The organism is Rhodococcus sp. NPDC057529 (assembly GCF_042802055.1).
Lineage (GTDB): Bacteria > Actinomycetota > Actinomycetes > Mycobacteriales > Mycobacteriaceae > Rhodococcus_F.
In genome coordinates this window covers 1-113,613 of record NZ_JBHVEY010000009.1, presented here as the reverse complement: position 1 = coordinate 113,613, position 113,613 = coordinate 1, and the positions used below count along the sequence as shown (strand labels likewise).

General features: G+C 68.4%; 111 protein-coding genes, 3 tRNA genes, 1 other RNA gene and 2 pseudogenes (1 of these 117 only partly in view). 37 read left to right on the top strand and 80 right to left on the bottom strand.

Annotated features, from left to right (window positions below; translation table 11 throughout):
- From mutM to ACFU5V_RS19235, 10 genes are all read right to left on the bottom strand, one after another.
- Window positions 1–321, bottom strand: the beginning of a protein-coding gene (mutM, locus tag ACFU5V_RS19280) for a bifunctional DNA-formamidopyrimidine glycosylase/DNA-(apurinic or apyrimidinic site) lyase (protein ID WP_378436609.1). Its footprint begins 549 nt before the window's first position; only the first 321 of its 870 coding nucleotides appear in the window; it begins with the start codon at window positions 319–321; its stop codon lies off the left edge, out of view.
- Window positions 314–1,072, bottom strand: a complete 759-nt coding sequence (gene rnc / locus ACFU5V_RS19275; protein ID WP_073359140.1) for a ribonuclease III — start codon at window positions 1,070–1,072, stop codon at window positions 314–316. Before rnc ends, mutM begins: the two co-directional genes overlap by 8 nt.
- Before the next feature lie 19 nt (window positions 1,073–1,091).
- A complete protein-coding gene (gene rpmF, locus ACFU5V_RS19270; protein ID WP_005240446.1) occupies window positions 1,092–1,274 on the bottom strand; it encodes a 50S ribosomal protein L32 in 183 nt (60 codons plus the stop codon).
- A 2-nt stretch (window positions 1,275–1,276) separates the two neighbouring features.
- Window positions 1,277–1,837 carry a YceD family protein gene (locus ACFU5V_RS19265; RefSeq protein ID WP_378701251.1) on the bottom strand — a complete coding sequence of 187 codons (561 nt, stop codon included), beginning with the start codon at window positions 1,835–1,837 and terminating at the stop codon, window positions 1,277–1,279.
- A 149-nt stretch (window positions 1,838–1,986) separates the two neighbouring features.
- Window positions 1,987–2,760 carry a DivIVA domain-containing protein gene (locus ACFU5V_RS19260; RefSeq protein ID WP_378436619.1) on the bottom strand — a complete coding sequence of 258 codons (774 nt, stop codon included), beginning with the start codon at window positions 2,758–2,760 and terminating at the stop codon, window positions 1,987–1,989.
- Between the two features lie 108 nt (window positions 2,761–2,868).
- Window positions 2,869–3,363, bottom strand: coding sequence for a pantetheine-phosphate adenylyltransferase (gene coaD / locus ACFU5V_RS19255; protein ID WP_378436611.1), 495 nt, complete (start codon window positions 3,361–3,363; stop codon window positions 2,869–2,871).
- On the bottom strand, window positions 3,360–3,926 hold the full coding sequence (gene rsmD / locus ACFU5V_RS19250) for a 16S rRNA (guanine(966)-N(2))-methyltransferase RsmD (RefSeq protein ID WP_378436614.1): 567 nt from the start codon (window positions 3,924–3,926) through the stop codon (window positions 3,360–3,362). Before rsmD ends, coaD begins: the two co-directional genes overlap by 4 nt.
- Window positions 3,923–7,327 carry a pyruvate carboxylase gene (locus ACFU5V_RS19245; protein WP_378701249.1) on the bottom strand — a complete coding sequence of 1,135 codons (3,405 nt, stop codon included), beginning with the start codon at window positions 7,325–7,327 and terminating at the stop codon, window positions 3,923–3,925. The genes rsmD and ACFU5V_RS19245 overlap by 4 nt, the downstream gene beginning before the upstream one ends.
- Before the next feature lie 134 nt (window positions 7,328–7,461).
- Window positions 7,462–9,720: an ATP-dependent DNA helicase RecG gene (recG, locus tag ACFU5V_RS19240; RefSeq protein ID WP_378701247.1), complete on the bottom strand. Its 2,259-nt coding sequence runs from the start codon at window positions 9,718–9,720 to the stop codon at window positions 7,462–7,464.
- A gap of 8 nt (window positions 9,721–9,728) precedes the next feature.
- A complete protein-coding gene (locus ACFU5V_RS19235; protein ID WP_378701509.1) occupies window positions 9,729–11,408 on the bottom strand; it encodes a DAK2 domain-containing protein in 1,680 nt (559 codons plus the stop codon).
- A 236-nt stretch (window positions 11,409–11,644) separates the two neighbouring features.
- Between ACFU5V_RS19235 and rpmB the strand changes: the two genes are divergently transcribed.
- On the top strand, window positions 11,645–11,836 hold the full coding sequence (gene rpmB / locus ACFU5V_RS19230; protein WP_005240429.1) for a 50S ribosomal protein L28: 192 nt from the start codon (window positions 11,645–11,647) through the stop codon (window positions 11,834–11,836).
- A gap of 147 nt (window positions 11,837–11,983) precedes the next feature.
- On the top strand, window positions 11,984–12,784 hold the full coding sequence (locus tag ACFU5V_RS19225) for an enoyl-CoA hydratase/isomerase family protein (protein WP_378701244.1): 801 nt from the start codon (window positions 11,984–11,986) through the stop codon (window positions 12,782–12,784).
- 24 nt (window positions 12,785–12,808) lie between these two features.
- Here the strand turns inward: ACFU5V_RS19225 and ACFU5V_RS19220 are convergent, their stop codons facing one another.
- The 3 genes from ACFU5V_RS19220 to ACFU5V_RS19210 are packed head-to-tail and all read right to left on the bottom strand — an operon-like array spanning window position 12,809 to window position 14,991.
- On the bottom strand, window positions 12,809–13,486 hold the full coding sequence (locus ACFU5V_RS19220; RefSeq protein WP_378701507.1) for a uracil-DNA glycosylase: 678 nt from the start codon (window positions 13,484–13,486) through the stop codon (window positions 12,809–12,811).
- Window positions 13,483–14,004 carry a gamma carbonic anhydrase family protein gene (locus ACFU5V_RS19215; RefSeq protein ID WP_124392762.1) on the bottom strand — a complete coding sequence of 174 codons (522 nt, stop codon included), beginning with the start codon at window positions 14,002–14,004 and terminating at the stop codon, window positions 13,483–13,485. The genes ACFU5V_RS19220 and ACFU5V_RS19215 overlap by 4 nt, the downstream gene beginning before the upstream one ends.
- Before the next feature lie 9 nt (window positions 14,005–14,013).
- Window positions 14,014–14,991: a thiamine-phosphate kinase gene (locus ACFU5V_RS19210; RefSeq protein WP_378701505.1), complete on the bottom strand. Its 978-nt coding sequence runs from the start codon at window positions 14,989–14,991 to the stop codon at window positions 14,014–14,016.
- Window positions 14,992–15,183: 192 nt separating this feature from the next.
- Here ACFU5V_RS19210 and ACFU5V_RS19205 point away from each other — a divergent pair, with 192 nt between their 5' ends.
- Together ACFU5V_RS19205 and ACFU5V_RS19200 are read left to right on the top strand one after the other, a co-directional pair.
- Entirely contained in the window at window positions 15,184–15,417 is a 234-nt protein-coding gene (locus ACFU5V_RS19205) for an Lrp/AsnC ligand binding domain-containing protein (protein ID WP_378438902.1), read from the top strand.
- Between the two features lie 2 nt (window positions 15,418–15,419).
- On the top strand, window positions 15,420–16,016 hold the full coding sequence (locus ACFU5V_RS19200; protein ID WP_378701242.1) for a DUF3515 domain-containing protein: 597 nt from the start codon (window positions 15,420–15,422) through the stop codon (window positions 16,014–16,016).
- Window positions 16,017–16,035: 19 nt separating this feature from the next.
- Here the strand turns inward: ACFU5V_RS19200 and ACFU5V_RS19195 are convergent, their stop codons facing one another.
- From ACFU5V_RS19195 to ACFU5V_RS19185, 3 genes are all read right to left on the bottom strand, one after another.
- Window positions 16,036–17,142, bottom strand: a complete 1,107-nt coding sequence (locus ACFU5V_RS19195; protein WP_378438898.1) for a D-alanine--D-alanine ligase family protein — start codon at window positions 17,140–17,142, stop codon at window positions 16,036–16,038.
- A 95-nt stretch (window positions 17,143–17,237) separates the two neighbouring features.
- The gene (locus ACFU5V_RS19190) at window positions 17,238–18,362 is read right to left on the bottom strand and encodes a cystathionine gamma-lyase (RefSeq protein WP_378438896.1); all 1,125 of its coding nucleotides are present in this window, start codon (window positions 18,360–18,362) and stop codon (window positions 17,238–17,240) included.
- Window positions 18,363–18,367: 5 nt separating this feature from the next.
- Window positions 18,368–19,366, bottom strand: coding sequence for an NAD(P)H-dependent glycerol-3-phosphate dehydrogenase (locus ACFU5V_RS19185; RefSeq protein ID WP_072937764.1), 999 nt, complete (start codon window positions 19,364–19,366; stop codon window positions 18,368–18,370).
- Between the two features lie 171 nt (window positions 19,367–19,537).
- On the opposite strand from ACFU5V_RS19185, the gene cofC reads away from it, so the two are divergent.
- The 3 genes from cofC (at window position 19,538) to ACFU5V_RS19170 (ending at window position 23,483) form a co-directional block, all read left to right on the top strand.
- Entirely contained in the window at window positions 19,538–20,239 is a 702-nt protein-coding gene (gene cofC / locus ACFU5V_RS19180) for a 2-phospho-L-lactate guanylyltransferase (RefSeq protein ID WP_378701503.1), read from the top strand.
- A gap of 68 nt (window positions 20,240–20,307) precedes the next feature.
- A complete protein-coding gene (locus ACFU5V_RS19175; protein ID WP_378701240.1) occupies window positions 20,308–22,512 on the top strand; it encodes an RNA degradosome polyphosphate kinase in 2,205 nt (734 codons plus the stop codon).
- A 35-nt stretch (window positions 22,513–22,547) separates the two neighbouring features.
- Window positions 22,548–23,483: an NUDIX domain-containing protein gene (locus ACFU5V_RS19170; protein ID WP_378438890.1), complete on the top strand. Its 936-nt coding sequence runs from the start codon at window positions 22,548–22,550 to the stop codon at window positions 23,481–23,483.
- A 100-nt stretch (window positions 23,484–23,583) separates the two neighbouring features.
- On the opposite strand, the gene ACFU5V_RS19165 is transcribed toward ACFU5V_RS19170, so the two are convergent.
- The 3 genes from ACFU5V_RS19165 to leuC all read right to left on the bottom strand — a co-directional run bounded on the left by ACFU5V_RS19165 (window position 23,584) and on the right by leuC (window position 26,498).
- Window positions 23,584–24,282: an HU family DNA-binding protein gene (locus ACFU5V_RS19165; RefSeq protein WP_378701238.1), complete on the bottom strand. Its 699-nt coding sequence runs from the start codon at window positions 24,280–24,282 to the stop codon at window positions 23,584–23,586.
- A 158-nt stretch (window positions 24,283–24,440) separates the two neighbouring features.
- Window positions 24,441–25,049 (bottom strand): 3-isopropylmalate dehydratase small subunit, encoded by a 609-nt coding sequence (gene leuD / locus ACFU5V_RS19160; RefSeq protein WP_378441866.1) that lies wholly within the window; start codon window positions 25,047–25,049, stop codon window positions 24,441–24,443.
- Between the two features lie 27 nt (window positions 25,050–25,076).
- Window positions 25,077–26,498 carry a 3-isopropylmalate dehydratase large subunit gene (gene leuC / locus ACFU5V_RS19155; protein WP_378701236.1) on the bottom strand — a complete coding sequence of 474 codons (1,422 nt, stop codon included), beginning with the start codon at window positions 26,496–26,498 and terminating at the stop codon, window positions 25,077–25,079.
- Between the two features lie 138 nt (window positions 26,499–26,636).
- Here leuC and ACFU5V_RS19150 point away from each other — a divergent pair, with 138 nt between their 5' ends.
- The 3 genes from ACFU5V_RS19150 to ACFU5V_RS19140 all read left to right on the top strand — a co-directional run bounded on the left by ACFU5V_RS19150 (window position 26,637) and on the right by ACFU5V_RS19140 (window position 28,150).
- Window positions 26,637–27,338, top strand: coding sequence for an IclR family transcriptional regulator (locus ACFU5V_RS19150; RefSeq protein ID WP_087556569.1), 702 nt, complete (start codon window positions 26,637–26,639; stop codon window positions 27,336–27,338).
- 38 nt (window positions 27,339–27,376) lie between these two features.
- Complete coding sequence (locus ACFU5V_RS19145) at window positions 27,377–27,895, top strand: pyridoxamine 5'-phosphate oxidase family protein (protein ID WP_378441861.1); 519 nt, start codon at window positions 27,377–27,379, stop codon at window positions 27,893–27,895.
- 87 nt (window positions 27,896–27,982) lie between these two features.
- Entirely contained in the window at window positions 27,983–28,150 is a 168-nt protein-coding gene (locus ACFU5V_RS19140; protein WP_015890240.1) for a DUF5302 domain-containing protein, read from the top strand.
- 63 nt (window positions 28,151–28,213) lie between these two features.
- Here the strand turns inward: ACFU5V_RS19140 and ACFU5V_RS19135 are convergent.
- From ACFU5V_RS19135 to ACFU5V_RS19120, 4 genes are all read right to left on the bottom strand, one after another.
- Window positions 28,214–28,286: transfer RNA gene (locus ACFU5V_RS19135), tRNA-Glu, on the bottom strand.
- Window positions 28,287–28,362: 76 nt separating this feature from the next.
- Window positions 28,363–28,434, bottom strand: a tRNA-Gln gene (locus ACFU5V_RS19130).
- A gap of 143 nt (window positions 28,435–28,577) precedes the next feature.
- Window positions 28,578–30,053 carry a glutamate--tRNA ligase gene (gene gltX, locus ACFU5V_RS19125; RefSeq protein WP_378701234.1) on the bottom strand — a complete coding sequence of 492 codons (1,476 nt, stop codon included), beginning with the start codon at window positions 30,051–30,053 and terminating at the stop codon, window positions 28,578–28,580.
- A gap of 73 nt (window positions 30,054–30,126) precedes the next feature.
- A complete protein-coding gene (locus tag ACFU5V_RS19120) occupies window positions 30,127–30,900 on the bottom strand; it encodes a fumarylacetoacetate hydrolase family protein (RefSeq protein ID WP_087556572.1) in 774 nt (257 codons plus the stop codon).
- Window positions 30,901–31,014: 114 nt separating this feature from the next.
- On the opposite strand from ACFU5V_RS19120, the gene ACFU5V_RS19115 reads away from it, so the two are divergent.
- Window positions 31,015–32,259 carry an MFS transporter gene (locus tag ACFU5V_RS19115; RefSeq protein WP_378701232.1) on the top strand — a complete coding sequence of 415 codons (1,245 nt, stop codon included), beginning with the start codon at window positions 31,015–31,017 and terminating at the stop codon, window positions 32,257–32,259.
- Here ACFU5V_RS19115 and ACFU5V_RS19110 read toward each other — a convergent pair.
- From ACFU5V_RS19110 to ACFU5V_RS19090, 5 genes are all read right to left on the bottom strand, one after another.
- Window positions 32,256–33,266, bottom strand: a complete 1,011-nt coding sequence (locus ACFU5V_RS19110) for a 3-isopropylmalate dehydrogenase (protein ID WP_378442658.1) — start codon at window positions 33,264–33,266, stop codon at window positions 32,256–32,258. The genes ACFU5V_RS19115 and ACFU5V_RS19110 overlap by 4 nt on opposite strands.
- Before the next feature lie 67 nt (window positions 33,267–33,333).
- A complete protein-coding gene (gene serA, locus ACFU5V_RS19105) occupies window positions 33,334–34,929 on the bottom strand; it encodes a phosphoglycerate dehydrogenase (RefSeq protein WP_378441154.1) in 1,596 nt (531 codons plus the stop codon).
- A 223-nt stretch (window positions 34,930–35,152) separates the two neighbouring features.
- Window positions 35,153–36,154 (bottom strand): ketol-acid reductoisomerase, encoded by a 1,002-nt coding sequence (ilvC, locus tag ACFU5V_RS19100; RefSeq protein WP_378441160.1) that lies wholly within the window; start codon window positions 36,152–36,154, stop codon window positions 35,153–35,155.
- A gap of 49 nt (window positions 36,155–36,203) precedes the next feature.
- Window positions 36,204–36,707 (bottom strand): acetolactate synthase small subunit, encoded by a 504-nt coding sequence (gene ilvN / locus ACFU5V_RS19095; RefSeq protein ID WP_015890233.1) that lies wholly within the window; start codon window positions 36,705–36,707, stop codon window positions 36,204–36,206.
- Window positions 36,704–38,647, bottom strand: a complete 1,944-nt coding sequence (locus ACFU5V_RS19090; RefSeq protein ID WP_378441156.1) for an acetolactate synthase large subunit — start codon at window positions 38,645–38,647, stop codon at window positions 36,704–36,706. Before ACFU5V_RS19090 ends, ilvN begins: the two co-directional genes overlap by 4 nt.
- Before the next feature lie 267 nt (window positions 38,648–38,914).
- On the opposite strand from ACFU5V_RS19090, the gene ACFU5V_RS19085 reads away from it, so the two are divergent.
- The 3 genes from ACFU5V_RS19085 to ACFU5V_RS19075 all read left to right on the top strand — a co-directional run bounded on the left by ACFU5V_RS19085 (window position 38,915) and on the right by ACFU5V_RS19075 (window position 43,173).
- A complete protein-coding gene (locus ACFU5V_RS19085) occupies window positions 38,915–39,412 on the top strand; it encodes a PH domain-containing protein (RefSeq protein WP_378701501.1) in 498 nt (165 codons plus the stop codon).
- A 52-nt stretch (window positions 39,413–39,464) separates the two neighbouring features.
- Window positions 39,465–41,309 (top strand): dihydroxy-acid dehydratase, encoded by a 1,845-nt coding sequence (gene ilvD / locus ACFU5V_RS19080; RefSeq protein ID WP_378701228.1) that lies wholly within the window; start codon window positions 39,465–39,467, stop codon window positions 41,307–41,309.
- A 322-nt stretch (window positions 41,310–41,631) separates the two neighbouring features.
- Window positions 41,632–43,173, top strand: a complete 1,542-nt coding sequence (locus tag ACFU5V_RS19075; RefSeq protein WP_378701226.1) for an amino acid permease — start codon at window positions 41,632–41,634, stop codon at window positions 43,171–43,173.
- Between the two features lie 83 nt (window positions 43,174–43,256).
- Here ACFU5V_RS19075 and ACFU5V_RS19070 read toward each other — a convergent pair whose 3' ends face one another.
- Window positions 43,257–44,123, bottom strand: coding sequence for a DoxX family protein (locus ACFU5V_RS19070; protein ID WP_378701499.1), 867 nt, complete (start codon window positions 44,121–44,123; stop codon window positions 43,257–43,259).
- Between the two features lie 98 nt (window positions 44,124–44,221).
- Between ACFU5V_RS19070 and ACFU5V_RS19065 the strand changes: the two genes are divergently transcribed.
- On the top strand, window positions 44,222–45,370 hold the full coding sequence (locus tag ACFU5V_RS19065) for a PQQ-dependent sugar dehydrogenase (protein WP_378701223.1): 1,149 nt from the start codon (window positions 44,222–44,224) through the stop codon (window positions 45,368–45,370).
- A 90-nt stretch (window positions 45,371–45,460) separates the two neighbouring features.
- Here ACFU5V_RS19065 and gatB read toward each other — a convergent pair whose 3' ends face one another.
- The 4 genes from gatB to ACFU5V_RS19045 form a co-directional block, all read right to left on the bottom strand.
- On the bottom strand, window positions 45,461–46,975 hold the full coding sequence (gene gatB, locus ACFU5V_RS19060) for an Asp-tRNA(Asn)/Glu-tRNA(Gln) amidotransferase subunit GatB (protein WP_378701222.1): 1,515 nt from the start codon (window positions 46,973–46,975) through the stop codon (window positions 45,461–45,463).
- A 42-nt stretch (window positions 46,976–47,017) separates the two neighbouring features.
- Complete coding sequence (locus ACFU5V_RS19055; RefSeq protein WP_378436369.1) at window positions 47,018–48,049, bottom strand: ATP-dependent 6-phosphofructokinase; 1,032 nt, start codon at window positions 48,047–48,049, stop codon at window positions 47,018–47,020.
- 95 nt (window positions 48,050–48,144) lie between these two features.
- A complete protein-coding gene (locus tag ACFU5V_RS19050) occupies window positions 48,145–48,807 on the bottom strand; it encodes a response regulator transcription factor (RefSeq protein WP_015890224.1) in 663 nt (220 codons plus the stop codon).
- A gap of 9 nt (window positions 48,808–48,816) precedes the next feature.
- Window positions 48,817–50,013: a sensor histidine kinase gene (locus ACFU5V_RS19045; RefSeq protein ID WP_378436366.1), complete on the bottom strand. Its 1,197-nt coding sequence runs from the start codon at window positions 50,011–50,013 to the stop codon at window positions 48,817–48,819.
- A 139-nt stretch (window positions 50,014–50,152) separates the two neighbouring features.
- Between ACFU5V_RS19045 and ACFU5V_RS19040 the strand changes: the two genes are divergently transcribed.
- Both ACFU5V_RS19040 and ACFU5V_RS19035 read left to right on the top strand, forming a co-directional pair.
- Complete coding sequence (locus ACFU5V_RS19040; protein WP_378701220.1) at window positions 50,153–50,794, top strand: hypothetical protein; 642 nt, start codon at window positions 50,153–50,155, stop codon at window positions 50,792–50,794.
- Window positions 50,791–52,242 carry an alpha/beta-hydrolase family protein gene (locus ACFU5V_RS19035; protein ID WP_378701218.1) on the top strand — a complete coding sequence of 484 codons (1,452 nt, stop codon included), beginning with the start codon at window positions 50,791–50,793 and terminating at the stop codon, window positions 52,240–52,242. Before ACFU5V_RS19040 ends, ACFU5V_RS19035 begins: the two co-directional genes overlap by 4 nt.
- Here the strand turns inward: ACFU5V_RS19035 and gatA are convergent.
- The 3 genes from gatA to ACFU5V_RS19020 all read right to left on the bottom strand — a co-directional run bounded on the left by gatA (window position 52,239) and on the right by ACFU5V_RS19020 (window position 54,241).
- Window positions 52,239–53,720 carry an Asp-tRNA(Asn)/Glu-tRNA(Gln) amidotransferase subunit GatA gene (gatA, locus tag ACFU5V_RS19030; protein WP_378701216.1) on the bottom strand — a complete coding sequence of 494 codons (1,482 nt, stop codon included), beginning with the start codon at window positions 53,718–53,720 and terminating at the stop codon, window positions 52,239–52,241. The two genes, ACFU5V_RS19035 and gatA, sit on opposite strands and share 4 nt — an antisense overlap.
- Window positions 53,717–54,016, bottom strand: a complete 300-nt coding sequence (gatC, locus tag ACFU5V_RS19025) for an Asp-tRNA(Asn)/Glu-tRNA(Gln) amidotransferase subunit GatC (protein ID WP_378436358.1) — start codon at window positions 54,014–54,016, stop codon at window positions 53,717–53,719. Before gatC ends, gatA begins: the two co-directional genes overlap by 4 nt.
- A gap of 75 nt (window positions 54,017–54,091) precedes the next feature.
- Window positions 54,092–54,241, bottom strand: a complete 150-nt coding sequence (locus tag ACFU5V_RS19020) for a hypothetical protein (protein ID WP_378701214.1) — start codon at window positions 54,239–54,241, stop codon at window positions 54,092–54,094.
- 204 nt (window positions 54,242–54,445) lie between these two features.
- Between ACFU5V_RS19020 and ACFU5V_RS19015 the strand changes: the two genes are divergently transcribed.
- Entirely contained in the window at window positions 54,446–55,096 is a 651-nt protein-coding gene (locus ACFU5V_RS19015; protein WP_025432327.1) for an amino acid-binding protein, read from the top strand.
- A gap of 40 nt (window positions 55,097–55,136) precedes the next feature.
- Here ACFU5V_RS19015 and ACFU5V_RS19010 read toward each other — a convergent pair whose 3' ends face one another.
- The 9 genes from ACFU5V_RS19010 to ACFU5V_RS18970 form a co-directional block, all read right to left on the bottom strand.
- The gene (locus tag ACFU5V_RS19010; RefSeq protein ID WP_378436354.1) at window positions 55,137–55,625 is read right to left on the bottom strand and encodes a GNAT family N-acetyltransferase; all 489 of its coding nucleotides are present in this window, start codon (window positions 55,623–55,625) and stop codon (window positions 55,137–55,139) included.
- Window positions 55,626–55,682: 57 nt separating this feature from the next.
- On the bottom strand, window positions 55,683–57,773 hold the full coding sequence (gene ligA, locus ACFU5V_RS19005; protein WP_378436352.1) for an NAD-dependent DNA ligase LigA: 2,091 nt from the start codon (window positions 57,771–57,773) through the stop codon (window positions 55,683–55,685).
- Between the two features lie 41 nt (window positions 57,774–57,814).
- Window positions 57,815–58,837: a methionine synthase gene (locus tag ACFU5V_RS19000; protein WP_378701211.1), complete on the bottom strand. Its 1,023-nt coding sequence runs from the start codon at window positions 58,835–58,837 to the stop codon at window positions 57,815–57,817.
- Complete coding sequence (mnmA, locus tag ACFU5V_RS18995) at window positions 58,834–59,928, bottom strand: tRNA 2-thiouridine(34) synthase MnmA (RefSeq protein WP_378436348.1); 1,095 nt, start codon at window positions 59,926–59,928, stop codon at window positions 58,834–58,836. Before mnmA ends, ACFU5V_RS19000 begins: the two co-directional genes overlap by 4 nt.
- Complete coding sequence (locus ACFU5V_RS18990) at window positions 59,928–61,148, bottom strand: cysteine desulfurase family protein (protein WP_378436346.1); 1,221 nt, start codon at window positions 61,146–61,148, stop codon at window positions 59,928–59,930. The genes mnmA and ACFU5V_RS18990 overlap by 1 nt, the downstream gene beginning before the upstream one ends.
- A 17-nt stretch (window positions 61,149–61,165) precedes the next feature.
- Window positions 61,166–62,107, bottom strand: coding sequence for a lysophospholipid acyltransferase family protein (locus tag ACFU5V_RS18985; protein ID WP_378701209.1), 942 nt, complete (start codon window positions 62,105–62,107; stop codon window positions 61,166–61,168).
- A complete protein-coding gene (locus ACFU5V_RS18980) occupies window positions 62,104–62,937 on the bottom strand; it encodes a GNAT family N-acetyltransferase (RefSeq protein ID WP_378436342.1) in 834 nt (277 codons plus the stop codon). Before ACFU5V_RS18980 ends, ACFU5V_RS18985 begins: the two co-directional genes overlap by 4 nt.
- A gap of 135 nt (window positions 62,938–63,072) precedes the next feature.
- Complete coding sequence (locus tag ACFU5V_RS18975) at window positions 63,073–64,029, bottom strand: electron transfer flavoprotein subunit alpha/FixB family protein (RefSeq protein WP_124392728.1); 957 nt, start codon at window positions 64,027–64,029, stop codon at window positions 63,073–63,075.
- A 46-nt stretch (window positions 64,030–64,075) separates the two neighbouring features.
- Window positions 64,076–64,876, bottom strand: coding sequence for an electron transfer flavoprotein subunit beta/FixA family protein (locus ACFU5V_RS18970; protein ID WP_378701207.1), 801 nt, complete (start codon window positions 64,874–64,876; stop codon window positions 64,076–64,078).
- A 241-nt stretch (window positions 64,877–65,117) separates the two neighbouring features.
- Between ACFU5V_RS18970 and ACFU5V_RS18965 the strand changes: the two genes are divergently transcribed.
- Genes ACFU5V_RS18965 through ACFU5V_RS18955 form a run of 3 tightly spaced genes read left to right on the top strand, consistent with a single transcriptional unit; the run spans window position 65,118 to window position 68,730 of the window.
- On the top strand, window positions 65,118–65,897 hold the full coding sequence (locus ACFU5V_RS18965; protein WP_378701205.1) for a class I SAM-dependent methyltransferase: 780 nt from the start codon (window positions 65,118–65,120) through the stop codon (window positions 65,895–65,897).
- Entirely contained in the window at window positions 65,894–67,489 is a 1,596-nt protein-coding gene (locus ACFU5V_RS18960; RefSeq protein ID WP_378701203.1) for a 1,4-alpha-glucan branching protein domain-containing protein, read from the top strand. Before ACFU5V_RS18965 ends, ACFU5V_RS18960 begins: the two co-directional genes overlap by 4 nt.
- A complete protein-coding gene (locus ACFU5V_RS18955; protein WP_378701201.1) occupies window positions 67,486–68,730 on the top strand; it encodes a glycosyltransferase family 4 protein in 1,245 nt (414 codons plus the stop codon). The genes ACFU5V_RS18960 and ACFU5V_RS18955 overlap by 4 nt, the downstream gene beginning before the upstream one ends.
- 55 nt (window positions 68,731–68,785) lie before the next feature.
- On the opposite strand, the gene ACFU5V_RS18950 is transcribed toward ACFU5V_RS18955, so the two are convergent.
- A complete protein-coding gene (locus tag ACFU5V_RS18950; RefSeq protein ID WP_378701199.1) occupies window positions 68,786–69,043 on the bottom strand; it encodes a DUF3253 domain-containing protein in 258 nt (85 codons plus the stop codon).
- A 25-nt stretch (window positions 69,044–69,068) separates the two neighbouring features.
- Window positions 69,069–69,812 carry an acyltransferase gene (locus ACFU5V_RS18945; RefSeq protein ID WP_378442403.1) on the bottom strand — a complete coding sequence of 248 codons (744 nt, stop codon included), beginning with the start codon at window positions 69,810–69,812 and terminating at the stop codon, window positions 69,069–69,071.
- 213 nt (window positions 69,813–70,025) lie between these two features.
- Between ACFU5V_RS18945 and ACFU5V_RS18940 the strand changes: the two genes are divergently transcribed.
- Window positions 70,026–71,333 (top strand): PQQ-binding-like beta-propeller repeat protein, encoded by a 1,308-nt coding sequence (locus ACFU5V_RS18940; RefSeq protein WP_378701197.1) that lies wholly within the window; start codon window positions 70,026–70,028, stop codon window positions 71,331–71,333.
- Window positions 71,334–71,372: 39 nt separating this feature from the next.
- Here the strand turns inward: ACFU5V_RS18940 and ACFU5V_RS18935 are convergent, their stop codons facing one another.
- The 5 genes from ACFU5V_RS18935 to ACFU5V_RS18915 all read right to left on the bottom strand — a co-directional run bounded on the left by ACFU5V_RS18935 (window position 71,373) and on the right by ACFU5V_RS18915 (window position 76,139).
- Window positions 71,373–72,530: a class I SAM-dependent methyltransferase gene (locus ACFU5V_RS18935; protein WP_378701195.1), complete on the bottom strand. Its 1,158-nt coding sequence runs from the start codon at window positions 72,528–72,530 to the stop codon at window positions 71,373–71,375.
- Between the two features lies 1 nt (window position 72,531).
- Window positions 72,532–73,503, bottom strand: coding sequence for a class I SAM-dependent methyltransferase (locus tag ACFU5V_RS18930; protein ID WP_378430526.1), 972 nt, complete (start codon window positions 73,501–73,503; stop codon window positions 72,532–72,534).
- Between the two features lie 55 nt (window positions 73,504–73,558).
- Complete coding sequence (locus ACFU5V_RS18925; protein ID WP_378701193.1) at window positions 73,559–74,338, bottom strand: enoyl-CoA hydratase/isomerase family protein; 780 nt, start codon at window positions 74,336–74,338, stop codon at window positions 73,559–73,561.
- A gap of 57 nt (window positions 74,339–74,395) precedes the next feature.
- On the bottom strand, window positions 74,396–75,238 hold the full coding sequence (locus ACFU5V_RS18920; protein ID WP_378701191.1) for an NUDIX hydrolase: 843 nt from the start codon (window positions 75,236–75,238) through the stop codon (window positions 74,396–74,398).
- 76 nt (window positions 75,239–75,314) lie between these two features.
- Entirely contained in the window at window positions 75,315–76,139 is an 825-nt protein-coding gene (locus ACFU5V_RS18915) for an ABC transporter ATP-binding protein (protein WP_378701189.1), read from the bottom strand.
- A gap of 83 nt (window positions 76,140–76,222) precedes the next feature.
- On the opposite strand from ACFU5V_RS18915, the pseudogene glgX reads away from it, so the two are divergent.
- Window positions 76,223–78,190, top strand: a pseudogene (gene glgX / locus ACFU5V_RS18910) (glycogen debranching protein GlgX); the annotation flags it as partial.
- A 14-nt stretch (window positions 78,191–78,204) separates the two neighbouring features.
- Here glgX and ACFU5V_RS18905 read toward each other — a convergent pair.
- From ACFU5V_RS18905 to ctaD, 4 genes are all read right to left on the bottom strand, one after another.
- A complete protein-coding gene (locus ACFU5V_RS18905) occupies window positions 78,205–78,906 on the bottom strand; it encodes a YitT family protein (protein ID WP_378701187.1) in 702 nt (233 codons plus the stop codon).
- 82 nt (window positions 78,907–78,988) lie between these two features.
- Window positions 78,989–79,768 carry an aminoacyl-tRNA hydrolase gene (locus ACFU5V_RS18900; RefSeq protein WP_378701185.1) on the bottom strand — a complete coding sequence of 260 codons (780 nt, stop codon included), beginning with the start codon at window positions 79,766–79,768 and terminating at the stop codon, window positions 78,989–78,991.
- Window positions 79,765–80,985, bottom strand: a complete 1,221-nt coding sequence (gene serB, locus ACFU5V_RS18895; protein WP_015890195.1) for a phosphoserine phosphatase SerB — start codon at window positions 80,983–80,985, stop codon at window positions 79,765–79,767. The genes ACFU5V_RS18900 and serB overlap by 4 nt, the downstream gene beginning before the upstream one ends.
- A gap of 104 nt (window positions 80,986–81,089) precedes the next feature.
- Window positions 81,090–82,880 (bottom strand): cytochrome c oxidase subunit I, encoded by a 1,791-nt coding sequence (gene ctaD, locus ACFU5V_RS18890; RefSeq protein WP_005240299.1) that lies wholly within the window; start codon window positions 82,878–82,880, stop codon window positions 81,090–81,092.
- Between the two features lie 313 nt (window positions 82,881–83,193).
- Here ctaD and ACFU5V_RS18885 point away from each other — a divergent pair, with 313 nt between their 5' ends.
- From ACFU5V_RS18885 to ACFU5V_RS18875, 3 genes are read left to right on the top strand one after another with little or no spacing between them, the layout of a single operon-like run.
- The gene (locus tag ACFU5V_RS18885) at window positions 83,194–84,198 is read left to right on the top strand and encodes an ABC transporter substrate-binding protein (RefSeq protein ID WP_378701182.1); all 1,005 of its coding nucleotides are present in this window, start codon (window positions 83,194–83,196) and stop codon (window positions 84,196–84,198) included.
- 35 nt (window positions 84,199–84,233) lie between these two features.
- On the top strand, window positions 84,234–85,301 hold the full coding sequence (locus tag ACFU5V_RS18880; protein ID WP_378701180.1) for an iron-siderophore ABC transporter substrate-binding protein: 1,068 nt from the start codon (window positions 84,234–84,236) through the stop codon (window positions 85,299–85,301).
- An 8-nt stretch (window positions 85,302–85,309) separates the two neighbouring features.
- Window positions 85,310–85,783, top strand: coding sequence for an NUDIX domain-containing protein (locus ACFU5V_RS18875; RefSeq protein WP_378701178.1), 474 nt, complete (start codon window positions 85,310–85,312; stop codon window positions 85,781–85,783).
- A gap of 75 nt (window positions 85,784–85,858) precedes the next feature.
- Here the strand turns inward: ACFU5V_RS18875 and nrdF are convergent, their stop codons facing one another.
- From nrdF to ACFU5V_RS18855, 4 genes are all read right to left on the bottom strand, one after another.
- Window positions 85,859–86,824 (bottom strand): class 1b ribonucleoside-diphosphate reductase subunit beta, encoded by a 966-nt coding sequence (nrdF, locus tag ACFU5V_RS18870; protein WP_015890191.1) that lies wholly within the window; start codon window positions 86,822–86,824, stop codon window positions 85,859–85,861.
- Between the two features lie 77 nt (window positions 86,825–86,901).
- The gene (nrdE, locus tag ACFU5V_RS18865) at window positions 86,902–89,085 is read right to left on the bottom strand and encodes a class 1b ribonucleoside-diphosphate reductase subunit alpha (RefSeq protein ID WP_378701176.1); all 2,184 of its coding nucleotides are present in this window, start codon (window positions 89,083–89,085) and stop codon (window positions 86,902–86,904) included.
- Window positions 89,043–89,519, bottom strand: a complete 477-nt coding sequence (gene nrdI / locus ACFU5V_RS18860; protein WP_087556616.1) for a class Ib ribonucleoside-diphosphate reductase assembly flavoprotein NrdI — start codon at window positions 89,517–89,519, stop codon at window positions 89,043–89,045. The genes nrdE and nrdI overlap by 43 nt, the downstream gene beginning before the upstream one ends.
- Before the next feature lie 88 nt (window positions 89,520–89,607).
- A complete protein-coding gene (locus ACFU5V_RS18855) occupies window positions 89,608–89,841 on the bottom strand; it encodes a redoxin NrdH (protein WP_005240286.1) in 234 nt (77 codons plus the stop codon).
- 572 nt (window positions 89,842–90,413) lie between these two features.
- Here ACFU5V_RS18855 and ACFU5V_RS18850 point away from each other — a divergent pair.
- Window positions 90,414–91,247: a siderophore-interacting protein gene (locus tag ACFU5V_RS18850; protein ID WP_378701174.1), complete on the top strand. Its 834-nt coding sequence runs from the start codon at window positions 90,414–90,416 to the stop codon at window positions 91,245–91,247.
- 26 nt (window positions 91,248–91,273) lie between these two features.
- On the opposite strand, the gene ACFU5V_RS18845 is transcribed toward ACFU5V_RS18850, so the two are convergent.
- Window positions 91,274–91,837: an NAD(P)H-dependent oxidoreductase gene (locus tag ACFU5V_RS18845; RefSeq protein WP_378430536.1), complete on the bottom strand. Its 564-nt coding sequence runs from the start codon at window positions 91,835–91,837 to the stop codon at window positions 91,274–91,276.
- Between the two features lie 101 nt (window positions 91,838–91,938).
- Here ACFU5V_RS18845 and ACFU5V_RS18840 point away from each other — a divergent pair, with 101 nt between their 5' ends.
- Together ACFU5V_RS18840 and ACFU5V_RS18835 are read left to right on the top strand one after the other, a co-directional pair.
- Complete coding sequence (locus ACFU5V_RS18840) at window positions 91,939–92,538, top strand: TetR/AcrR family transcriptional regulator (RefSeq protein ID WP_043826917.1); 600 nt, start codon at window positions 91,939–91,941, stop codon at window positions 92,536–92,538.
- Window positions 92,539–92,572: 34 nt separating this feature from the next.
- Window positions 92,573–93,343 (top strand): META domain-containing protein, encoded by a 771-nt coding sequence (locus tag ACFU5V_RS18835; RefSeq protein WP_378430537.1) that lies wholly within the window; start codon window positions 92,573–92,575, stop codon window positions 93,341–93,343.
- Here ACFU5V_RS18835 and ACFU5V_RS18830 read toward each other — a convergent pair.
- Window positions 93,340–93,891 (bottom strand): nucleosidase, encoded by a 552-nt coding sequence (locus ACFU5V_RS18830; RefSeq protein ID WP_378430538.1) that lies wholly within the window; start codon window positions 93,889–93,891, stop codon window positions 93,340–93,342. The genes ACFU5V_RS18835 and ACFU5V_RS18830 overlap by 4 nt on opposite strands.
- A gap of 50 nt (window positions 93,892–93,941) precedes the next feature.
- Between ACFU5V_RS18830 and nadE the strand changes: the two genes are divergently transcribed.
- Window positions 93,942–94,781: an ammonia-dependent NAD(+) synthetase gene (gene nadE, locus ACFU5V_RS18825; protein WP_378701172.1), complete on the top strand. Its 840-nt coding sequence runs from the start codon at window positions 93,942–93,944 to the stop codon at window positions 94,779–94,781.
- Window positions 94,782–94,785: 4 nt separating this feature from the next.
- Window positions 94,786–95,559, top strand: a complete 774-nt coding sequence (locus ACFU5V_RS18820) for an SDR family oxidoreductase (protein WP_378701170.1) — start codon at window positions 94,786–94,788, stop codon at window positions 95,557–95,559.
- A gap of 20 nt (window positions 95,560–95,579) precedes the next feature.
- On the opposite strand, the gene ACFU5V_RS18815 is transcribed toward ACFU5V_RS18820, so the two are convergent.
- Together ACFU5V_RS18815 and moaA are read right to left on the bottom strand one after the other, a co-directional pair.
- Window positions 95,580–95,837, bottom strand: coding sequence for a MoaD/ThiS family protein (locus ACFU5V_RS18815; protein WP_015890181.1), 258 nt, complete (start codon window positions 95,835–95,837; stop codon window positions 95,580–95,582).
- The gene (moaA, locus tag ACFU5V_RS18810) at window positions 95,830–96,885 is read right to left on the bottom strand and encodes a GTP 3',8-cyclase MoaA (protein ID WP_378701168.1); all 1,056 of its coding nucleotides are present in this window, start codon (window positions 96,883–96,885) and stop codon (window positions 95,830–95,832) included. Before moaA ends, ACFU5V_RS18815 begins: the two co-directional genes overlap by 8 nt.
- A 119-nt stretch (window positions 96,886–97,004) precedes the next feature.
- Here moaA and glp point away from each other — a divergent pair, with 119 nt between their 5' ends.
- The 4 genes from glp to ACFU5V_RS18790 all read left to right on the top strand — a co-directional run bounded on the left by glp (window position 97,005) and on the right by ACFU5V_RS18790 (window position 101,249).
- Window positions 97,005–98,189, top strand: coding sequence for a gephyrin-like molybdotransferase Glp (glp, locus tag ACFU5V_RS18805; protein WP_378430542.1), 1,185 nt, complete (start codon window positions 97,005–97,007; stop codon window positions 98,187–98,189).
- A complete protein-coding gene (moaCB, locus tag ACFU5V_RS18800) occupies window positions 98,186–99,160 on the top strand; it encodes a bifunctional molybdenum cofactor biosynthesis protein MoaC/MoaB (protein WP_378701166.1) in 975 nt (324 codons plus the stop codon). Before glp ends, moaCB begins: the two co-directional genes overlap by 4 nt.
- Window positions 99,153–99,566, top strand: a complete 414-nt coding sequence (locus tag ACFU5V_RS18795; RefSeq protein WP_378701164.1) for a molybdenum cofactor biosynthesis protein MoaE — start codon at window positions 99,153–99,155, stop codon at window positions 99,564–99,566. The genes moaCB and ACFU5V_RS18795 overlap by 8 nt, the downstream gene beginning before the upstream one ends.
- 252 nt (window positions 99,567–99,818) lie before the next feature.
- Window positions 99,819–101,249, top strand: coding sequence for a DEAD/DEAH box helicase (locus ACFU5V_RS18790; protein ID WP_378701162.1), 1,431 nt, complete (start codon window positions 99,819–99,821; stop codon window positions 101,247–101,249).
- Here ACFU5V_RS18790 and bluB read toward each other — a convergent pair.
- From bluB to ACFU5V_RS18775, 3 genes are read right to left on the bottom strand one after another with little or no spacing between them, the layout of a single operon-like run.
- Window positions 101,246–101,905, bottom strand: a complete 660-nt coding sequence (gene bluB, locus ACFU5V_RS18785; RefSeq protein WP_072937701.1) for a 5,6-dimethylbenzimidazole synthase — start codon at window positions 101,903–101,905, stop codon at window positions 101,246–101,248. The two genes, ACFU5V_RS18790 and bluB, sit on opposite strands and share 4 nt — an antisense overlap.
- Window positions 101,902–102,939 carry a CobW family GTP-binding protein gene (locus ACFU5V_RS18780; RefSeq protein WP_378701160.1) on the bottom strand — a complete coding sequence of 346 codons (1,038 nt, stop codon included), beginning with the start codon at window positions 102,937–102,939 and terminating at the stop codon, window positions 101,902–101,904. Before ACFU5V_RS18780 ends, bluB begins: the two co-directional genes overlap by 4 nt.
- 45 nt (window positions 102,940–102,984) lie before the next feature.
- The gene (locus ACFU5V_RS18775; RefSeq protein WP_378430547.1) at window positions 102,985–103,470 is read right to left on the bottom strand and encodes an acyltransferase; all 486 of its coding nucleotides are present in this window, start codon (window positions 103,468–103,470) and stop codon (window positions 102,985–102,987) included.
- Window positions 103,471–103,633: 163 nt separating this feature from the next.
- On the opposite strand from ACFU5V_RS18775, the pseudogene ACFU5V_RS18770 reads away from it, so the two are divergent.
- Window positions 103,634–103,998: pseudogene (locus ACFU5V_RS18770) on the top strand (PAS domain S-box protein).
- Between the two features lie 264 nt (window positions 103,999–104,262).
- Here ACFU5V_RS18770 and ACFU5V_RS18765 read toward each other — a convergent pair.
- From ACFU5V_RS18765 to ftsE, 13 genes are all read right to left on the bottom strand, one after another.
- On the bottom strand, window positions 104,263–104,472 hold the full coding sequence (locus tag ACFU5V_RS18765) for a hypothetical protein (protein WP_011598322.1): 210 nt from the start codon (window positions 104,470–104,472) through the stop codon (window positions 104,263–104,265).
- Window positions 104,473–104,559: 87 nt separating this feature from the next.
- Window positions 104,560–104,632 (bottom strand) — tRNA-Ala (locus ACFU5V_RS18760).
- A 162-nt stretch (window positions 104,633–104,794) separates the two neighbouring features.
- Complete coding sequence (locus tag ACFU5V_RS18755) at window positions 104,795–105,526, bottom strand: DsbA family protein (protein WP_378701158.1); 732 nt, start codon at window positions 105,524–105,526, stop codon at window positions 104,795–104,797.
- Window positions 105,527–105,567: 41 nt separating this feature from the next.
- A complete protein-coding gene (locus ACFU5V_RS18750; protein ID WP_378430550.1) occupies window positions 105,568–106,056 on the bottom strand; it encodes a MauE/DoxX family redox-associated membrane protein in 489 nt (162 codons plus the stop codon).
- A gap of 26 nt (window positions 106,057–106,082) precedes the next feature.
- Complete coding sequence (locus ACFU5V_RS18745; protein WP_378701156.1) at window positions 106,083–107,309, bottom strand: MFS transporter; 1,227 nt, start codon at window positions 107,307–107,309, stop codon at window positions 106,083–106,085.
- Window positions 107,310–107,367: 58 nt separating this feature from the next.
- Complete coding sequence (pgm, locus tag ACFU5V_RS18740; RefSeq protein WP_378701154.1) at window positions 107,368–108,999, bottom strand: phosphoglucomutase (alpha-D-glucose-1,6-bisphosphate-dependent); 1,632 nt, start codon at window positions 108,997–108,999, stop codon at window positions 107,368–107,370.
- 73 nt (window positions 109,000–109,072) lie between these two features.
- Entirely contained in the window at window positions 109,073–109,417 is a 345-nt protein-coding gene (gene crcB, locus ACFU5V_RS18735; protein WP_378430553.1) for a fluoride efflux transporter CrcB, read from the bottom strand.
- Window positions 109,414–109,788: a fluoride efflux transporter FluC gene (locus ACFU5V_RS18730; RefSeq protein WP_378430554.1), complete on the bottom strand. Its 375-nt coding sequence runs from the start codon at window positions 109,786–109,788 to the stop codon at window positions 109,414–109,416. Before ACFU5V_RS18730 ends, crcB begins: the two co-directional genes overlap by 4 nt.
- Window positions 109,789–109,879: 91 nt before the next feature.
- Window positions 109,880–110,251: a transfer-messenger RNA gene (gene ssrA, locus ACFU5V_RS18725) on the bottom strand.
- A gap of 95 nt (window positions 110,252–110,346) precedes the next feature.
- Window positions 110,347–111,201, bottom strand: a complete 855-nt coding sequence (locus tag ACFU5V_RS18720) for an EamA family transporter (RefSeq protein ID WP_378430567.1) — start codon at window positions 111,199–111,201, stop codon at window positions 110,347–110,349.
- Between the two features lie 8 nt (window positions 111,202–111,209).
- The gene (gene smpB, locus ACFU5V_RS18715; protein ID WP_015890164.1) at window positions 111,210–111,683 is read right to left on the bottom strand and encodes an SsrA-binding protein SmpB; all 474 of its coding nucleotides are present in this window, start codon (window positions 111,681–111,683) and stop codon (window positions 111,210–111,212) included.
- A gap of 75 nt (window positions 111,684–111,758) precedes the next feature.
- On the bottom strand, window positions 111,759–112,664 hold the full coding sequence (ftsX, locus tag ACFU5V_RS18710; protein WP_072937689.1) for a permease-like cell division protein FtsX: 906 nt from the start codon (window positions 112,662–112,664) through the stop codon (window positions 111,759–111,761).
- A 67-nt stretch (window positions 112,665–112,731) separates the two neighbouring features.
- The gene (gene ftsE, locus ACFU5V_RS18705) at window positions 112,732–113,421 is read right to left on the bottom strand and encodes a cell division ATP-binding protein FtsE (RefSeq protein WP_005240222.1); all 690 of its coding nucleotides are present in this window, start codon (window positions 113,419–113,421) and stop codon (window positions 112,732–112,734) included.
- A 36-nt stretch (window positions 113,422–113,457) separates the two neighbouring features.
- On the opposite strand from ftsE, the gene ACFU5V_RS18700 reads away from it, so the two are divergent.
- Window positions 113,458–113,601, top strand: a complete 144-nt coding sequence (locus ACFU5V_RS18700) for a hypothetical protein (protein WP_378701151.1) — start codon at window positions 113,458–113,460, stop codon at window positions 113,599–113,601.
- Window positions 113,602–113,613 lie beyond the last annotated feature (12 nt).

The window sequence follows — 113,613 nt, the reverse complement described above, 5'->3', positions numbered from 1 at the left end:
GAGACCGGAATCGAGCCGGGCCCGGATGCGCAGATGCTTCTCGGTCGGCAATTCCGGTGGCTGCACGAGCATTTGACCACTCATACCGAGATGGACCACGAGTGCGACCGTGCTGGGTTCGAGGACCAGCCACAGGTACTTTCCGCGGCGGTCGGCGCCCGCGATACGTTCGCCGGTGAGCTGGCCGGAGAGGTCCGCGGCACCGGGCAGGTGACGTCGGATCGCCCGCGGATGCAGGATGTCCACGGAATCGATCGACGCCCCCACGATGTGGCGTTCGAGTCCGCGCCGGACCACCTCGACTTCGGGTAGTTCAGGCACTGACGTCGTCGGCCGCTACGTCGGGGCCCGCGTCGGACAACGCGTTCCACGCCGTGCTCGCGGCCTTCTGCTCGGCCTCTTTCTTGGAGCGGCCGATACCGACGCCGAGAGGTTTGCCGCCGACGATCACGGTGGCGGTGAACTCCTTGTCGTGATCGGGGCCGGTCGCGGTGATCTCGTACGCCGGAACACCGACGCCACGCTCCGCGGTCAGCTCCTGCAGGCTCGTCTTCCAGTCCAGTCCCGCGCCGAGGCGGGGGGCTCGCTGGAGGAGGTCGCTGAAGAGATCGAGGACGACGCGTCGCGCCGTCTCGATTCCGTGCTCGAGGTGGATGGCGCCGAGAATCGACTCCATGCCGTCGGCGAGGATGCTCGGCTTGTCGCGGCCGCCGGTCATCTCCTCGCCCTTCCCGAGCAGGAGATGGGCACCGAGTCCGCCCTCACCGAGGCTGCGCGCCACTTCCGCGAGCGCGTGCATGTTCACGATGCTCGCCCGGATCTTCGCGAGGTCGCCCTCGGACTTGTCGGGGTGCGCGAGGTAGAGCTTCTCCGTGACGGTGACCCCGAGTACGGAGTCACCGAGGAACTCGAGACGCTCGTTGGTGGGCAGGCCACCGTTCTCGTACGCGTACGAGCGGTGCGTCAGCGCCAGGGTGAGCAGTGAAGGCTCGATTTCTACGCCGAGGGCGGCGAGGAGGGAAGCATGATCCTCCTCGCCGCCGGCGGGTGTATTACTGATGTCGCTCGTCACAACGCCTCTCCGTGGAGAACTAGACGGCGGCAGTGACCTGGCGGCCCTTGTATGTGCCGCACGACGGGCACGCGACGTGGGGCAGCGTCTTCTCGCCGCAGCCACGGTTGGGGCAGGTGACGAGGGTAGGCACAGTGGTCTTCCACTGGCTGCGACGCGACCTCGTGTTGGATCGCGACATTCTGCGCTTGGGGACAGCCACTTCTACTTCTCCTCGGCTTCGTTGTTCACAAGATTCTTGCTGGGTTCCGAATCCACGCCAAATTTGGCTGCAAGACCAGCCCAGCGAGGATCAAGTATGTCATGCCCGTGGCCAGATTCGGCAATCGCCAGGCGAACGCCACATTCTGGGCACAATCCTTGACAGTCGTCACTGCAGAGCGGCTGCAATGGCAGTGCGAGGCCGACGGCGTCGATCACGACGGGTTCGAGGTCGATCTCGTCGTCGACGACGTGATAGACCTCCCCCTCCTCCGTGGTCTCTTCCGTGGTGCTGTCCGGGTACGCGAACAGTTCCGTGAGGGTCAGGTCCACCGCGCCGGAGAACGGCTCGAGACATCTCGAGCACTCCCCGACGGTGTCGGCTCGCAACGAACCGGTGACCAGGACCCCCTCGGATACGGCCTCCAACCGGAGATCCAGATCGATCTCCGATCCTTCCTCGATGGCGATCAGGTCGAGACCGATGCGCTGTGGCGCCGTCACCACCCGTTCCACGGTGCGCATCGAACCGGGACGACGGCCGAGTTTGACCGTGTCCAGCACGAAGTCCGCGTCCCGACGGGAACGCGATGAGCTGTGGCGATGGGATGACAACAGGCTTCACTTTCGAGAAAAGGAAAACGACAAAGGGCAACCACTCCACGATACGCAATGAGGGCGGTGGAGCCAAATTCGATCGAGCGTTCCGCCGCTCAGCGGCGACGCTCGGCGCGGCGGTCGTCGACGTCGTAGTCGGAGGCGTAGTCGGGAACACCCGAACCCGTCCGCAACTGCTGACGCCCCCGCCCCACGGACCGGACGGTGCCGTTGAGGAAGTCCTCGAACTCCGCGAGCTTCGTGTCGACGTACAGGTCGCAGTCCGAGCGCAGACGATCCGATTCGGCGTGCGCGGAGTCGATCACCCGGGCCGATTCGGCGTGCGCGGCCTGGACGACCTCCGTCTGCGAGACGAGCCGCGCCTGCTCGGCGGTGCCGTCCGCGACGGACCGCTCGTAGGACGCCTTGCCCGACTCGATCATGCGATCGGCCTCGGACCGCGCCCGACCCGTGAGCTGGTCGTACTCGCGCCGGCCTTCGGCGACGGAGGACTCGGCCTCGGCGCGTGCGTCGGTGACCAATTGCTCGGCGTGCGCGCGGGCCTCGGCCACCATCCGGTCGGCCTGCGCCTTCGCGTCCGCCAGGATGCGGTCGGCGTCGTCGCGGGCGTTCTCGATCGTGGAGTTCGCCTCGGCGTTGGCGCTGGAGACGGTCTTCTCCGCGTTCGCGCGGGCGTCCCCCACCAGTTTGTCCTTGTGGTCCAGGACGTCCTGGGCGTCGTCGAGTTCACCTGGAATCGCATCGCGCACGTCGTCGAGCAGTTCGAGGACGTCGCCGCGGGGAACCACGCAGCCGGCGGTCATCGGTACGCCGCGTGCCTCTTCGACAATCGCGACCAGTTCGTCGAGCGCCTCGAAAACCCGGTACACAAGCAACCCCAATCGTCCGTGACCCTCAGCAGGTCGGCGCAGCCTTCCTCGTGCAAGTCTGCACGACCGGACGCCGCGGGTGGGTCCTGGCAGCCGGTGTGTCGGGTATCAGCTGCTCTCGGCGGCGCGCTCGGCGATCCGCGCGAGAAGGCGGGCGTGCACCTTCTCCGGGAGCATGTCGGAGACGTCGCCACCGAATGTGGCCACTTCCTTCACGAGCGAACTCGACAGGTAGCTGTAGGTGGGGTTGGTCGGGATGAAGAGCGTGTCGACACCACTGAGCTTCTGGTTCATCTGCGCCATCTGCAGCTCGTAGTCGAAGTCGTTCGCACCGCGCAGGCCCTTGACGATCGCCGTGATCCCTTGCTGCTTGGCGTAATCCACCAGCAGGCCGTGCCAGGAGGAGACCCGCACGTTGGGCAGATCGGCGGTCGAGTCTTCGAGCATCTCGATGCGTTCCTCGACCGTGAAGAGGCCACGCTTGTTCTTGTTGACCATGACCGTCACGATGACCTCGTCGAACTGAGCGGCAGCTCTGCCGATCACGTCAAGGTGGCCATTGGTCACAGGGTCGAAGGATCCGGGGCAGACAGCGCCAGTCATGAGTCCAGACCGTAGCAGGTCGCCAACTCGATTCTCGCCTCACCGTACTTCTTCGCCTTGACGGGCGCGAAGCCGTCGGGCCAGGCCGTCTCCGGCGACCTCGACGACCGTTCGAGCACCACGATCGAGCCGTCGCCGACCCAGCCGTTGGCCCGCAGGTGGCCGAGGACCGTCTGCACCGCCGCATCGTCGACGGCGTACGGCGGATCGGCCATCACCAGGTCGTACGGCCGGTCGGCGGTGCCCGCGAGCACCGCGGCCACCGGGGCGCCGCGGACTTCCGCGCCGGGCAGGCCGACCGTCGTCACGTTGTGTTTGATGATGCCCGCCGCCTTCGAGTCGGACTCGACGAGCACCACACGATCCGCACCCCGGGACAGCGCCTCGAGGCCGAGCGCCCCCGATCCCGCGTAGAGATCGAGGACGGACGCGCCCTCGAGGTCCATCCTGCTGTGCAGGGCGCTGAACAATGCCTCGCGGACCCGGTCCGAGGTGGGCCGGGTCCCGCTCGGCGGGACTCGCAGGCGTCGACCGCCCGCGAGTCCCGCGATGATCCGAGTCACTCGCTCGCGGACTCCCCCGTCGCCACGACGGCGAGGAGGTCGCCGCCCTCCACCTGCTGGACCGAACCGATGGCCAGCCGGGAGACGGTGCCACCGCGGGGTGCGGTGATGGCCGCTTCCATCTTCATGGCCTCGATGGTGGCGATCGTGTCGCCGGCCGCGACATGCTGGCCCTCGGTGACGGCGAGGGTCACCACACCGGCGAACGGCGCCGGCACGTGGCCGGGGTTGTTCTTGTCGGCCTTCTCCGCAGCGGGGATCTCACTGGAGATCGACCGGTCACGCACCGACACCGGACGCAACTGCCCGTTGAGGATCGCCATGACGGTGCGGTATCCACGCTCGTCGGGTTCGGAGATGGCCTCCAGCCCGATGAGCAGCTCGACACCCTGCGCGAGGCGGACCCGGTGCTCGTCGCCGCGGCGCAGGCCGTAGAAGAACTGGTTCGCCGACAGCTGCGAGGTGTCGCCGTACTTTTCCCGGTGCTCGAGGAATTCCTTCGTCGGGCCGGGGAACAGCAGCCGGTTCAGCGTCGCACGGCGCTCCTCGGACGTGCCCGCGAGGGCCTTCTCGTCCTCTTCCGACAGCGGCACCTCGGGCTTGGCGTCGCCACGGCCCTCGAGCGCCCGGGTGCGGAACGGTTCCGGCCAGCCGCCGGGCGGGGTGCCCAGTTCGCCGCGCAGGAATCCGACCACCGAGTCGGGGAGGTCGAACTTCGCGGGGTTCTCCTTGAACTCCTCGGTGGAGGCGCCGGAGCCGACGAGGTGCAGGGCGAGATCGCCGACCACCTTCGACGACGGGGTGACCTTCACGAGGCGCCCGAGCATCCGGTCGGCGGCCGCGTACTTGGCCTCGACCTCCTCGAACTTGTCGCCGAGCCCGAGGGCCACGGCCTGCGTGCGCAGGTTCGACAGCTGACCGCCCGGGATCTCGTGCGTGTAGACGCGCCCGGTGGGGGCGGGCAGCCCGGACTCGAACGGGGCGTAGACCTTGCGCAGCGCCTCCCAGTACGGCTCGAGGTCGCACACGGCCTGCAGGTCCAGGCCGGTGTCGTGCTCCGAGTGCGCCGCCGCGGCCACGATCGCCGACAACGCCGGCTGGCTGGTGGTGCCCGCCATCGCGGCCGACGCGCCGTCGACCGCGTCCGCGCCGGCCTGCCACGCGGCCAGGTACGTCGCGAGCTGTCCGCCCGGGGTGTCGTGGGTGTGCACGTGCACGGGCAGGTCGAAGTTCTTTCGCAGCGCGGTCACCAGGGTGGTGGCGGCCGGGGCGCGGAGCAGTCCGGCCATGTCCTTGATCGCGATGATGTGCGCACCGGCCTCGACGATCTCCTCCGCCAGGCGCAGGTAGTAGTCGAGGGTGTACAGCTTCTCGTTCGGGTTCGACAGGTCGCCGGTGTAGGACAGGGCGACCTCGGCGACCGAGGTGCCGGTCTCCCGGACGGCGTCGATGGCCGGCCGCATCTGGTCGACGTTGTTGAGGGCGTCGAAGATGCGGAAGATGTCGATGCCGCTGTTCGTGGCCTCCTCGACGAATGCCCGCGTCACCTTCTCCGGGTACGGGGTGTACCCGACGGTGTTCCGGCCGCGCAGCAGCATCTGCAGGCAGATGTTGGGCACGGCCTCACGCAGCGCCGACAGCCGGTACCAGGGGTCCTCGTGCAGGAAGCGCAGCGCCACGTCGTAGGTGGCACCGCCCCACGCCTCGATCGAGAGCAGTTCCGGGGTCAGCCGGGCGACGTGTCCGGCGACGTCGAGCAGACCGCTGGTGCGCACGCGGGTCGCGAGCAGCGACTGGTGGGCGTCGCGGAACGTGGTCTCGGTGACCGCGAGTGCCTTCTGCTCCCGCAGTGCCTTGGCGAATCCCTCCGGCCCGAGGGCGAGGAGCTTCTGGCGGCTGCCGTCCTGCGGCGGGGCGGACAGGTCGATCTGGGGGAGCTTGTCGCGCGGGTACACCGCCGACGGCCGCTCGCCGTGCGGCTTGTTGACCGTCACGTCGGCAAGATAGGACAGGATCTTGGTGCCGCGGTCTGCGGAGCTGCGCAGCGTGAGCAGCTCCGGGCGCTCCTCGATGAACGAGGTGGTGACCCGTCCCGCCTTGAAATCGGGGTCGTCGAGCACGGCCTGCAGGAACGGGATGTTCGTCGACACGCCGCGGATGCGGAACTCGGTGACCGCGCGGCGAGCCCGGGCGACGGCGGTTTCGAGGTTGCGGCCTCGGCAGGTGAGCTTGACGAGCATCGAGTCGAAGTACGCGCCCACCTCGGCGCCGAGGGTGGCACCGCCGTCGAGGCGGATGCCCGCGCCGCCCGGTGTGCGGTACGCGGTGATCCGCCCGGTGTCCGGACGGAACCCGTTGGCCGGGTCCTCGGTGGTGATGCGGCACTGCAACGCCGCACCGCGCAGCGTGATCTTGTCCTGACTCAGGCCGAGATCGGCGAGGGTCTCCCCCGACGCGATCCGCAGCTGCGACTGCACGAGGTCGACGTCGGTGACCTCTTCGGTGACGGTGTGCTCGACCTGGATACGCGGGTTCATCTCGATGAACACGTGGTTGCCGCGGGTGTCGAGGAGGAACTCGACGGTGCCCGCACAGGAGTAGTTGATCTCCTTCGCGAACGCGACGGCGTCGGCGCAGATCTTCGCCCGCAGCTCTTCCGGAAGGTTCGGGGCCGGCGCGAGTTCGATGACCTTCTGGTGGCGGCGCTGCAGCGAGCAGTCCCGCTCGAACAGGTGGATGACGTTGCCCTGACCGTCGGCCAGGATCTGGACCTCGATGTGCCGCGGGTCGACGACGGCCTGCTCGAGGAACACCGTCGGGTCGCCGAACGCCGATTCGGCCTCACGGGCGGCGGCCTCGATGGACTCCTTGAGCTGCGCCCGCTCGGCGACCCGGCGCATGCCGCGGCCACCGCCGCCTGCGACGGCCTTCACGAACAGCGGGAACTGCATGGTCTCGGCCGCGGCCAGCAACTCGTCCACATCGGCGGACGGCTCCGACGACGCCAGCACCGGCAGACCGGCCGCCTTCGCCGCGGCGATCGCGCGCGCCTTGTTGCCGGTGAGCTCGAGCACCTCGGCGGAGGGACCGACGAACGTGATGCCCGCCTCGGCGCACGCGGCGGCGAGATCCGGGTTCTCGGAAAGGAAGCCGTAGCCGGGGTAGATGGCGTCGGCGCCTGCCTGCTTGGCCGCGGAGACGATCTCGTCGACGGAGAGGTACGCCCGAACCGGGTGTCCCTCCTCGCCGATCTGATAACTCTCGTCGGCCTTCAGACGGTGGATCGAGTTCCGATCCTCGTACGGGAACACCGCAACCGTTCCAGCACCTAGTTCGTAGGCGGCACGGAAAGCGCGGATCGCAATTTCGCCACGGTTGGCGACCAGGACTTTGGAGAACATTGGAGCAAACTACCCCGCCGAAGACGGCCGTGGAGAACAGGCATCCCACATTGCAAGATTCTCCACAAACTTCACAAAGACGCCCCTGACGTGTGCGAATTCTGCAACAGACCCGAAACAGACGTGCGAAGTTCTCACGTTTTCTCCAAATATTCGATGCGGTCGGCGTCGAGCGCCGACGTCACCATCGCCGACAGCCCCGGGTGGTTTTCGAGCCGCGGATCGTCCGCGATCACCGACCGCGCGAACTCGGACGCCGCCGCGATGACGTCCTCGTGGCCGAGCAGCGACAACAGCCGCAGCGTGGACGTCGTGCCCGACTGCGCCGCACCGAGGATGTCGCCCTCGCGCCGGGTGGCGAGGTCGAGTTGCGCGAGTTCGAAGCCGTCGTTGGTCGACGCCACGTTCGACAGTCGCTCGTAGGCGGGGCCGCCCGGATTCATGTCCGTGACGAGAATGCACAGCCCCTGGTGTTTGCCGCGGCCGACGCGGCCGCGCAGCTGGTGCAGCTGGCTGACACCGAAACGGTCCGCGTCGACGATCACCATGATCGTCGCGTTCGGGACGTCGACTCCGACCTCGACCACGGTGGTGCACACGAGGACGTCGATGTCGCCGGCTGTGAAGTCGCGCATCACCGCGTCCTTCTCGTCCGCGGGCAGCCTGCCGTGCAGCAGTCCCACCCGCAGGTCGGGCATGATGTCGCCGCTCAGTTCCTCGAACACGTCGACGGCGGACTTCGTCTCGGGCGCCTTCTCGTCGAACGCGTCCTCGCCGTCGCCCTTCTCGCCGTCGCCGATGCGTGAGCACACCACGTACGCCTGCCGCCCGTCGGCGACGTCCTCGCGGATCCGTTCCCACGCCCGCGCGACCCACTGCGGCTTCTGGGACGCGGGCACCACATTGCTCTTGATCGGGGAACGCCCCTTCGGCAGCTGGCGCAGCGTCGACACCTCTAGATCGCCGAGCACGGTCATCGCGATGGTGCGGGGAATCGGCGTCGCCGTCATCACCAGCAGGTGCGGGCTCAGGCCCTCCCGCGCCCTCGACCGCAGCCGGTCGCGCTGCTCGACACCGAACCGGTGCTGCTCGTCGACGACCACCATCCCGAGGTTGAAGAATTCGACGTTGTCCTGGATGAGGGCGTGCGTGCCGATGACGATTCCGGCGTCGCCGGTGATCGCCTCGTTCATCGCCGTTCGCTTGGCGGCGACGCCCATCGACCCCGTCAGCAGCGCCACCCGTGTCGCCCTCTCGTGCGCCCCGAGTTCCCCCGCGGTCGCGAGGGAGCCGAGCATCGCCCGCAGCGACCGGGCGTGCTGTGTGGCGAGCACCTCGGTGGGAGCGAGCAGCGCGCACTGGTAGCCGGCGTCGACCACCTGGAGCATCGCGCGCAGCGCCACGATCGTCTTGCCCGAACCGACCTCACCCTGCAACAGCCTGCTCATCGGGTGCGGTTGCGCCAGATCGGCGGAGATCTCGTCGGCGACCGAGTGCTGACCGTCGGTGAGCTGGAACGGGAGCATGCTCTCGAACACGTCCGCGATCCCGCCGGGCACGGGTGGGCACGCCGGGGCGACCCGCTCGGCGTTGTCGTGGCGGCGACGGGCGAGCACCAGTTGCAGCGCGGTCGCCTCGTCGAACCGCAACCGGTCGTGGGCGTTCTCGACGTCCTCGCGGGTGTCGGGAAGGTGGACCGACCGCAGGGCTTCGTCGAGTCCGATCAGGACCCGTTCGGCGCGGATGTTCTCGGGCAGCGGGTCGTCGACGTGGTCGAGCTGGTCCAGGATCTGGCGGACGCATTTCATGATCGTCCAGCTCTCCACGTCCCGGGTGGCCGGGTAGAGCGGTATCAGCGCGCGGTCGAACACCGACATGTCGACCCCGGCTCCGGCTTCCTGCGACGCCCGGGCGATGCCGGCGAGATCACCGGCGCCGCGGATCCGGCCGACGTTCACGACGGGGTCCTCGCCGCCCGCGCGTGGTTCGGGAAGGACGAGGTAGCTGGGGTGGGTGAGGCTCCACTTGCCGCGGAAGTATTTCACCGTTCCCGAGAACATCGCGCGCACGCCGGGCTTGATCACGTGCTTGACCTTCTGCGGACTGAAGAAGGTGACGTCCACGTTCTGGGTGTCGGTCGACAGGACCACCTTGAGCATGCTTCCCGGCCGGTTCTTCATCTTCACGACGGCCGCGGACGTGACCCGGGCGATGATCGTGATGTGCTCACCCTCCGGCGGGTCCTTCTCCGCGAGCTCCCGGCCCTGCGAGGCGTACCGGTGCGGGTAGTGCCGCAGCAGGTCCTCGACCGTGCGGATGTCGAACGCCTCCTCGAGCGCATCGGCGGTCTTCTTCCCCAGCAGATGATCGAGCCGGTCGGACAGTGTGGCCATCGAATTCCTCATTCCACCCCGAGTTGCAACAGGTCTCCAGGTTGTCCTCCGTGGTAGATCATCACCTCGACGCCGGGGTGCCGCTGCGAGATGTGATCGGCCAGTTCGGTGTCGAGTCCCTCCGGCGCTTCCGAGCCCATCAGGAGTGTCACCAGTTCTCCACCCGCGCCGAGGACGAGGTCGACGAGCCGGCGTCCGGCGGCGACCGCGTCCGGTTCGATGACGATCACCTCGTGACCCATCAGTCCGATGCCGTCTCCGGGTTCGCAGGTGCCCACGTAGGTGAGGGCACGTTCGCGGGCGATCCGCAGCGATCCCCAGCGGGTGGCGGCGGCGGCCTCGGACATCGCGAACGCGTCGTCCACCGCCTCGCGCTCGGGATCGTGCACCGCCAGGGAGGCGAGCCCCTGCACCATCGCGGATGTCGCGAGCAGCAGGACCTCGTGCCGGGCGTCTCGCGCCGCGGCGCTGACCGCGACGAGTTCCTGCGCCGTCAGCGCGCCGTTGGGGAGCACCAGCACCTCGGTGCGTCCCATCTGCCTGATGACGCCGAGGAGCTGGGCGCGGGTGACGGGGGCGTCGTCGCAGCGCAGGATCGTCGCGCCCTCGCTCGCGAACAGTTCGGCGGCGCCGTCTCCGGCCACGACGGCGACGATTCCCCGCTCGCCCTGATCCGGGCGGGTCCGGACCGGCGGAACGAGCAGTCCCTGGTCCCGGGCGTCGACGAGGAAGCTGCTGACCCGGATTCCGTGGATGCGCCCCGCCGCGAGCCCGGCTTCCACGGCGGCGCCCGCGTCCGTGCAGTGCACGTGCACCGACCAGCCCCCGCCGCCGTCGCCGACGATCACGATGGAGTCCCCGAGTTCGTGCAGGGCGCTGCGCAGCCCCGCCATCCGGGCCTCGTCGGAGTCCGACACCAGGTACATCACCTCGAAGTCCTGGTCCGAGCCCTCGTCGCAGCCGGGTCCGGGATGCGCGTGCGCCGCCTGCGGCGCGCCGACGGCAACGGGTTCGGCGCGGCGCGCGGACGGGGTGCGCCGCGGGACGTGGAGCGCGATCGGCGGGCGATCCGGCGGCGCGCCCGTGACGGCGGTGACGAGCGCGTCGAGGATCACCACGAGTCCGAGTCCGCCCGCGTCGACGACGCCTGCGGTGCCCAGCACCTCGAGTTGCGACGGCGTCCTGGTCAGCGCGGCCGCTGCCGCGTCGGCGGCCGCGCGGGCGGTGTCCGCGATCGGCGCCTCGTCCGGGAACTCCGCCGCCGCGTCGGCGGCACAGCGCAGCACGGTGACGATGGTGCCTTCCACCAGGTAGCTCACGGCGTCCGTCACCAGGTTGGTGGCCATCAGCAGCCCCGTGCGGACCGTCCGGGTGTCGACGGCGGACGCGACGGCCGCCTCCGCGACTCCCCGCAGCACCTGCGACAGGATCACCCCGGAGTTCCCGCGCGCGCCGGCGACCGCACCCCGCGCCAGGGCGATCGCCACCTGGCGGACGTCCTTGGTGCCGCCGTCGGCGCCCGCGTACTCGTCGATCGCACCGAGCGCCGCGCGCATCGTGAACAACAGGTTGGTGCCGGTGTCCGAGTCCGGGATCGGAAAGACGTTGAGGCTGTTGATCTCCTCGCACCGCCGTTCCAGTCCCGCGACGGCGGTCCGCGCCCACAACTCGAGGACTCGACCGTCCATCGGGAGCTCAGGGGCCACAGTCGTCCTCTCCGGCCGGGGAATGGTGAAGGTGCCGTCAGACTAGTCGGGGGACGGTGATCGGGCCCGCGGTCCGAGCCGTTCGGCACCGGGTTTGGCCATTCCCCACTCGAGCGGCTACTCTTGCACGGTTGCCTCGTTAAGGGCGCACTTGCTGTGCCCTGTCTCCACGAGGCCAGCAAATTTCACAGTTCACTATCTTGAAGGAGTTCGCGACTATGGCTGCCGTCTGCGACGTATGCGCCAAGGGGCCCGGCTTCGGTAAGTCGGTCTCGCACTCGCACCGGCGTACCAACCGTCGCTGGAACCCGAACATTCAGACTGTTCGTGCCGAGGTTGCCCCCGGAAACACCCGGAAGGTCAACGTCTGCACGTCCTGCCTGAAGGCTGGAAAGGTTGCTCGGGGCTGACCCGACGCTGCGTGCGATGTCACTGCGCCCCCGGCACTTCGGTGTCGGGGGCGCAGTTCTTTTCTGTCACGCTACGGCCCGATTCGGCATCGTCGCAGCGCATCGGGGCACGACGGGCACCGGCAGGCGCCCACGTAGGGTGCAACGGTGACTTCTCTCGATGGATTCAGCAAAGTACAGCTCGAAGACGGCGTCCTGCGCGTCACGATCGCGACGGCGGAGAACGGCACCTCGCTGGACGGCGAGGGTTTGGTGCAGGGTGCCCGCGCACTCGAGGCGGTCGGTGACCGGATCGGCAGCGTCCTCCTCGTCGGTGAGGGCCCGAACTTCTGCGCAGGCGGCAACGTCCACGCCTTCGCGTCCGCACCGGTGCGCAGCGAGTGCGTCGCCGAGGTGGCGGGTGTCTTCCACGACTTCGTTCGGGCGCTCGACGCCGTGACCGTTCCGGTGATCGCCGGTGTTCACGGCTGGGCGGCGGGCGCCGGCATGAGCCTCGTCTGCCTCACGGACGTCGCGATCGGCGGCCCCGGCACCAAGCTGCGCCCCGCCTACCCGTCGATCGGCTACACGCCGGACGGCGGCATGTCCTGGACGCTGCCGCGCATCGTCGGCGACGCCCGTGCGCGGGAGATCCTGATCACCGACGCCGTTCTCAGCGGTGACGAGGCCGTTCGCCTCGGCATCCTCAGCCGCCTCGTCGGCGACGACGTCGTCCAGGACGAGGCGCTGCGCCTGGCCCGCACCCTCGCGGCCGGCCCGACGTCGTCCTACTCGGGGATCAAGACACTCGTGCGCGACTCGCGGTCCCGCACTCTCGCCGAGCAACTCGACGCGGAGGCCGAGTCGATCGCCGCTGCGGCCGACAGTCCGGTGGGACGCGAGGGCGTCGACGCCTTCATCGAGAAGAGGCGTGCCGATTTCGCGTCGGTGAAGGAAGCGCAGGACTGACGAGGTCGTACGAGCCGTCCCGGCTTACGGCAGCTGCCAGTTCACCGGTTCCGCGCCCAGGCCGTCGAGGAGTTCGTTCGCGCGGCTGAACGGCCGCGAGCCGAAGAATCCGCGCGAGGCGGACAGCGGTGAGGGGTGCGCCGACTCGATCGTCGGCACGTCGCCGAGCATCGGTTTCAGGGTGGACGCGTCCCGGCCCCACAGAATCGCGACGAGGGGTTCGGGGCGCGCCACGAGAGCGCGAATGGCCTGTTCGGTGACCGCCTCCCAGCCCTTCTTCCGGTGCGAGGCCGGGAGTCCGGGCTGCACGGTGAGAACCCTGTTCAGCAGGAGCACGCCCTGCCGGGACCACGGGGTGAGGTCGCCGGTGGTCGGCGTCTGGTAGCCGAGGTCCTTGCTGTACTCGGTGAAGATGTTGCCGAGACTGCGCGGCACCGGCTTCACTTCCGGCGCGACCGAGAAGCTCAGACCGACGGCGTGACCGGGTGTGGGGTATGGATCCTGCCCCACGATCAGGACCTTGACCTCGGAGAACGGGTGGGTGAACGCCCTCAGGACGTTCTCCCCGGCGGGGAGGTACTCACGACCGTCGGCGATTTCCGCGCGCAGGAACGCGCCCATCTCCGTGATCCGTCCGGACACCGGTTCGAGCGCCTCGGCCCATCCGGCCTCGACCAGGTCCGACAGCGGCGCCGCCATCAGTCGAGCCTGCGCAGCGACTCGCGGTAGTAGGCCGCGTTGGCGGCGTACATCTTCACGTTCCGGTCGAGGTGCCCCTCGGGAACCTCGTAGCCCTGCCGGATCTTCGCGGGGACGCCGAGCGCCATGCTCCGCGGCGGAACCTCGAACTTGAACGGGACGACGGCGCCTGCTCCGACGATCGACCCTTCGCCGATGACCGAACCGTTGAGCACGATCGAACCGGACGCGATCAGGCAGTGGTCGCCGATCGTCGATCCCTCGATGTGCGCCGCGTGGCCGACGACGCATCCCGAGCCGATGACGGTGGGATCGAACACCGTGCAGTGGATGACGGTGCCGTCCTGGATGTTGGTGTCGGCGCCGACGGTGATGGTGCCGTAGTCGGCGCGGAGCACGGCCTGCGGCCACACCGAGGTTCCCGCCGCCAGGGTCACGTTTCCGATCACCACGGCGTCGGGGTGGACGTAGGCGTCCGGATGGATGTCGGGTTCGCGGTCCCCGAGCGCGTAGATAGCCATGCGTGCAACCTATACCGCGAAACTCTGCCAGCCGCCGGCCCCCGGCCAGGTCTCGCCGTCGACCGAGATGCCGGACCCGTCGTGGACGACGCCGATGCGGGTCCACCCCGCCGGGAGCGGGACGTCGCCGGGGAAGGTGGCGGCGAAGCCGTGGTCCTCTCCCCCGGTGAGCACCCATTCCCAGTGGTCGGCGCCGAGAGCCGTCGCCGCCGACATCAGGTCGGGTGACACGGTCACGTCGGATCGGGTGAGCGACATCCCGACTCCGGAGGCGTCGCAGATGTGGCCGAGATCGGCGAGGAGCCCGTCGGAGATGTCGGTCATCGCGTGAGCACCGCCGTCGGCGGCCGCCCGGGCCGCGGCGTACGGCGGGGTGGGGACGCGGTGCGCGGCGAGAAGGTCCGGGAAATCCGTGGATCCGCCGAGCAGCAGTGCGAGACCGGCCGCCGATCGGCCGAGTTTTCCGGCCACCGCGACCACGTCACCCGGCCGCGCGCCCGACCGCCGGATCGGGCTCCGGCCGCCGAGATCGCCGAGGACGGTGACGGAAATCACGATCTGGGCGGCCTGCACCAGATCCCCGCCGACGACGCCGGCTCCGAGTTCCTCGGCGCTCTCCCCTATCGCCGCGGAGATGCCGTCCGCCACGTCGATCGGCGTGTCCGGCGGCAGGCCGAGGGACACCAGGAACGCTGTCGGTCGCGCCCCCATCGCCGCGACGTCGGCGGCGTTCTGGGCCACCGCCTTGCGACCGATGTCTCGCGGCGAGGACCAGTCGAGCCGAAAATGCCTGTCCTGCACCAGCATGTCGGCGGACACCGCCACCCGGCCGTCGGCCGCCCGGACGAGGGCGGCGTCGTCTCCGGGACCGATCAGGGTGGTCGGGGGCTGCACGCGGCCCTCCACCGCGCGGCCGATGACGGCGAATTCGCCGACGTCGGCGACGGTGAGGGGCGGAGTCGGGTCCGGGGAATCCGTCGGTGTGATGGTGTGCCTCCAGGCGCGCCGTAGTGTCGGGTGACCCGTGCGACGGCTGTGGGCCCGGTCGACGGAATGTGCGCCTGCGGTACCTTTTAGCTGTTGCCGGGACTACTCGGCACGTGACCGATCAGCGCGCCGAAGCACCCGCGACTCTACCGAGACACCTGCGGGGCGGAACAGGGAAGGGCCGGAGCGAGAGTGCAAGCGTTCATCCTGATCCAGACCGAAGTCGGCAAGGCTGCGGCGATCGCGACCGAGATCGCGAAGATCACCGGAGTGCGGACCGCCGAGGACGTACTCGGACCGTACGACGTCATCGTGCGGGTGTCCGCCGACGACGTCGCTCCGGTGGTCAAGGAGATCCGTGAGGTCGCCGGCATCACCCGCACCCTCACCTGCGACGTCCCCGAAAAGTCTGCGAACAAGAACTGAGCATGTCCGATCTCGAACCCGAACAGAACGCATCCGACGGCACTTCCGGCCCGGCTCCCGCGGAGCGACGGAATCCGGCGCTCATCGCGACGGCCGTGGCGCTTCCCGTTGCCCTGATCATCGGCATCGTCGTCGCCGCGGTGTTCGCCGGACGGAACCCGGTCAAGGAACCGGTGTCGCTGGGGCCCGTGCCCGCGCCTGCGTCCGGCTCCCCGGAGTGCGCCGCCCTGATGGCGGGCCTCCCCGACGCGCTCGGCGACTACACCCGGGCGGAACTCACCGAACCTGCACCCGAGGCGACCGCCGCGTGGCAGCCGGCCGAGGGCGAACCGCTCGTGCTGCGGTGCGGCCTGGACCGTCCCGCGGAGTTCGATCAGGCGTCACCGCTGCAGGTGATCGACGGGGTGCAGTGGTTCGAGATCTCCGGTGCGAGCGCTGGAATCGACGCGAGCAGCTATTTCGCCGTCGACCGCGGCGTGTACGTCGGACTCACCGTTCCCACGGGTGTGGGCCCGACGCCGCTCCAGGACATCTCCGGCGCGGTGTCGCAGGTGCTGCCGCAGAAGCCCCTCGATCCGGCACCGGTCGCGAATCCCTGAGCGCCGGACCGCCGTGTCGCTACCGAAGGCCGGTGCCCCGTGCAAGGGCGGTGTCGACGAGCGTCGAGACGAGGGTGCCGTAGTCGACGCCCACCGCGTCCCACATGCGCGGGTACATCGAGATCGACGTGAATCCCGGCATCGTGTTGATCTCGTTGATCACCGGGCCGTCCTCGGTGACGAAGAAGTCGACGCGCGCGAGTCCCTGGCAGTCGAGCGCTGAGAATGCTCGCACGGCGAGTTCGCGGATCTGGTCGCTGACCGCGTCCTCGAGTTTCGCGGGCACGTCGAACTCGCACACGTCGTCGAGGTATTTGCTGTCGAAGTCGTAGAACGCTTCGTCGTCGCCGGCGCCTTCCGGCATCCGGATCTCGGCGATCACGCTGGCCCGCACTTCGCCGTCCGGGAACTCGAGCACTCCGCACTCGACCTCGCGGCCGGCGATCCCCGACTCGACGATCACCTTGGGATCGTGCTTGCGGGCGTGGGCGATGGCGTCGTCGAGTGTGGCCCACTCGGCCACCCGGGTGATGCCGATGGACGACCCGCCGCGGGCCGGTTTCACGAACACCGGGAGCTGGAGGCGCGACTTCTGTTCGTCGGTCAGCGTGGCGGTGCCGGGACGCAGGACGACCTGGAACCCGATCGGCAGGCCTTCCGCGGCGAGCAGTTTCTTCGTGAATTCCTTGTCCATGCCTGCCGCGCTCGCCAGCACGCCGGGACCGACGTACGGGACACCGGCGAGTTCGAGGAGGCCCTGGATGGTGCCGTCCTCGCCGTAGGCGCCGTGCAGGACGGGGAAGACGACGTCGACGGACGCCAGGATCTTGCCCGCTTCGCCGTCGTCGAGGGCGACGAGATCGCCGGATCGCGTCGGGTCGGCGGTGAGCGCCAGTGCGGACCCGTCGGCGTCGACGCTGGGCAGCGCCCGGCCGCGGATGGACAGCGTCTCGGGGTCGGTGGAGCCGAGAACCCACGAACCCTCGGTGGTGATGCCGATCGGCACCACCTCGTACCGTTCCGGGTCGAGATTCCTCAGGACGCTTCCGGCCGACACACAGGACACGGAATGCTCGTTGCTGCGGCCACCGAAGATGACGGCTACCCGGGTACGCGGTTTACTCACGACACAAACCGTACCGTCGCCGTGACCCACTCACCGCACCCACCTCTCCTCACGTTTTCTTCGACGACCTCAGGACACGACGGGCGGCACGCACGTCACAATGCGGACAGTGCACTCTCGAGATCGGCGACGAGGTCGTCGGTGTCCTCGATTCCGCACGAGAGCCGCACGAATCCGTCGGGCACGGGGTCGCCCCATCGGGCTCGGCGGTCGGCGCTGGTGTGGATGCCGCCGAAACTCGTCGCCGGTACGAGCAGGTCGCTGCCTGCCACGAGTCGGTGGAACTGTTCGGCGGAGTCCACCTCGAACGTCACCAGGCCGCCGAACCGGCGCATCTGCCCGGCGGCGACGGCGTGCGCAGGGTCGCCTGGGAGCCCCGGGTACCGGACGTGGTGGGCAGCCGGGTGCGTCTCCAGCAGGGCCGCGATCGCCAGGGCGTTGGCGCATTGCCTCTCGAATCGCAGCCCCGCCGTTCCGAGGCTCCGGTGGGCGAGCCACGTCTCGAACGGGCCCAGCACCGTGCCCGATAGCGCCCGCTCGCGTTCCATCCCGGCCAGGAAGTCGGCGTCCGACGCGGCGATGTATCCCATGAGCAGATCGCTGTGACCGCTCAAAGTCTTTGTGCCGCTGGCGACTACCACGTCCGCACCCAGCTCGAGTGGTTGCTGGCCGAGCGGGGTGGCGGTCGTGTTGTCCACCACGAGAACGGCGCCCGCGTTCGCGCACTGCTCGGACACGGCCCTCAGATCCACCACGTCCAGGGACGGGTTGGCGGGGGTCTCGGCCACCACGACCGTCGTCCCCTCGGCGGAGGCCAGCAGTGCGGCGGCCTCCTCGCCGGCCATGTCGGCGGTCCGCAGTTCGTGCACGGTGATGCCCATCGGCTCCAGACGCTCCCGCGCGTACGCGCGCACCTGGTAGTAACCGTCGGACGGCACGACGACGGTGTCGCCGGCGGTGAGCAGACTCCGCAGCACGACGGTGATCGCCGACATCCCGGAGCCGACGACGAGCGCGCCCGCGGCGCCCTCGAGCGCCGCCAGTGCCGACTCGAGATCGCGCCAGCCCGGGTTGGAGGCCCGTGCGTAGGTGTCGGATTCACTCCCCTCGTCCGCGCTCAGCTGGAAGGGCGCCGCGAAGACCGGACCCCTCTGCATCGGCGAACCGGGAACTTTTTCTGCTGCAACGGCTTTGACGCAGCGGGTCGAATCTCCACTCACGTGTGTCACTCCGGCTTCGTGCGGCGGCCGAGCAGCTGACCGATCGCGTCCTGCACCACGAGACCCTCGTGGCACACCCGGTGCACGGCGTCGGTCAGCGGCATCTCGACGTCGTAACTGGCCGCCAGGGCACGCACCGAGGAGCACGATTTGACACCCTCGGCGACCTGACCGTGGGTGGCCGCCTGCGCGCTCTCGATCGATCCGCCCTGACCGAGACGCTCCCCGAACGACCGGTTCCGGGACAGGGGCGACGTGCATGTGGCGACCAGATCGCCCACCCCGGCGAGACCCGCAAGGGTGGCGGGTTTCGCACCGAGCGCAACTCCGAGCCGGATGATCTCGGCGAGACCGCGAGTGATGATGCTCGCAATCGTGTTCTCTCCCAATCCGATTCCCGATGCCATTCCGCAGGCGAGGGCGATGACGTTCTTGCAGGCGCCGCCGATCTCGCAGCCGATGACGTCCGAATTCGTGTACGGCCGGAAGTACCCGGTGGCCGAGGCCTTCTGCAGTTCCAGCGCCCGCGTCGAATCCGTGCACGCGACGACCGTGGCCGCCGGCTGGCCGATCGCGATCTCCCGGGCCAGATTGGGCCCGGACAGCACGGCGACGCGCCCCGGATCCGCCCCGGTGACCTGGATGATCACCTGACTCATCCGCATGAGGGTTCCGGTTTCGATGCCCTTGGCGAGACTCAGCATTGTCGCGTTCGCGGGGATCATCGGACTCCACACCTGCAAGTTGTCGCGCAGGGACTGCGACGGCACCGCGAGGACCACGATGTCGGCGCCGTCGAGCGCGGCCCGCGCGTCGTCGGTGGCGGTCAACGACGGCGGCAGGGCGATGCCCGGCAGGTAGTCCTCGTTCTCGTGCCGCGACACGATCGATTCGGCGACCTCGGCGCGTCGCGCCCACATGGTGACATCGGTCCCGGCGTCGGCCAGGACCTTCGCAAATGCAGTCCCCCATGAACCCGCTCCCAGTACCGCAGCCTTGCTCACACAGCCCCCTCGTCGTTCGTTACCCGATGCGTCGCCCACAGTATTGCCGATGCCGAGGTCGGGCGCCGCCCCGCTACCGAACTCGTTCGCTGCTCAGCCGCGACCCGGGCGTCCGGCGCACCCCCACGCGCGGGCTGGCAAGATATCCGCATGAGCACAGCGACCCGATCCGTGATGCCCCGCGCGCACGTACTCGTCGCGGTGAAGGAACTCCACGCGGCCAAGACACGGCTCTCGGGTGTCTTCGACACGGACGACCGCACCGGACTGGTGCTGTCGATGCTGCGCGACACCCTGGCTGTCGTCAGCGACGTCGCGACGGTCGTCGGTGTCACCGTGGTCACGCCGGATCCGGCGGTGGCCCGGCTCGCCCGCAGCGTCGGCGCCCACGTCTACGCCGATCCCGCCCCCGTCGCCGCCGACAATCTGCCGGAGGGGGCCGGCACCGAGCGCGGACTCAACGCGGCGCTGGCCGCCGCCGCCGAGCACGTGCGTCGCAACGAGAGCGGAGTCGACGTCGTTGCACTGCAGGCCGACCTTCCGTCGCTGCGCGGCGGCGAATTCGGCGAAGCACTCGCCGCGGCGAGAACCGGCGGCAGGTCGGTGGTCGTCGATCATCACGGCACCGGAACGGCCGCGCTGTTCTCCTGCGACCCCGAGATTCCGCTCGATCCCCGGTTCGGACCGGGGTCGGCGAAGCGACATCTCGACTCGGGGGCGCGCCCCCTCGACGGGCACTGGCCGGGGCTGCGGACCGACGTCGACACCGCCGACGATCTCGATGCGGCGCAGGCACTCGGCGTCGGACCAGCGACGCGTGCCGCACTCGACGCGCTCGAACACACCACGCCCTCGCGCTGCGGAAACGAGTAGCCGGCGCACGCCGTGTGAATTTGCCCCATCGATTGTCCGCGGCCGAATTCTCGAGGGATGATCGTGGAGTGAGCAACCGAGAAGCACTCGATCACCCGACCGACGTCGACGGAAAGAACGGAACCGGCGACGCCGTCGTCACGGCCAACCCCACGAACGTTCCGATGGCTCCGCCCGCTGCGACGAGTGCCCTCACGAGCGCGCTGACCGACGGGCTCCCCGAAGATCGTTACCTGAACCGCGAACTCAGCTGGCTCGATTTCAACGCCCGGGTGCTCGCTCTCGCCGAGGACACGTCGCTGCCGCTGCTCGAGCGCGCCAAATTCCTCGCCATCTTCGCGTCCAACCTGGACGAGTTCTTCATGGTCCGGGTCGCGGGACTCAAACGTCGCGACGAGACCGGCCTGTCCGTGCGATCCGCCGACGGACTCTCCCCTCGCGAGCAACTCGCGCTGATCGCGACCCGCACCCAGGAGATCTCGGAGAAGGCCGCGCGGGTATTCCTCGACTCCGTTCGTCCCGCGCTTGCCGCCGAAGGGATCTCCATCATCGGCTGGGACCAGCTCACCGACGACGACCGCGAGCGACTGTCGGTCCATTTCCAGGACCAGATCTTCCCCGTGCTCACCCCGCTCGCCGTCGACCACGCCCACCCGTTCCCCTACATCAGCGGCCTGAGTCTCAACCTCGCGGTGACGGTGAAGGATGCGCTCACCGGTGGCGAACACTTTGCGAGGGTCAAGGTTCCGGACAACGTGGGAAGGTTCGTCCGCGTCCGCCGCGACGAGACACCGTCCTCCATCGACGCGTTCCTGCCCCTGGAAGATCTCATCTCCGCGCACCTCGACATGCTGTTCCCGGGCATGGAGATCGTGGAGCACCATGCCTTCCGCATCACGCGCAACGCCGATTTCGAGGTCGAGGAAGACCGCGACGAGGATCTCCTGCAGGCCCTCGAGCGGGAATTGGCGCGCCGCCGCTTCGGTTCCCCGGTGCGACTCGAGGTCGCCGACGACATGACCGAGCACATGCTCGACCTTCTGCTGCGCGAACTCGACGTCGATCCCGGCGACGTCATCCAGGTGCCCGGGCTGCTGGATCTGTCGTGCCTCTGGCAGGTGTACGCGGTCGACCGGCCCGCCCTCAAGGACGCACCGTTCGTGCCGGCGACCCACCCGGCGTTCGGCGAGCGGGAAACACCCAAGAGTGTCTTCTCGACCCTTCGTGACGGCGACGTCCTGGTCCACCACCCGTACGATTCGTTTTCGACGAGCGTGCAGCGGTTCATCGAACAGGCCGCGGCCGACCCGCAGGTCCTCGCGATCAAGCAGACGCTGTACCGCACTTCCGGCGACTCCCCCATCGTCGACGCGCTGATCACCGCCGCCGAGGCGGGCAAACAGGTTGTCGCACTGGTCGAGATCAAGGCGCGATTCGACGAGCAGGCGAATATCAAGTGGGCCCGCAAGCTCGAACACGCAGGTGTGCACGTGGTGTACGGCCTCGTCGGGCTCAAGACCCACTGCAAGACGTGCCTCGTCGTCCGCCGCGAAGGGTCCACCATCAGGCGTTACTGCCACATCGGCACCGGTAACTACAACCCGAAGACGGCCCGGCTGTACGAAGACATCGGTCTGCTCACCGCGGCACCGGAGATCGGCGCAGACCTCACCGACCTGTTCAATTCGCTCACCGGCTACTCGCGGAAAACGCAGTATCGCAACCTCCTCGTCGCGCCGTACGGTGTGCGCCGGGGAATCATCGAGCGGATCGACGGTGAGATTGCGCACAAGCTGCGGGGCGAAGACGCCGGAATCCTCCTGAAGGCCAACGCCTTGGTCGACGAACAGGTGATCGACGCGCTCTATCGTGCATCCAGGGCGGGTGTGCCCGTCGAGATCGTCGTGCGCGGCATCTGCGCCCTCAAACCCGGAGTTCCCGGACTGAGCGAGAACATCCACGTCCGGTCGATCCTCGGCCGTTTCCTCGAGCATTCCCGAGTCTTCCATTTCCGCGGCGCCGACGAATTCTGGATCGGCAGCGCAGACATGATGCACCGCAACCTCGACCGACGCGTCGAGGTGATGGCGCAGGTGAAGGATCCTCGCCTCACCGCTCAGATCAGCGAGATCGCCGATTCGGCGCTCGATCCCGTCACGCGCTGCTGGGTGCTCGGACCCGACGGCCGGTGGGTTCCGTCGCCGGCACACGGCGAGGAGGTACGGGACCACCAGGAGGCCATGATGCGCAAACGCATGGGCACCGGATCCTGATCGCGGCGCACCCGCGGCAATAAGGAAGGAACTCGGTGAGCAGTACACCCGGCAAACCGGTCAAAGCCAATATCTTCGCGGCAGGCGCAGTGCTGTGGCGAAAGTCTCCCGAGAATCCCGACGAGATCGAGATCGCGCTCATTCACCGGCCCAAATACGAGGACTGGTCGTTTCCCAAGGGAAAACTCGACCCCGGTGAAACCGCGGTGGTCGCAGCGCTGCGCGAGGTGGAGGAAGAGACGGGTATTCGCGGGCGCCTCGGCAGGCATCTGGGCGCGTTGACCTATCCGATTCCCGGGCACCGCCGGTTGAAACGGGTCGAATACTGGGCGGCCGAGGCCCGCGCCGGCGAATTCGTCCCCAACAGCGAAGTGGACGAGATGCGGTGGCTTCCGGTCCCGGAGGTGGCCGATCAGCTGTCGTATCCGATGGACCGCAAGATGCTCCGCCGGTTCACGGCTGGGCCGCCCGATACCGCGACCGTCCTCCTGGTCCGGCATGCCAAGGCGGGAAGCCGGAAACGGTACAGGGGCGACGACGCCACCCGGCCCCTGGATGCGAACGGCGTGCTCCAGGCCGACGCCCTCGTCGCCCAGCTCGAGGCCTTCGGGGCCACCGACATCACGTCGGCCGATCGCACGCGGTGCACGCAGACGGTCGAGCCGCTGGCCCGCGCGCTCGACACGACCGTCCGGTTGGATCCGCTGCTGTCCGAGGAGAGTTACACCGCCGACCCGGCGGCTACCCGTACCCGGGTCCGCAAGATCGCCGCGCTCGGTGGGGTTCAGGTGATCTGCAGTCAGGGCGGCGTCATTCCCGATCTGCTCGACTGGTGGGCGGACATCGACGGCGTCGCACTTCCCCCGGCGCGGAACAGGAAGGCAAGTACCTGGGTGCTCTCACTGTCCGGGGGCAAACTCATCGCCGCCGATCACATCGACAGTCCCCTGCCGCCTACGCGGAAGGACTGAGCGCCGCCGGCCGGAACGTATCCGGGAACGACGACACAGACAGGCGCCAACCCCCAGGGTCGGCGCCTGTCTGTGTTCGGGAAGACCCGTGTGCGCTGTCCTACTTGGCGCGCTTCGCGGGAGCCTTCTTTGCTGCGGTCTTCTTTGCAGCCGTCTTGGCCGGAGCCTTCTTGGCTGCGGTCTTCTTCGCTGCCGCAGTCTTGGCGGGAGCGACCTTCTTCGCGACGGTCTTCTTCGCTGCCGTGGTCTTGGCCGGAGCCTTCTTGGCTGCAGTCTTCTTCGCTGCCGCAGTCTTGGCGGGAGCGACCTTCTTCGCGACGGTCTTCTTCGCTGCCGCAGTCTTGGCGGGAGCGACCTTCTTCGCGACGGTCTTCTTCGCTGCCGCAGTCTTGGCCGGTGCAGCCTTCTTGGCGGCGGTCTTCTTCGCTGCCGTCTTCTTGGCAGCAGCCTTCTTGGCGGCGGCCTTGGTGGCGGGCGCCGCTGCGCCGCGCTTGACTGCCGGGCCGGTGGCCGGAAGCTTCTGGCCGCCAGCGATAACCGCCTTGAACTGAGCGCCCGGACGGAACGCCGGCACCGACGTCGGCTTGACCTTGACGGTCTCACCCGTGCGCGGGTTACGCGCGACACGTGCCGCACGACGCCGCTGCTCGAAGACGCCGAAACCGGTGATGGTCACGCTGTCGCCACGGTGCACTGCCCGGACGATCGTGTCCACGACATGCTCGACAGCTTCCGTTGCCGTGCGCCTGTCCGTGCCCAGTTTCTCGGTCAGAACATCGATGAGCTCTGCCTTATTCATTGAAATTCCTCCGCGAACTAATGGTCCATCATCGGACCGACTACGAACTACGGTAAACCTGAATACCGCAGGAGTCTATGTGCCACGCCAATTCTCGAACAACGCGGCACCATTCTCAGGAACTTATTATCTGGGAGACAGGGCTCCGATTCCAACTTTCAGTCGGCGGAAGTGGGCTCCGGAAGAGTCACAGGTTTCCAAGAAGGCCTTGCCTTTTCGAACTCGGAAATGGCTTCTACCTGCCGTAATGTCAATCCGATGTCGTCCAGACCCTCGATCAGACGCCACCGCGTGTAGTCATCAATCGCAAAGGGCACCACGGTGGTTCCGGCCGTCACCGTCTTGTTCTCGAGGTCGACGATCAATTCGAGACCGGGCTGTTCGTCGAGCAACTTCCACAGCAGTTCGACGTCCGACTGGGACACCTGGGCGGCCAGCAGACCGGCCTTGCCGGCGTTACCCCGGAAGATGTCCGCGAACCGAGAGGCGATCACGACCCGAAATCCGAAGTCGGATAGCGCCCACACGGCGTGCTCGCGGGAGGAGCCCGTGCCGAAGTCCGGTCCCGCGACCAGAACGCTGCCCTTGTCGTACGGCGCGACGTTGAGAACGAAATTCGGATCGCTCCGCCACGCGGCGAACAGACCGTCCTCGAAACCGGTGCGGGTCACTCGTTTCAGGTAGACCGCCGGGATGATCTGGTCCGTGTCCACATTGGATCGCCGCAGCGGAACGCCGATACCTTTGTGTGTGCTAAAGGATTCCATCGAAAAATCTCCTAAATTCCTTGGGTCCTAGGCCAGATCTGACGGCGCGGACAGGGTTCCCCGGACTGCCGTCGCGGCGGCGACCAGCGGCGAAACCAGATGAGTCCGCCCGCCCTTGCCTTGACGGCCTTCGAAATTGCGGTTGGACGTGGACGCCGAACGCTCACCGGGCGCGAGCTGATCCGGGTTCATGCCGAGGCACATCGAGCACCCCGCCTGCCGCCATTCGGCGCCGGCGGCGGTGAAGATCTCGCCGAGACCCTCCTTTTCGGCCTGGGCGCGCACGCGCATCGAACCCGGCACGATCAGCATCCGGACGCCGTCGGCGACGTGCCTTCCGCGCAACACGTCGGCCACGGCCCGCAGATCCTCGATCCGGCCATTGGTGCACGAACCCACGAACACTGTGTCGATCGCCACCTCACGCAACGGAGTTCCGGCTTCGAGACCCATGTAGGTCAACGCCTTCTCCGCGGCGTGACGTTCGCTCTCGTCCACGATCTTCTCCGGATCCGGCACGGCCTCACCGAGCGGCAGACCCTGCCCCGGGTTGGTGCCCCAGGTCACGAACGGCGTCAGCGAGCTCGCGTCGATGTGGACCTCGTTGTCGAAAACCGCGCCCTCGTCGGTCTTCAACTGCTCCCAGGCCGCCACCGCGGCGTCCCAGTCGGCGCCCTTCGGCGCGTGCGGGCGCCCCTTGATGAATTCGTAGGTGATCTCGTCCGGGGCGATCATGCCCGCCCGCGCGCCCGCCTCGATGGACATGTTGCAGATGGTCATCCGCGCTTCCATCGACATCTTCCGGATCGCTTCGCCGCGGTACTCCAGGACGTAGCCCTGGCCTCCGCCGGTCCCGATCTTCGCGATGACGGCCAGAATGAGATCTTTGCTCGTCACGCCCTCGGGCAATTCGCCGTCGACGGTGATCGCCATCGTCCGGAACGGACGCAGCGACAGCGTCTGCGTCGCCATGACGTGTTCGACCTCACTGGTGCCGATACCCATCGCGATCGCACCGAACGCGCCGTGGGTGGATGTGTGGCTGTCGCCGCACACCACGGTCATACCGGGCTGGGTGAGACCGAGTTGCGGGCCGACGACGTGGACGATGCCCTGGTCGATGTTTCCCATCGGGTGCAGCCGGACGCCGAATTCCTCGCAGTTGCGCCGGAGCGTGTCCACCTGGGTCTTGGAGACGGGGTCCGCGATCGGCTTGTCGATGTCGACGGTGGGGACGTTGTGGTCCTCGGTGGCGATCGTCAGGTCCGGCCTGCGCAGCGGGCGCCCCGCCAGCCGAAGTCCGTCGAATGCCTGCGGACTCGTCACTTCGTGAACGAGATGCAGATCGATGTAGATGAGGTCGGGGTTGTCTCCCTCACCCCGGACCACGACGTGGTCGTCCCACACCTTCTCTGCCAGGGTGCGTGCTTTCTCCGCCATCTTCTCCACCTCTGTGTGTCCTCTCGCACCGCGGGCTTCGGGCCGGTCCGCCGTGCGCTTGTTGTCGTTACCCTCTTCCCGGACACGCACTCGACGTGAGACGAAGGTGCGCTATGATCCCAATATGCGAGAAAGTGGTATCGACCTATGAGACAGCATAGCGGCATCGGGGTCCTTGACAAAGCGGTGGGCGTGCTCCACGCCGTGGCCGAGAAGCCCTGCAGCCTCACCGAACTGTGCTCGCGCACCGGACTCCCCCGCGCCACCGCCCACCGGCTGGCCGTCGGACTCGAGGTCCACCGCCTCCTGACGCGTGATTCCGACGGGCTGTGGTGCCCCGGTCCCGGCCTCGCCGAACTCGCTGCAACGGCTAACGATCCGCTCGTCTCGGCGGCGGCTCTGGTCCTTCCGCGACTGCGCGAGATCACCGGCGAGAGTGTGCAGCTGTACCGCAGGGAAGGTACGCAACGCATCTGCATCGCGGCGATGGAGCCACCCACCGGCCTCCGCGACACCGTCCTCGTCGGGGCACGCCTCCCGATGAGTGCCGGCTCCGGTGCCAAGGTCCTCCTCGCCTGGGCAGACCCGCAGACCCAGCGCACAGTCCTTCCCGACGCGGCGTTCGGCGAGCGCGTGCTGCTCGAGGTCCGCCGTCGCGGCTGGGCACAGAGCGCCGCCGAGCGTGAACCCGGCGTCGCCAGTGTCGCCGCACCCGTGCGGGACTCCGCGGGCGCTGTCATCGCGGCGATTTCGGTGTCCGGCCCCATCGACAGGATGGGCAGGCGCCCCGGCGCCCGGTGGGCGGCCGACCTCCTCGCCGCCGCGGAGGCGTTGCACAAGAGACTGTGACCTCTCACGACCGACACTCACCGCGACAGGAGAAGCCGATGGGGAAGAACCAACGATCGCAGATCACGATGACGGATTCGGAGATCGCCGAATTCGTGGACCGGAGCCGGATCGCCACGCTGGCGACGGTGGCAGCGGACGGCAGGGCCCATCTGGTCGCCATGTGGTACGCCGTGATCGACGGCGAGATCTGGTTCGAGACGAAGGCCAAATCACAGAAGGCGGTCAACCTGCGCCGCGACGACCGGGTCACCGTCCTGATCGAGGACGGCCAGACCTACGACACGCTGCGCGGAGTGTCGATCGAGGGCCGGGCGGAGATCGTGGAAGATCCCGACGCGATGTTCGCCGTCGGCGTCAGCGTGTGGGAACGCTACACCGGGCCCTACACCGACGATCTGCGGCCCGCCATCGATCAGCTGCTGTACAAGCGGGTGGTCGTGCGGATCGTTCCCGAACGCATCAGAAGCTGGGACCATGCCAAGCTCGGCCTTCCCGCGATGCCCGTGGGCGGAACCACCGCGGCGTACCTGGAGACGGCCGACCGCCACTCCTGACACCGGGCAGGGCGGAAAAACAGGAGAATTCTCGGTGCCCTCGGCGTAGCTTCACAGAGTGAACCGACTACCCGGAGGGAGTTCACCGTGACTGACGCCGATAACGAGGACACGAAAAAGAAATTCCGCGAAGCACTCGAGCGGAAAAATCATCAGGCCGGGCTGTCCGCCGATCACAAGGACGCGCATTCCAAGGTGCACGAGGCGCACGGACCTGCCGACCACAAACGCGAATTCCGGCGCAAGACCGGATAAACGACGCGCTCTCCGTATATATAGAGAAACACCCTCCGATTACTCGGAGGGTGTTTCTCTTTGTAGCCCCGACGGGATTCGAACCCGCGCTACCGCCTTGAGAGGGCGGCGTCCTAGGCCGCTAGACGACGGGGCCAGGAACTTTGTCTTGCTGTGGAAGCTCAGCAAGCATAGCTTCCAGAAGTTCGGAGTCAAAATCGGCCGAACTTCCGCTGGGGTACCAGGACTCGAACCTAGAATGGCGGTACCAGAAACCGCTGTGTTGCCAATTACACCATACCCCAATGGCCGTTCTCGAACCGCTGAGCTTCTGGGCTCTGCGGCCCGCCTCGGGCCGAAGAAGAGATTACCAGCCTACTGCCGGGATTTACCAAATCGTATGGTCAGAAGCTGTTTCTGCACCCTTTTCGGCCCGAGGGCGGCGGTCTCAGCCGGCGATACCGGCCCGCGCCGAACGCAGCCGGGCCAGCGACACGTCCCGTCCGAGCAGTTCCATCGATTCGTACAGCGGCGGGCTGATGTGCGAGCCCGTGACGGCCACCCGCACCGGTGCGAACGCCTTACGTGGCTTGAGGCCCAGTTCGTCCACGAGAGCGGTCTTGAGGGCCTCCTCCAGCGAGGCTGCGTCCCACGCACCGACTGCGTCCAGCGACGCGAGGGCGGCGTCGAGAACCGGCGCGGAGTCGGCCCCCAGGTTCTTCGCCGCAGCGGCCGGATCGATCGCGAAGTCCGCCTCCTCGACGAACAGGAACTTCAGCAGATCCCAGGCGTCGGACAGGACCACGATGCGCGTCTGGACCAGATCGGCAGCGGTCGCGAAGACGGACTCGTCCACCGTCTCCCCGAGGTGTCCGTGGAGCGTGAGGAACGCACGCAGGCGCGCAGCGAAATCGGCGGGCTCGAGCAGGCGGATGTGCTCGGCGTTGATCGCGTCGGCCTTTTTCTGATCGAACCGGGCGGGATTGGAATTGACCTTGGAGATATCGAAGGCCGCGACCATCTCGTCCAGGGAGAACACGTCGTGGTCGTCCGAAATACCCCAGCCCAGCAGCGCCAGGTAATTCAACAATCCCTCGGGGACGAAACCGCGGTCGCGATGGATGAAGAGGTTCGACTCGGGATCGCGCTTGGACAGCTTCTTGTTGCCCTGCCCCATGACGAACGGCAGATGTCCGAACTGTGGTGTGAAATCGGCCACGCCGATCCGCTGCATCGCCTCGTACAGCGCGAGCTGCCGCGGGGTCGACGACAGCAGGTCCTCGCCGCGCAGAACGTGTGTGATCTTCATCAACGCGTCGTCGACGGGGTTGACCAACGTATACAGCGGGATCCCGTTGCCGCGGGTCAGCGCGAAGTCGGGCACGGTGCCGGCCTTGAACGTCGTCTCGCCGCGCACGAGGTCGTCCCACGTCAGGTCGTGGTCGGGCATCCGGAGCCGGACCACGGGCTTGCGGCCCTCGTCGAGGAAAGCCTGCCGCTGCTCCGGCGTGAGATCACGATCGAAGTTGTCGTAGCCGAGTTTGGGGTCGCGGCCGGCGGCCTTGTGCCGCTCCTCGACCTCTTCGGGCGTCGAGAACGACTCGTACGCCTCGCCCGCCGCGAGCAGTTTCGCGACGACGTCGAGGTGCAGGTCACGTCGCTGGGACTGGCGGTACGGCTCGTACGGTCCCCCGACCTCCGGGCCCTCGTCCCAGTTCAGCCCGAGCCAGCGCAGCGCGTCCAGGATCGCCTGGTACGACTCCTCACTGTCACGGGCAGCATCGGTGTCCTCGATGCGGAACACGAACGACCCGCCGTTGTGTCGGGCGAACGCCCAGTTGAACAGGGCAGTTCGGACGAGCCCCACGTGCGGGGTTCCGGTGGGCGACGGGCAGAAACGGACGCGAACTTCGCTTGTGGTCATGGCTCACTTGGGTCGACGCTGGGAAAACGGACTCCTACAGGCTAGTCCGCTCCCGATGTCGGCACGAGAGCCGTCAGCGCTTGGCGGTCACCGGGTTGGTGAGGGTTCCGATGCCGCCGATGGTCACGCTGACACTCTGGCCGTCGACGATCGGACCGACGCCTTCCGGGGTGCCGGTGAGGATGACGTCGCCGGGGAGCAGCGTCATCACGGCCGACACCCATTCGATGATCTTCGGAATGTCGTGCAGCAGAAGCGAAGTGTTGCTCCGCTGCTTCACCACCCCGTCCACCTCCGTGGTGATGTCGACGTCGGACGCGTCGAGCTGCGTCTCGATCCACGGCCCCAGCGGGCAGAACGTGTCGTGCCCCTTCGCCCTCGCCCACTGGCCGTCGTGGCGCTGGTGGTCACGGGCCGACACGTCGTTGGCGGCCGTGTAGCCGAGCACCACGTCGAGGGCCTTGGCCGCGGGCACGTCCTTGCAGGGGCGGCCGATGACGACCGCGAGTTCCCCTTCGTAGTGAACTTCGTTGGAGGACTTCGGCAGGACGATCGCGGCGTCGGGGCCCACGATCGAGGTGTTGGGCTTGAGGAAGATCACAGGATCGGCCGGTGCCTCTCCGCCCATCTCGGCGGCGTGGGCGGCGTAGTTCTTTCCGATGGCGACGACCTTGCTGGCGAGGATCGGGGCCAGCAGCCGCACATCGGCGAGCGGCCAGCTCCGGCCGGTGAAAGTCGGGTTGCCGAACGGATGCTCGGCGATCTCCTTCGCGATCCGGGACTCGCCGTCCCCTTCGATACTGACGAACGCAACACCATCGGGACTTGCCACTCGACCAAGACGCATGGCGCGAGTCTATCGGCCCGGGTCCACCGCCGTGCCGGGACGCCGGAGGACGCGGGGTATAGACTCCACACCAGCGCCAATATATGAGAATCAAATCCTAGATATTGAGATGACATGACAGCATCGATCGATACCCCGTCCACTGTCGGAACCGCTCGCAGATGGTGGATGCTCGCCCTCGGGATGTTCGCGCAGGCCGCACAGGCGGTTTTCGTCAACGGCGTCGCCTTCCTCATCCCCGAACTCCAGGCCAACCACGGACTCAGCCTCGCCCGCACCGGGCTCGTCGTCGCCGCACCCACCCTCGGGGTCATGGTCACGCTGATCGCGTGGGGCGCACTGGCCGACCGCTACGGCGAACGCCGGGTGCTGGCCGCAGGCATGGCCACCACCGCGGCTGCGGGAGTGGGAGCGGCCCTCTCCGGATCGCTCACGGCCACCGCGGTCTTCCTGCTGCTCGGCGGAATGGCGGCCGCGTCGGCGAATGCCGCGAGCGGACGCGTCGTCGTCGGATGGTTCCCTCCCGAGCGCCGCGGCCTGGCCATGGGCATCCGTCAGATGTCACTGCCGCTCGGCATCGCCTGCGCCGCGCTGACGCTCCCCTCGATCGCCCACGACCACGGCATCGGATGGGCGCTCGCGCTGCCCGCCGCCCTGTGCGCCGCCGCCGCGCTGGCCTGCGCGCTCTGGGTGGTCGATCCGCCCCGGCCGAGTCGTAGCGACGCCGCGGATCTCGGCATGCTCACGAATCCGTACCGCACCAGCGGCGCACTGTGGCGCATCCACGCCGTCTCCGTGCTGCTCGTCGTGCCCCAGTACACCGTGTGGACGTACGCGCTCGTGTGGCTCATCTCCGAAAGGCACTGGGAAGCAACGGCGGCCGGCCTGATCGTCACCGTCGCCCAGATCCTCGGCGCGTTCGGCCGGATGGGCGTCGGCTTCTGGTCCGACGTGGTGGGCAGTCGCATGCGTCCGCTCCGCTGGGTCGCGGCAGGCGGCGGACTGTCGATGGCGGCGCTCGCCGTGACGGACGCGATGGATTCGCCACTCGCCATCGTGGCGCTGCTCGCCGCCTCCGTCGCGACGGTGGCACCGAACGGGCTCGCCTTCACCGCCGTCGCCGAGATCGCGGGCCCGTTCTGGGGCGGGCGCGCGCTCGGTGTCCAGAACACCGGCCAGTTCGTCGCGGCCTCGATCGTTCCCCCGGTGTTCGGCGCACTGATCGGAATCGTCGGATTCCCGGTGACTTTCGCCATCGCCGCGGGATTCCCCGCCGCCTCGATGCCACTGATCCCCGTGGCCCGGTCCGAAGACCGGTCCACGGGGATCGAGGGAGACAGGGTCGACGCCCGGCCCTAGAGGGCCGCGGCGATCCGGTCGCCGACCTCCGACGTGACGACCTTCGAGTCGCCCCGGGACGCCAGATCGGCCTCGACCGCGGCTTCGATGCGCGCGGCATCGTCGTCCCGGCCGAGGTGACGCAGCAGCAGCGCCGCGGACAGGATGGCCGCCGTGGGATCCGCGATCCCCTGGCCCGCGATGTCCGGGGCGCTGCCGTGCACGGGCTCGAACATCGACGGGTTCGTCCCCGAGGCGTCGATGTTCCCCGACGCCGCCAGGCCGATACCTCCCGTGACCGCACCCGCGAGGTCGGTGATGATGTCGCCGAACAGGTTGTCCGTGACGATCACGTCGAAGCGCGACGGGTCGGTGACCATGTAGATGGTGGCCGCGTCGATGTGGCAGTACGCCGTCTCCACGTCCGGATACTCCGCCGACACCGTCTCCACCGCACGCGTCCAGATCGCACCGGCGTTGGAGAGGACGTTCGTCTTGTGGATCAGCGTGACGTGCTTGCGCCGGGTCTGTGCGAGGGCGAATGCATAGCGCACCACCCGCTCGGCGCCGAACCACGTGTTGATCGACACCTCGGTCGCGATCTCGTGCGGAGTGCCGACACGGATCGCGCCACCGTTACCGGTGTAGGGTCCCTCGGTGCCCTCGCGCACCACCACGAAATCGATGTCCGGCTGCGCCGCGAGCGGCGACTTCGATCCCGGATACAGCTGCGACGGACGCAGATTCACGTGATGATCCAACGCGAACCGCATGTTCAGCAGCAGACCACGCTCGAGCACGCCCGGTGTGACCGACGGGTCGCCGATGGCGCCCAGCAGGATCGCGTCGTGCTCGCGGATCGCCGCGAGATCGGCGTCCGGGAGCAACTCCCCCGTGGCGTTGTAGCGACGGGCACCGAGGTCGTACTCGGTGGTCTCGAGATCGGGGACGAGTTTCCGCAGCACCTTCAGCGCCTCGGCCGTGACCTCGACACCGATGCCGTCACCCGGAATGACCGCAAGCTTCATGAACGCCTCACTTCACATAGAGCTGTGCGCGTGCCACGACGGGGTCGTGGCACGCGCACAGTGGGGATTAGGCCAGGTTGACGAGCTCGATCTTGGTGGCGCCGACGGCGGTGGAGATCGCGTCCCGCACGTCGCTCGGCACCTCCTGGTCGACGCGGAGGAGGATGGTCGCACCCTCGCCCTCGGCGTCCTGGCTGAGCTGCGCGGCCTGGATGTCGATGCCGGCATTGCCGAGCTGCGTGCCGATCTTGCCCAGCGCACCGGGCTGATCGGTGTAGTTGACCAGCAGGTTGAGACCCTCGGCGCGCAATTCGAAGTTGCGGCCGTTGATGTTGACGATCTTCTCGACCTGCTGCGGGCCGGTCAGCGTGCCCGAGACGTTGAGGACGCTGCCGTCGCCGAACACGGCGCGCAGGTCCACGACGCTGCGGTGGTTGGGGCTTTCGGCCGCCTTGGTGACCTCCGCCGTGACACCGCGCTCCTCCGCGAGGGCGGGGGCGTTGACGAACGTGACCGCGTCCTCGATGACGGCGGAGAACACGCCGCGCAGAGCCGAGAGCGCGAGCACCTCGACGTCCTCGGAGGCGAGCTCGCCGCGCACGTCGACGGACAGGCTGACGGGCAGTTCGCCCGACAGGGCGCCGAGAAGCACACCCTGCTTGCGGACGATTTCGAGCCACGGGGCAACTTCCTCGCCCACGGCGCCACCGGACACGTTGACGGCATCCGGGACGAAATCGCCTGCGAGAGCGAGCAGTACGGACTTCGCGACGTCCGTGCCCGCGCGGTCCTGGGCCTCGCTTGTCGACGCGCCGAGGTGCGGCGTCACGACGACCTCGGGCAGGTCGAACAGCGGGCTGTCGGTGCACGGCTCGGTCTCGAACACGTCGAGGCCCGCGGCGCGCACGTGACCCGACTTGATGGCCTCGGCCAGCGCGGCCTCGTCGATCAGGCCGCCGCGGGCGGCGTTGACGATGACGACGCCCTTCTTCGTCTTCGCCAGGTTCTCCGTGCCGAGCAGCCCCTTGGTCTCGGGGGTCTTGGGGAGGTGCACGGAGATGAGGTCGGCGCGCTTCAGCAGTTCGTCGAGGGTGACGAGTTCGATGCCGAGCTGCGCGGCGCGCGCGGCCGACACGTAGGGGTCGTACGCGATGACGTGGGTCTCGAACGCGGCGAGGCGCTGCGCGAACAGCTGTCCGATGCGGCCGAGGCCGACGACGCCGACGGTCTTGCCGAAGATCTCGACGCCGTTGAACTTGCTGCGCTTCCACTCGCGGTCGCGCAGGGTGGCGTCGGCGGCGGGGATCTGGCGGGCGGTGGCGAGCATCAGCGCGACGGCGTGCTCGGCGGCTGTGTGGATGTTGGACGTCGGGGCGTTGACGACCATGACACCGCGCTCGGTGGCGGCGGGCACGTCGACGTTGTCGAGGCCGACGCCGGCGCGGGCGACGATCTTGAGCTTGGTACCGGCCGCCAGGACCTCGGCGTCGACGGTGGTGGCGGAACGGACGAGGATCGCGTCGGCCTCGGGCACCGCCGCGAGCAGGGCCGGGCGATCAGGTCCGTCGACCCATCGCACCTCCACACCGTCGCCCAATGCCTCGACGGTGGACGGCGCGAGCTTGTCGGCGATCAGAACTACAGGACGGCCTGGCTGGCTCACGTGCAAACTCCCTGAATAGGTGGGTGTGGGGGTGTTTTAACCACACACAGCTTAGTCCGCCCTCACAGGGAAACCGCATCCTGGTCCGCGATACCACATAGTGGACGCCTGCAACAACGGAAACGGGCACGAAACAACACCGGCCCGATGCCGTTGCGGGACCTCCGACGAGGCCGACGCGACATCGGGCCGGTGTTGCGGTGGAACTGTAAAGCGGTGAAACCTAAGCGGTTTCGGTGATCGGCCGATCGACCCAGCTCATCAGGTCGCGCAGCTTCTTGCCGGTGACCTCGATGGGGTGCTCGGCGTTGGCCTTGCGCAGGCCCTCGAGCTCGGTGTTGCCGTTCTCGACGTTGGCGACGAGACGGCGGGTGAACTCACCCGACTGGATGTCGGCGAGGATCGCCTTCATGCGCTCCTTGGTGCCGGCGTCGATGACTCGCGGGCCGGACAGGTAGCCGCCGAACTCCGCGGTGTCGGACACCGAGTAGTTCATGCGGGCGATGCCACCCTCGTACATGAGGTCGACGATGAGCTTGAGCTCGTGCAGCACCTCGAAGTACGCCATCTCGGGCGCGTAGCCGGCCTCGACCATGACCTCGAAACCGGTCTTGACCAGTTCCTCGGTGCCACCGCACAGCACGGCCTGCTCGCCGAAGAGGTCCGTCTCGGTCTCTTCCTTGAACGTGGTCTTGATGACGCCGGCGCGGGCGCCACCGATGGCCTTGGCGTAGGACAGCGCGAGAGCCTGGCCCTCACCCGTCGGGTCCTGGTCGATCGCGATGAGCGCGGGAACACCCTTGCCGTCGACGAACTGACGACGCACCAGGTGGCCCGGGCCCTTGGGGGCGACCATGCCGACCGTGACGCCTGCCGGAGCCTCGATCAGCTTGAAGTGGATGTTGAGGCCGTGTCCGAAGAACAGCGCGTCGCCGTCCTTCAGGTTCGGCTCGATGTCCTCCTTGAAGATCGACGCCTGCGCGGTGTCGGGTGCGAGCACCATGATCACGTCGGCCCACTCCGAGACCTCGGCGGGGGTACCGACGGTCAGGCCCTGCTCCTCGGCCTTCGCGCGGGACTTCGAGCCTTCCTTGAGACCGATACGCACATCGACGCCCGAGTCGCGCAGGCTCAGCGAGTGCGCGTGGCCCTGGCTTCCGTAACCGATCACAGCGACCTTACGGCCCTGGATGATCGACAGATCGGCATCGTCGTCGTAGAACATCTCGACTGCCACAGTTCAACCTCTTTCTTGGATTTGCGTATCTAAAGTACTAGCGAGTGGCCGTGATGGACTTCGGCCCCCGTCCCACGGCCACGACCCCGGACTGCACGATCTCCCGAATGCCGTACGGATCGAGCATCCGCAGCAGCGCATCCAGCTTGGATCGCGTTCCAGTCGCCTCGATCGTGACCGACTCCGGGGAGACGTCGATCACCTTGGCGCGGAACAGATTCACCGTCTCGATCACCTGCGTGCGCACGCTGGCGTCGGCTCGCACCTTGATCAGCACCAGCTCGCGGGCGACGGAGGCCTCACCGTCCTGCTCGACGATCTTGATGACGTTCACGAGCTTGTTCAGCTGCTTGGTCACCTGCTCGAGCGGGAACTCGTCGACGGTCACGACGATGGTCATGCGTGAGATCTCGGGAAGCTCGGTGCCACCGACGGCGAGCGATTCGATGTTGAACCCACGACGGGAGAACAGCGCGGCCACCCTGGCCAGCACGCCCGGCTTGTCCTCGACGAGAACACTGAGGGTGTGGCTGGTGCTCACTGATCTTCCTCCCCGGCCGCTGCGGCAGTGCCCGAACGCTGCTCGCGCTCCATGGCCTCGTGAATGACGGCCGGCTCGGCGGCCGCCTCGTCGTCGTCGAACAGCGGACGGATGCCCCGCGCCGCCATGATCTCGTCGTTGCTCGTGCCCGCCGCGACCATCGGCCACACCTGGGCGTCGGCGCCGACGATGAAATCGATCACCACCGGCTTGTCGTTGATGGCCTGTGCCTCACGGATCGCCGCCTCGACGTCCTCTTCGCGCTCGACGCGAATCCCGTGGCAGCCCAACGCCTCCGCGAGCTTGACGAAGTCGGGGATCCGGACGGCGCCGTGCGTGCCGAGGTTGGTGTTGGAGTACCGCTCGTCGTAGAACAGCGTCTGCCACTGGCGCACCATGCCGAGGTTGCCGTTGTTGATGAGCGCGACCTTGATCGGGATGCCCTCGAGCGCACAGGTGGCGAGTTCCTGATTGGTCATCTGGAAGCAGCCGTCACCGTCGATGGCCCACACCTCGGTGTCGGGCATGCCCATCTTGGCACCCATCGCGGCGGGCACGGCGTACCCCATCGTGCCGAGACCACCGGAGTTCAGCCAGGTGCGTGGCTTCTCGTAGTTGACGAACTGCGCGGCCCACATCTGGTGCTGGCCGACGCCGGCGCAGTAGATCGCGTCGGGACCGGCGAGCTTGCCGACCGACTGGATCACGTATTCCGGGGACAGCGCGCCGTCGGAGGGACGGTCGTAGCTGAGCGGGTACGTGCGGCGGATCCCGTCGAGGTACGCCCACCACTCGGTGAGGTCCAGCGTGGTTCCGGTGGCCAGGTCGGCCTTGATCGCCTCGATCAGCTCGACGATGACCTCTTTGCAGTCGCCCACGATCGGGACGTCCGCGTACCGGTTCTTCCCGATCTCCGCCGGGTCGATGTCGGCATGGATGACCTTGGCGTCGGGGGCGAACGAATCGAGCTGACCGGTGACCCGGTCGTCGAAGCGCGCGCCCAGCGTGATCATCAGGTCGCTGCGCTGCAGAGCCGCCACCGCCGCGACCGTGCCGTGCATGCCGGGCATGCCGCAGTTCAGCGTGTGGCTGTCCGGGAACGCGCCGCGCGCCATGAGGGTGGTGACCACCGGAATCCCGGTGAGCTCGGCCAGTTCGAGCAGCTCCGGAGACGCCTCGGCCTTGACCACGCCACCACCGACGTACAGCACCGGATGCTTCGCGTCGGCGATCAGGCGAGCGGCCTCGCGGACCTGCTTGCCGTGCGGCTTCGTGACGGGACGGTATCCGGGCAGCCGCATCTCCGGCGGCCACGAGAACGTGGTCTGCGCCTGGAGGACGTCCTTCGGGATGTCGACGAGCACCGCGCCGGGACGGCCGCTGGAGGCGAGGTAGAAGGCCTCCGCGATGATCCGGGGGATGTCGACGCCGTCGGTGATGAGGAAGTTGTGCTTGGTGATGGGCATCGTGATGCCGGAGATGTCGGCTTCCTGGAACGCATCCGTGCCGATGAGCCCGCGGCCGACCTGGCCGGTGATGGCCACGACCGGAACGGAGTCCATCTGCGCGTCGGCGAGCGGCGTCACGAGGTTGGTCGCGCCGGGACCGGACGTCGCCATGCAGACGCCGACCTTGCCGGTCGCCTGGGCGTACCCGGTGGCGGCGTGACCTGCACCCTGCTCGTGACGGACGAGCACGTGCCGGACCTTCTTCGAGTCGAAGAGCGGGTCGTAGACAGGCAGAACGGCACCACCCGGAATGCCGAATACCGTGTCGACCTCGAGCTCCTCGAGGGCTCGGACCACGGACTGGGCGCCACTGACCCGCTCGGGGGCGAGTTGGCGGCGGCTACCGGTCTGAGTCGCGGCGGCCGCGGTCGTCGGGCTTGCTGCCCCCGACTTGCGCGGCGTGGGTTGAGGCCGTGCGGTTGGTGCGCTCACTGGGAAATCCTCTGATTCTGGCTCCGGGCAACAAAAAACCCCCGTCAGCTGATGCTGTACGAGGGTGGCGCGTCGTTATCTGGCGAGTTGAAGAAATCGACTCAGGCGACGACGCGCCGGCCGATTACGAGCAACTCATTCTGTTTCACGCGCTCGACGGTAGGCGCGCTAATGGTGAACAGTCAACTTGGTGAGTCGGCCGTCCCAGAATATGAGATACGTCGGCTGCGGTGCGAAGATGTAGAGGTGTCAACTCCGCAGCAGCCCGTGCCACCAGAATCATCATCCCACACGACGAAGCCGCCCAAGCAGGTCATCCGGATTTCTCCCCTGGCCTATCTGGGATGCGCCTTCCTCCTGTTCGCCGTGTCGTTCCCGATCTTCGGCTGGCCCGCCGCCTTCGGCTGGCTCGTGATCGCCCCGATCCTCGCGGTGGCCTGGGTCGCGAGGGTGCGCACCACGGTCACCCCCGACGGAATCGAGGTGCGCCGGCTGTTCGGCGGACGGTCCCTCGCATGGTCCGAGATCACCGGATTCCGCTTCCCCAAGCGCGGCTGGGCCCGGGCGACACTGGCCGACGGCGGCGAGGTCACCCTTCCCGTCGTCACGTTCGACCGACTCCCGGACATCGCCGAAGCAAGCGGCGGCCGGATCACCGACCCCTACGCGGCATCGGCCGCGGCCGAGGAAGCGGCCCGGCACGCCGACGCCGAATCGAACGGCGGGCAACCGGCGAAGAACCGGCCGGACACAGACGGGGAATAGTGCGCGAGTAGCGTTTGTCAGTACTTCCGTACGCTGACTAAGGAATACGCTCATGCCCCCGCTGAGGTCCCGAACCACCACCGCAGGACGAAATGCCGCAGGCGCCCGCGCACTGTGGCGCGCCACCGGAATGACCGACTCCGACTTCGGGAAGCCGATCGTCGCGATCGCCAACTCGTACACGCAGTTCGTTCCCGGGCACGTCCACCTCAAGAACGTCGGCGACATCGTCGCCGACGCCGTCCGCGCCGCCGGTGGTGTACCTCGCGAATTCCACACGATCGCCGTCGACGACGGCATCGCGATGGGACACGGCGGCATGCTGTATTCCCTTCCCAGCCGGGAGATCATCGCCGACTCCGTCGAGTACATGGTCAACGCGCACACCGCCGACGCACTCGTGTGCATCTCCAACTGCGACAAGATCACCCCCGGAATGCTCAATGCCGCACTGCGTTTGAACGTTCCCACCGTGTTCGTCTCGGGCGGTCCGATGGAAGCGGGCAAGGCCGTCGTGGTGAACGGTGTCGCCCAGGCACCGACCGACCTCATCACGGCGATCTCGGCGAGCGCCAACGACGCCGTCGACGAGGAGGGGCTGGCCGAGGTCGAGCGCAGCGCGTGCCCGACGTGCGGGTCGTGCTCGGGCATGTTCACCGCGAATTCGATGAACTGCCTCACCGAGGCACTCGGCCTGGCGTTGCCGGGCAACGGTTCCACACTCGCCACCCACGAGGCCCGGCGCGCGCTGTTCACCCGCGCCGGAACCACCGTCGTCGAGGCCGCGCTGCGGTACTACCGGGACGAGGACGACTCCGTCCTCCCCCGCAACATCGCGACACCCGCCGCGTTCCGCAACGCGATGGCACTGGACGTCGCGATGGGCGGTTCCACCAACACGGTGCTGCACACCCTCGCGGCCGCGCAGGAGGGCGAGGTCTACGACTTCGACCTCGACAAGATCGACGAGATCAGTCGCAAGGTGCCGTGCCTGTCGAAGGTCTCACCCAATTCGGACTACCACATGGAGGACGTGCACCGGGCCGGCGGAATCCCCGCGATCCTCGGCGAACTCCGCCGCGCGGGACTGCTCGAGAGCGACGTCTCCACCGTGCACACGAAGAGCTTCGACGAGTGGCTCGACACGTGGGACATCCGGTCCGGCAAGGCATCCGACGAGGCCGTCGAACTGTTCCACGCGGCGCCCGGCGGTGTCCGCACCACCGAGCCGTTCTCGACGAACAACCGCTGGTCGTCGCTCGACACGGACGCCGCGAACGGCTGCATCCGCGATTTCGAGCACAAGCACACGGTCGAGGGCGGCCTGGCCGTGCTGCGCGGCAACATCGCCGTCGACGGCGCGGTCATCAAGACGGCAGGCATCGACGAAGACCTGTTCCACTTCCAGGGACCCGCGCGCGTCGTGGAGTCGCAGGAAGAGGCGGTGTCGGTGATCCTCGGCAAGAAGATCCAGCCCGGTGAGGTCCTCGTCGTCCGCTACGAGGGCCCTGCGGGCGGCCCGGGCATGCAGGAGATGCTGCACCCCACCGCATTCCTCAAGGGCTCCGGCCTCGGCAAGAAGTGCGCGCTGATCACCGACGGCCGCTTCTCCGGCGGCTCCTCGGGACTGTCCATCGGCCACATCTCCCCCGAAGCCGCCAGCGGCGGCGCCATCGGCCTCGTGGAGGACGGCGACCAGATCCTCATCGACATCGCGACCCGCACCCTGAGGCTCCTCGTCGACGACGCGGTGCTCGCCGAGCGCCGGGCGAAGATGGAGTCGTCCGAGCGTCCGTGGCAGCCGGTGAACCGCGAACGGACCGTCACCACGGCCCTGCGCGCGTACGCCGCGCTGGCGACGTCCGCCGACAAGGGCGCGGTCCGTCAGGTCCCCTGACCCCACGCACCGACAGCTCCGGCCACACACGAAGCCGGGTGCCGCAGCAGGTTTCCTGCCGCGGCACCCGGCTTCGGTCGTCGGTGCGACCGCGAGTTCCGCCTCGGATGTGACCGCGCTCACGGGTGATCAACTCGCTCAAACGGCAACTCCCCAGAACAGGTTCTACTGATCGATGTGATCAGTTGAGCCCACGCTTCTTGCACACGGCGCTCAGTAGTGGTTCCCTCAGTTGGCCGTTGAGACCTACATCACAATCGGCAGCACCACCGGAACATCTCCGGCCCACGAGGCCATCGGGAACACAACCTAGGAGCGACACATGCCAGGAGTCGGCATTTGGCGAACGAAATCCGTTGAGCAATCGATAGCGGACACCGACGAACCCGACACCCGGCTGCGGAGGGAACTCACCGCGAAGGACCTCACCGTCTTCGGTGTCGCCGTCGTGATCGGCGCCGGCATCTTCACGCTCACCGCCCGGACCGCAGGCAACGTCGCCGGGCCGTCCATCTCGCTCGCCTTCGTCCTCGCCGCCATCGCGTGCGGCCTGGCCGCCCTCTGCTACGCCGAGTTCGCCTCCACCGTGCCCGTCGCGGGCAGCGCGTACACGTTCTCCTACGCCACCTTCGGCGAGTTCGTCGCCTGGATCATCGGCTGGGACCTCATCCTCGAATTCGCCCTCGCGGCGGCCGTCGTCTCCAAGGGCTGGTCGCTGTACCTGGGCAACGTCCTCGGATTCAGCGGATCCACCACCGCCCACCTCGGGCCCGTCGACTTCGACTGGGGCTCGCTGATCATCGTCGGCGGCATCACCCTCGTGCTCGCGATCGGGACCAAGGTGTCCTCACGCGTGTCCGCCGTGATCACGGCCATCAAGATCGCCGTCGTCCTCCTCGTCATCACCGTCGGCGTCTTCTACATCAAGAAGGAGAACTACGCCCCCTACATCCCGCCGGCCGAGGGCAACGAAAGCACCGCACAGGGTGTGCACCAGAGCCTCTTCTCCTTCCTCTCCGGAGCGGACGGCAGCAGCTACGGCTGGTACGGCCTCCTCGCCGCCGCGAGCCTCGTGTTCTTCGCGTTCATCGGATTCGACGTCGTCGCCACCACCGCCGAGGAGACCAAGGACCCGCAGAAGGCGCTCCCCCGCGGCATTCTCGGCTCCCTCGCCATCGTCACCGTGCTCTACGTCGCGGTCACCCTCGTACTCACCGGCATGGTCAAGTACACCGACCTCAAGACCGGCAGCCCGCTCGTCGGCGACAGCAGCGCCACCCTGGCGACCGCCTTCGAGGCACACGGCATCACCTGGGCGCAGACCGCCATCAACTTCGGCGGACTCGCAGGCCTGACCACCGTCGTGATGGTGATGATGCTCGGCCAGACCCGCGTCCTGTTCGCCATGTCCCGCGACGGACTCGTCCCCCGCGGACTCGCCAAGACCGGCAAGAAGGGCACCCCGGTCCGCATCACGCTGTTCGTCGGCGCCGTCGTCGCCGTGCTCGCCGCCTTCTTCCCGATGGGCACCCTCGAGGAAATGGTGAACATCGGCACCCTCTTCGCGTTCGTGCTCGTCTGCATCGGCGTGATCATCCTGCGCCGCACCCGCCCCGACCTGCCCCGCGGATTCCGCGTTCCGCTGGTCCCGCTCGTCCCCATCCTCGCCGTCCTGGCCTGCGGATGGCTCATGCTGAACCTGTCCGTCGAGACCTGGCTCCGATTCCTCGTCTGGATGGCCCTCGGAGTCGTCGTCTACCTCGCCTACGGCCGCCGCAAGTCCGTCCTCGGGCAGAAGCTCGCCGCCCAGGCCCAGGCCGCCCCGCCGGAGGAGGAGAACATCCCGGAACTCGTCCAGCGCTGACCCTCGGCAGGCACCGATCCGGCAAAAACGACTGCGCCGCACTCCCGATCGGGGTGCGGCGCAGTCGTGGTTCAGGGAAACGATCAGATGAGCGGGTTGGCGCCGTTGAGGAAGATCCAGATACACACACCGGCGGCGACGCCCAGGATCAGTGCGGCGAACGAACCGATGAACGGCCGCGTGGCCCAGCCGCGGCGGCCGTCGAGCGAGATCCGGCCCGGCCCGGTGAGAATGATCACGCCCGCGCACACACCGAGCAGCGTCTCGTACTCGGTGCCCGAGGGCGCGAAGTACTCGAGTCCCGGCTCCGCGATCTGCCGGAACGCCCACGCATTGATCATCACCGCCAGCACCGAGGCGGCGGCCAACGGAGTGACGAGACCGAGAATCAGCAGCGCACCGCCCGCGACCTCACCGATGGCACCGAGGATCGCGAGCAGTTTCGCCTGCTGGAAGCCCGAATTCACGAGCACCTCCTCGAAACCGTCGAGGCCCGGCCCGTTCCACATTCCGGTCAGCTTCTGCAGACCGTGCACCAGCGCCGTGCCACCGACCGCGAGTCGCAGTGCCAGCAGTCCGAGATCCAGGGTGCCGCGGCCGATCTTCACGTCCCCCTCGCCGAGCCGGTCGGTCGAGGAGTCACCTGCCGTGGCCCCGAGGGACGCACCGGAGGTCGCGCCGATCACTTGCGTCGGCTGGTCCGACCCGTCGGACACCGACTGCCGGTACGCGGGGATCTGCTCGGTGGGCAGACCGGCGCCGCGCGCATCGCCGTAATCGAGTTCGTCGTCGGTGTGCGGCAGACCCTGTCCCGCGGAACCGGATGTCGGCGTGGCCGACGGAAACCGCTCGGTGGGAAGGTCGTAAGGGCTCGAGACCCCGCCGTAGCCGGGTGAGGCGCCTTGCTGCGCGGCACCGTCGTCCGACGACTCGCTGGGGTCTTTCCGCATGTCAGTCACACCGTCAAGCCTAGGTCGATCCGCCGGACAACGCTGGTAGGCGGAACCGGCGTGGCGGCGACCTCGCACTCTTCCGTAACGTCTCCATCATGATGGTGGGTGGGCGGCGCCGCACGGCGTCCCGCAAGATGGCGATGTCCGCACTCTGCGTGACGGCGGTCCTCGCCGCCGGGTGCGCGAAATTCGACGACTCCGCGTCCTCCCCCTTCACACCCGAGCCGACGGGGGCGTCGGGCGCGGAGGTGGAGCCGGAGAACCCGCCGCCGTCCACCACGACCACCCCGCCGCCGAGCGGGCCGCTGGGACCGTGCCAGGATCCGGATCCCAGTGTCATCGCGACCTGTCTCGACACCACCGGCGGACTCGTCGTCCTCCCCGACGGGGCCACCGCTCTGGTCGCGGAACGCCGGACCGGACGCATCCTGCAGGTCGCTCAGGGGCAGACTCCCAAGGAGATCGCGCGCGTCGACGTCGACGGCAGCACGGACGGCGGCCTCCTCGACATCGCGCTGTCCCCGAGTTTCGTCGAGGACAACCTCATCTACGCCTACGTCACCACCCCGGCGGACAACCGGGTGGTGCGGATCGCACCGGGAGACTCCGCCAAGGAGGTTCTCGGTGGGATCCCCCGCGGTGACACGGGCAATGCGGGTTCGCTCGAATTCTCGGGCGACGAACTGATGGTCCTGACCGGCAACGCGAACAACCCGGCGGCTGCCGCCGATCCGGCGTCGCTGGCCGGGAAACTGCTGAAGGTCACCGCGCTGTCGCCCGCACCGACGCCGGCCCAGCCCCGGCCGCAGGTGGTGCTGTCGGGCATCGGGACCGCGGGCGGGGTCTGCGTCGACCCTGGTGTGGCCGTGTGGGTCACCGACCGCACCCCGCTGGAGGATCGGCTGCTCCGGGTCAGCGCGGACGGAGCGGTGTCGTCTCCGGTGTGGACGTGGCCGGAGCGGCCCGGCGTCGGCGGCTGCGTCGCCGCCGGTGATGTCGTGGCGGTGTCACTGAGCACCGCGAAGGCCATGTCGGCGCTCGCCGCCGACCCCGGCACGGGCGCCGTCACCACCGCACCGGGTGTCATCGTCCAGGACCGGTACGGCCAACTCGGTGGCGCCGCACTCGGTCCCGACGGGCTCATCTGGGTGAGCACCGTCAACAAGACCTCCGGTCAGCCCGGACCCAACGACGACCGCGTCATCAAGATGCCCCTGCCCTCCGGTGGCGGCGGATTCGACTGACGGCCGCGCCCCGGCGCCGCGTCCCCCTCGCAACGAACGGGACGCTCGTTCGGTTGATCCGAACGAGCGTCCCGTTGGTGCAGAAGGGGATCAGCCGCCGCAGGCCTCGATGACCAGCTCCTTGACGCGGGCCGGATCGGCCTGACCGCGAGTGGCCTTCATCACGTCGCCGACGATCTTGCCCGCAGCCGCGACCTTGCCACCGCGAATCTTCTCGGCGATGTCGGGGTTCGCGGCCAGGGCCTCGTCGACGGCGGCCTTCAGCTTCGTGTCGTCGCGTTCGACGACGAGCTCGGGATGATCCGCGACGACCTGTTCGGGGTCGCCCTCACCGGCGAGAACGTGGTCGACCACCTGGCGGGCCACCTTGTTGTTCAGCTTCCCGCTGTCGATCAGCGCGACCACCTGCGCGACCTGAGCCGGCGTGATCGGCAGCTCACCGAGTTCCACCCCGCGGGTGTTCGCCTGCTGCGCCAGGTACGACACCCACCAGGACCGCGCGGCCTCCGGCGGCGCACCGGCCTCGACGGTCGCGATGACGAGGTCGAGGGCGTTCGCGTTGACCAGGTCACGCATGACCTCGTCGGAGACACCCCAGTCGGCCTGGATCCGGGCGCGGCGGACCCACGGCAGCTCGGGCAGGGTGCCCCGCAGTTCCTCGACCCACTCGGCGCTGGGCGCGACCGGCTCCAGGTCGGGCTCCGGGAAGTATCGGTAGTCCTCGGCGGTTTCCTTGCGGCGGCCCGGCGACGTGGTGCCGTCCGATTCCTGGAAGTGCCGGGTCTCCTGGATCACCTCGCCGCCGGCCTCGAGCACCGCGGCCTGGCGGCGCATCTCGTACCGGACCGCGACCTCGACGCTCTTGAGGGAGTTGACGTTCTTCGTCTCGGTGCGGGTGCCGAGTTCGGTCGCCCCGATCGGCATCAGCGACGCGTTGGCGTCGCACCGCATCGAACCCTGGTCCATGCGGACGTCCGACACGTTCAGCGACTTCAGCAGGTCGCGGAGCGCGGTGACGTACGCGCGGGCCACCTCGGGGGCGCGGGCACCGGCGCCGCTGATCGTCTTGGTGACGATCTCGACCAGTGGGACCCCGGCGCGGTTGTAGTCGAGCAACGAGTGGCTGGCACCGTGGATGCGACCGGTCGCACCGCCGACGTGCAGCGACTTTCCGGTGTCCTCCTCCATGTGCGCGCGCTCGATCTCGACGCGCCACGTGGTGCCGTCGTCGAGGACGACGTCGAGGTAGCCGTCGGTGGCGATCGGCTCGTCGTACTGGGAGATCTGGTAGTTCTTCGGCTGGTCCGGGTAGAAGTAGTTCTTCCGCGCGAACCGGCCCCACGGTGTGATGGAACAGTTCAGTGCGAGCCCGATCCGGATCGCGGATTCCACCGCCGCCTCGTTGACGACGGGCAGCGACCCGGGCAGACCGAGGCACACCGGGCAGACCTGCGTGTTCGGCTCGGCGCCGAACTCGGTGGGGCACGGGCAGAACATCTTCGTGTCGGTGCCGAGCTCGACGTGCACCTCCATGCCGAGAACAGGCTCGTACTTCGCGAGCACGTCGTCGTAGTCGAGGAGGTCCGGAGTGTCGACAGCAGTCATGCCACAGAGTTTATGCGTCCGGCGGTTCGCCGGAAAACGCGGTCAGCCGAAAAATGCGGCCGCCTCGTCGTACCGCTCCCGCGGCACCGTCTTGAGGCGCCGGGTGGCCTCCTCGAGGGGCACGAGGTCGATCGACGTGCCGTGCAGCGCGACCATGTTGCCGAAGTCGCCGCGGTGGACGGCGTCGGTGGCGTGCACCCCGAAGCGGGTGGCGAGCACCCGGTCGTACGGCGTCGGGGTGCCGCCCCGCTGCACGTGCCCGAGCACCGTCGTCCGCACCTCCTTGCCGATGCGCCGGACGATCTCGTCGCCGAGCTGCTGTGCGACCCCGGTGAACCGTTTGTGACCGAACTCGTCGATGCCGCCCTCACGCAGACTCATCGACTCCGGAGTCGGAGTGGCGCCTTCCGCGACGACGCAGATGAAATGCGAATCACCGCGCTGGAAACGCTTCTTCACGAGGGAGCAGACTTCGCCGACGTCGAACGGGACCTCGGGAACGAGAGTGAGATGCGCGCCCGTCGCGAGCCCGGAGTGCAACGCGATCCAGCCCGCATGCCTGCCCATCACCTCGACGAGCATCACCCGCTGGTGGGACTCGGCGGTGGTGTGCAGGCGGTCGATCGCATCGGTCGCGATGGACAGCGCAGTGTCGAAACCGAACGTCACGTCGGTGCAGTCGATGTCGTTGTCGATCGTCTTCGGAACCCCGATCACGGGCACCCCGCTCTCGGCGAGCCAGCTCGCGGCCGTGAGCGTGCCCTCCCCACCGATCGGGATGAGCGCGTCGATCCCGTTGTCGTCGAGCGTCTGCCGGATCTGGTCGAGTCCGGCCTTCAACTTGTCGGGGTTGACCCGCGCGGTGCCGAGGATGGTGCCGCCCCGGGTGAGGATCCGGTCGATCCGGTCGTCGTTGGACAGCACGACCTTGCGATCTTCGAGCAGGCCACGCCAGCCGTCACGAAATCCCACCACCGAGCTGCCGTATCGGCCTGCGGCGGTCCGCACCACCGCCCTGATCACCGCATTCAGTCCGGGGCAGTCGCCGCCTCCGGTGAGCATTCCGATCCGCATCCAAGCACCCCTCGTCGTCTCGTGTGGTGATGGTGGTTCTCATACACATCTTGCCGCTCGAACCGTGTTCGAGCACCTCGGATCGGTGTGTTCACTCAGCCGGGTGTGACGAGACCGCTCTCGTAGGCCAGGACGACTGCCTGTGCGCGGTCGCGCAGATCCAACTTCGACAGCACCTTCCCGACGTGTGTCTTGACGGTCTGCTCGGCGACGAACAGGCGTTCCGCGATCTCGGTGTTGGACATACCCCGGGCGATGAGTTCGAGCACCTCGCGCTCGCGGGGCGTCAGCGCCGAGAGCGCGGCCGGTTTACGGCGGGCGGTGCTGCGGCGGCTGGTGACGTCGGCGATGAGACGCCGGGTGACGGTCGGCGCGAGGAGCGCCTCGCCGTCGGCGACCACCCGCACCGCGCGGATGAGTTCCTCCGCGGGCGCGTCCTTGAGCATGAAGCCGCTGGCCCCGATGCTCAGCGCCTCGTACACGTAGTCGTCCACGTCGAACGTCGTGAGCATGAGTACCCGCACCGGCGGATCGAATCCCGCAGACAGGATGACGCGGGCGGCGTCCAGTCCGTTCATCTCCGGCATGCGCACGTCCATCAGCACCACATCGGGTCGCAGGCGCTTGACCTCGCTCACCGCTACCGCCCCGTCCGGGGCGTCACCGATGACGCTGATGTCGGGCTGGGACGCGAGCAGGGCTCCGAAACCCTGCCGGACCATAGCCTGGTCGTCGGCGATGAATACGGTGATGGCCACGCCGCCAGCCTAGGCGGAGGCGACCGGGAACTCGGCGTGGACCTCGAATCCGCCGTTGTCGTGGAGGTGGGTGGTGAGTACGCCGCCGACCGCCTGCGCCCGCTCGCGCATCCCGATGATGCCGTTGCCACCCGTCGACTCGTGCCTGGTCAGGGTCGAGACGAGGCTCCGCCGCGGCGGGCCGTTGACGATCGACACGGACGCGATCGGCGTCTCGTACGCGATCGTCACCTCGACCGCGGCGCCCGCCGCGTGGCGGGCGGTGTTGGCGAGGGATTCCTGCAGGATGCGGTACATCACCAACCCGACCGATTCCGACACGAGCCGCGGGTCGCCGTCGGTGTGCCAGGAGACGGGGATTCCTGCCCTGCGGCTGCCCTCGAGCAGCTCACTGATCTGCTGGACCCCGGGCTGGGGCGCGTGCTCGGCCACCTGGCCGTCGCTGCGGAGCACACCCAGGAGTCCGCGCACCTCGTTCAGTGCGGCGCGGCCTGCGGCTCCGATCGATTCGAATTCGGCCCGCGTCTCGTCCGACATGCCCGCGATGCGGTAGGGCGCGCTCTGCGCCTGCACCACGACCATCGACATGTGATGTGCGACGACGTCGTGCAGGTCCCGCGCGATGCGCGCCTTCTCCTCGAGGATCGTCCTGCGCGTGCGCTCGAGTTCGCTCAGCTCCTCCTGCTGCGCGAGTTGCCGCCGCGACAGCACCAGCCACCGGATCAGCAGGCCGAACACGACGATGGCGGTCAGTCCCACGGCCCACCCGCGACCGTTGGTGCCCGGGGTGTCGGCGAGGAACAGGAGAACGGTGGAGATCCACGCCACACCCACGACCGGGATGGCGGCCCGCATGCTGACCGCGGCCAGGAGGGCGAGCATCACGAGGATGTGGACCACCTGCCAGGGGTAGTCGTATCCGTCCTGCAGCGCGAAGACGCGCGGAATCACCAGTGCCGAGATCGCGGAGACGGCCCAGGCCAGCGCGGGGTTCGACCGGATGAGCAGGAACGGGAACGTCGCGAGCGCCGCCACGAACGGTTGGATGGGAGGACTGACCTGGTGAGTCAGCTGAAGGGTCGGCCACGCCACGGCGAACAGGATCGCCGTCACCACGACGATTGCCACGTTCAGCCACTGACCTTCGGCGGCTCTCCGGATGCGCGTCTTCGTCTTCACACCCTCGACACTAGAAACACAGGTCACGGCCTGTCCTCATACCCCGGACTCACGTCGACGTAGTACCGGAGTATGAGATCGGGGCCCCCTCCCCCCACGAGGCCAGTGATCGAACCGGACCCGGGAGTGATGTGGCTGCGCAACACGAATTCATAACGTCGTCGTCATGCGAACGACGGGGACACGGAGAACGACTTGGGCCGCGGTGGCGTGCGCGGCCACCGCGCTACTGACCACGACAGGATTCGCCGGCACCGGTGCGGCGAGCACGCCCCGGCACGAGAACGCCGCCGCCTCCGCTGCGGTACACACCCTCACCACACCGGCGACGCTCACCGAGGACTCCGTTCCCGACGACTTCGCATCGGTGATGGGGTACACACCGGTGCGGATCGACGGCATGCTCGCCAATCCCGGCGGCGACTGCTCCTCCCCCGTCCCGCTGCCGCTCGAGTTCGACACCGCGTGCAAGGCCCACGACCTCGGCTACGACCTCCTGCGGTACGCGTCGCGGTCCGGCGAGGATCTCGGCCCCTGGGCCCGGCAGGCGCTCGACGCGCAGCTGGATCAGCGGATGCACACCGCGTGTGACTCCCGTCTCGACGAGCAGGCGCGGGCGCAGTGCTTCGTGATGGCCAACATCGCGACCACCGCGGTCACCGGAAACAGCTGGCGTCAAGGCTATTCGACGCCGGTCACCGAAGCCGGGCTCCCGTACGCGCTGGCCGGCGCCGCCGGCGCCGCACTGCTCGCAGGCGCGGCCTGGTCGATTCGCCGCCGCCCGCGTTCGGTCGGGGCGATCGCATGACCACCGCGGCTCTGTCCGGTCCCGGACGGAGCCCGGCGCACTCCCGCTCGCGTACCGCGCCGAATGCCCTGCGCCGCACCCTGACCACGACGATTCCGCTCTCCGCCCTCCCCCGCGCCTCCTCGACGATCGCCGTCACCACCGCGACGTTTGCGTCGCTCGCTCCCTCGCTGCTTCCCCGCAGTGCGCTGACGCAGGCCCTGTTCACCGGATTCCTCGCCGCAGTCGGTTTCGGGATCGCCGTCCTCGTCCGTCTGCTCCGGCGACTCGTCACCCGCACGCACCCGCATGGCGCCCCGCGGGAGTCGGTGCGTCTGCTGGTCCTGATCGGCGCCATGATCGTGGTGACGTGGGCGATCGTCCTCGCCGACCACTGGCAGGATTCGCTGCGCGCCGCGATGGGCATGCCGGGCATCGGACCGGACCACTGGATGCAGGCGATCATCGGGGCGGCGCTGACGTTCCTGCTGTTCGCCGGCATCGGCAGCGTCGTCGCCGCGGTCGCCCGTCGTCTCGGCTGGATCGGCAGCGCCACCACCGCGGTCGTTCTCGCGACCGGGCTGCAACTGGTCGCCGGACCCGCGCTGTGGGGGATGATGTCCCGCTCCTACAGCGACTCCAACGCGCTCGTCGACGTGTCCCTGCACCGGCCGGTGTCGGCCGAATCGTCCGGCGGCCCGGACTCCGCGATCAGCTGGGAATCGCTCGGGCGCCAGGGACGGCGATTCGTGGCGGCGGGCGAGCAGTCGGCCGCCATCCGCACCTACGTGGGAATGGATTCGGCACCGGACGTCGAATCACGTGCGGCGCTGGCGGTCTCGGAGCTCGAGCGGGCGGGCGGATTCACCCGGTCCGCCGTCGTCGTCACAGTGCCCACCGGATCGGGGTGGATCGACGAGAACGCGGCCGAAGGATTCGAGGAACGCTTCGCCGACGACGTCGCGATCGTCGGCATGCAGTACTCGTACCTGCCGAGCTGGATCACCTTCGTGTTCGGACGTTCCGCCGCAGACCATTCGGCGGCAGCATTGTTCGACGCCGTCGCCGAGCGGATCGCCGACCTACCCGACGTCCTGCGGCCCGCACTGTACGTCTACGGCCAGAGCCTCGGATCCGTCGGCGGCAGTGCCATTTTCGACGACGCCGACCAACTCCGCGAGCGAGTCTGCGGCGCATTGTGGGCGGGCCCGCCCGCCGGTTCCGTGCTGACGGACGGCGCGACGGTGCTGGCGAACACGTCCGACCCGGTGGTGTGGTGGTCGCCCGACCTGATCCTGCACCGACCCGACCTCTCGCTCGCAGTACGTGATGCGCCGGTCCCCCGATGGATTCCGGGCATCACGTTCCTGCAGACGAGTGTCGACCTGGTGTCCGCGCTGAACTTCGCGTCCGGGCACGGACACCGCTACGGCAGTGAGCAGGGCACCGCCCTGCCCGACTGCCCCTAGCTCGGCGAGCCGATCGGACCGCGCGCGGCCTCGTACGCGGCACCGACCCGGTACAGCCGCTCGTCGGCCAGCGCGGGAGCCATGATCTGCAGTCCCACCGGCAGACCGTCGTCCGCGGACAGCCCCGACGGAACCGACATCGCGCAGTGCCCGGCCAGGTTGGTGGGCAGCGTGCACAGGTCCGACAGGTACATCGCGAGCGGGTCGCCGACCTTCTCGCCCAGCTTCCACGGCGTGAACGGACTGGTGGGCGACACCAGGACGTCCACCTTCTCGTACGCCTTGTCGAAGTCCCGGGCGATGAGCGTCCGCACCTTCAGCGCCTGACCGTAGTAGGCGTCGTAGTAGCCGGACGACAGCGCGTAGGTGCCGATCATGATGCGACGCTTGACCTCCGGGCCGAAGCCGGCGGCACGCGTCGCGGCCATCACCTGGTCGGCGCTCATGTCGCCCTCGTCGATGCGCAGCCCGTACCGCATGGCGTCGAAACGCGCGAGGTTCGACGACACCTCACTCGGCAGGATCAGGTAGTACGACGCGAGCGCGTACTCGAAGTTGGGGCACGACACCTCGACGACCTCGGCACCGAGTTCGGTGAGTTGCGCGACGGCGGCGTCGAACGAGGAGATGACCCCGGGCTGGTAGCTGTCGGAGTGCAGTTCCTTGACCACACCGACCTTCACGCCCTTCAGGTTGCCGCCGGCGCCCTCCCGCGCAGCCGCCACCACCGGACGCACGGGCGCGTCGATCGATGTGGAGTCACGCGGATCGTGCCCGGCGATGACCTCGTGCAGCAGCGCGGTGTCGAGCACCGTGCGGCCGCACGGACCGCCCTGGTCGAGCGAGGACGCGCAGGCGACGAGACCGAACCGGGACACCGTGCCGTATGTCGGCTTGGTGCCGACCGTCGCCGTGACGGCGGCGGGCTGGCGGATCGAGCCACCGGTGTCGGTGCCGATCGCGAGCGGGGCCTGCCGGGACGCGAGGGCCGCGGCGCTGCCGCCGCCGGAGCCGCCCGGGATGCGGGTGGTGTCCCACGGGTTGCGGGTGGGGCCGTAGGCGGAGTTCTCGGTGGACGATCCCATCGCGAACTCGTCGAGGTTGGTCTTTCCCAGGATCGGGATGCCGGCCTCGCGCAGCTTCTTCGTGAGCGTCGCGTCGTACGGCGCGACCCAGCCTTCGAGGATCTTCGACGCGCACGTGGTGGGCATGTCGGTGGTGGTGAAGATGTCCTTCAGCGCCAACGGAACTCCCGCGAGCGGGGAGGCGGGAGCATCACCTGCGGCGAGGCTGCTGTCGACCTCTTTCGCCGACACGAGGGCCTGCTCGCCCGCCACGTGCAGGAAGGCGTTCAGTTCACCGTCGACAGCGGCGATGCGGTCCAGATGCGCCTGGGTGACCTCGACGGACGACACCTCACGGCTGTGAATCTTCGACGCGAGGTCTGCGGCGTCGAGAGTGGTCAGATCGGCGCTCATTCGCCCTCTCCAAGAATCTGCGGGACGGCGAAACGATCCTGCTCGACGGCCGGCGCGCCGGACAGCGCCTGCCCGGGCGTCAGGCCGGGAACGATCACGTCGGGACGGGTCACGTTGGTGACGGCGTTCGGGTTCGCCATCGGCGGAACATCCTCGGCGGGCACCTCGGTGACCACCTTCACGTGGCTGAGAATCGAGTCCAGCTGACCGGCGAACTCGTCGAGCTCGGCATCGGTCAGGGCGAGTCGAGACAGCCGCGCGAGGTGCGCGACCTCGTCACGGGAGATGGCAGGCACCGCGGGGCCCCTTTCGGTTCGGACGTACACATTCGGACGTACACAAGTGGGTCCCAGCCTAGAGCAGTGGTCGGATCAGCCGTGCAGCCAGCGCCCGCCGAGGAACCCCGGGAACGTGCCCGCCATCGCCATCCCCGCGTCCGTCCAGCGCAGGAATTCCTGTTCCCGGCCCGCCGCCACCCGCCTCGAGGCGGACGTCGTCACTCCCGTTGCCGTGGTGTTCATGCACCCATGTTTGGGCTGTCGTGTTTCGCGCACGAGGCGAATCCGTATCGGCGATGTCACGAATCGAGCACGACCTGCGAGTCCCCGTCCCGACCCGGGCGAAGCCGCAGGGGGGACCGCATACTCGGGAACGAAAGTGCAAGGATGGTGAGCGACGGGGGTCGCAGGTACTCCCGCGTCTATCTCGTGGTGAAAGGGACGCACGTGTCGTATCTGCTTCGCGTCCAGCTCCCCGACCGTCCCGGTAGCCTCGGCTCTCTCGCCGTCGCCCTGGGCTCGGTGGGTGCTGACATTCTGTCGCTCGACGTGGTGGAACGGGGTGCCGGATTCGCCATCGACGACCTCGTGGTCGATGTCGAGCCGGGATCGCTCCCCGACACCCTCATCACGGCCGCCGAGAACCTGCCCGGCGTCACCGTCGACTCCATCCGGCCGTACGCCGGAATCCTCGACACCCACCGCGAGCTCGAGCTCATCGACCAGGTCGCCACCGCCGCGGACGATCGGCTGCAGGTCCTCGTCGACGGCGCACCGCGGGTGCTCCGGGTCGGCTGGTCCGTGGTCGCAGATCTCGGCCCACACGGCGCATACCGGGTGGTCGGCAGCTCGGGAGCGCCCGAGACGCACGCCACCGAGATTCCGTGGATGCCGCTGGAGAAGCCCACGGCGCTGGACGGCGAGGGCGACTGGGTGCCGCAGGTGTGGCGCGACATGAACACCACCCTCGCCGCGGCTCCCCTCGGAACCACAGGCCGGGTGCTGATGCTCGGCCGACCGGGCGGCCCGGAGTTCCGGCCGTCCGAGATCGCCCGGCTGGGCTACCTCGCCGGCATCATCGCGACCGTGCTGAGCTGACCTTCCGCCCCGGGCCGGAAGGTCCGGGGCCGTGGTCGTCTCAGACGAGTTCGCGGACCAGGACGGTGAGCTCGACACCCGGGACGGGCGCCCAATTACGTTCGGGCACAGGAACGAATCCGTTGCGGTCGTAGATGCGGCGGGCGTCTTCCATGTCGGGCTGCGTCGACATCACCACCGCGCGATCGCCGCGGTCGTAGGCCGTGTCGAGCACGTGCCGCACGAGCGCCGACCCGACGCCGGTGCCGCGGGCGTCGGGTGACACGGCAAGCATCCGGAATTCGAGTTCCCCCGGCTGCGCGACGTCCGCGTACGGGGACGCCGGTTCCGCGATCGTGACGGAACCCACGACCCGGCCCTCCATCACCGCCACCCGGACCTCCGCCTTGTCCGCCCGCTCAGCGGTGTCGCGCAACCGGTTCGTGTACGGATCGTGTGCCTCGACGTGTCCGCCGCCCACGTAGGCGATCACCGTGAGGTCGCTGACGGCCTCGTACTCGTCCGGCGTCGCATTCCGAATCTCGATCATGTCCAGAACTATGACAGGACACCTCACGCCGCCCAAAACTCGAGCGTGAGGTTCCCGTCACACTCCGGAATCCGCGACGGCGTCCGGTCCGCCCTCCAGCAGTCGGCGGAAGCCGTCCTCGTCGAGGACCGGCACACCGAGTTCGACGGCCTTGTCGTGCTTCGACCCCGGGGATTCGCCGGCCACCACGAACGCCGTCTTCTTCGACACCGAACCCGCGGCCTTGCCGCCCCGGACGAGGATCGCCTCCTTCGCCTGGTCGCGGGAGAACGTCTCGAGCGAACCCGTGACGACGATCGACAGGCCCTCGAGGTTGCGCGGAATCGATTCGTCGCGTTCGTCTTCCATGCGCACACCGGCCGCCGACCACTTGTCGACGATCTGCCGGTGCCAGTCGACGCCGAACCATTCGGCGACGGCCGCGGCGATGGTGCCGCCGACCCCGTCGACCGCCGCGAGTTCCTCGACGGAGCTTTCCCGGATCCGGTCGAGCGACCCGAACTCGCCCGCGAGCGCCCGCGCCGCCGTCGGACCGACGTGGCGGATGGACAGGGCGACCAGCACCCGCCACAGCGGCTTGTCCTTGGCGGAATCGAGATTGTCGAGCAGCCTGCGGCCGTTGGCCGACAGCCCGCCTGCCTTGGTCCGGAACAGCGCCGTCTTCAGCAGGTCGTCTTCGGTGAGCGAGAACAGGTCGCCTTCGTCGCCGATCGCCTTCGCTTCGAGCAGGCTCGTCGCGGCCTCGTAGCCGAGCACCTCGATGTCGAACGCACCGCGGCCCGCGACGTGGAATACGCGTTCCCGGAGTTGCGCGGGGCAGTACTGCTGGTTGGGGCAGCGGATGTCCGCGTCGCCCTCCTTGGCGGGAGCGAGCGGCGTGTCGCACTCCGGGCAGTTCGCCGGCATCACGAACTCGTATTCGTCGCCGGTCCTGGCGTCGACCACGGGCCCGAGGACCTCGGGAATCACGTCGCCGGCCTTGCGCAGCACCACCGTGTCACCGATCAGCACGCCCTTGCGTTTGACCTCGGAGCCGTTGTGCAGGGTGGCGAGGGAGACGGTCGATCCGGCGACGGTGACCGGTTCCATGTATGCGAACGGGGTGACCCGGCCGGTGCGGCCGACGTTGACCCGGATGTCGAGGAGCTTGGTGGTGGCCTCCTCCGGCGGGTACTTGTACGCGATCGCCCAGCGCGGCGCCCGCGACGTGGACCCCAATCGGCGTTGCAGCGACGTCTCGTCGACCTTGACCACCAGGCCGTCGATCTCGTGCTCCACGTCGTGCCGATGCTCGCCCCAGTACTGCACGCGGTCCACGACGGCGTCCGCGCCGGTGACCCGGACGGTGTGGGTCGACACGGGCAGGCCCCACGCCGCCAGCGCCGTGTACGCGTCGTACTGGGAGGCGGGCTCGAATCCTTCGCTCCGGCCGAGGCCGTGGCAGATCATGCCGAGGCGCCTGCGGGCCGTGACGGCCGGATTCTTCTGCCGCAGCGACCCGGCCGCGGAGTTCCGGGGATTCGCGAACGGCGCTTTGCCCTCCTCGACGAGCGCCGCGTTGAGCGCCGCGAAGTCCTCGAGCCGGAAGAACACCTCGCCCCGCACCTCGAGGAGCGCCGGAACCGGGTATTCGTCTGTGCCGGTGAGCTTTTCCGGGATGTCGTCGATGGTCCGGGCGTTGAGCGTCACTTCCTCGCCGGTCCGGCCGTCGCCGCGGGTGGCGGCGCGGACCAGTCTGCCGTTCTCGTACACCAGGTTCAGCGCGACTCCGTCGATCTTCACCTCGCACAGGTAGTGCAGGTCGGGGCCGGTCTCCTGCTCCACCCGGCTGATCCAGGTGCGCAGTTCGTCGGTCGCGAAGACGTTGTCGAGGCTCAGCATCCGCTCGAGGTGATCGGCGGAGGCGAAGTCGGTGGCGAATCCGCCGCCGACGAGCTGGGTCGGCGAATCCGGCGTCCGCAGGTCGGGGTACTGGTTCTCGAGGTCGTTCAGCTCGCCCAGCAGCACGTCGAACTCTCCGTCGGAGATGATGGGCGCGTCGCGGACGTAGTAGCGGAACTGGTGCTGCCGCACTTCCTCGGCCAGCTCGTTCCAGTGCTCCCGGACGTGTCCGGGGGCCGGTGTCGGGGCTTCGGTCGATTCACTCACCATCGAAGATTAACCGGTCCGGCCGACACCGAACGCCGGACTCAGAGCGATTCGGGGTCGTCGGTGAACGCGCTGCTCACCTCGGCACAGAACTTCAGCGCGTCGCGGCTCCAGGACGCGTCGGCGCCCGCGAGTCCGCAGGCCGGTGTCACGGCGACCTGGGTCCGCAGAGTCGTGCGCGGAAATCCGAGCCGGTCGATCAGCGTCACCGCAGGTCGGGCCAGGTCGCGCCAGGTGGCGGGCGCGGCGGGGGCGGCGGTCGGGATCAGCCCCAGCACCAACTCCTTGCCCGCGTCGAGCAACTCGCCGATGCCGTCCAGGTCCGACGGCGCCAGCTGCGACACGTCCAGCCCGACTGCGCGCGCACTGCTGCGCCGCAGCAGGTCGGTGGGCAGATCCGCGGAGCAGCAGTGCACCATGGTCACTCCGCCGGACCCGGCGAGGGCAGCCTCGAGCACGGCGAGGGCCTCCGGTTCCGGCATCGCCCGCACGGTCTCGAGCCTCGACCGACCGGACAGCGTGCCCGCCAGCACCGCGGGCAGTCGTGGCTCGTCGAACTGGATCAGCACCTGAACACCGAGACGCCGGGTGACCTCCGCGGCGTGCCGCGCGAGCCCTTCACCCAGCGATTCGGCGAAGTCGCGCACCGCACCGGGGTCGGTGAGCACGCGCCTTCCGGTGCCGAGTTCCACCTCGGCCGCCAGCGTGAGAGGACCCACCGACTGCACCTTCAGCACGTGATCGGCCCCGACGAGCCCCGCACTCTCCCACGCTTCCTCGAGCGCGTCGAGGTCCTGGTTCAGGAGGTCGGTCGCCCGTTTGGCGACCGAGCCGCGACGCTGCACCACACGGTAGGCGGACGTGGACACGTCCAATTGCAGGTCCACGAGCAGGGCGCTGGCGCGGCCGATCATGTCGGCGCCGAGCCCGCGGGCCGGCAACTCCACCAGGTGCGGAAGCCTGCCGAGTTCGCCGAGGACGACGGTGGCGGCTTCGCGCGGATCCGTTCCGGGCCACGAACCGACGCCGGTGACGGCACCGGCCAGCGAGATATCCTGCGTCACTGCGTGTTCGGACGCGCGTCGGTACCCGAGATGGTTCCGCTGCCCAGCACGATGTCGCCTGCCGGGTCGGTCCGGTACAAAACGACGGCCTGCCCCTTCGCGACACCGGTCAGCGGTTCGCGCAGCGAGATGCGGATACCGCCGTCGACGGCTTCCGCCACGGCCTCGGCGAGTCCGCCGTGCGCGCGTACCTGCACGGTGCATTCGACCGGTCCCGCCGGGGCGCTTCCGGACGTCCACACGGCGCGGTCCGCGGTGATCGCGTGCACCTCGAGGTTGCGTGCCGAACCGACACGGACGGTGCCGGTTTCGGGTTCGATCGACGTCACGTACCGCGGCTGTCCGTCGGCCGCGGGCCCCTGGACGCCGAGCCCCTTTCGCTGGCCGATCGTGAACCCGTGCACGCCTTCGTGTTCCGCGAGCACCTCACCCGAATCGGCGTCGACCACGCTGCCCGGGCGGACACCGATGTGGGCGCCGAGGAACGCCCGGGTGTCACCGGACGGGATGAAGCAGATGTCGTGACTGTCGGGCTTGTTCGCCACCGCGAGGCCGCGTTCGGCGGCCTCCTCCCGGATCCGGTCCTTCGGGGTGTCGCCCACGGGGAACATCGCCCGCGACAGCTGCTCGGCCGTCAACACACCGAGCACGTACGACTGGTCCTTGTCCGCGTCGACGGCCCGGCGCAGCACACCGTTGTCGAGCTGCGCGTAGTGGCCGGTGGCCACCGCGTCGAACCCGAGGGCGATCGCGCGGTCCGCGAGCGCCGCGAACTTGATCTTCTCGTTGCACCGCAGGCACGGGTTGGGGGTCTCCCCCGCCGCATAGGACGCCACGAAGTCGTCGATCACGTCTTCCTTGAAGCGGTCGGCGAAATCCCAGACGTAGAACGGGATTCCGAGCACGTCCGCGGCGCGCCGGGCATCACCGGCGTCCTCCTTGGAGCAGCAGCCCCGGGAGCCGGTGCGCAGCGTGCCCGGCTCGGCGGACAGTGCGAGGTGCACGCCCACCACGTCGTGTCCGGCAGCGACTGCCCGTGCCGCCGCCACGGCGGAATCGACGCCGCCGCTCATGGCCGCCAGTACTCGCATCAACGATTCCCTCCACGCGCTCCGACACCGGCGAGCCCGGCGGCGCGGGCCCGCTCCACAACTTGCGGCAGTGCCGCGATGACTGCATCCACGTCCGCGACCGTCGACGTGTGCCCGAACGAGAAGCGCAACGACCCGCGCGCGGTCGCGGCCTCCACGCCCATCGCGGTCAGGACGTGGCTCGGGCGGGCGACACCGGCGGTGCACGCCGAACCGGTCGAACACTCGATCCCGGCGGCGTCGAGCAGCATCAGCAGCGAATCACCCTCGCAGCCGGGGAACGTGAAGTGGGCGTTGCCCGGCAGACGCGCACTGCCCACCGGACCGTTCAGCACGGCGTCCGGGACGATCTCGCCGACGCGGTCGATGAGCCGGTCGCGCAGGACGGACAGTTCCGCGGCGCGGGAGTCGAGGTTCGCGGTCGCGTCGCGCAGCGCCGCCGCCATGCCGACGACGCCGGCGGTGTCCGGGGTGCCCGAACGCAAGTCGCGTTCGTGTCCCCCGCCGTGCAGCAGCGGCACACACGGCACCTGCCGTCCCAGCAGGAGCGCACCGACGCCCTGCGGTCCGCCGACCTTGTGCGCGGCGATGCTCAGCGCGGACAGCCCGCTGGCAGCGAAGTCCACGGGAACGTGGGTGACGGCCTGGACGGCGTCGCTGTGCATGGGCACGTCGAACTCGGCCGCCACCGCGGCGAGTTCGGCGATCGGCATGATCGTGCCGACCTCGTTGTTGGCCCACATGATCGTGACCAGCGCGGTCTCGTCCGCGTGGACGGCGAGTTCGTCGCGCAGCGCCTGGGGCGACACCCGGCCCAGTTCGTCGACGGGCAGCCACGTGACGTGTGCGCCCTCGTGCTTCTCGAGCCACTCCACCGCGTCGAGCACCGCATGATGCTCGACGGCACTGGCCAAGATCCGCACCCGTCCCGGGTCGGCGTCACGCCGTGCCCAGAAGATGCCCTTGACCGCGAGGTTGTCGCTCTCGGTGCCACCGGAGGTGAAGATGACCTCGGACGGCCTGGCGCCGAGGTCGGCGGCGATGGACTCGCGGGCCTCCTCGATGCGACGGCGGGCGGCGCGCCCGGAACCGTGCAGCGAGGACGCATTGCCCACGGTACTGAAGATGTCGGTCATCGCCCGGACGGCCGCCGGCACCATGGGAGTGGTGGCTGCGTGGTCCAGGTAGACGGGGTGATCGGCACTGCGGGCAGAGGTCATGACGTGACCAGGATAGCTCAGGCGACGAGACGCTCCGCCGCCTCGATGCCCGCAGCCGCCGTCCCGACCGCACCCTGCAGCGGATCGACGATGTCGTGCGCTGCGAGATCGATCCGTTGGTCGCCTCGCGCGGCGCGTTCGCATCGGACCGCCAGATCGCGGCGGCACTCCCCCGGATACTCGATCGGCGCCAGTCGGACCTCGGCGTTGACGCCCTTCTGGCGGATGATGCGCCGGATCGACCGGCCGATCGTCTCCTCGCCGACGAAGCACGGCCCGGTCGTCAGTTCCCCGCCCCGGCCGGTGTATCGCAGCGAGATCGGCTGGACCGGGCACTCCGCGTCGATCGCCGCCTGGAACAGCGCGGGCCGGAATCCGCCGTACGCCCGTCCACACCACGTGGTGCCTTCCGGGAACGCGACGACGCGTTCGCCGTCGCGGAGCCTGCCCGCCGTCGTCGCCACCGTGCCCGGGAGCGCCCGCAGGCTCTGCCGTTCGATCGGGACGACCCGCATCCGCCGGGCGAGCGAGCCCAGAATCGGCCAGTCCAGCAGATCGCCGCGGGCGACGAAGTTCGCCGGTGCCAGCGCGCTGAGCACCAGCACGTCGGTCCACGACACGTGGCCGGCCACCACCAGAAGTCCGCCGGCGTGTCTGCGCTTTCCGCGGTGATCGACCACGACGAGGCGAATTCCCACGCAGCGCAGCAGAACCGCCGCGTACCGACGCTGCAGACCCGTCCGCCACGACCGCGGCAGCAACCACCCCGCGGTCAGGAGCGGCGCCGTCGCCAGCGCCGACACCACGAGGCACCACCGGACTACCACGGTCGGGATCGACACGGCGTTCGCCTCCGCCGGCAGGCATCCCGCGCCGCACGGACTCGACGGCATCCACGAATGCACGGGCACTGCAGCCGTCTCCGGCACCGCGGCCGTCTCCGGCACGGCGGCGCTCATGCCTGCGCTCCCGCCTCGAAAGTGGCCGAAGCCGAACGCAGGCGGTCGAGGTAGCGCTCGTTCGCGTTGTGCAGTCCCTGCAGGGCGACGAAGTCGGCGACTCCGAATTCCGGGTCGTGCGCGGGTTCGCCGCACACCGTGGCGCCGAGGCGGAGATATCCCCGGAGCAGCGGCGGCAGAACCGGGCGGGCGGGCGGGTCGATCTCGTCGAGCGACCGCCCGTCGACGCGCACCGGGTTCCGGGGCACCACCCGGGAGGCCGGGTCGCTGCCGTACTTGCGGAGCAGCAGATCACGCACGCCACGGACATTGGAACCGGCCACCGCGTCCGGGTGCTCCCGCATCGGCACGGAGACGCAGCCCATGACCCATTCGTATCCTGTCAACTGCAGGTAGTGGAGGATCCCCGCCCACATCAGGCTCAGGACCGAACCGGAACGGTGATCGGGGTCGACGCAGGCCCGGCCCATCTCGACGATGCGGTTGCCGACGGGGTCGAGTGCCGAGATGTCGAATTCGGTGGCGGTGTAATAGCCGCCGGCCTGGGCGGCGGCGTCGGGCGGGAGCATGCGGTAGCACCCGACGAACTCGCCGGTCGCCTCGTGCCGGACGAGGAGGTGGTCGCAGAAGTCGTCGAACCGGTCGGCGTCGAGGGCGTCGGCGTGCGCGGGGACGGCGAAACCGGGTTCCGAGGCGAACACGCGGTACCGCAACCGCTGAGCGGCCACACGATGTTCGCGGTCGGACGAGACGACCAGGGAGTATCGGGGCGGGGTTACAACAGAATCGGCGGTCTCACTCGGTGCGCGGAGAACTGACGAAGTTGTCATGGCGCAGGTTTACCGAGCAGGGGCGGCGCGGGGGCGTCGCCCGGGTGTCGTGTCGATGCAGCCCGGATGAACGACGGAAGATACGACGGCGGCCCCGCTCCCGGTAAAGGGAACGGGGCCGCCGTCGGGGGAAGATCAGCCCTTGTGCGCCTTGACGGCCTCGGTGAGCTGCGGAGCGACGTTGAACAGGTCGCCGACGATGCCGAAGTCCGCGATCTCGAAGATCGGGGCTTCCTCGTCCTTGTTCACGGCGACGATGGTCTTCGACGTCTGCATACCGGCGCGGTGCTGGATGGCACCGGAGATGCCGAGCGCGATGTACAGCTGCGGGGAGACCGTCTTACCGGTCTGACCGACCTGGAACTGGCCCGGGTAGTAGCCCGAGTCGACCGCGGCACGCGAGGCACCGACAGCGGCACCGAGCGAATCGGCGAGTTCCTCGACGACGGTGAACTTGTCGGCGCTGCCGACACCGCGACCACCGGAGACGACGACGGTCGCCTCGGTGAGTTCGGGGCGGTCGCCACCGACGATCGGATCACGCGAGGTGATCTTGACGGCACCCTCGTCCTGGGCCGGAACCTCGACGGAAACCTTCTCGCCTGCACCGGCTTCGGGCTTCGCCTCGATGGCGCCCGGGCGGACCGAGATGACCGGGACGTCGCCGTTGGCCTTCGCGTCGACGGTGAACGCGCCACCGAAGATGGAGTGCACGGCACTGCCGTCGGACTTCACGTCGACGACGTCGACGAGCAGGCCGGAGCCGATGCGGGCAGCAAGACGTCCGGAGACCTCCTTGCCCTCGACGCTGGCGGCGGTGATGACCGCGGCCGGGGCGGCCGACTCGACGAGCGAGGCGAGCACGTCGACCTTCGGCGTGACCAGGTAGCCCTCGATGTCGTCCGACTCGGCGACGTAGATCTTGGCCGCGCCTGCGGCGGCGAGGCCCTCGGCCAGCTTGTCGGCGGTCCCGGCGGGACCGGTGACCACTGCGGCCGGCTCACCGAGCGCGCGAGCGGCGGTGATGAGTTCGGTGCTGACCTTCTTCAGTGCACCCTCTGCGTGCTCGACGAGCACCAGTACTTCTGCCATGTCTAACTCTCCCTGTATGTGTCTGCTGGTCTGTAGAGGGGCGCGATCAGATGATCTTCTGGCCCACGAGGTAGGCAGCGATCTTGCTGCCGCCGTCGCCCTCGTCGACGATGCGCTCACCAGCGGTACGCGGGGGCTTGGGGGTGGAGGCGGTGACGGTGGTGCCCGCGTTGGCGACACCGACGGTCTCCGGGTCGACACCGAGGTCGGCCAGCGAGTAGACGAGAACTTCCTTCTTCTTCGCGGCCATGATGCCCTTGAAGGAGGGGAAGCGGGGCTCGTTGATCTTCTCGGTGACGCTGACGATGGCCGGCAGGCTCGCCTCGAGGCCGAAGACGCCCTCGTCGGTCTCGCGCTCACCGGTGACGGTGCCGTCGGCGACGGTGAGCTTGCGCAGCTGCGTGAGCTGCGGGATGCCCAGGTACTCGGCGATGATGGCCGGAACGGCGCCGACGCGGCCGTCGGTGGCCTCGTTGCCGGCGATGATCAGGTCGGCGGGCTCTTCGTTCTCGAACGTGATCTGCCCGAGCGCCGCGGCCAGGGTCCACGCGGTCTGCACCGCGTCGGAGCCGTGCAGGGCCGGGTCGTTGATGTGCACTGCCTTGTCGGCACCCATGGACAGGGCCTTGCGGATGGCGTCGGTGGCGCGGTCCGGACCTGCGGAGAGGACGGTCACCTCGCCGCCCTGGGCCTCCTTGATCAGAAGCGCTTCTTCGACGGCGCGCTCGTTGATCTCGTCGAGCACTGCATCGGCGGCCTCGCGGTCAAGCGTGTAGTCGCCGTCGGTCAGCTTGCGCTCGGACCACGTGTCGGGGACCTGCTTGATCAAAACAACGATGTTCGTCATGGGTCTTCGTCGACCTCCTGTGTGTTCTTGCGTGGTTATCGTGAGTCGCTCCGCGCGGGCCGAGCTCTCGTCTTCGATATTTCGTCGCACGACTGCTCTGCGACAGATTACCCCACGCTAAGTTACCCGTTGGTAACTTGCGCGAAAGTCTCGTTCACCATAACGGCCGAAACCGCATTTCACCGCTGTGATGTAGACCACCTGGACGAGCGACCTTGCCGGGGGCACTAACCTCGCAGCGGTGAGCGAATCATTTGTCGGCGACCGCGAGGACGCACCACTGCCCCTCACGGGCGAGCGGACCGTGCCCGGTATCCCCGAGGAGAACTACTGGTTCCGGCGGCACGAGGTCGTCTACCGCGACCTACTCCCCCGCTGCGCGGAACGCCGGGTACTCGAGGCCGGATCCGGAGAAGGCTACGGCGCCAACATGATTGCCGATGTGGCACAGAGCGTCACCGGACTCGACTACGACATCTCCGCCGTCGAACACGTCCGCGTGCGGTACCCCCGGGTCGAGATGCTGCACGGCAACCTCGCCGAGCTTCCCCTCGGCGACGAGTCCGTCGACACCGTCGTCAATTTCCAGGTGATCGAACACCTGTGGGACCAAGCACAATTCCTGCGCGAATGCTTCCGGGTGCTGACCCCCGGAGGGGAGCTGCTCGTCAGTACCCCCAACCGCATCACGTTCTCGCCGGGCCGCGACACGCCGCTGAATCCCTTCCACACCCGCGAACTCGACGCGGCCGAGCTGACCGAACTACTCGAGGAGGCCGGATTCACCGTCGCCCTCATGACCGGCGTGCACCACGGCACGCGACTGAAGGCCCTCGACGCGAAGCACGGCGGCTCGTTCATCGGCGCGCAGATCGACCGCGCTCTCGCCGGCGAACCGTGGCCCGAGGAACTGACCCGCGACGTCGAGGGCATCACCGTCGACGATTTCGCACTGCACGAGGGCGACATCGACGACAGCCTCGACCTGGTGGCCATCGCGGTGAAGGATCCTGTTCGGTGACCGAATCCGACAACCGCACCGGAGCCGGCGACGCGACGGAACCCGGCATGTTCTGCCTGGTCCTGCATTCCCACCTGCCCTGGCTCGCCCACCACGGCCGCTGGCCCGTCGGCGAGGAATGGCTGTACCAGTCGTGGGCGGCGTCGTACCTCCCCCTCACCGCGATGCTGCGGCGGCTGTCCGACGAGGGTCGCTCGCATCTGCTGACTCTCGGCATCACCCCCGTTCTCGCAGCTCAGCTCGATGACCCGCACTGCCTCGCCGGTATGCACCACTGGCTCGGGAACTGGCAGATCCGCGCGCACGAGGCGGCAGGCATGACCGACGACGCGCACCGTGAACTCGGTGCGCGCGAACACCGTGCCTCCGCCGCGGCGCTCGCCGACTTCGAGGTGCGCTGGCGCCACGGCGGCTCGCCGGTGCTGCGCGATCTCCTCGACCGCGAGGCGTTCGAACTGCTCGGCGGTCCGCTCGCTCACCCGTTCCAGCCGCTGCTCGATCCGCGGTTGCGGTCGTTCTCCCTCCGCGAAGGGCTCGCCGACGCCGCCGCCCGGTGGAATTGCACGCCGACAGGTATCTGGGGGCCCGAATGCGGGTACACCCCCGGCATGGAGACCGGATACGCCGAGGCCGGCGTCACGCATTTCATGGTCGACGGTCCCGCCCTGCGCGGCGACACCTCCCTCGGCCGGCCGGTCCGGGAGTCGGACGTGGTCGCGTTCGGGCGCGATCTGCAGGTCAGCTACCGGGTGTGGTCGCCGAAATCGGGCTACCCCGGCCACGGCGCGTACCGCGACTTCCATACCTACGACCACGCCACCGGACTCAAACCGGCCCGGGTCACCGGCCGCACGGTCGACTCGGCCGACAAGGCGCCGTACGACCCCGCCCTCGCGTCGGCGGCCGTCGACCGGCACGTGGCCGACTTCGTCGCCACCATCCGCAAACGGCTGCGCGACGAGTCCGGCCGGATCGGCCGGCCCGCACTGGTCGTCGCCGCGTTCGACACGGAACTGTTCGGGCACTGGTGGCACGAGGGCCCCGAGTGGCTGGAGAAGGTGCTGCGCGCGCTGCCCGAGGCCGGGATCCGGGTCGGCACCCTCGACGACGCCCGGCAGCAGGGCTATGTCGGCGAACCCGTCCAGCTCGAGAACTCGTCGTGGGGATCCGGTAAGGACTGGCGGGTGTGGGCCGGCGATCAGGTCGCGGACCTGGTGCAACTCAACTCGGAGGTGGTCGGGACCGCCCTCGACACCGTCGACAAGACCCACGACGCCGACGCCGCACCCGGACGTCCCGCGCTGCGGAACCGCGTGAACGATCAGCTGCTGCGCGAGGCCCTGATGACGGTGTCGAGCGACTGGGCATTCATGGTCAGCAAGGATTCGGCGGCCGGATACGCCCGCGACCGGGCACACAAGCACGCGCACGCCACCCGGGAGATCGCCGCCGCCGTGTCGGCGGGCAAGGATACGGCCGCGGCCAGGCTCGCACACGGATGGAACCGCGCCGACAACCTGTTCCCCGGGCTCGACGCGCGTCGTCTGCCCGCCACGGACCGGATGGCGGGCACCGAGGGAGGGGCGTCGTGAAGATCCTGATCGTGTCGTGGGAGTACCCACCCGTCGTGGTCGGCGGTCTCGGCCGCCACGTCCACCACCTGGCCACCGAACTCGCCGCCGCCGGACACGAAGTGGTGGTGCTGTCGCGGCGGCCGTCGGGCACCGATGCGTCGACCCATCCCACCGTCACCCACATCGAGGACGGCGTCCTGGTGGTCGCCGTCGCCGAAGACCCCGCGCACTTCGTGTTCGGCGAAGACATGCTGGCGTGGACGCTCGCGATGGGTCACGCGATGGTGCGGGCCGGCGTCGCCCTGCACAAGCCGGGTGTCGGGGAGGGCTGGCAACCGGACGTGGTGCACGCACACGACTGGCTGGTGGCGCACCCGGCCATCGCGCTGGCCGAATTCTACGACGTCCCTTTGGTTTCCACGCTCCACGCCACCGAGGCCGGGCGGCACAGCGGCTGGGTGTCGGGGCGGATCAACCGGCAGGTGCATTCGGTCGAATGGTGGCTGGCCAACGAATCCGACGCCCTCATCACGTGTTCCGCGTCGATGCAGGACGAAGTGACCACCCTCTACGGGCCGCAGCTCCCGCCGATCACGGTGATCCGCAACGGAATCGACCTCACCACGTGGAATTTCCGCGAGCGCGCGCCACGGTCCGGACCGCCGAAACTACTGTTCGTCGGCCGCCTCGAATACGAGAAGGGCGTGCAGGACGCCATCGCCGCGCTCCCCCGCATCCGCCGCAGCCACCCCGGCACGACGCTGTCCATCGCCGGGGAAGGCACCCAGTTCACCTGGCTCTACCAGCAGGCCCGCACCCACCGCGTCGCCCGCGCCGTGCACTTCCTCGGCAACCTCGACCACGTCGAACTACTCGGGTGGCTGCACGGCGCCGACGCCATCGTCCTGCCCAGCCGGTACGAGCCGTTCGGCATCATCGCGCTCGAGGCCGCCGCCTCCGGAACCCCGCTCGTCGCGTCCACCGCGGGCGGTCTCGGTGAAGCGGTCGTCGACGGCGAAACCGGCATGTCGTTCCAGCCGGGCGACGTGACCGGACTCACGTCCGCGGTCCGGGAGGTCCTCGACGACCCGGCAGGGGCGCAACAGCGTGCAGTCGCCGCCCGCGACCGCCTCACCGCCGATTTCGACTGGCACAAGGTGGCCGAGGAGACCGTCCACGTCTACGCGGGCGCCAAACGTCGCGTGCGGCATCCGCTGGCGCGGCCGGAGATTCCCGAGCGCCCCCTACCCGGCCGCTGACCGGTGCGAATGTACCGTTCGGCGCCTTCTGTGCGCCGAACGGTACATTCGCCGCTCAGTTCGTGCGGGCCCACCGGATCCGGATCGGACCCCGAGCCGATTCCGGATCCACCAAATCCCCCTTCTGGGTGATCTCGACCACGCCGGCGTCGGCCAGACGCCTGGCGGCCTCCCGCACCGGATCCATGAGGGGTCGCCAGTCATCGGGGGCGACGGCGCGCGCGACGTCCGACGGGCAGATGCTCGCGGTGTCGGCCCGGGCGTCGAGAAGCGCCCGGATGCGGTCCTCGAGTTCGCCGTCCGACGCAGCCATGCTCCCGACTATGCCACCGCACCACTCAGTTCTCCTGCGCCGCCTTCTTCCGGGCGATGTCCTCGAGGGCCGCGATGTACTTCGCGCGTTCCGCCGCGCCCGCCTCCCACTCCGCCTTGCGGTTCTTCACAGGCTTGGCCGGCGACCCGACCGCGATGCTGAAGTCCGGGATGTCGCCCTTCACGACGGCGTGCGCGCCGAGAACGCAGCCGCGCCCGACGCGCGTGTTGCGCAAGACCGTCACCTTGGCCGCCACCCACGTGTCGGGACCGATGCGGACCGGGCCCTTCACGATGCCCTGGTCCTTGATCGGAACGTTCACGTCGTCCATGCGGTGGTCGAAGTCAGTGATGTAGCACCAGTCGGCCACGAGCGTCGACGCACCGATCTCGATGTCCAGGTACGTGTTGACGACGTTGTCCTTGCCGAACACCACCTTGTCCCCGATGCGCAGCGAACCCTCGTGGCACCGGATGGCGTTGCCATCGCCGATGTGGACCCACCGGCCGATCTCGAGCCGGGACAGGTCGGGGGTCGAATGGATCTCCACCCTCTTGCCGAGGAACACCATGCCGCGCAGGATCACGTGCGGGTTGGCGAGCTTGAATTTCGCGAGCCGGTAGTACCGCACCAGGTACCACGGCGTGTACGCCTTGTTCGCCAGCACCCACCGCAGCGAGGCGCGTGTCAGGAAGCGGGCCTGCTCACTGTCACTCCGCCGGGATCCTCGCCACCTCGTACGCAACGGTGCGCCCCACATGCTCGTCATAGCCTGTCAGCCTACGTTCACCGCCCGCACCCCCGTTCGGGTGCGTCCGGACTCCGGCACCACCCTCGGGGTGTGACGCTCGGCCCCGCCTCGGGGCGTGTGCTCGGCCCCGCCTCGGGGTCTGACGCTCGGCCCCGCCTCGGGGTCTGACGCTCGGCCCCGCCTCGGCGGGATAGTCTCTGGGCCGAGCGTTATCGAAGACGAGGAGATGTAATGCGGCGGGTCCTACGTTCGTCAGTACTGGCGCTGGCGACGATCTCGACTGTCGTCCTCAGCGGCTGCAGCAGCGGGCCGCAGGTCGACGACATCTTCTCGGCAGGCGGGTGGCCCGGCATGCACGCCGACGCCCGCAACAGCGACACCAGCCCCGTCACCGGTTCCCGCGACCTCTCCTTCGCCTGGTCGCGCCCGCTCGGCGGCCCGGTCGCGAATTACGCGTCCGTGGCGGCGAGCAGCCAGATCTTCGTCACCGCGCGCACCGAGAAGGGCTGCAACCTCTTCTCCTACCAGATGGACAGCGGCCGCAAACGGTGGTGCCGGCAACTCGCCCCCGGCGTCGTGGCGTCCACACCGGTCGTCGACGGCGCCGCCAACGTGTACGTCGGCGAGGACGGCGCCATCAACTCGTTCAACGAATACGGCCAGCTGCGTTGGCGCACACCGGTGGTCGGGACCCCGCTGTCCGCTCAGTTCACCGGCGACGGCAATCTCCTCTTCATCACCCAGCTCGGCCAGATCAATGTCGTGAACACGCAGAACGGCCAGAAGGTCGTGGCGCCGTACGATCTCGTCCCGCCGCCCTCCCTCGCCGACGGCGCGAACGTCGACATCCTCCCCGACGACAAGGGCCTGCGCGGCTGCTTCTTCGGCGCCCCCGACTGCCCGGTGGCGAACATGCCCGCCATCGACCTCGAGTCCGGCAAGTTCTACTTCACGCTCTTCGCGCCCGGCGCACCCCAGGCGGAACTCGTCGCGATGAAGTACTCCGGTGGCGACAACCCGGCGATCACCCAGGAATGGTCCAGCGACACTCTGCCGGGCGGCAGCGCGTCCAGCCCCGATCTGTCGGCGGACGGCTCCGTCGTCTACGCCAACGACAACTGGGGAACGATGTGGGCGATCGACTCGGCGACCGGTGATGCGAAGTGGAGCTACGACATCGGGTACGCCGCGGCAGGCAGCCCGTCGACGTCCGCGGACGGTCTGATCATCCCCGCGGGTGGTCCCGACGGCCACCTGCTGGCGCTGCAGGACATGGGCGATCACGCCGAACTCGTCTGGGAGCGGAAGGATCTGCTGCAGCTGGGTGTCCCGGCGCAGACGGCCGGGTCCACCGGGTACGCGGTGGTCCGCGACGGCACGGACGGACTGGCGATGCTCACGTTCGACACCGGAACCGGCGAAACCCTCGATCAGGACACGCTGCCCGGGGCGAAGGGGTTCACCGTCGGCACGTCCGTCGGCCCCAAGGGCGAAGTGCTCACGCCCACCCTGCTCGGGGAACTGTTCGTCCTCCGCTGACCCGTGAGTACTTCTCAACCGCGGGCGGTTGAGAAGTACTCACGGGCGCGCAGCGCAAATGAAGGCGGCACCGGACCGGCCGATCCGCGTGATCACCACACTGAGCGAACGGCTTCCACGCAGCTTCAGCTTGGGCCGCAGCACCGCGGGGTCGACGTCGACGCCGCGCACCAGGATTTCCGCCGCACCGCAATCGTGACGGGCCAGTTCCTGCCGCAGCGATTTCTCCGAATACTTCACCTGGTCGAGGATGCGGAAGCCCCGCACGCCGTCAGGAACGGAATCGCCGGTGAGATAGGCGATCCGGGGATCGAGCTGCCACAGCCCGTGCCGGGCGGCGTAGTGCCGCACCAGTCCCGCACGCACGACGGCGCCGTCCGGGTCGACGATCCATTCCCCCGGAGCGCGTTCGGGGATGTCGTCGTCCTCGGCGTCCGTGACCGTCCAGGCGGATCCGTCGGAGCCGAGCACACTCGCCCGCCGCGTGACACCGTCGCCGGACAGCCCCGGCGACCACAGGCAGGCCTCGCGCACACCGCCGTCGAGGGACACCACCTCCACCTCGCCGTCCCAGCCGAGCCGGTCGAAATCGAGTCCGGGGGCGCACTTCACGGCCAGATCGCGTCCGCGGTACGCATCGATCAGATCGGGCAGCGGCGGTTCCAGCGCGGCGGGATCGTGCGTGCGCCTGCCGCCGGACCGTCGCGCCGGATCCGCGAGGACGACGGTGCCGCGGGTGCACGGGACGAGCGCGTCGGCGCGCACCACCGTCGCGCCGGGAACGTTGTGCCGCGCCATCAGGAGCCGGACGGGGTCGAGGTCGCTGCCGATCACCGTCGCCGCCGTCCCGACCACCGCGTCGAGTTCCGCACCGATGGAACAGGTGACGTCGTGGACGTTCCGGTCCGTCAGCCGCGTCGCCCGGTGCGCGGCGACCGCACGCGGGGTCGCCTGTTGCAGTGCGTCGTCGGTGAAGAACCAGGTTTCGGTGCCGGGCAGTTTGGCGGCCGCCTTCCGCCGCAGCAGGACGGTCTCCACGAGCAACGCCACGCGCGCGCCGAAACGCGTACGCGCCCGGCCGATGTCGGCCAGGCGCGTCGACGCGGTCAGGGCGAGCGCGTCCACTTCCGCGAGAGCGTCTGCCCCGTCCGCACTCTGCAGGAACTCCACGTCCCCGGGAGTGAACGCATAGCCCAATTCAGTTGCCGGGCTTCACGCCGGTGATCATGACGTTGTAGAAGAAGCCCCGCGGCACCACGTGCCGGAGAAGCTTCTCGTCGACCCAGCTGAGCGTCTTCCATCCGGTGAACGCGAAACGTCCCCAGCCCCAGCCCAGCTTCTCCGGGGGCACCGCGGCCTCGAACGTGCGGACCGGCCAGCCGAGCAGAGCGGCGGCGAATTCCTCGGTGGCCGCGTGCACCTGGTCGGCGCCTGCCGATTTCGCGATCTTCTCGAGGTCGCTCGGATCGAACGTGTGGAGGTCGACGACGGCCTCGAGCGCGGCGGCGCGGGAGGACTCGTCCAGTTCCGCCTGCGGGCGACGCCAGTCGGCGAGGAACGGCAGCTTGGTGATCCGGGTGGTGGCCTCCCACGTCGCGCGGCCGAGCCAGCGGGCGTAGAAGTTCCCGATCGTGGTCGGCTCGCCGGCGAACACGAAGCGTCCGCCCGGCTTGAGGACGCGCAGAACCTCGCGCAGCGACTGCTCGACGTCCGGGATGTGGTGCAGGACCGCATGTCCCACGACGAGGTCGAACGTGTCGTCCTCGTACGGGATGGTCTCGGCGTCGGCGACGCGGCCGTCGACGGACAAACCGAGGCCCTCGGCGTTGCGGAGCGCGACCTTCACCATACCGGGCGACAGGTCCGTGACCGAACCGGTCTTCGCGACCCCGCCCTGCATCAGGTTGAGGAGGAAGAATCCGGTGCCGCAGCCCAGTTCGAGCGCCCGCTCGTAGGGCAGCGGCTGATCGCCCGCGACGGCGTCGAAACGTCCGCGCGCGTAGTCGATGCACCGCTCGTCGTACGAGATCGACCACTTCTCGTCGTACGTCTCGGCTTCCCAGTCGTGGTAGAGCACCTGGGCCAGTTTGGTGTCCTTCAGCGCAGCCTCGACCTCTTCGGCGGTGGCGTGCGGATGAGGAGCTGGGTCGTCATGGGCGCTTGCAGTCATGCGGCAAATCCTACTCGCTGGTAAGAGTGAACAGGTTCTAGTTTCGGGCTTCAGACTACTCGCCCGTGAACTGAGCCTTACCCGGGCCGTTCTCGATGAACGATTCCATCCCGATCTTCCGGTCCCGGGTGGCGAACAGCGCGGTGAACAGCTGACGCTCCACCGCCAGGCCCGTGCCCAGGTCGACGTCCAGCCCGCGGTCGACGGCAGCCTTGGCCGCGGCCAGTGCGCGGCCTGCGCCCTTCGTGAACTGCGATGCCCAGGTGCGCGCCGCCTCGTACACGTCGTCCGGTGCCACGACCTCGTCGACCAGGCCGATCGCCAGCGCCTCCTCGGCGTCGACGAACCGGCCGGTGAACAGCAGATCCTTGGCCTTGGACGGTCCGATCAGCCGGGCGAGGCGCTGGGTGCCGCCGCCTCCGGGGATGATGCCGAGCAGGATCTCCGGCACGCCGAGCTTGGCGTTGTCTCCCACGATGCGCCGATCCGCAGACAGCGCGACCTCCAGGCCGCCGCCGAGCGCGTACCCCGTGATGGCGGCGACGGTCGGCTTCGGGATCTCGGAGACCGCCGCGAGGTCGGCCTGCAGGTCGCCGATCACGTCGGACATCTGCCCGAACTCCATCTCGGACATTTCCTTCACGTCCGCGCCCGCAGCGAAGACCTTCTCGCCGCCGTAGACGATGACGGCCTTCACGTCGGAGTCGACGGTCGCCGCCCGCGCCGCGGCCCGCAACTCCTGCTGAACCTGACGGTTCAGCGCGTTCATCGGGGGGCGCGCGAGCCGGATCGTGCCGATGCCTTCGGATACCTCGAGGGTGACAAACTCAGCCATGAGGCAAAAGGCTACTTGTCTGCCTCCGACCCGGTTTCGCGGCCCGTCCCGTCGCGATCAGCCGCGCGACGCCCACGGATGCGGACCGGCTTCGTAGTAGCCGTCCTGTCCCGGGAACTCGACGCGAAGCTGCTCCTCGCCGGTGATCAGCGTCGGCAGGATCACCGGGATCTCCGGCTCCGCGGCCAGCACGTCCGCGACCGAGCCGAACGCGCTGAGCGCCGTGAGCTGACTCCACGTCGGAGGCAGCAGGATGCTTCCGCCGCCCTGCCAGTGCGCGAGCGCCGCGGCCGGACTCTGCCACTGCACCTCCTCGGCCTCGGATGTCGCGCCGTCCGCGATCTGGCCCTGCGGCGCGGCGGCCACGAAGAACCTCGTGTCGTAGCGGCGGCCCTCACCGACCGGGGTGATCCAGTTGGCCCAGGGCCGCAGCAGATCGGCCCGCAGGACGAGGTTCTCGCGTTTCAGGAAGTCGCTGAACGACAGTTCGCGCGACTCGAGCTGCGTACGGGCCTGCGCGTACCGCGACGTGTCCGCCACGACCGTGTCCGCGCTCGGTCCCGCGAGGAGCACGCCGCACTCCTCGAACGTCTCGCGCACCGCCGCGCACACGAGCGCCTTCGCGCGCGCCGCGTCGGTGGAGAACCGCCCGGCCCACCAGTCGACGGACGGGCCCGCCCAGTCGACCTCGGCCTCGGCGTCGGACGGATCGACGCCGCCGCCGGGGAACACCGTCATGCCGCCGGCGAACGCCATCCCCTTCACGCGCCGGAGGAGGAACACCTCGATGCCGGACGCCGCGGCACCTGCCGCGGCGTCACGGATGAGAATGACGGTGGACGCGTCCTTGGGCGCCACGTCGGTACTGTCGCGGGGCGTCTGCTCTTGCTTCGAGACCATGCCTCGGAACCTACGCCGCCGGGTGACGCGCGTCGCAGTCGGTCCCCTGCGCGGGTCGCGCCGACCAGTCCGGTCCTCAGCCTCTCCGGTGCGCGCCGGGGGCGCGGGTCCGCCGCGCGAAGAACCGGCCGTCCACCTTGTCCAGGCTGATGGACTGGCTGAACGCCTCGCTGAGGTTCTCGGCCGTGATGACCTGGTCCAGGAGACCCTGCGAGACCACCTCCCCCTCCTTGAGGAGCATGGCGTGGGTGAATCCCGGCGGGATCTCCTCGACGTGGTGGGTGATGAGGACCGTCGCGGGGGCGTCGGGGTCGGCGGCGAGGTCGGTGAGACGCGCGACGAGTTCCTCGCGCCCACCGAGGTCGAGCCCGGCGGCGGGCTCGTCGAGCAGCAGCAGTTCCGGGTCGGTCATCAGCGCACGGGCGATGAGGACGCGCTTGCGCTCACCCTCGGACAGCGTGCCGTAGGTCCGCTTGGCGAGATGTTCGGCGCCGAGGCTCTCGAGCATCTCGACGGCACGGTCGGTGTCCATGTCGTCGTAGCGCTCACGCCACCGCCCGAGCACCGCGTAGCCGGCGGAGACGACGAGATCGCTCACGACCTCCTCGGACGGCACCCGGTTCGCGAGGGCCGAGGAGGACAGTCCGATCCGCGGCCGCAGTTCGTTGATGTCGACGCGGCCGAGCCGCTCACCGAGGAGGTAGGCGCTTCCGCTCGTGGGATGCAGTTCGGCGGCCGCGATGCGGAGCAACGACGTCTTCCCTGCCCCGTTCGGCCCGAGGACGACCCATCGTTCGTCGAGTTCCACCTTCCAGGTGACCGGGCCCACCAGAGTGTTGCCCCCGCGGCGGAGGAGAACGTCGTCGAATTCGATGAGGAGATCAGGATCAGGTTCATGCACGGACCCATCTTCCCGCACATCTTCCGGGCATTCACGGCAGGATCAGTTGCGTGTCGCCTCACATCGATCCGTACCCCGGCGAGATGTCGTCCCTCCCGCCGAGTCTGCGGCTGCCCGGGTCGCCGTTTCCCCTGGGAGCGAAAGTGCGTGGCACCGGAACGCAGTTCGCCGTCCACGCCCCCGACGCCGAACTGGTACAGGTGTGCCTGATTTCGGAGGGGGGCGACGAGACCCGGATCGACCTGGTCCAGCGGACGTACGGCATCTGGCACGGCGTCGTCGAGGGTGTCGGTGCGGGGCAGCGCTACGGCTACCGCGCGCACGGTCGCTGGGATCCCGCGTGCGGCATTCGCCTCAACCCCGCCAAACTACTGCTGGATCCGTGGGCCACACGCATCACCGGCGAACTCGGCGACCACGAGGCGCTGCTCTCCCACGACGGCGACCCGTTCGGCGGCCCGTCGCGCATCGACAGCCTCGGCCACACACCACTGTCGGTGGTGACGGCCGACCACGCCCGCACGAGCGGACCGCGGATCGAAAGGCCGTGGGAGGAAACCGTTGTCTACGAACTCCACGTGGGGTCGTTCACCGCACGGCACCCCGACGTGCCGCCGCGGTACCGCGGAACGTATCTGGGTCTCGCCGAACCGGCCGTCGTCGGTCATCTCGTGCGCCTCGGCGTGACCGCGGTCGAACTGCTCCCGGTGCAGGCATACGTCTCCGAGGCCACCGTCCGCTCGCGGGGCATGCGCAATCACTGGGGATACTCCACCGCAGCGTTCTTCGCCCCCCACCCGGGGTACGCGGTGGTGCCCGGCGAGGAGATCGCCGAGTTCCACACCATGGTCGACGCGCTCCACGCCGCGGGGATCGAGGTCGTTCTGGACGTGGTCTACAACCACACCTGCGAACAGAGCGTCGACGGCATCAGCCTCAGCTGGCGCGGCCTCGACGCTTCCGGCTACTACCTCCTCGACGCCGAGGGCCGCGACATCGATCTCACCGGTTGCGGGAACACCGTCGACGCGCAGTCGCCCGTCGTCGTCCGGATGATCGGTGACAGCCTGCGTTACTGGGCGCACGAGATGGGTGTCGACGGTTTCCGGTTCGACCTCGCGTCCGCGCTCGGCCGGCCCGGCGGCGGCCGATTCGATTCCCGCGCTTCGATCTTCTCCGCGATCACCGCGGATCCCGTTCTCTCGCGCTGCAAACTGATCGCCGAACCGTGGGACGCCACACCCGACGGATACCGGGTCGGGCATTTCGGCTCGCAGTGGTCCGAGTGGAACGACAAGTACCGCAACACCGTTCGGCGGTTCTGGAACGGCGGCACCGGGGTGCGCGAACTCGCCTCCCGGGTGGCGGGCTCGGAGGACGTCTTCGGCACCCGGCGCCCCTGGGCGTCCGTCAATTTCGTCACGGCCCACGACGGGTTCACCGCCGCGGACCTCGTGTCGTACACGCGCAAACGCAACGAAGCCAACGGCGAGGACAATCGGGACGGCGCCGATTTCAACGACTCCGTCGACCACGGCGTCGAAGGCCCCACCGACGACCCGGCGGTCACCGAGGCGCGATCCCGGCACGTCCGCGCCCTGCTGGCCACCCTCGCGCTGTCCACCGGCACACCGATGTTCACCGCCGGCGACGAATTCGGTCACACCCTGGGCGGCAACAATAACGCGTACTGCGTTCCCGACGGCACTCCGCGCGAAGATTCCTGGCCCCTCGACTGGAGCGCCGGGGATCCGGCGCTCGTCGCGTTCGTCACCCGCGCCCTCGATCTCCGGCGCGCCTCCCCCGCCCTGCGTCAGCCGGAATTCTTCGAGGGCAGGCGCACACCCACCGGCCATCCCGACCTCGTGTGGTTCGGCGCGGACGGCGCCGAGATGGACGATTCGGCGTGGCACGACGACTCCCGGCGCACCCTGCAGGCGTGGATCGACGGTTCCGACATCCGCTCCCACACCGAGGACGGGCACCAGCTCACCGACGACAGCTGGCTTCTCGTCTTCCACTCGGGCGGGCCTGCCGCGATCACCCTGAGGTGTCCCGAATGGTTCTACGGGACGGTGCTCGCCGAGTTCGACTCCGCCTCACCGGACGGCGCACCGGAACCGGGCGGCCCGATCTCCGGCGACTCCACGATCGCGGTGTCCGGTCCGGCACTGCTCGCCTTCCGCGCGGTCGGGTAGATGCCGCCGACACGCATCATCAACTGGATGACCGGGCCGATGCCCAGCGCGTAGACGACGGTGCCCACCCCGACGGTGCCACCGAGCACCCAGCCGGTGGCCAGCACGGTCACCTCGATCGACGTGCGGATCACCCGCACCGACAGCCCGGTCCGCGCGACCAGCCCGGTCATGAGGCCGTCCCGCGGGCCCGGGCCCATCCCCGCACCGATGTACAGCACGGTGGCGAGCGCGTTGAGGACGACACCACCGAGCATCACCGCGATCCGCACGGCGAGAGAGTCGGCAGGTTCGAGCCACGCCAGCGACGTGTCCACCGACACCGCGATGACCACCACGTTGGCGACCGTGCCGAATCCTGGTTTCTGGCGGATCGGAATCCAGAGTGCGAGCACCACAACGCCGGTCAACGCGGTCACGGCGCCGAAACTGAGTGGCGTGCGGCCGGCGACGCCCTGATGGAACACGTCCCACGGGTCGAGGCCGAGGCCGGCGGTGATCATCATGGCCATCGAGAAGCCGTACAGCCACAGTCCGGCGAACAGTGCGATCAGGCGTCGAGCGAGCATGACCACCAGTCTGTCGTGAACCAGGGCGGTACCCCATAGCCATGACGGCGTCACTGGACTGTCGACGCGTCGGCCGCTGCTCTCAGGGGCAGGCGATCACGGTCATGGATCCGGGTGCCACCTCGGTGAAGCCGGCGTCGCGCACCGCGATCGCCCTGCCCCGCACCACCTCGATGGTCAGCGTCTCCCACAATCCGACGTCGGCGTCACGCACGGCGCAGCGGTAGCCGGTGGCCGCCCAGGCGCGGGCCTGTTCGGTGGTCATCGCGCCGGCGAGCAGCATCGACGCGTGACCGACCTGCGCGGCGGCCTTCCCGACAGTCATGTCCAGAACGGAGTTGATCCACAGCACCGGAACGCCGTCCGGGATCTCCCCGGGATCGTCGTGGTCGAGGTCGGTGCCGCCGATCTGCAGCTTTCTGATGCGGGGATCGAGCGCGCCCACGGCAACGGGCACGAGCGCGCGGGCCTGCGCACCGTCGACGTCGACGGTGATCCCGTCGACCTCCTGCGCCGCCCGCCAGCCGGCGCCCCGCGCCCGCCGCGACACCTTGCGGATCCGGGACCCCACCCACGCCTGGTAGTCCGCCTGCCACGGTCCGGGCGCGCCCGTTTCGTCGGGGCCGACGCGCGGGTCGAGGCACAATGCCACCGTCGCGGTTGCGGCTGCCTCCAGCAGGGCAGTGCGCGGCGGGGGGTCGGCCTTCGGGATGTGCAGCACGATCGGCATGGCGAGGACCTGCGCCGGGTCGTCCGGATCCGGCCGGCCGCCGTATCCGGCCGCGAGGACAGCGTGACGCGCCGTCCACCCGGAATCGGCGCCGGCCTCCCCGGTGATCGCGTCGCGGCACGATTCCGTCACGGCAGCGGGACTCGTCGCACCACGCCGTCCACCGCGTCGGCGGCCTCGACCTCGTCGCGGGTGACCCCGAGGATGAACAGCACGGCGTCGAGGAAGGGGTGCGACAGCGCGGTGTCCGCGACCTCCCGTAGCGCGGGCTTTGCGTTGAACGCGATTCCCAGGCCGGCCGCGTTGAGCATGTCGATGTCGTTGGCGCCGTCGCCGACCGCCACCGTCTGTTCCATCGGGACGCCGACCTGACCGGCGAACTTGCGCAGCGCGGTCGCCTTCGCCGCACGGTCGACGATGTCACCGATCACCCGGCCGGTGAGCTTGCCGTCCACGATCTCGAGCGTGTTTGCCTGCACGAAGTCGAGTTCCAACTCGTGGGCCAGCCCCTCGATGACCTGCCGGAAACCGCCGGACACCACACCGCAGTGGAAGCCGAGCCTGCGGAGCGTCCGGATGGTGGTGCGGGCGCCCGGTGTCAGCTCGAGACCGTCCGCGACGTCGTCGATCACGGACGCGTCGAGGCCGGCAAGGGTTGCGACCCGCTGGTGCAGGGATTCGGTGAAGTCGATTTCCCCGCGCATCGCGGACTCGGTGACGGCACGCACCTCGTCCTCGACTCCGGCCCGCGCGGCGAGCATCTCGATGACCTCACCCTGGACGAGCGTCGAGTCGACGTCGAACACGATGAGCCGCTTGGCGCGACGGGCGAGGCCCCCGCGTTCGACCGCGATGTCGACGTTCTCCCGCACGGCCACCTCGGCCAGCACGGTGCGCAGGCTCTTGTCCGCCTCCGCCGTGCCGGGAGCGCTCACCAGGAGTTCGAGGCCCGTCACCGGGTAGTCGGCGACTCCACGGATCGAGTCGATGTTGACCCCGAGGGTCGCCATCTCCCGGGCAACCGAACGCAGCGCGCGAGCCGACACGGGGCTGCCGAGGACGACCACGGCATGCGTGGACAGCGACTGCCTGCCCGGATCCGCGCCGATCTCGACGTCCACCGACATCCCGACGGTGGCCATCGCCTCCTCGAGCTCCTCCTGCAGTGCTTCCCCGTTCTCGGGGCACGCCACGAGGACACCGAGGGTCAGTCGCCCACGAATCACCACCTGCTCCACGTCGAGAAGGCTCACGTCGTGGCGGGAGAGCGACCCGAAGAGCACCGAGGTGACGCCGGGTCGGTCGGGGCCCGTCACGGTCACCAGGACAGTGGTGTCAGCTGCACCCACCGATGTACTCCGATCATGTTGCTCGCGCGGCTTGTCCGGCACCCATTGTGCCAAGTCAAAGGCCCCGCCCGTTGCCGGGGCGGGGCCTTTCTCACACTGATGTGTCAGCGACCGGTGTCGGTGCCGGGGTCGCCTTCGTCGCCGACGGTCAGCGGCTCGTGACGTTCCTTCTCGAGCACGGTGCTGGCGTGCTTGCCACCGTGGCCCGGTCCGACGTGCGCCTCGGCCTTCATCCGCTCGACCATGTGCGGGTAGTGCAGCTCGAACGCGGGACGCTCGGAGCGGATGCGCGGCAGCTCGGTGAAGTTGTGCCGCGGCGGCGGGCAGCTGGTGGCCCACTCGAGGGAGTTGCCGTAACCCCACGGGTCGTCGACGGTGACGACCTCGCCGTACCGGTAGCTCTTGAAGACGTTCCAGATGAACGGCAGCGTCGACGCACCGAGGACGAACGCGAAGATCGTCGAGAACGAGTTCAGGAACGTGAACCCGTCCGAGGGCAGGTAGTCGGCGTAGCGACGGGGCATGCCTTCGTTACCCAGCCAGTGCTGGACGAGGAACGTGCCGTGGAAGCCGATGAACGTGGTCCAGAAGTGCCACTTGCCGAGACGCTCGTCCATCATGCGACCGGTCATCTTCGGGAACCAGAAGTAGATGCCGGCGTAGGTGGCGAACACGACGGTGCCGAAGACCACGTAGTGGAAGTGGGCGACCACGAAGTAGGTGTCCGTGACGTGGAAGTCCAGCGGCGGGCTCGCGAGGATGACGCCCGACAGGCCACCGAAGAGGAACGTGATGAGGAAGCCGATCGAGAACAGCATCGGCGACTCGAACGTCAACTGGCCCTTCCACATGGTGCCGATCCAGTTGAAGATCTTCACACCCGTCGGGACGGCGATCAGGAACGTCATGAACGAGAAGTACGGGAGCAGCACGGCGCCGGTGGCGTACATGTGGTGAGCCCACACCGCGATGGAGAGCGCGGCGATCGCCAGGGTCGCGTAGACCAGGCCGCTGTAACCGAACACCGGCTTACGGCTGAAGACCGGGAAGATCTCCGAGACGATGCCGAAGAACGGCAGCGCGATGATGTACACCTCGGGGTGACCGAAGAACCAGAACAGGTGCTGCCACAGGAGCACACCGCCCGTGGCCGGGTCGAAGATGTGGCCACCGAGGTGACGGTCGACGAACAGACCCATGAATGCGGCGGTCAGCAGCGGGAACGCCAGCAGAATCAGGATGCTGGTGATGAAGATGTTCCACGTGAAGATCGGCATCCGGAACATCGTCATGCCGGGGGCACGCAGGCAGATGACGGTGGTGATCATGTTGACACCACCGAGGATGGTGCCGAGGCCCGCGACCGCGAGGCCCATGACCCAGAGGTCGGCGCCGACGCCCGGGGAGTGCAGCGCACTCGTCAGGGGCGTGTAGGCGGTCCAGCCGAAGTCTGCGGCACCACCGGGGGTGATGAAGCCCGCGGTCGTGATGATCGCGCCGAACACGTACAGCCAGTAGCTGAACGCGTTGAGTCGCGGGAACGCCACGTCGGGGGCGCCGATCTGCAGCGGCAGGATGTAGTTGGCGAACCCGAACACGATCGGCGTCGCGTACAGCAGCAGCATGATCGTGCCGTGCATGGTGAACAGCTGGTTGAACTGCTCGTTCGACAAGAACTGCATACCGGGCACAGCGAGCTCGGCGCGCATCATCAGGGCCATGAGACCACCGATGAGGAAGAACGCGATCGAGGTCGTCAAGTACATGATTCCGAGCACCTTGGGGTCGGTGGTCGTAATCATTTTGAAGATGAACGAGCCCTTGGGTCCCTGCCGCGGCGGGTAAGGCCTGGCTGCAGCTATCGCGGGGACTGGCTGGGGCGCTACGGCAGTCACTGATCCTCCTGAATGCGCGTCCGACCCCGGGCTGCGAGGCGAACGGTCTCTGGCTTGCGCTCATCGAATCGTAGACCGTGCCCTCTGCGGCCTCCGACTGGGTCCTACCCACTGTCGTACTTACCCGGACTCAGAGCAAACCGGGGCGCGGTCGACCTGCGGTTTGTTCCACCGGGGAGCACCGGGGAGTGCTCACTGTCACGCGGTCCGGCGTGTCGCGTGGGGGGCGGTCGAGGCGGTCCCGCGGAGGCTCCGGCACGCCGGAACCGGGCTGTTAAGGTTTCGCTCACCTAACTTCTATCAGGAGCTCCATGTGAACGTTCTCTCCCGCCGCCGGGTCGTCGCCGGCGCGGTCGCGCTGGCCGCGGCAGCCACCCTCTCGATCACGTCCTGCTCCAGCGGCGACGACTCCGCCGCCGCCGGCACCACGTCGTCGACCGGACAGTTCCCCCGCACCGTCGACCACTTCCGCGGCAGCACCGAAATCCCGGCCGCACCGCAGCGCATCGTGGCACTCGACAACAGCTTCACCGACGCCGTCCTCCTCCTCGAGGCGCCCCTGGTCGGGTACGTCGACTACCGCGAACCGGGCCTGCCCGACTACCTCGGCACCACCCGCGACGAGTACGCGGCGGATGCGAAGTCCGTGGGCAAGGTCAGCAGCGCGAGCCTCGAGCAGATCGCCGCGCTGCAACCCGACCTGATCATCTCCGCCGAGGTGCGCGACGGAAAGAACTACGAGCAACTGTCGGCGATCGCGCCGACCATCTTCACCGAAACGACCGGGCCCACGTGGAAGGACAACATCCGGCTCGTCGGCAAGGCACTCGGCAAGGAGGACCTCGCGGAGCAGAAGATCGGCGCCTACGAAGTGCGGGCCGCCGCCGTCGGTGCCGAGATCAACGGGACGGCGTCGAATCCGGTGATCTCGGTCGTCCGGTTCGCGGGCGAGCCGACGGCACGCCTCTACCGCACCACCTCGTTCAGCGGGATCGTCGTCGCGGACGCCGGGCTGGCACGTCCGCAGAGCCAGGGCCCCGATCCTGCCGACCCGGACAACATCATGCAGGCCGTCAGCCCCGAACTGATCAGTGAAGCGGAGGCCGACGTCATCTTCGTCAGCACCTGGCAGGACCCGGCAGGCAAGAGCGCCGAAGCGGCGAAGCCGTTCCTGGAGAGCCCGCTGTGGCAGACGCTGAAGGGACGCAAGGTCGACGTCGACGACGCCCGCTGGATGACGCCGGTCAGCGTTCAGGGCGCGCACCTGATCCTCGACGACCTGTCGGACACGTTCGGGGTGGACAAGCACAGCGGCTAACCTGAACGCGCCCGCACACACAGGAAGTCGCCGAATTGTCCCCTCGTAGGTTTTCCGCCCGCCGCGCGTCCACCGGTCTGGTCGCTGCCGTCGCCGCGCTCACGCTGGCCGGCTGCTCTCCACCGTCCGACGACGATCCCGCAGCGTCCATCGTCCGGACCACCACGCAGATCGCCGGGGCCGGCGTGGTCGGCATCGAGCGGGACACCACGACGGCCTGCGCCGAGCCGGCCCCGGTCGACGCCGCACTCGCGGCCGGCTCGACGCACCGGGTGGTCCACACGAAGGGTGAGAGCGACGTCCCGTCCGATCCGCAGCGGATCGTGGTCCTCGACAGCGCCGCGCTGGACGCGGTGTGCGCCCTCGGCCTGTGGGAGAACGTGGTCGGCGCGGCAACCCTCGACGGCGATTCGCCGCAGCCCGGCTACCTCGGCACCGGCGTCTCCGAGATTCCGAGCGTCGGATCCGTCGACGCCCCGGACGTCAACAGGATCGCGCAGGCGGACCCGGACCTGATCCTCGGATCGAGTCCGGCGTCCGACCAGCTGTACGGCGCGCTCTCCCCCATCGCGCCCACCGTGTTCGTCGGCTCCGACCCCGTGTACTGGAAAGCGCAGTTCCTCCTCGCCGGCAACGCACTGGGCCGGGCCGACGCGGCGACCGCGGCACTCGAGCAGTACCAGCAGGACGCGAAGCAACTCGGCATCGACATCGATGCCGCGCAGACCCAGGCGTCCGTCGTCCGTTTCGACGCCGACAGCATCGAGGTCGAGGGTCCGGCCACATTCGCGGGCCAGGTCCTCACGGACGCCGGGGTGCGGCGGCCCGCCTATCAGAACCTCGACGGCGCCGTCACCGAACCGATCTCCGAAGCCGACATCGACCAGGCCGAGGGCGACCTGATCTACGCCGTCCTGGACGGCGAGGACGGCACCGCGCACGCGGAGGACGTCATGTCCGGGGAAGCCTGGGAAGATCTCGAGGCGGCCTCCGACAAGCGGGTCTTCGCCGTGGAGGGCGACGTGTGGGGCGGAAACGGCGTCGTCGCCGCGCGCGCAATGCTCACCGACCTGCGGAACACGCTGAACGGCTACGTCGGCTAGGAGGCTCGATGCCCGTACCCGAGTTCGTCACCGCCCTGCGCAGCCACGTCGGCACCGCACCGCTGTGGCTGTCCGGGGTCAGCGTCGTGGTGCGCGACGACGACGGGCGGGTGCTGCTGACCCGGCGCGTCGACAACGGCAAGTGGGCCGTCGTGTCCGGCATCCTCGAACCCGGGGAGGAACCCGGCCCGGCCGCGCTCCGGGAGATCCGTGAGGAAACCGGTGTGGACGCCGAACTGGTCCGGATCACGAGCGTCGACGTCACCGACCCGGTCACCTACCCCAACGGCGACGTCGCCCAGTACCTCGACGTGTGTTTCCTCGCCCGGTACGTCGGCGGGGAGGCCGCCGTGACGGACGACGAGAACCACGACGTGGCCTGGTTCTCCCCCGAGTCGCTGCCGGACGACCTCACCCCGTCGTCGCGGCTGCGCCTCGACAAGGCGCTGCAGGACGTCCCCGAGGCGTGGTTCCGCCGCTGAACGCACTTCGCCCGATGCCGCACCGGTGCAGCAGAACCGGACCGGTGTGACATCGGGCGACGCGAAAAGTTCGTTCTAGAAATCCCAGTCTTCGTCCTCGGTGTTGACGGCCTTGCCGATGACGTACGAGCTGCCCGAGCCGGAGAAGAAGTCGTGGTTCTCGTCGGCGTTGGGTGAGAGCGCCGACAGGATCGCCGGGTTGACGTCGGTCTCGTCCTTCGGGAACAGACCCTCGTAGCCGAGGTTCATCAGCGCCTTGTTGGCGTTGTACCGCAGGAACTTCTTGACGTCCTCGGTGAGGCCCACCTCGTCGTAGAGGTCCTGGGTGTAGTCGACCTCGTTGTCGTAGAGCTCGAAGAGCAACTCGAACGTGTAGTTCTTGAGGTCGTCGCGCTCGGCCTCGGTGAGCTGCTCGAGACCCTTCTGGTACTTGTAGCCGATGTAGTACCCGTGCACAGCCTCGTCACGGATGATGAGGCGGATGAGGTCGGCGGTGTTGGTGAGCTTCGCCCGCGACGACCAGTACATCGGCAGGTAGAAGCCGGAGTAGAACAGGAAGCTCTCGAGCAGGGTGGACGCCACCTTGCGCTTGAGCGGCTCGTCGCCCTGGTAGTAGTCCATGACGATCTCGGCCTTGCGCTGCAGGTTCGGGTTCTCCTCGGACCAGCGGAAGGCGTCGTCGATGTCGCGGGTGGAGCACAGCGTCGAGAAGATCGAGCTGTAGCTCTTCGCGTGCACCGACTCCATGAACGCGATGTTGGTGTACACCGCCTCTTCGTGCGGGGTGATGGCGTCGGGGATGAGGCTGACGGCGCCCACGGTGCCCTGAATGGTGTCGAGGAGCGTCAGCCCCGTGAACACCCGCATCGTGAGCTGCTTCTCCTGCGCCGTGAGCGTGCCCCACGACGGGATGTCGTTGGACACCGGCACCTTTTCGGGCAGCCAGAAGTTGCCGACGAGACGGTCCCACACCTCGGCGTCCTTCTCGTCCTGGACGCGGTTCCAGTTGATCGCGGATACGCGACTCACCAGCTTGACCATTGATTCCTCACTTCGTTCGGCTGTGAGTACTTGTTAACCGCCGGCGGTTAACAAGTACTCACGGGCGGCGGAGCCGCCTACAGCATGCAGGAGACGCAGTTTTCGACCTCGGTACCCTCCAACGCGAGCTGACGCAGCCGGATGTAGTACAGCGTCTTGATGCCCTTGCGCCACGCGTAGATCTGCGCCTTGTTGATGTCGCGGGTGGTGGCGGTGTCCTTGAAGAACAGCGTCAGCGACAGCCCCTGGTCGACGTGCTGCGTCGCGGCGGCATAGGTGTCGATGATCTTCTCGTACCCGATCTCGTAGGCATCCTGGTAGTACTCCAGGTTGTCGTTGGTCAGGTACGGCGCCGGGTAGTAGACGCGGCCGATCTTGCCTTCCTTGCGGATCTCGATCTTCGACGCCACCGGGTGGATGGAGCTGGTGGAGTTGTTGATGTAGGAGATCGATCCGGTCGGCGGCACCGCCTGCAGGTTCTGGTTGTAGATGCCGTGCTTCTGCACCGACGCCTTCAGCTCACGCCAGTCGTCCTGGGTCGGGATGTGCAGGCCCGCATCGGCGAACAGCTGCCGCACCCGCTCGGTCTCCGGCTCCCACACCCGGTCGGTGTACTTGTCGAAGAACTCTCCGGACGCGTACTTGGACTCCGGGAAGCCCGCGAAGTACGTGCCGCGCTCCTTGGCGATCTCGTTGGACGCCCGGATCGCGTGGAACACCACGGTGTAGAAGTAGATGTTCGTGAAATCGATGCCCTCGTCGGAGCCGTAGTGGATCCGCTCGCGCGCCAGGTATCCGTGCAGGTTCATCTGCCCGAGTCCGATGGCGTGACCCTCGTCGTTCGCCTTCCGGATCGACGGGACGGAGTCGATGGAGGTCTGATCGGCGACCGCGGTCAGCGCACGGATCGACGTCTCGATGGTCTGCGCGAAGTCCGGCGAGTCCATCGTCTTCGCGATGTTCAGCGAACCAAGGTTGCAGGAGATGTCCTTGCCGATGTGGCTGTAGGACAGGTCGTCGTTGAACAGCGACGGCGTGGAGACCTGCAGGATCTCCGAGCACAGGTTCGAGTGGGTGACCTTGCCCGCGATCGGGTTGGCGCGGTTCACGGTGTCCTCGTACATGATGTACGGGTAACCGGACTCGAACTGCAGCTCGGCGACGGTCTGGAAGAACTCGCGTGCCTTGATCTTCGACTTGCGGATGCGCTTGTCGTCGACCATCTCGTAGTACTTCTCGGTGACGTTGATGTCCGCGAACGGCTTGCCGTAGATGCGCTCCACGTCGTACGGCGAGAAGAGGTACATGTCCTCGTTCTTCTTCGCCAGCTCGAACGTGATGTCCGGGATGACGACGCCGAGAGACAGCGTCTTGATGCGGATCTTCTCGTCCGCGTTCTCGCGCTTGGTGTCGAGGAAGCGGTAGATGTCCGGGTGGTGCGCGTGCAAATACACTGCGCCTGCGCCCTGACGCGCACCGAGCTGGTTGGCGTAGGAGAAGGAGTCCTCGAGCAGCTTCATGATCGGGATGACCCCGGAGCTCTGGTTCTCGATCTTCTTGATCGGTGCACCGTGCTCACGAACGTTGCTGAGCAGCAACGCAACTCCGCCGCCGCGCTTGGACAGCTGCAGTGCGGAGTTGATGGAGCGGCCGATCGACTCCATGTTGTCCTCGATGCGCAGCAGGAAGCAGGACACGGGCTCGCCGCGCTGCTTCTTGCCCGAGTTGAGGAAGGTCGGGGTGGCCGGCTGGAAGCGGCCGGCGATGATCTCGTCGACGAGCTTGGTCGCCAGGTCCTCGTCGCCCGCGGCCAGCGTCAGGGCGACCATGCAGACACGGTCCTCGAAACGCTCCAGGTACCGCTTACCGTCGAACGTCTTGAGCGTGTACGAGGTGTAGTACTTGAACGCGCCCAGGAACGTCGGGAAACGGAACTTCTTCGAGTAGGCGTGGTCGATCAGCGTCTTGACGAAGTTGCGGGTGTACTGGTCGAGGACCTCACGCTCGTAGTAGTTCTCCTTGACCAGGTAGTCCAGCTTCTCGTCCTGGTTGTGGAAGAAGACGGTGTTCTGGTTGACGTGCTGGAGGAAGTACTGGTTCGCGGCCTCGCGGTCCTTGTCGAACTGGATCTCACCGTTGGGCCCGTACAGGTTGAGCATCGCGTTGAGCGCGTGGTAATCGAGACCGTTCGTCGAGTCTCCACCGCGCGCGTCGCGCTCTACGCTCCCCGCGTCGATGGTGTCTGTGATGGTCGGCGCCACTTCTCGTGCTCCTCGTCGTCTAAGTGATCCCAGAATTCACCCAGACCGGCCTTCACCCGCTCGACGTCCTCGGCTGTGCCCATGAGTTCGAAGCGGTAGAGGTAGGGAACGTGGCATTTCTGAGAGATGATATTTCCTGCAAAGCAATAGGATTCACCGAAATTGGTGTTTCCCGCCGCGATCACTGCTCGGATCAGCGACCTGTTGTGTGTGTTGTTGAGAAATCGGATGACCGGCTTCGGGACGTAACTGGTGTCGCGGCCCATGGCCGTCGTCCCCCCGCCGTAAGTCGGGAGGATCAGCACATAGGGTTCGTGCACCTCGAAGGTGCCCTCGCGGTCATGAATGGGTATGCGCGTCGCAGGCAGCCCGAGCCGCTGGACGAATCGGTGCGTGTTCTCCGAGGCGCTGGAGAAGTACACCAGCGATGTCATCGGTTTCCACCATCTGGACTAGTACTACCGTTTACTTCTGTCCGGGAATCGGCTCGTCCTCCGCCTCGGGCGGTGCGATCGCCTCGCTTCAAGCAGCGTTTGCCGAGAGGGTCTTGATGCGGTCGGGGCGGAAGCCCGACCAGTGCTCGTCACCGGCCACGATCACGGGCGCCTGCAGGTATCCCAGTGCCATGACGTAGTCCCGGGCTTCGGGGTCTTCGGTGATGTCGACGACGGAGTATTCGATACCCGCCTTGTCGAGGGCCCGGTAGGTGGCATTGCACTGAACGCAAGCGGGCTTGGTGTAGACGGTGATGCTCATGAAGTCCCTCTTTCCACTGCCGAATGGAGCTGACGAAGTGTGTGTTCAGCGCACTGAGACTTCCCCTGATCGAGATGGCGGTGACCCCCGATGGAGATGCTCACCGAGTCGGTTCTCGTTGTGGTCTCTCAGTGCTCAAGACACTACACCTAGTGGCCGACAGAAACACTTAACCCGAGATGTTGTGAGTCACATTGATGAAATTCCCTGGTCGTCATCCCGCGGACCACAAATTTCGTGCTCGCTCCGGCGTGTCGCACATCACATTTTCGGCGTGACGCGGAACACCCCTGAAATCGCGCTCGTGCACTGGAGGCTCGCGGGAGCTTACGGCACCTCCGACGACACGCCCGCATCGGCGGCGCGGGCTCCGGGCGAGCGCCGTCCGGACCGGCCGGACACCACCTCCGCCGAACGATGCCGACCTTTCCAGGGCCCGGCCCCGCCGGCGCCCCACACCCCCTTTCCCGCCTGCTGCGGCCGCACGCAACGGGCGTCGCGGACGACGCGCACCCCACGCTTGCCGGCCGGTAACTGCAGGCCCCGACTTCCCCTCCCGGTACCGTGAGCGCATGTCCGACGACCCCCTGGACGACCTCGTGTGGTCGGCGCCCGTAGCGCGCACGAGGCGGGTCACGCCGAACATGCAGCGGATCACCCTCGCGGGCGGCGATCTGAGTCGATTCGAATCCAGCGGGACGCCCGACGAGCGCCTGCTCCTCGCGTTCCCGCCGGACGGCGCGGAGAAGCGCAGTTACACCGTGCGCCGCTGGGACCGGGACGCCCGGGAGATGGACATCGACTTCGCCGTCCACGCGGGCGGGACCGCCGCGCACTGGGCCGCGAGCGCGCGCCCGGGCGAGATGCTCGGGTTCTCCACCGCGTCGGGGTGGTACTCGCCGCCCGCCGACGCCGAATGGCAGCTCCTCGTCGCCGACATGACGGCACTGCCCGCCGTCGGGCGGATCCTGGAGGAATTACCCGGTTCGGCGCGGGTGCACGTGGTCGCGGAGGTCACCACCCCGGCGGACCGGCAGCAGTTCGCGACCGACGCCGCGCTGACCGTGACGTGGCTGGACGGAAGCGGCAACGGCACCGGGGACAGCCTGCTGGCCGAGGCGGCCCGCGACTGGTCACGACCGGGCTCACCGGGATACGTGTGGTTCGCGGGCGAGGCGACGGTGTCGCGGGTGGTGCGACGCTGGTTGCGCCACGACCTGGGCTGGCCCGCGGACCGCTACGCCGTCATCGGGTACTGGCGCGACAACAAGGAGGAGTGGGTCGCGCGGTACGAGACGGTGCGCGAACAGATAGAAGCCGCCAGGGACTCTGCCCTGGCGGCCGGTGAAGACTTCGACACGGTGCGGGACGCCGTCGACGCAGCCCTGGATCGAACCGGGCTGTAGCGGCGACCGCGTCCCGCGAGGATCGATCAGGCGTCGACGAGTTCCTTCGTGGCGTCGACCAGGCTGGCGACGACGCCGGCGACCTGCTGCGCGACCTCGGCGTTCTCGCGCGGGTGCCGGTCACCGAACTTGTCGATGGTGCCGCCGATGGCGAGTGTGACATCCTCCAGGACCTTGCCGCCGGCGATGCGGACGGCCTTGCGTGTGTCCTCGTGCGCCCACTGCGCGCCGTTGCCGCTGGGCGAGGCGCTGATGACGGCGACGGGCTTGTCCTTGACGGCGCCGGTGCCGTACGGCCGGGAGATCCAGTCGATGGCGTTCTTGAGGACGGCGGGAATGGTGCCGTTGTACTCGGGCGTGAGCAGCAGGAGCGCGTCGGCGCGGCCTGCGGCGTCACGCAGCGCCTCGACGGCGGGAATGGAACCGGCGACGTCGATGTCTTCGTTGTAGAAGGGAACCTCACCGAGTCCGTCGAACACGGTCACCTCGGCACCCTCGGGTGCCACGGCGATCGCGGTCTCGGCGAGCTGACGGTTGACGGAGGCGGCGCGGAGGCTGCCGACGAGAACGAGAACGTTGGTCTGTGACATGTCGATAATCCTTCGATGGTGCGTAGGGCGGCTCGTGAACATGTATAGCAACTAAACGGACCGCGGTCCACTTATGTTCCCGCCGCGGTAGGATGCGGAGTGTGACCAGCCCCCTCCTGCCCCAGATCGGGGTCGACCCCCCGGAACGCGGAGACGCCGCACGTAACCGGCGTCTTCTGCTCGATGCGGCCGCGCTGCTGGTGGCCGAACGCGGTGTCGACGCCGTCACGATGGACGCCGTCGCCTGCAGGGCCGGTGTGGGCAAGGGCACAGTGTTCCGCCGGTTCGGCAGCCGGTCGGGACTCATGCACGCACTCCTCGACCACACCGAACGAGAACTTCAGCAGTCCTTCATGTTCGGCCCGCCGCCCCTCGGGCCGGGCGCCGACCCGATCGACCGGCTGATCGCCTTCGGGCACGCACGCATCGCGATCGTCGAGGTGCAGGGCGAGGTCCAGCGCGCGGCCGAGAACTCTCTCGAGTTCCGTTTCGCCGCCCCCGCACGGGCGGTGTCGGTGCGCCACGTCGTCTCCCTTCTCCGCGCGGCCGGCGTGCAGGGCGATCACGAACTGCTCGCCTGCTCGCTGCTCGCCCCCCTCGAGGCCACACTCGTACTGCACGAACTGCGCGACCTCGGGATGTCCGTCGAACGGCTCGGGGATGCCTGGGAGGACCTGATCCGGCGCGTCACCCGATGTTGATCCCGGATCCGGACATTTTGTCTAGCCTCGGGGAATGCGCACCACCACCGCCGTTCTCGGCCTTCTGACGTTCGCCTCGCTCACCGCCTGCGGCGGGGACGCGCAGCCCGAGCCCCAGGACCCGACCGGCCGCACGTTCGTCTCCACCTCCGTCGAGGGCGACCCCATTCCCGGCGGTGGGCCGCTCGTGCTCGGGTTCACCGACCCCGGCCGACTGTCCGTCGACGCCGGATGCAATCAGGGCAGCGCCGACGTCGACCTGTCCGACGGGAAGATCGTGACGGGACCGCTCGCCATGACGCTGATGGCGTGCCCCGGCGAGGCGGCAGGCGCCGACACCTGGGTGGCGGCTCTGCTGGACGCGCAACCGAACTGGACCCTCGGTGGCGACACGCTCACCCTCACCACACCCACCGCTTCGGTGACGCTCACGGACGAGAAGGTCGCCCGGCCGGACCGGCCCGTCGTCGGGACCACCTGGACGGTGACCGCGCTGATCAGCCCGGACGCGGTCACCACGACAGCGGCGCTGGAGCGGACCGCGCCGCAGTTGCTGATCGCAGCCGACGGTTCGGCGTCCGGTTTCACCGGCTGCAACCGGATGACCGGGACCGCGGACGTGCAGCAGAGTTCGATCACGTTCGGGTCCTGGGCCACCACCCGGATGGCGTGTCCGCCGGACGTGTCGGAGGTGGAGCGCGCGGTGCTCGCGGCGTTGACCGGGGAGACGGGCTACAGCGTCCGTTCGGATGCGATGCGCATGGTCAACGCGGACGGCACCGGGCTGGAACTCCGGGCGAGCTAGAGAGCGGCCAGCCAGCGCCCGAGCTCGCGAGCGCTCGCGTCGATCCGGGCGGGCCAGTCCAGTGCCGAGTCGTCCGCCGTGTCGGAGACGTGCTTGACCAGCCGGCACCGGGCACCGGCGCGGGCGCTGGCATAGGCGACGGCGAAACCCTCCATGTCGACGAGGTCGGCTCTGCGGGCGAGTTCGTCACGCACGCCGGCGTCGGACACGAACAGATCCCCGGTCGCGAGCACGGAACCGTCGCCGTCGGGCAGGGCCAGAAGATCGGCCACGTCGTGCCCGAGCGCCCGGATGGCGTCGCCGCTGATGTCGTGGTTCAGCACGGTCGACGGCGTGAACAGCCCGCTGTGATGCTCGTGCAGCGCGCCCGCGGTGCCGATGTTGACGACGAGCGGCCGGTCGGTTCGCGGATAGTCGGCGAGCGCGGACGCCACGGCCACGGCGGCGCTCACCTTGCCGATCCCGGTGATCAGGACCTCGAACTCGGACGGGACGTGCACCGCCTCCGCCTTGGTCGCGCTGACCACCAGAACGTCCGATCTACTCATGCGCGGAACCGTACCCTGCGCCCGTCAGGGGCACTCGCTAGAGTTCTGGCATGGCGAATCTACGTGCGCAGATCCTCGAGGAACTCGGTGCCCGGCCCACCATCGACGCGGCCGGCGAGATCCGCAAACGTGTTCAGTTCCTGAAGGACTACCTGCTGTCGACCCCGGCCAAGGGTTTCGTCCTGGGTATCAGCGGCGGTCAGGACAGCACCCTCACCGGACGCCTCGCCCAGCTCGCGGCGAGCGAGTTGCGCGAGGAGGGCCACGACGCCGAGTTCGTGGCCGTGCGGCTGCCCTACGGCACCCAGGCCGACGAGTCCGACGCGCAGATCTCCCTCGACTTCATCAAGCCCGACCGGTCGGTGGTCGTCAACGTGAAGCCCGGCGCGGACGCGACCGCGAAGGAGTCGTCCGAGGCGCTGCGCGACATCATCGGCGACGGCGGCGAACTCCGCGACTTCGTCCGCGGCAACATCAAGGCCCGCGAGCGCATGGTGATCCAGTACTCGATCGCCGGTCAGCTCGGCTTTCTGGTCGTCGGCACCGACCATGCCGCCGAGGCGATCACCGGTTTCTTCACCAAGTTCGGCGACGGCGGCGTGGACGTCACTCCCCTGACCGGGCTGTCCAAGCGTCAGGGCGCCGCGCTGCTCCGCGAACTCGGCGCGCCCGAGAGCACGTGGAGGAAGGTTCCCACCGCCGACCTCGAGGACGACCGTCCCGCGCTTCCCGACGAGGAGGCGCTGGGCCTGACGTACGCGCAGATCGACGACTACCTCGAGGGCAAGGACGTCCCGGACGCCGTGGCCGAGAAGCTCGAGGCGATGTTCCTGAATACCCGTCACAAGCGCACGGTCCCGGTGACCCCGCTCGACACGTGGTGGCGGTGACCCGGTGGTCCAGGCGCTGGTCGCGGGCGGTACCGGCACTGCAGGCCGGCAGGTGGTCAAGGAGTTCCTCGCCCGCGGTCACTCCGTCCGGGTCCTGACCCGGCACGGCGGGGCGCCGGGTACCGAGATCGCGCATTTCCACGGTGATCTCGTCACCGGCGACGGCCTCGCCGAGGCGCTCGACGGTGTCGACGTCGTGGTCGACACCACCGACGGCAAGACCAAGGGCACCCGGGCGGTGCTGGAGAAGGGCTCCGAGAACCTGCTCGCCACCGCGGACGGCGCGGGAGTCCGACGCGCCGTCCTCCTCTCCATCGTCAACGTGGATCTGGCCGAATTCGCCTATTACCAGTCGAAGCGCACCCAGGAGCGGGTCTACGAGAGTGCCGCGATGGCGACGACGATCGTGCGTGCGACCCAGTTCCACGACTTCATCCCCATGATCGCGAAACCGGCGAGCCGGGCGGGGCTGATCCCGGCGTTCTCGAAGACGAGCTTTCAGACCATCGACACGAGGGACGTGGCGACCGCCCTCGTCGACGCCGCCCTCGCCACCGACGCGCCGGAGGGGACGATCACCATCGGTGGCCCGGAGGTGCGCACCGCCCGCGATCTGACGACGGCGTGGAAGAAGGCCACCGGGACGCACGGGTTCGTCGTGAACGTGCCGCTTCCCGGCGCGCTGGGGCAGTTCCTGCGGAGCGGATCGAACCTGGTGCCCGACAACCGGTTCGGAACGATCACCTTCGACCGGTGGCTGGCCGAGTCCATCCACTGAGCGGCCCGGCGGACAGTGGGTCAGCCGCCGGCGAAGGGCGGCAGCACGTCCACCTGGGCGCCGGCGGTGCGCGTCAGATCGCGGGTCAACTCGGAGTCCACCAGGAAGGCGGAGACCGACAGCACCTGTTGCATGTCGGGACCGTACTTGGCGAGGAGAAGGTCCTTCACCTGACCGAGGTCCGCGGTGGCCGGGAGGTCGAGGGTCTCCTTCGTGCAGCCCGCCGCGTCGGCGGCGGCCGCGAAGTACCGAACCGAAATTCCTGTCACGTCAACCACCGATTGCTCCCATACTGCGTTGCGGCGGGGCGAAGCCGTCCGCGTTGATTCCGTGGCCTGCCCACTTGTTCCACATCGCGCCGCGCCACAACTGCGCCAGATCCTCGTCGCCCGCACCCGACCGCAGCGCCGACCGCAGGTCGACCTCCTGGTCGCTGAACAGGCACGACCGTACCGTTCCCTCGGCGGTGAGGCGGGTGCGGTCGCAGTCGGAGCAGAACGACCTGGTGACCGACGCGATGATTCCGACCGTGCCCGGTCCGCCGTCGACGAGCCACTCCTCGGCGGGCGCCGACGGGTCTTCCCTCCCGTGTTCGGTGAGCGTGAACCGCTCGCCGAGGACGGCCAGCAACCGGTCGGCGGTGACCATGTTGTCGCGTGCCCACTCGTGATCGGCGTCGAGCGGCATCTCCTCGATGAACCGCAGCGTGACGCCCTCGCTCAGGCACCATTCCAGGAGATCGGCCGCTCCGCTGAGCGTTTCGGGCATCAGCACCGCATTGATCTTCATCGGCGCCAGTCCGGCTCGGGCCGCGGCACGGATACCCGCCATCACCGACGGCAGACGGTCACGCCGGGTCAGTCTCGCGAAGTGCGCGCGGTCGACCGAATCGAGGGAAACGTTGACCCGTGTCAGCCCGGCGCGGGCGAGCCCGGCCGCGCGGTGCTCGAGACCGACCGCGTTGGTGGTCATCGCGAGCGGAATCCCCGGCACCCGCTCGGCGCATCCGGCGATCATCCGCTCGAGATCCACCCGCATCAGCGGTTCGCCCCCGGTGAACCGGACCTCGCGGACACCGAGCCGGTGAACGGCGATGTCGACGAGCCTGACGATCTCGTCCGCGGTGAGGAGATTCTGCGCCGGAATGGCGGGCAGGCCCTCCTCGGGCATGCAGTACGTGCAGCGCAGCGAACACTTCTCGGTGATCGACACCCGAAGATCCCGCGCGACGCGGCCGAACCGGTCGACCAGCTGATCGACGTCCGGTCTGCCGTCGAGCGAGACCGACGACCGGACGGTCGGGATCCCCATCTCCACCGTCGTCATCGAGTTGCCTTTCGCTGCATCTGTCCAGTATGCCGCGCGGGGGTGAGCGTTGTCCGATGCGGTGTGCGTCACTCGGCCGGGAGGTGCCTAGGATTGGTGACCATGGCCGGAGGAATATCGTGACCGCACGCTCCGTGGAGCAGCACGCCCAGCACGTCGCCGAACTCCTCGCGCCGCTGCACGGGCGCCCGGCCGAGGAGCTCCCGCTGGGCGAGGCACTCGGGCGCGCCCTCGCCGCCGACGTGCACTCCCCCGTCGACCTGCCGTTGTTCCGGAATTCGCAGATGGACGGATATGCGGTCGACGCCGCCTCCGTCGCGTCCATCCCGGCCGTGCTGCCGGTGCGGGGCGTGATCGCCGCGGGACCGGCAGGCACCACCGTCCACACTCCCGGAACCGCCTACCGGATCATGACCGGTGCGCCGATCCCCGAAGGCGCCGACGCGATCGTCCCGGTCGAGGACACCGAGGCCGCGGACGGACAGGTCCGCATCGAACGCTCGCGCACCGCCGGTGAGTTCGTGCGCGAGCGCGGCAGCGACGTCCGGGAGGGCATGCTCCTGCTGTCCGCGGGCAGTGTCCTCGCCGCCCGGCACATCGCCGTCCTCGCCGCCGTCGGCTTGCAGCGGGTCCCCGTGCGCCCGCGCCCGCGCATCGCCGTGATCACCACGGGCGCCGAACTGGTGGACGCCGGAACGACACTGCACCCCGGAGAGATCTACGACTCCAACGGAATCGCCCTCGCGTCGAGCGCCAGGGCCAACGGCGCCGAGGTCGTGTCGATCGCGCGCAGCGGCGACGACCCGGCCGAATTCCGGACCCTGCTCGCGGAGGCGACCACCACCGCCGACCTCGTCCTCACGTCCGGCGGGGTGTCGATGGGCGACTTCGAGGTGGTCAAGGAGACGCTCTCACCGCTCGGCGCGCACTTCGGGCACGTCGCGATGCAACCGGGCGGACCGCAGGGCACCGCCGTCGTCGACGGCACGCCCGTCCTCAACTTCCCGGGGAACCCGGTCAGCACCCTCGTCTCCTTCGAGGTGTTCGCACGTCCCGAGATCCGGCGCGCCGCCGGGCTCCCGCCGACGGAACCCGAGGAACTGCCACTCGCCGCGGCCGTCACCTCCATACCCGGCAAGCGGCAGTTCCTCCGGGCGCGCCGCACCGACGCCGGAGTCGAACTCGTGTCCGGCCCCGGCTCCCATCTCGTCGCCGCGATGGCGTGGGCGGACGTCCTCCTCGACGTTCCCGCCGACGTCACCGCGCTCGACGCCGGACAACTCGTGAAGGTGATCCCCCTATGAGCGACCTGACGCACCTCGACAGCGAGGGCCGCGCGCGCATGGTCGACGTGAGCGCGAAGGCAGACACGACCCGAACCGCGGTGGCCGCCGGGCAATTGGTCACCACCCCCGCGGTGATCGAACTGGTCCGGGCCGACGACCTGCCCAAGGCCGACGTTCTCGCGACGGCCCGGATCGCCGGGATCTCCGGGGCGAAGAAGACATCCGAGCTGATTCCGCTCTGCCATCAGCTCGCGCTGTCGTCGGTGAAGCTGGAGTTCGGGTTCACCGACACTGCGATCACGATCGAGGCCACCGCGAAGACGAAGGGCCCGACCGGCGTCGAGATGGAGGCCCTCACCGCCGTGGCAGTGGCCGGATTGACGTTGCACGACATGGTGAAGGCCGTCGACCCCGCCGCGACACTGGACGGTGTCCGGCTGCTCACCAAGGACGGCGGCAAACGCGGACACTGGACGCGCGAGCAGCAGAGCACCGGAACGCCCACGGTGACAGCACGATCCGCGGCCGTCCTGGTCGCCTCGACCGGCGGGGCCATGGGCACGCGGGAAGACACGACCGGCCCGGTGATCGCCGCGTGGCTCGAGGAACGTGGCTTCACCACCCGGGGCCCGCTCGTCTACCCGGACGCCGACATCGCGGCCGGACTCGCCGACGCCCTGTCCGGGAGCCCGGCACTGATCATCAGCACCGGCGGCACCGGGGTCTCCCCCACGGACGCGACCCCGGAGGCCACCCGCGCCGTGCTCGACCGCGAACTGCCCGGCGTGGCCGACGCCATCCGGAACCGCGGCACGGAGGTGACCCCGCACGCCTCGTTGAGCCGCGGACTCGCCGGTGTGGCGAACGGCACAGTCGTGGTGAATCTGCCCGGCTCGCCGGGCGGGGTCAGGGACGGATTGTCCGTCCTCGACCCGATCGTCGATCATCTTCTCGCTCAGGTCGCCGGTGGAGGTGCGCACGATGCCTGACATTCTCGCCCAGATCTCGGACCAGCCGCTCGATCCCGCCGTCGTCGACGCGGCAGTGGCCGGGCCCGAACACGGCGCCGTCGTCGTGTTCACCGGCGTCGTGCGCAATCACGATGGCGGACAATCCGTTTCGGCTCTCGAATACCAGTCGCACCCGGACGCCGAACGCTTTCTCCGCACCGTCTGCGAGGAGGTCGCGGCCTCGTCCGGACTCCCCGTCGCGGCCGTCCACCGGGTCGGATCCCTCACCGTCGGCGACCTCGCGGTGGTCGCCGCGGTCGCCGCTCCCCACCGCGCCGAGGCCTTCTCCGCGTGCGCGGAACTGGTGGAGCGCATCAAGCACGAGGTACCCATCTGGAAGCGGCAGAAATTCGCCGACGGGGCATCGGAATGGGTCGGTCTGTGACTCCTCGGTCGGACCGGTCCGCCGCCACCAGGTAGACTCGCCACCACTAGATGACCACGACGGTCATCCAGCGTCGTAGAACGCATTCAGTTCGGTCACCCGAATCCTGTTGGATGTGCACCACCGCATCCGCTCTTCTTACGGCGAAGAAGCTTGCCGACCGGCAACGCCGCCAACCTGTGCTCGAGCTCCGACGGAGACCTTCCGTATCGGCCCTCCGGGCACAACCCTGTGCTCGAAAGGCCTGACCACTTGTCTGACACGAATACCCCCGACACGACGTTCGCCGCGCTCGGTGTCCGCGAACCGCTGGTGAAAGCACTCGCCGACAAGGGGATCACCTCCCCGTTCCCCATCCAGGTCGACACCCTCCCCGACACGCTGTCGGGACGCGACGTGCTCGGCCGCGGCAAGACGGGCAGCGGCAAGACGCTCGCCTTCTCCATCCCCATGGTGTCTCGCCTCGCGGGTGAACTGTCCGGCGGAAAGCGCCGCCCGGGCCGCCCGGTGGGCCTGATCCTCGCCCCCACCCGCGAGCTCGCCACGCAGATCACCGCGACCCTGGAACCGCTCGCCGCCGCGTACGACCTGCGAGTCACCACGATCTTCGGTGGCGTCTCCCAGAACCGTCAGGTGAACGCCCTCAAGGCGGGCGTCGACATCGTCGTCGCGTGCCCCGGACGACTCGAAGACCTGATGAAGCAGAAGTTCGTGAGTCTCGACGCCGTCGAGATCACCGTGCTCGACGAGGCCGATCACATGGCCGACCTCGGCTTCCTGCCCGTCGTCACCCGCATCCTCACCGCGACCCCCCAGCAGGGGCAGCGGCTGCTGTTCTCCGCCACCCTGGACAACGGCGTCGACAAGCTCGTCAAGCGGTTCCTCAAGAACGAGGTGCTGCACTCGGTGGACGAGGCGAACTCGCCCGTCGCGGCCATGACGCACCACGTGTTCGACGTGGACGGCGTCGAGGCCAAGCGCAAGCTGGTCGAGCGGCTGGCATCGGGCACCGGACGCCGCATCCTGTTCATGCGCACCAAGCACCAGGCCCGCAAGCTGGCCCGTCAGCTCACCGAGGCCGGAATCCCCTCGGTCGACCTGCACGGCAACCTGTCGCAGGCGGCCCGCGACCGCAACCTCGCCTCGTTCTCGGCCGGTGAGGCCCGCGTGCTGGTGGCCACCGACGTCGCGGCCCGCGGCGTGCACGTCGACGACGTCGAGTTGGTCGTCCACGTCGATCCGCCCGCCGAGCACAAGGCCTACCTGCACCGTTCCGGCCGCACCGCACGCGCGGGCAGCGCAGGCGACGTCGTCACGGTCGTGCTGCCCGAGCAGCGCAAGGACCTGGCCGTCCTCATGCGCAAGGCCGCGATCAAGGTGACCCCGGTCCGCAGCACCGCGGACTCCGCACACGTGCTCGACCTGGTCGGCGACATCGCACCGCACGTCGCGCCGGCCCCGAAGGCGGCACCGGCGTCGAACGGCGGCGGACGCAATCAGCGGCCGGGCGGCGCCCAGGGCGGACGCGGCGGTCAGGGAGGCCAGGGCGGGCGCGCACAGGGTCAGGGCGGCGGCGCACGTCGCTCCCGCTCGGGTGGAGCCGGACGCCCCCGCGCAGCCTCGTCCGCCGGCGGCGGAACCCGCACGGCGTCCGCCGGCGGTTCACGCCGCCGTCAGGGCTAGAACTTCTCGAGGTGGACGGCGTCGGCCAACGGCCGGCGCCCCCGCCACCCGAAGCGCTCGAGGTCCGGCACCTGCTGGAACTCGGCGACCCTCCCCACGCACAGCCACGCGATGGGTCGCACCGGCTCGGGGATGCCCAGCAGTTCGGTGAGATAGGGCTCGTCGTAGAACGACACCCAGCCGACGCCCACATTCTCGGCGGCCGCGGCGAGCCACAGATTCTGGATCGCGAGCACCGCGGAGAACAGGCCCGTGTCGTCGACCGTGTGCCTGCCGAGGATGTGTTCGCCGCCGCGGCTCCGGTCGTACGTCACGACCACCCCCATGCCGCTCTCGCAGATCCCCTCGATCTTGATGGGGTCGAACGTCTTCTTCCGGTCTTCGGGCAGCGACTCCGCGAACCGCCTGCGGGCGCCGGCCACGTGGTCGGCGAACGTGGTCAGCGTGCCGGTGTCGCGTACGACGACGAAATCCCACGGCTGGGTGTTGCCCACGCTGGGCGCGCAGTGCGCGGCGCCCAGGATGCGGTCGAGAACCTCCTCCGCGATCGGCTCCCCGGTGAACTCGGCCCGCACGTCGCGGCGGCGGCGGATCGCGTCGTACACTGACAGCGCCGGCTCGGGATTCGTATCGGGACTACACGCAGACTCGGTCACGCGGTCACGGTATAGCGGTGCACACCCAGCATCGCGCCGGGGTCCGCATCTTCGCCCTCCGCCACGACGCAGCCCACGAGCCGGGTCCGCACGTGCTCGGATTCGATGTCGGCACCGATGAGCACCAGCTGGGTCGCCCGCTCCTCGCCGGGCTCCCACCGCGTCGACGTGAATCTGATGTGCGGACCGACGGTCTGCACCTCGAACTTCCGGGACTGCCCCGGCACCGCGAAATGCACGAACCCCTTGATCCGGTAGATCCCGACCGGTCGCGCCTCGAGGAACTCCACGAGCCGCCGCGGATCGATCGGCTCGCCCGAAGCGAAATCGACTGCCTCGTACGACGAATGCAGGTGGTCGTGGTCTTCGCAGTGGTCGTGCTGATCCAGCAGGAGCTGGTCGAGGGTGAGCTGCTCCCCCGGCGCCGGTTCACGCCCCGGTTCCCGGTCGAACAGCAGGGTGGGCTCGATCCGGCCGTGCGCGGTGGTGAGGACGGGCGCGCGGTCGTTGTAGCCGCGGATCATCGCCTGCACGGCGGCGCGCCGGTCGTCGTCGATGCGGTCCGTCTTGTTGAGGATCACGAGGTCGGCGAGCGTAACGTGCTTGCCGAGGTCCGGGTGCTGTTCGGACATGTCCTCGAACTGCTCGCCGTCGACCATCACGACGAGACCGCCGTACATCACGTGCGGGTTGGTGCTTCCGAGGACGAGACGAATCATGTTGCGCGGCTCGGCAAGCCCGCTCGCCTCGACGATGATCACATCGATCTGCGACGCGGGATGCGCAAGGCGGTCCAGCATCTCGTCCATGTCGCTGACGTCCACGGCGCAGCACATGCAGCCGTTGCTCAGCGACACCATCGAATCGACCTGACCGGCCACCATCATCGAATCGATGTTCACGGCGCCGAAGTCGTTGACGATGACGCCGACCCGGACGCCACGGTTGTTGCGCAGCACGTGGTTGAGCAGGGTGGTTTTTCCCGAACCGAGGAATCCGGCGACGATGACGACGGGAATCCGCTTCTTCGCCAACGCTGCGACCTCCGTGGGACCTCGACGAGCTACCGGGCGCCCATCCTAGCGGACAGACGGCTCGACCTCGAGGTCACGGACCCGGCGCGCGGGCGACCCCGCGTAGAGCCCGTTCGGCTCGCAGTCGCGGGTGACCACGGCGCCCGCCCCGACGACGCACCCCTCGCCCACCGTCACTCCCGGAAGGATGATCGCGCCCGCGCCGATCCAGCACCCGTCGCCGATCACGATCGGACGGTCGACCACACGCCCGCCCCGGCCCGAGCTCGGACCGATCTCGTGAGTGCTCGTGACGAACTGGACGCGGTGCCCGACGGCGACCTGCCTGCCGAGCGTGATGGTCGCGGTGCCGTCGAACAGGACGCCGCGGTTGACGAAGGTCCCCAGCCCCATCGTGACGTCCTTGCTGCCGAAATAGCAGCCCGAATAGATTCCGGCTCCCCACACTTTCGCTCCCGCGGCCATCAGCAGCAGAACCCGCAGCCACACGGGGACGAACGCGGAGGCCTGGACGATGGTGACGAACCGCATCTCGTCACCCTATCCTCGCGGAGCAAGTTCGCGACCCAGGTTTGCTATTCATTAACTGATTCACCGCACGAAACTGGACGGTGCGGCGTACCATGTGGGCGCCATCGAAGAAGCACGAGGGGGAACAGTGAGAAAACTGGATAGCGACGGATTCGCTGCGCTGATGGAGTCGATTCCCCACGCGATCAGCGTTCACGACCGCGAACGAAACGTCGTGTTCAGCAACCCCGCCTGCGCGACCCTGATCGGCTACGACGCCGACGAATTCGCGGACTCGATCACGAGCAACTGTTCCACCCCGACGACGCCGCATTGTGGGGCACCATGCTCGCCCGGGTACTGAGCCAGGAAAGCCCGAGCGCGACAGCACATCTGCGAATCCGGCACCGGGAGGGCCACTGGATCTGGGTGCTCGTCGCGGCGTCCACGTTCACCGCAGGCACTGAGCGGCTGGTCGCCCTCGTGCTCCAGGACGTGTCCGACACGATCTGGGGCAACCCCACGGCCGCGCGGCAGCCGATCCGATAACAGTCCGCTCACCGACCGTCGTCGGAAGCGCCGCTGCACGGCGGAGTCCGGACAGTGGCGCCGCATCGCCGGCAGAAATGGGTGCGGTGCCCGCCATTGTTGGACGTCGCACACCCGCACACCTCCCACCCCACCAGGCACGTATTGGCGGCCAGTGGGTGCCCGTTCGGGCAGCACCCCGGCGCGGTCTCGGTTCGGGCGGCCACACGTCGAATCTACCCGGCGATCGAACACATGTGCGAATCGAACCGACTGCCGGAACCGTCACATGTAGTTGCCGGGCGAACCGTCCTCCTGGCCGTCCTCCCGCTCCACCAGGAACCAGCTCCCGGGGGCGTAGATCAGCTCCCGCGCGGCGCGGACTATGACGAGCGCCCCGGACTCGTGGATGCTGTAGCTGTCGTCGTCGCCGAAGTCGGTGACGGCGAACTCCGCCAATTGGTCGAATGAGCGATGCGTCACAGTGAATGTCATGACGCCAGTGTCCCACCGGGACAAGAGGGATGAATGAGGAAAGCCTCCCACCCGCATCGTCTGCGGATGAGAGGCTTCTCTCGAAAGTGGAGCTAAGGGGACTCGAACCCCTGACCCCCACACTGCCAGTGTGGTGCGCTACCAGCTGCGCCATAGCCCCGTATTCGGTTGTTCTCCGCACTCGGAATGACTTCCTCCGTGCTCGAAGAAAGTTACACCATTGCCGACCGGGCCAACAAATCGCCTGGTCAGAGGCGCTTCGCGCCCGTGCGTGGTTAACGAGTCCAGACACTCGACAACCACGCACGGGCGGCGGAGCCGCCTACAGCTGCGACACCCAGTTCTCGTTGGACAGCGCGTCGATCACGGTGCCGTCCTTGACCACGGCGGGCGTGCCGGTCGCACCACTCGCGGCGAGGGCCTGACGGCCCGCCTCGGCGTGCGCACCCGCCTGCTCGACCTTCGCCCCGGTGGTGATGCACTCGGCGGCTGCGTCGGACGCTCCGGCGTCGCGGGCGATCTGCGCGAGTTCCTCGTTGGTGTGATCGGAGCTGCCGTTCTCCTTCGGCTGGTTCGCCGGCGAGAACAGCGCCGCATGGAACGCCGAATACGCCACGGCGTCACCGGTTTCGGCGACGCACTCGGACGCCGCGACGGCGCGGGTGGAATAGTCGCCGCTGGCCGAGAGCCGGTTGAGGAAGTTCAGGACGTGGTAGCGGACGGCCACCTTGCCGTCGTCGATGGCCTGCGCAAGTTCCTGACCGTTCTTGTTCTCGAGTTCGGCGCAGTACGGGCACATGGGATCTTCGAACAGGTCGACCGTGGCGGCGGCGTCCGGCCGGCCGAGGAGAACGACACCGTCATCCTGCAACGCCACCTGGACCTCGGAGTTCTGGACCCCGCCGTAACCGTCGTTGCGCGGCTTGCTGCGGTTGCTCTGCCAGATCACACCCCCGATGACGAGTACGGCGATGACCAGTACGGCGAGCCCACCGAGAATGTAGGTGGACCGGCTGGATTCCGGCTGCGGGTTGTACTTGTTCTTCGAGCTCACGTGGATGCAGTCCTTCGACGTCGGATCGATTTACCGAATGCTTACTCTGCCACCGTCTGCTGAGGGGTCACTGAGAAAGTGGTGCGGGAACGGAGCCCCAGCGCGAACGGGGAACGGGGAAACACGATCAGCCACACGGCCAGTGCGAGGAAGCCCACATCCCGGAGGATTTCCCGGGTGTAGTCCCAGCCGTTCACGTCGGCCGCACCTCCGCCGCCGAAGCATCCGCAGTCGATGGACAGCCCGCGGGCCCAGACCGAGACGATCACGCCGATCAGGATGAGCAGGAGCACCGCGGACACCGAGGCCGTGGCACGCACGGCGAGCCCGATCAGCAGGAGCAGACCGAGCGCGATCTCGAAGAACGGCAGCGTGTTGGCGACCGGCCGGACGAGGTCCTCGGGCAGTAGTTGGTATGCACGGACGGCGATGATCGTCTGGGCGGGGTCGGCGACCTTGAGTGCGCCGGAGACCAGCCAGACGCCGGCGAGTGACAGCCGGGCGAGCAATGAGACGACCTTGATCCACACCCGGACGAGCGTACCGAAGACGCCGGTCAGACCGCCTCGACCGACACCTTGGGCGCCGGCTTGTTCGGGACCAGCAGCCAGCCGACCGCGGCGAGGAGCATGACCCCTCCGGTGACCCCGAACGCGACCGCGTACGACAGGTGCTGGGCGAGCAGACCGGCGCCGACCGGGCCGAGAACCCCGCCCACGTCGGCGACCATCTGGAAGGCGGCCAGCACGGGGCCACCGCGGGATTTCGCGCCCACGACGTCGGCGACCGCGGCCTGCTGCGCGGGGCTCATCACTCCGGACCCGATGCCTGCGATGCCGGACAGCACGAGGAACACCAGCAGGTTCTCGCTGATGCCCATCCCGACGGTGCTGGCGCCGCACACCAGCAGTCCGAGGAGGACGAACAGCTTGCGTCCGTAGACGTCCGACAATCGCCCGGACACGATGAGGACGAGGGCATTGCCGACGGCGAACACGGTGAGGGCGATGCCGGCGAGGGCGGCGTCGCGGTGCAGCGCCTCGACGACGAACAGCGGCACCATCGCCACTCGCACCCCGAAGATCACCCCACCGAACGCGAAATTGGAGCCGAGCGCCGCCCGGTAGACGGGCTGCCCGAGCGCCTCCCGCAGGGTCATCGTGGCACCGGCGGCGGTGGCGTCCGGCGCCGTCAGATGCGAACCCCGCAGGCTCACGAACACGACGGCGGCCGCGACGACGAGGGCGATCGCGTAGATGACGAACGGAACCCGCAGCCCGAATCCGACGAGCAACCCGCCGACGAGGGGCCCGGAGATCGATCCCATCAGGAAGCTGGTCGCGTAGAGCCCGGACACGCGGCCGCGGCTGTCCACCGGTGCGATGCGGATCACCAGGCCCATCGCCGACACCGTGAACATCGTCGAGCCGATGCCCCCGAGTGCACGGAAGACGAGCAACTGCCAGTAGTCCCCCGCGACCGCGCAGGCCGCGGTGGAGGCCGCGACGATCAGGAGCCCGGTGATGTAGACGGGCCGCTCCCCCAGTTTCTGCACGAGCCGGCCGCTGACGGGGGCGAAGACCAGACGCATGAACGCGAACGACGAGATCACGACGGTGGCCGCCGTCACGCTCACGTCGAAGCTGCGGGCGAACTGTGGGAGAGCGGGTGCGACGATCCCGAATCCGAGTGCGATGACGAAGCTGGCCGAGACCAGTACCCAGATTTCCGAAGGGAGCCGCGGGCTGCGCCCGGCGGGCAGCCCGGCTGCGCGAGTGTTCATAGTTGAATCCGATGGTAGGTGCCCCCGCTTCCGCGGCGGCACCTACCCCGCCGAACACCTACTTCAGGACGTCGGCCACCAGTTCCTTGGCCGCCGCCTGCACCTGCGCGAGATGATCCGGGCCCTGGAACGATTCGGCGTAGATCTTGTAGACGTCCTCGGTGCCCGACGGCCGCGCCGCGAACCACGCGGATCCGGTGGTGACCTTCAGCCCGCCGAGGGCCGCCCCGTTGCCCGGGGCGCTCGTCAGCGTCGCGGTGATCGGCTCACCCGCCAGTTCGGTGGCCGACACCTGTTCGGGCGACAGTTTCGCCAGCACCGCCTTCTGCTCCCGCGTGGCGGGCGCGTCGATGCGGGCGTAGGCGGGACTGCCGAACCGCTCCGTCAGTTCCCGGTACCGGACCGACGGTGTCTTTCCCGTCACCGCCGTCATCTCCGAGGCCAGCAGGGCCAGGATGATCCCGTCCTTGTCCGTTGTCCACACTCCGCCGTCGTGGCGCAGGAACGACGCACCCGCGCTCTCCTCGCCGCCGAAACCGAGCGAGCCCTCGAGCAGCCCGGGGACGAACCACTTGAAACCCACCGGGACCTCGAGCAGTTCACGGCCGAGGCTTCCGACGACCCGGTCGATCATCGACGAACTGACCAGCGTCTTGCCCACCTTCACATCCGAGCCCCACCCTTGTCGGTGCGAGAACAGGTAGTCGATGGCGACCGCGAGGTAGTGGTTGGGATTCATCAGTCCCCCGTCGGGAGTGACGATTCCGTGCCGGTCCGCGTCGGCGTCGTTGCCGGTGGAGATGTCGAACCGGTCCCGGGCTCCGATCAGCGAGGCCATGGCGTTCGGCGACGAACAGTCCATGCGGATCTTGCCGTCGGTGTCGAGGGTCATGAACCGCCAGGTGGCGTCGACGAGCGGGTTGACGACCTCGAGGTCGAGACGGTGGATGTCGGCGATCGCACCCCAGTAGTCGACGCTCGCGCCGCCCAGCGGGTCGGCGCCGATCCGCACCCCGGCGCTGCGGATGGCGTCGAGGTCGAGAACGCTCGGCAGGTCGTCGATGTAGAAGCGGAGGAAGTCGTACCGCTCGGCCCGCGCGATCGCCCGGGCCGCCGGGATTCTCCGCACCCCCGAGAGGTCCCGCCGGAGTAGCTCGTTCGCCCGGTCGGCGATGATCGTCGTCGCCTCGGAGCCGGCGGGGCCACCGTGCGGCGGGTTGTACTTGAAGCCGCCGTCGCGGGGCGGGTTGTGCGACGGCGTCACGACGATGCCGTCGGCCTTCGACTCCGGGCCACTGCTGTTGTAGCGGAGAATCGCGTGACTGACCGCGGGGGTCGGCGTGTAGCGGTCCCGCGAATCGATCAGCACCGTCACGTCGTTCGCGGCCAGCACCTCGAGCGCCGACGTCCACGCCGGCTCGGACAGGGCGTGCGTGTCGCGCCCGAGAAACAGGGGTCCGTCGATGCCCTGGGAGGCCCGGTACTCGACGATGGCCTGGGTGGTGGCCAGGATGTGTGCCTCGTTGAACGCGGTGTCCAGGCTCGATCCCCGGTGCCCGGACGTCCCGAACAGCACCTGCTGCAACGGATTCTCGGGGTCGGGCACGCCGCTGTAGTACGCGGTCACCAGGTGCGCGATGTCTACGAGATCCTCCGGCAGTGCCACCTGACCCGCCCTGTCGTGCGCCACGAGACCTCCTGGAAACGTTTCGGGATCGAACTCGGCTCCAACCCATCCTGCACCCTCGCGCCGGAGTGTGCGCTCAAGACGTCAATCGGAATCCGAGCCAGGCCACGGCCAGACCGGCCGCCACACTCACGACCACGTAGACGAGGGACGTGAGCGCCAACCGGATCCGCAGCAGTCCCACCGATTCCACGGCGAACGTCGAGTAGGTGGTCAGTCCGCCGCAGAATCCGGTGCCCAGCAACGCGAACGTCTGCGCGGACATCGACGCCCCCGACAGCAGACCGAGGATCAGGCATCCTGCGACGTTCACGAGGAAGGTGGCCACCGGAAAACTGCGGTACGAGTCGACGTACCGGCCGGCGAGGTAGCGCGTCGTCGCACCGAGCGCGCCGCCGAACGCCACGAGCAGAACGGTCATGGAGCCGCCTTTCGGGCCAGGCGGTGCCGGTGACCGGCGAGCATCCCCAGCCGCGCCGCGAGCAGGGCAGGAATCAGGGTGGCCACCACGTAGAACGCCGCGGTGACGGCGTCCTCCCGTACGGCGTCGACGGCGAACGTCGAGAACGTGGTGAAACCGCCGAGGACGCCGACCCCCAGGAACAGTCGCCACAACCGGTCCGGTCCGACCGTCTCCGCGAGGTAGCCGAGCAACAGTGACCCGACGACGTTGATCAGGAGGACGGTCCAGATGCCCGGCCACGCCTCGGACAGCAGGAATCGCGCGGACGCACCGAGCGCACCGCCCAGCGCGACCACGGCCACCGGTTTCGTCAGGGACACGGCACACATCGTGTCACGGCGGCCGTGCGGGATTGTCGAACTCCGGTGCGGGCACAAAAAAATCCGGGCCGGATCACCTGGTGGTGTCCGGCCCGGACCTTGGTGGAGCTGCCGGGAATTGAACCCGGGTCCTCCGCAGCAAAGCTAGGGCTTCTCCGTGTGCAGTTTGCTATGTCTCTACTTGGATCTCCCGGTCTCGCAAACAAGCCAGGATGACGATCCCAGTCGCTGTTGGTTGTCCCGTTCGACTCCGCGACCGAGTCGAACGGTAAAGCCCTCTAGCTGATGCCAGTACCCGGACCGAGGGCGAACCCGGACTGACAGACACGCAGTCGCTACTTAGGCAGCGAGTGCGTAGTCGCGCTGATTGGAATCGGCGCTTATATGTTTGCAGCGACGCTTACGGTGGTCTCTTGCCTGCACCGACACGCTTCCCCTACCTCAACGTACGCAGTCGAAACCGTTCAGCCCCGTACGTGCCCCACGAGTCTCGCGGGGCCACCTAGTGTAACGCGAACCCCGCCCGGATTCATCCCGGTTTTCCCCGGGCGTGTCGACGGGCGTATTTCAGCTGGCCACGGCGATCATTCCGACGGCCGCGAGGGCGAGGAGCATCCCCGCCTGCTGCATCCTGCTCACCCGTTCACCGAGCATCACCATCGCCAGCAGCACGGTGGCCGCGGGATACAGCGACCCGATCACGCTGACGAGCGACAGCAGGCCACCCTGGAACGCGTACATCATCGCCGCGTTGGCCAGGACGTCCAGGAAACTCACGTAGACGGCGAGTCTGAGGGGTTCGCCGTGTGGTGGCACGAAGTGGCCTGCGGCCAGGGCGACGAGCCACACCACCGCGGTCGCCGCGGCGCGGGATACGGCGAGCGCCCACATGCCGCCCTCCTCGCCGATCTGGTGCAGCGAGACGAAGGACAGCGCAAACGCTATGCCGGATCCGACGGTGAGCAGCGCCACCGTGCGGGTGAACCGCAGCACCCTACCGCCTGCCACCTCGCCCGCGGTCTCGTCGGGCGATTCCCGGCTGACGAGGACGACGGCGACGAGGGCCACCACGATCCCGATGTACGCGACAGGCCCGGGCCGCTCGCCGAACGCGAGCCCGATCAACACCGGAATACCGGCGACCAGCACGGCCGTCAGCGGCGACACCACCGACATCGGTCCCGACGCCAACGCGAGGTAGAACCACCAGACCGCCACGCCGCCTGCCACTCCCGCCACCGCACCCCACACGAGGGAGGACGAGGTGAGGGTGCCTCCCGCGAACGGGGCGACCAGGAGCACGATCAGCAGGGACAGCGGATACGACACGATGACGACGCGCAGCGCCGCCACCCTGCGGGACGCGACGCCCCCGACGAAATCGCTCACGCCGTAACCGATCGCGGCCACGAGCGCGAGCAGGATAGAAGTCAGCGCATGCCCTTGACTCGGCGTCCGAGTTCGCGGGTCACCTCACGCTCGGCGGTCCGTCTGGCCAGGTCCTGGCGCTTGTCGTAGTCCTGCTTGCCCTTGGCGAGCGCGAGCTCCACCTTGACCTTGCCGTCGGAGAAGTACATCGACAGGGGAACCAGCGTCTGGTTGCCCTCGCGGGTCTTGCCGACGAGGTGCTCGATCTCCCGCTTGTGCAGCAGCAACTTCCGGGTGCGCCGCGGGGAGTGGTTGGTCCACGTGCCCTGCGTGTACTCGGGGATGTGCAGGGAGCGCAGCCACACCTCCCCGTCGTCGACGGTGGCGAACGCGTCGACGAGCGACGCCTTGCCCTCGCGCAGACTCTTCACCTCGGTACCGACGAGGGCGATCCCCGCCTCGTAGACGTCGAGAATGGTGTAGTTGTGACGCGCCTTGCGGTTGGTCGCAATGACCTTGCGGCCCTTTTCCTTCACGTTCCGGGCCTTTCAGTCCGCGATGTCCGAGGTGAACAGTTCGTGCCCTCCAGCATAGGAGAAGGGGCAAACCGATTATTCGCGGACGTACAAGCGCAGGGTCACGTATGCGGTGACCGCCGCCATTCCGACGCCCACCAGCACCAGCACCGGCGACACGAACAGCACGTCGCTGTTGGAGATCCGGGCCACGATGTTGGCCTCGTACACGTCCGCGAGCACGTCGTCGATGAACATGTTCTTCGCGGTGAACAGGCCGACGATGGCCAGGACGGCGCCGACCAGCGCGGCGACCACCGCCTCGAGCAGGAACGGCAACTGTGTGTACCAGCGGGTGGCACCGACCAACCGCATGATGCCGACCTCGGTGCGACGGGTGAAGGCCGCGATCTGAACCATGTTCGCGATCAGGAGAATTGCCGCCACGGCCTGCACGATCGCGATCGCGAACGCCGCGTTGCGCACCCCGTTGAGGACGCTGAAGAGCCGCTCGACCAGTTCGCGCTGGTTGAGGACGCTCTCGACGCCGGGGCGGGTGCCGAAGTTCTCGTTGATCACACCGAACCGCTCGGGGTCGCTGAGTTTGACCTTGAACGAGGCGGGGAAGCTGTCGGGGCTGACGAGCGCGGCGAGTTCGGGCTGGTCCTTGAACACCCGCTCCGTCGCGTCCTTCACCGCGTCGTCCCGGTTGAGGTACTCCACCGACACCACCGACGGCGTGTCCTCCAGTTCCGTGCGCAGCGACTTGCAGATCTCCCCCTCACAGCCCGGGTCCGAGGTGGAGATGTCGTCGGTGAGGAAGATCTGCACCTCGACGCGGTCCAGGAAGATCTGCTGGGTCTTGCCGGCCATCTGCACCACCAGCAACCCGCTGCCGAACAGGCCGAGGGAGATCGCGGTGGTGAGGATCATCGCGATGGTCATGGTGACGTTGCGACGGAGTCCGGTCAGGACCTCACTGAAAATGAAACTGGCACGCATCGGGGAATCAGAGTCCTTCGTAGGAGACTTGGGGACAGTACGGAAGCGCGGAGTGCAGGGAGGGCGGCTAACGCCCCACGCCGTACACACCCCGAGCCTCGTCGCGCACCACTCTGCCGAGGTCCAGTTCCACCACGCGTCGGCGCATCGAGTCGACGATGTGGTGGTCGTGGGTCGCCATCACCACCGTCGTCCCGGTGCGGTTGATCCGTTCGAGCAGCAGCATGATGTCCTGGCTGGTCTCCGGGTCGAGGTTGCCGGTGGGCTCGTCGCACAGCAGCACCAGCGGCCGGTTCACGAACGCCCGCGCGATCGCGACGCGCTGCTGCTCACCACCGGACAGTTCGGTGGGGAGCCGGTCGGCCTTCCCCGACAGCCCGACCATCTCGAGCACCTCGGGGACGGTCCGGGAGATCATCGCCCGCGGCTTCCCGATCACCTCGAGCGCGAACGCGACGTTCTCGGACACGGTCTTCTTCTGCAGGAGCCGGAAGTCCTGGAAGACGACGCCCATACTCTGCCGCAGCTTCGGCACACGCCGGGCGGACAGCTTGTTGACGTGGAAATCCGCGATGTGGATGTCGCCCGACGTCGGTGACTCCTCCTTGAGGAGCAGGCGCATGAACGTCGACTTTCCCGAGCCCGACGGGCCGATCAGGAAGACGAACTCGCCCTTGTCCACCTCGACGCTCACCTTGTCCAGGGCGGGCCTCGTGGAGGTCTTGTACGACTTCGACACATTCTCGACGCTGATCACGAGGAGCCAGTCTAGACGTTATCGAACAGTGACCAAATGGAGCGACGCGCGCGTCATCGCCCCGTCTGCGGTGTCGCCGACGTCGTCGGGACGGAAGACGTGGTCGGCGGCGTCGTCGTCGGCGGTGGCGGGAACGGATTGGGAATCCCGAACGGCAGCGTCGGCGTCGACGTCACCTGACTGGTCCCGGTG

Excerpts from the sequence above, each read along its gene's own strand:
- ACFU5V_RS19040 (WP_378701220.1), top strand. The coding sequence starts at position 50,153 with ATGCGAACGACGGGGACACGGAGAACGACTTGGGCCGCGGTGGCGTGC.
- ACFU5V_RS19075 (WP_378701226.1), top strand. The coding sequence starts at position 41,632 with ATGCCAGGAGTCGGCATTTGGCGAACGAAATCCGTTGAGCAATCGATA.
- ACFU5V_RS18925 (WP_378701193.1), bottom strand. The coding sequence starts at position 74,338 with ATGGCTGAGTTTGTCACCCTCGAGGTATCCGAAGGCATCGGCACGATC.
- ACFU5V_RS19065 (WP_378701223.1), top strand. The coding sequence starts at position 44,222 with ATGATGGTGGGTGGGCGGCGCCGCACGGCGTCCCGCAAGATGGCGATG.
- ACFU5V_RS19165 (WP_378701238.1), bottom strand. The coding sequence starts at position 24,282 with ATGAATAAGGCAGAGCTCATCGATGTTCTGACCGAGAAACTGGGCACG.
- moaCB (WP_378701166.1), top strand. The coding sequence starts at position 98,186 with ATGAGCGACCTGACGCACCTCGACAGCGAGGGCCGCGCGCGCATGGTC.
- ACFU5V_RS19010 (WP_378436354.1), bottom strand. The coding sequence starts at position 55,625 with ATGATCGAGATTCGGAATGCGACGCCGGACGAGTACGAGGCCGTCAGC.
- ACFU5V_RS18775 (WP_378430547.1), bottom strand. The coding sequence starts at position 103,470 with ATGCGGTTCGTCACCATCGTCCAGGCCTCCGCGTTCGTCCCCGTGTGG.
- ACFU5V_RS18850 (WP_378701174.1), top strand. The coding sequence starts at position 90,414 with ATGTCCGACGACCCCCTGGACGACCTCGTGTGGTCGGCGCCCGTAGCG.
- ACFU5V_RS18990 (WP_378436346.1), bottom strand. The coding sequence starts at position 61,148 with ATGACCTCTGCCCGCAGTGCCGATCACCCCGTCTACCTGGACCACGCA.
- ACFU5V_RS19035 (WP_378701218.1), top strand. The coding sequence starts at position 50,791 with ATGACCACCGCGGCTCTGTCCGGTCCCGGACGGAGCCCGGCGCACTCC.
- ACFU5V_RS18940 (WP_378701197.1), top strand. The coding sequence starts at position 70,026 with ATGCGGCGGGTCCTACGTTCGTCAGTACTGGCGCTGGCGACGATCTCG.
- ilvC (WP_378441160.1), bottom strand. The coding sequence starts at position 36,154 with ATGTTCTACGACGACGATGCCGATCTGTCGATCATCCAGGGCCGTAAG.
- moaA (WP_378701168.1), bottom strand. The coding sequence starts at position 96,885 with ATGACGACGGTGGAGATGGGGATCCCGACCGTCCGGTCGTCGGTCTCG.
- ACFU5V_RS19055 (WP_378436369.1), bottom strand. The coding sequence starts at position 48,049 with ATGCGGATCGGAATGCTCACCGGAGGCGGCGACTGCCCCGGACTGAAT.
- ACFU5V_RS19145 (WP_378441861.1), top strand. The coding sequence starts at position 27,377 with ATGGGGAAGAACCAACGATCGCAGATCACGATGACGGATTCGGAGATC.
- ACFU5V_RS18950 (WP_378701199.1), bottom strand. The coding sequence starts at position 69,043 with ATGGCTGCGTCGGACGGCGAACTCGAGGACCGCATCCGGGCGCTTCTC.
- ACFU5V_RS18830 (WP_378430538.1), bottom strand. The coding sequence starts at position 93,891 with ATGAGTAGATCGGACGTTCTGGTGGTCAGCGCGACCAAGGCGGAGGCG.
- ACFU5V_RS19150 (WP_087556569.1), top strand. The coding sequence starts at position 26,637 with ATGAGACAGCATAGCGGCATCGGGGTCCTTGACAAAGCGGTGGGCGTG.
- ACFU5V_RS19070 (WP_378701499.1), bottom strand. The coding sequence starts at position 44,123 with ATGCGGAAAGACCCCAGCGAGTCGTCGGACGACGGTGCCGCGCAGCAA.
- ACFU5V_RS18920 (WP_378701191.1), bottom strand. The coding sequence starts at position 75,238 with ATGGTCTCGAAGCAAGAGCAGACGCCCCGCGACAGTACCGACGTGGCG.
- mnmA (WP_378436348.1), bottom strand. The coding sequence starts at position 59,928 with ATGCGAGTACTGGCGGCCATGAGCGGCGGCGTCGATTCCGCCGTGGCG.
- ACFU5V_RS19120 (WP_087556572.1), bottom strand. The coding sequence starts at position 30,900 with ATGCGTCTTGGTCGAGTGGCAAGTCCCGATGGTGTTGCGTTCGTCAGT.
- ACFU5V_RS18930 (WP_378430526.1), bottom strand. The coding sequence starts at position 73,503 with ATGACTGCAAGCGCCCATGACGACCCAGCTCCTCATCCGCACGCCACC.
- ACFU5V_RS19110 (WP_378442658.1), bottom strand. The coding sequence starts at position 33,266 with ATGAAGCTTGCGGTCATTCCGGGTGACGGCATCGGTGTCGAGGTCACG.
- ACFU5V_RS18845 (WP_378430536.1), bottom strand. The coding sequence starts at position 91,837 with ATGTCACAGACCAACGTTCTCGTTCTCGTCGGCAGCCTCCGCGCCGCC.
- ilvD (WP_378701228.1), top strand. The coding sequence starts at position 39,465 with ATGCCCCCGCTGAGGTCCCGAACCACCACCGCAGGACGAAATGCCGCA.
- ACFU5V_RS18765 (WP_011598322.1), bottom strand. The coding sequence starts at position 104,472 with ATGACATTCACTGTGACGCATCGCTCATTCGACCAATTGGCGGAGTTC.
- ACFU5V_RS18980 (WP_378436342.1), bottom strand. The coding sequence starts at position 62,937 with ATGACAACTTCGTCAGTTCTCCGCGCACCGAGTGAGACCGCCGATTCT.
- ACFU5V_RS18975 (WP_124392728.1), bottom strand. The coding sequence starts at position 64,029 with ATGGCAGAAGTACTGGTGCTCGTCGAGCACGCAGAGGGTGCACTGAAG.
- ACFU5V_RS18700 (WP_378701151.1), top strand. The coding sequence starts at position 113,458 with ATGGAGCGACGCGCGCGTCATCGCCCCGTCTGCGGTGTCGCCGACGTC.
- crcB (WP_378430553.1), bottom strand. The coding sequence starts at position 109,417 with ATGACCGTTCTGCTCGTGGCGTTCGGCGGCGCGCTCGGTGCGACGACG.
- ACFU5V_RS18745 (WP_378701156.1), bottom strand. The coding sequence starts at position 107,309 with ATGAACACTCGCGCAGCCGGGCTGCCCGCCGGGCGCAGCCCGCGGCTC.
- nrdF (WP_015890191.1), bottom strand. The coding sequence starts at position 86,824 with ATGGTCAAGCTGGTGAGTCGCGTATCCGCGATCAACTGGAACCGCGTC.
- ACFU5V_RS18875 (WP_378701178.1), top strand. The coding sequence starts at position 85,310 with ATGCCCGTACCCGAGTTCGTCACCGCCCTGCGCAGCCACGTCGGCACC.
- leuD (WP_378441866.1), bottom strand. The coding sequence starts at position 25,049 with ATGGAATCCTTTAGCACACACAAAGGTATCGGCGTTCCGCTGCGGCGA.
- ACFU5V_RS18905 (WP_378701187.1), bottom strand. The coding sequence starts at position 78,906 with ATGCTCGCTCGACGCCTGATCGCACTGTTCGCCGGACTGTGGCTGTAC.
- ACFU5V_RS18985 (WP_378701209.1), bottom strand. The coding sequence starts at position 62,107 with ATGAGCGCCGCCGTGCCGGAGACGGCCGCGGTGCCGGAGACGGCTGCA.
- rpmB (WP_005240429.1), top strand. The coding sequence starts at position 11,645 with ATGGCTGCCGTCTGCGACGTATGCGCCAAGGGGCCCGGCTTCGGTAAG.
- ACFU5V_RS19245 (WP_378701249.1), bottom strand. The coding sequence starts at position 7,327 with ATGTTCTCCAAAGTCCTGGTCGCCAACCGTGGCGAAATTGCGATCCGC.
- ACFU5V_RS19215 (WP_124392762.1), bottom strand. The coding sequence starts at position 14,004 with ATGGCTATCTACGCGCTCGGGGACCGCGAACCCGACATCCATCCGGAC.
- recG (WP_378701247.1), bottom strand. The coding sequence starts at position 9,720 with ATGGCCACACTGTCCGACCGGCTCGATCATCTGCTGGGGAAGAAGACC.
- ACFU5V_RS18795 (WP_378701164.1), top strand. The coding sequence starts at position 99,153 with ATGCCTGACATTCTCGCCCAGATCTCGGACCAGCCGCTCGATCCCGCC.
- ACFU5V_RS18970 (WP_378701207.1), bottom strand. The coding sequence starts at position 64,876 with ATGACGAACATCGTTGTTTTGATCAAGCAGGTCCCCGACACGTGGTCC.
- gatA (WP_378701216.1), bottom strand. The coding sequence starts at position 53,720 with ATGAGCGCCGATCTGACCACTCTCGACGCCGCAGACCTCGCGTCGAAG.
- ftsX (WP_072937689.1), bottom strand. The coding sequence starts at position 112,664 with ATGCGTGCCAGTTTCATTTTCAGTGAGGTCCTGACCGGACTCCGTCGC.
- ACFU5V_RS18730 (WP_378430554.1), bottom strand. The coding sequence starts at position 109,788 with ATGTGTGCCGTGTCCCTGACGAAACCGGTGGCCGTGGTCGCGCTGGGC.
- ACFU5V_RS19235 (WP_378701509.1), bottom strand. The coding sequence starts at position 11,408 with ATGGACGGTCGAGTCCTCGAGTTGTGGGCGCGGACCGCCGTCGCGGGA.
- nadE (WP_378701172.1), top strand. The coding sequence starts at position 93,942 with ATGGCGAATCTACGTGCGCAGATCCTCGAGGAACTCGGTGCCCGGCCC.
- ACFU5V_RS19115 (WP_378701232.1), top strand. The coding sequence starts at position 31,015 with ATGACAGCATCGATCGATACCCCGTCCACTGTCGGAACCGCTCGCAGA.
- ACFU5V_RS19200 (WP_378701242.1), top strand. The coding sequence starts at position 15,420 with ATGTCCGATCTCGAACCCGAACAGAACGCATCCGACGGCACTTCCGGC.
- nrdI (WP_087556616.1), bottom strand. The coding sequence starts at position 89,519 with ATGACATCGCTGGTGTACTTCTCCAGCGCCTCGGAGAACACGCACCGA.
- ACFU5V_RS18835 (WP_378430537.1), top strand. The coding sequence starts at position 92,573 with ATGCGCACCACCACCGCCGTTCTCGGCCTTCTGACGTTCGCCTCGCTC.
- ACFU5V_RS18855 (WP_005240286.1), bottom strand. The coding sequence starts at position 89,841 with ATGAGCATCACCGTCTACACCAAGCCCGCTTGCGTTCAGTGCAATGCC.
- ACFU5V_RS19020 (WP_378701214.1), bottom strand. The coding sequence starts at position 54,241 with ATGAACACCACGGCAACGGGAGTGACGACGTCCGCCTCGAGGCGGGTG.
- gatB (WP_378701222.1), bottom strand. The coding sequence starts at position 46,975 with ATGACTGCTGTCGACACTCCGGACCTCCTCGACTACGACGACGTGCTC.
- gltX (WP_378701234.1), bottom strand. The coding sequence starts at position 30,053 with ATGACCACAAGCGAAGTTCGCGTCCGTTTCTGCCCGTCGCCCACCGGA.
- ACFU5V_RS18945 (WP_378442403.1), bottom strand. The coding sequence starts at position 69,812 with ATGACGAGCATGTGGGGCGCACCGTTGCGTACGAGGTGGCGAGGATCC.
- coaD (WP_378436611.1), bottom strand. The coding sequence starts at position 3,363 with ATGACTGGCGCTGTCTGCCCCGGATCCTTCGACCCTGTGACCAATGGC.